We start from the raw sequence: 115,343 nt of genomic DNA on the forward strand, positions 1-115,343 counted from the left end.
GAAAACAGCAAGCTTAATATTAAATTAATATTGAGGTTACACCAACTTTAACAATAAAGGCGAATTTAGCACTCGTCTTAAGACAAAGCTGATTTTCCTTAAATTATTAGTTTTTGTCGACTAAATTATTGAAGATCAATAAAGCTACCTCTGGCCAAGGTAGCTTTTTTACTTAAAGTAAAATTGTTTTTCAGTTAACCTTAAGTTAACATTACTGTTAGTTCTTTGCAGCGACAAAAACTAATAAAAATGAAAATTAAGATCCTAGTAATCACATTATTATTTGCTATTTCGACATCCTTTGCCCAGGACAGCAATGCTCCTGCTTTTGGAAAAGGGTTATTTAATTTAGTTGGAAAAGACAGTACTTTTAGTATGAAGATTGGCTTTAGAATGCAAATTCTAGGCATAGCCAATTGGGAAGAAGGAAATAACAACGACCTTGTTGATCCCGAGACTCGTTTTATGATCCGCAGATCAAGATTAAAATTTGAAGGGTTCGCCTACTCTCCAAAATTAAGATATAAAGTAGAGTTAGGCCTATCGAATAGGGATATATCAGGGGCTTCGGAATTCACCAGCAATGCGCCAAGATATATTTTAGATGCCGTTGCCAAATGGAACTTCTATGAGAATTTTGACCTTTGGGTGGGACAAACCAAACTTCCAGGGAATTTAGAGCGTGTAGTATCTTCTGCCAACCTACAAATGGTAGACCGTTCTCTATTAAATAGCAGGTTCAACTTAGACAGGGATATCGGGATACAGTTAAGACACCAGATCAATGTAAGCGATAACTTTGTGATTCGCGAAAAATTTGCGATTTCCCAAGGTGAAGGCCGAAACATTACTTCTGCCAATTTAGGTGGTTACCAATACACCTCAAGACTAGAGCTTTTACCTTTTGGAACCTTTAAGGGAGATTACCAAGGAGGAGATTTAGAAAGAGAGCCATCGCCAAAATTAATGATCGGAGCAACTTACGACTTTAACCAAGATGCCGTAAAAAACAGAAGTAACCAAGGTTCTTATATGACCATTGACGACGAAAGCGGATTTTACTCCACTAACATCAGTACCTTCTTTTTAGACGCCATGTTTAAATATAATGGCTTTTCATTTATGGGCGAATACGCACATAGAGATGCCAAAGATCCCTTAGCTAAAAATTCTGACGGTACGCTAACGGGTGATGAAGTACAGGTAGGAAGCGGATTAAACCTACAAACAGGCTATCTATTTAAGAAAAACTGGGAGGTTTCTGGAAGATATACCAATATTACCCTAGATCAGGATATTACCGGAAAAACACCGGAAAACCAATACACCCTAGGGTTGTCAAAATATATTGCTGGGCATAAATTAAAGGTTCAGTCAGATATAAGTTACTTATCCCTAGATGCCGGCAAGGACGAACTTATGTTCCGCCTTCAAATGGATATTCATTTCTAAACAATAATTTACAACCAATCACTTAAGGTCCATAGCTTCTTAACCTTCAGTTAACCCGGCCCGACTTTAAAGTATCTAATTTTAAAAATTATTTATACAATATAAATCCAAAAGATAACATGAAAAAAGTTGTTTGTATCCTATCCCTGGCCTTGACCTTAGGTGCCTGCGGAAGTAAGAATGAGAAAAAAGGAGATGCGCACGCATTGAATGGCACCATTAAAATAGATGGTTCCAGTACCGTATTCCCTGTGTCAGAAGCTGTTGCCGAGGAATTTAGAAATGTACAGCCCGATGTAAAGGTTACCATAGGAGTGTCTGGTACTGGAGGTGGATTCCAAAAGTTTTCTAGAGGCGAAACCAATATTTCCAATGCTTCGCGTCCTATTAAGGACAAAGAAATTGCCATTTGTAAAGAAAATAACATCAATTACCTAGAGTTAGAAGTAGCTTATGATGGTTTGGCAGTATTGGTAAACCCGGAAAACACATGGGTAGACAGCTTTACAATTGAAGAATTAAAGAAAATATGGGAGCCTGCAGCACAGGGAACCATCATGAAATGGAATCAGATCCGTCCAGAGTGGCCTGACGAAGAAATACATTTGTACGGTCCTGGTGTTGCTTCCGGAACTTATGACTATTTCACGGAAGCCGTTGTTGGAAAAAGCGGTTCTAGTAGAGGTGACTTTACGGCCAGTGAAGACGACCATGTTTTGGTACAAGGTATTTCTGGCGATAAATATTCGCTTGGATTCTTTGGATTGGCCTACTATTCTGAAAACAAGGACAAATTAACCCTCATAGGGGTTCATAATGGGACCGAGGTCGTAAAACCGAGCTTAGAAACTGTTAAGAACGGCACGTATTCTCCTTTGTCTAGACCCTTGTTCGTATACGTTAACAGTACTTCTGTAAAATCGCCTGAAGTAGTTGAGTTTGTAAACTTCTACTTGGAAACTGCAGGAGAATTGGCAACGGATGTAGGATACATTCCACTACCAGAAGAAAAGTACACACAACAAAAAGAAAGTTTTAAATCTTTTGTTGCCGACAATCAATAAAATCCAGATTTATTTCGAAAATCAGGAGTTATCCTGCTCCTGATTTTCTTTTTTTAAACCTGCTTCCATGCGCAAAATAAAAGAGCTTATTATTGAGAAAACGCTTATGACAAGCGCCTTAATAACCATTGCCGTAACTCTGGGCATTATATTAGTACTTTCTATTGAAGCCATTCAATTCTTCAGTGAGGTTTCCATTTTCGATTTTTTAACCGACACCCAATGGACCCCATTGTTTACCGAGAAACACTTTGGGATATTGCCCCTGCTCTCTGGAACCTTGCTCACTTCTTTTATTGCGATATCCGTGGCCTTGCCTATTGGGTTGACCATAAGTATTTACTTAAGCGAATACGCCCCTAAAGCTTTTAGAAAAGCCGTTAAACCTTTATTAGAGCTATTGGCCTCTATCCCTACCGTAGTTTATGGTTTCTTTGCCTTGGTAGTAGTAACGCCTTTTTTACAAGGATTCTTTCCCGATCTTGCCGGCTTTAACTCCCTTTCTGCCGGAATAGTGATGGGGATCATGATTATTCCTTATATATCTTCTATCAGTGAGGATGCCTTACATGCCGTTCCTGCTTCCCTTCGTGAAGCTTCTTATGGTATGGGTGCTACAAAATTACAGACGGCCTTTAAGGTCATTGTTCCCGCAGCCTCCTCCGGAATCATCGTCTCCATAATTTTAGCTATTTCAAGAGCTATTGGGGAAACCATGATTGTAGCGATAGCGGCCGGTCAACAACCAAGACTAACCCTAGACCCTACAGTACCGGTAGAGACAATTACCGCCTATATTGTACAGGTAAGCTTGGGGGATGTACAGCACGGATCCCTAGAGTACCGAACGATATTTGCAGCAGGGATCACCTTATTTACGTTTACCTTCTTGTTGAACACATTGAGTTATAGAATTAGAAAAAAATACCAGGAGAAATATGAATAACATTCAAAAAAATAGGTGGAAAGACCAGGCTTTCAAATTCTGGGGTATTTTCTGTACCATGATAGGATTGGTGTTGTTGACCATTTTTATCGGCGACATTCTTATTGATGGTATTCGTAGGATCGATTGGGACTTTATAACCGACCTTCCTTCTCGAAAGGCCGAAAACTCCGGTATCTATACCGCCTTAATGGGGAGTATCTGGATTTTAGCCCTTACTACCATCATAGCCTTCCCGGTTGGCGTTGCTGCTGGTATTTATTTGGAAGAATACGCCAAGAATAACAAACTTGCCGGATTGTTAGAAATCAACATCTCTAATTTAGCCGGTGTCCCATCTATCATATACGGGCTTTTGGGATTGGAAGTATTTGTAAGAATCATGAATTTGGGAGCTAGTGTCCTAGCAGGTAGTTTAACCTTGTCCCTGCTGATACTTCCTATCGTAATCGTATCGACAAGAGAAGCTATTAAAGCGGTGCCACAATCTATTAAAGATGCTTCCTTTGCCTTGGGAGCCTCCAAATGGCAAACTATCTGGCACCAAATTCTTCCCGCTTCGGGAGGAGGAATCCTTACCGGGGTCATTTTGGCCCTTTCCAGAGCTGTGGGAGAGACAGCCCCTTTAATAGTCGTGGGAGCTTTGGCCTATGTGCCCTTTGCACCTCAAAGCCCCATGGATGAATTTTCGGTCATGCCCATCCAAATATTCAATTGGATCTCTAGGCCACAAGCAGGGTTTATAGAAAACGCCGCCGCTGCGATTATCATATTATTGGGCATCACTTTTATAATGAACGGTATAGCGGTATACTTTAGAAATAAATGGCAAAAGAAATGGAAATAACTATGGAGAATCCAAAGAAAAAAGATGTAGTACTAGATAGCATTGTCGATACTAGCCTTAAAAAGACCCCGAAAATAGAAACCAAAAATATTAAGGTATGGTACGAAGAATTTAATGCCATCAAAGGCATTAGCATGAGTATTAAACCTAATACAGTAACTGCTTTTATTGGCCCATCAGGATGTGGAAAATCTACTTTCCTTCGCCTATTCAATAGGATGAACGATTATGTAGACGGATTTTCTCTAGAAGGAAAAATTAAGATCAACGGACAAAACATTTACAAGAAAAATGTGAATGTAGAAGAGTTGCGCAAGGAGGTGGGAATGGTTTTTCAAAAACCAAACCCCTTTCCAAAATCAATATTCGACAATGTCGCCTATGGCCTAAAAATACAAGGCATCAAGGACAAACAGTTGATTAATGACCGTGTAATTTCTTCTTTGAAACAAGTAGGATTATGGGAGGAAGTTAAGGACGATTTAAAAAAATCGGGACTGGCCCTTTCAGGAGGACAACAACAACGCTTGTGCATTGCAAGGACCTTGGCGGTAGAACCTTCCATTATTTTAATGGACGAACCTACCTCTGCATTAGACCCTATTTCTACGGCAAAAATTGAAGAACTTATATTTCAGCTAAAACAGAAATATACCATTGTTATTGTTACCCATAATATGCAACAAGCCAGTAGAATCAGTGATTATACTGCCTTTTTCTACCTGGGGGAACTCATAGAATTTAATAAAACAAAGAATATCTTTACTAACCCAGAAAAAAAACAAACCGAAAACTACATTACCGGTAGGTTCGGATAAACAATTTGTATATGGCAAATGCAACCCACCAACGAGACGTTATAAACCAAGCTGGTTTTAAAATGCTTACTCTTTGCAAATCCCAAATGGAAAAAGCAAAGGATGCTTTTATGGAGCACGATAGCGATTTGGCAGAGGAAGTCATCACTAAGGAAGCCCGTGTTAACGCCCTAGATCTTAAGATAGAGGAAGATTGTGAAAAATTCTTGGCCCTGTACAATCCCGTAGCCATAGACTTACGGTTCGTCATGGCTATCAGGAAAATTAATTTCGACCTAGAACGAATCGCCGACCATGCCTATAGTATTTCGCGCTATGTAGACGATATGGACGAGAAAATTAAACCCGAATTACTCCAAGTCCTACAGTTCGAAAAAATGTACAGTACCATCATGGAGATGTTCGACTATATTACGACCGCCTATGAGGAGAAAGACGTAAGCCTGGCCAGAAAAGTCTTTAAAAAGGATAAGATCCTAGATCAGATCAATAGAGACTCCTTTGGAATTATCGAAGAGGAAATAAAAAAGGATATTGCAGTCATTAAACAATCCTTGATTTTATTTTCTGTAGTAAAAAAAATGGAAAGAGTAGGCGATCTGCTTAAAAACATTGCCGAGGAGATAATATTTTATATAGACGCCGAAGTAGTGAAACACAAGAAAAAAAAATAGGAATAAAGGCCATGCCCTTGTTGTGTAATGTATTGGCACTCTCTATTTTTTTATAAATTAATGCCATTTTAACATCCAAGATTGTTAGGTTTTAATTAGGTTTGCACCGTTGCTTTTTAACAAATAGTTATGGATAATATATATTTCTTAATGATTATTGCCCTTGTCTTTTTGGCAGCGGCAGATTTGGTAGTAGGCGTTAGTAATGATGCCGTTAATTTCCTGAATTCTGCAATAGGATCTAAGGCTATTTCTTTTAGAACCATTATGATCGTTGCCAGCTTGGGAATTGCCATTGGAGCGATTTTTTCGAGTGGAATGATGGAGGTTGCCAGAAAGGGGATCTTTAATCCGAGTGAATTTATGTTCAGTGAGATTATGATCATCTTTATGGCGGTCATGATCACCGACATTCTTCTCCTGGATTTTTTCAATACCATAGGAATGCCTACCTCTACTACGGTATCGATCGTTTTTGAACTTTTGGGAGCCGCCGTAGCGATGGCCTTTATAAAAGTTGCCAATACAACGGGCGATTATATGGATGTTTACAACCATATTAACACATCCAAGGCAACGGAAATAATACTGGGGATTTTGCTCTCGGTCATCATTGCCTTTACTATTGGGGCACTCGTCCAATATTTTTCCCGTTTATTACTTTCTTTCGATTTTAGAAAAAAATCGAAATGGGTAGGCGCCCTATTTGGAGGTGTTGCTTTAACGGCCATTACTTATTTTATATTGATCAAAGGTTTAAAAGGAGCCACCTTTGTCAGTGAAGATGTGTTATACTTTATTAAACACAGCACCAAAGTGATTATCGTTGGTAGTCTTGTTGTGTGTTCAGCAATTTCCTATATTGTCACTTCCGTTTTAAAATATGATATCTACAAGCTTATCATTGTTGCGGGTACCTTTGCCTTGGCATTGGCCTTTGCAGGAAACGACTTGGTTAACTTTATCGGTGTTCCGATCGCTGCATGGCAGTCTTTTGAAGCTTGGAGTGCCTCTGGTATCCCGGCCACGGAATTCCCGATGGACTTCCTAGCCTCTAAAGTACCTACCCCTACAATTTTGTTGTTCCTTGCCGGAATGATCATGGTTATCACCTTATGGTTTTCCAAAAAGGCACGTTACGTAGCAGAGACCGAAATAAACCTTTCCAGGGAAGGAGAATCTAAAGAGCGTTTCCAGCCCAATTTCCTATCACGTGGCATCGTAAGGACCGCTATGTTACTGTCTGCAGGGGCAAACGCCCTAATCCCAAATTCATTACAGAAAAAAATCGATTTGAATTTTCAAAAACCGGTCATCGCCTTATCTAAGGACAAAACCTATGAATTGCCGGCTTTTGATATGGTAAGGGCTGCAGTAAACTTAATGGTAGCCGGGGTATTGATTTCTATTGCGACCTCTTATAAATTACCATTATCTACAACCTACGTTACCTTTATGGTTGCGATGGGTACGTCCTTGGCCGATAGGGCCTGGGGTGCGGAAAGTGCCGTTTACAGGGTAGCTGGAGTATTAAATGTAATTGGAGGTTGGTTTTTTACAGCCTTTATCGCCTTTATTTCTGCCGCAGTAATCGTTTACCTATTAAATATCCATGTGCCTTCTATGTTGGCCATCTTATTATTGATAGCGGTATTTTTATTGGTGAGAAACTATATCTCTCACAATAAAAAATCTAAAGAGATAAGAGCCGAAGACAGCCTTAGAAAGGCAGAAAGCAGTTCTATACAAGGTGTTATCGAAGAAAGTGCCAACAACATCTCTAACGTTGCCAAACGAAGTAACAAGATTTTCACCAATACCATTGATGGTCTTGCCAAGCAAGATTTGGATATGTTGAAAAAGAACAAGAAAGGCGTTGTTAAACTTTCTGATGAAGTAGATGAACTAAGGGATCATATTTTTTACTTTATCAAAAACCTGGACGATGCCAGTGTTGGAGCCAGTAATTTCTATATCAACATATTAGGATACCTACAGGATATGGCCCAATCTTTGGAATATTTGACCAAGATAAGCCACAAGCATATTCACAACAATCACAAAAAATTAAAGTATAACCAAATTAAGGAACTAAAGGAGATAGACCTAAAACTAGATACCTTGTTAAGTGAGACAAAACACACTTTCGAAACTCGTTCCTTTGAGAATATTGGTTCTATATTGGCTAGCAAACAAGAGTTATTAGACCTTGTTTCCTCTAAAATAGAAAAGCAGGTGGCTAGGACACGTACGGAAGAATCCAGTCCAAAAAACACCACTTTATACTTTACCTTTTTATTAGAAACAAAGGATTTTATAAATGCTACTATGAACTTATTGGAACTGTACTACCTAGAACACGACAGCTCTGTAAAACCAGCAACCATAGAGCCTTAATTCAATAGCTTTACAAAAAAAACCGTAGCCAAGGCTACGGTTTTTTTTTGCCTTATATGCAACGACAAACCACTTCAGCTTAGGAACAGTCGACTCTATGATTCTATTAGGGTGTTTTTTTTGCCCTTAATATCGCTTTTAAGCTTGTTTAAAAAAATAAGCCTACATTCAAGTCCGTAAAACTAAAAGCGGCACAAAAAGGCTCTGTACGCAGTAGGCTACAGCGAGCTATTCAATATTAGATAGTAGAAATAAAGCAGCCATACCTAAAAGATACAAGCAGCCCGTAGAAAGAAGCTAAACAAAATCTACTGCGCGTTTATTGAAAGTTGATGTGGATATACCAGTATAAAAATTTAGAAATCCCAGTACAGTCTAACTAGCGATAAAAATTCATTTTATCCAAATACTCCCAAACGGTTAAAGGCAATAATGGCTTGATATTTTTACCGGCTTTGAATTGTTTACGGATAAATGTAGAAGATATTTCCATGATAGGGGCATCGACCTCTACAATTTTGGGATGGTTTTTTAAGACAGCAATATTTTCATCCTCGGTTATTCTTGGGTAAACATAAATACTATAATTCTCCAAAATAACCTCATAATTCTTCCACTTGTGAAGACTCTTTAAATTATCCCTCCCCATGATGAGCGCAAAATCGTATTTGTTAGGATATTTTTCCTCCAAATGCACTAGGGTATTGATCGTATAATTGGGCTGCGGTAGCTTAAACTCAATATTACTCGGTTTTAACTTAGGATACTCCTTGGTAGCCTCGTACACCATATCATAACGATGGTAGTCGTCTAATAAAGAACTTTTCTTCTTAAACGGATTATGAGGCGTTACTACAAACCATACCTCCTCCAGATCTGAAAATTCTACCATATGATTGGCAATGATCAGATGCCCCACGTGTATGGGGTTAAATGTCCCGAAGTAGAGTCCTATTTTTTTCTTCATATAGAAATTGTACCGCGCTTTTTTAAGCAAAACCAACTATCGGCCATTCCCCGCAATCTAGTACTCGGGGAAGGACCGATATATTATTATTTTTTTTCTACACCCAAAAATTCAGCCACCAAAGTATGGGCTTCTTCTAAGGCAGTGTCTAAATCGTAATTCTTTATAATGCTATCGAACTGTGGTGCCGTGGCCAGTTCAACCGATGCCTTGGCAATACGCATATTTATTTTATCCTCGGACTCGGTACTGCGCTTTTTTAAACGGATCTTAAGTTCGTCAATGCTCGGCGGCTTTACAAAAACAGCCAAAGTTTGGTCGGGAAATGTTTTTTTTATCCGCAATCCTCCGACCACGTCTATATCAAAAATAACATTCTTTCCTTCGGCCCAAAGACGTTCTACCTCACTTTTTAGGGTTCCGTAAAAATTATCGCGATATACCTCTTCCCACTCTAAAAAGTCATCGGCCTTAATATGGTTTTTAAACTCGGACAAGGACATATAGTAATAATGTTCCCCGTGCTTTTCTTTCCCTCTTCTAGGTCGGGAAGTTGCCGAAATAGAAAAAGCCAAATTAAGTTCTGGTTTTGATAATAAATGCTTTACTATGGTTGTTTTTCCACTGCCAGAAGGGGCAGAAAAAATTATTAATTTACCTCCTGCCATTACAATACATTCAACATTTGTTCCTTAATCTTTTCCAATTCGTCTTTCATCTGTACCACCAATTGCTGCATAGGCGCAAAGTTGGCCTTTGATCCTATCGTATTGATTTCCCTTCCGATTTCCTGACTGATAAATCCTAGTTTCTTTCCGTTAGAATCGTCAGACTTTAAGGTACTCCCAAAATAATCCAAGTGATTTTTTAAACGCACCTTCTCTTCGGTAATATCGTATTTTTCCAAATAGTAAATCAGTTCTTGCTCAAATCGATTGGCATCCAATTCTGTTTTTAGATCCGATACCGCCTTTTCCAAACGCTCCCTGATTGTTAACAACCTATCTGGATCCATGGCAGCGACTTGTTCTAGTAAATCATTTAATGTTGCCAGCCTCGCTAAAAAGTCGGCTTCCAAGACTTTCCCTTCCTCAGTCCTAAAAGTATTTATCTCTTCTAAAGCCTTGGTCAAGGTATCCTTTATCACCAAGTATTCCTCTGGATTGATATCTTCGCGTTCGGTTTTCATGGTATCGGGCATACGCATGGCAATTTCTAACAAGCCCATTTCGTTACCTGGGACTATATTCCCTAATTGCTGCATATATTGGCGTACCACCCCTTCATTGACAAAAGAGAAGGTTTCACCTCCTGTGTTTTCAATATACAGTCCAAAATCTATTTTTCCCCTTTCCAAAGAACTAGCAATAGTTCTGCGTAGTTCCAATTCCTTTTCTCTATAGGCCGATGGAATTCGGGCATTTAAATCGAGATTTTTGCTATTAAGGGATTTAATCTCTATGGTAATTTTCTTCGTGGAAAGTTGTATTACATGCTTTCCAAAACCCGTCATGGATTGAATCATAAAATTGCTTTAAATTTTGGCAAAGGTAAGTAAAATTAGGGTTTTGTACTTTTAAGGATCAGGGCTAAAAAAGTAAAATATCTCCCTTTATAGATCTACGGCTTGTTTTTGGCGTATTTCCGGGCTTTTCTATTGGGATTCTTGAGTTTCAATATTTTCCAAACTTACATAAAAGGCAATTTCCCCTATCCAATACCTCCTTCTAGAAGACCAACCGCCCTAATGATTGAGTTATATTGACCTTAACCTTAAACCCTCTGGAAAGCCTTTAAAATTGAACACCCCTATAGTTACTAGTGGCCACACGCCCTACTGTACTATAACCCAAAAGGAGATTTTTTTTGATCCCGAATTTGAAATAAACACTTCAAAATTATCTAAAAAAACAAACAGTAGGGCGTGTGGTTTCTAGTCTTAGTTTCTTATAACCTATAGTTCCCTTACCCAAATATTGCGATAGCTTACACGGCTATTATCACCATGGTCTTGCAACTTAATAGGCCCCTTTCCGTGCGGTGGATTTTTAGGCCATCCAATATATGGAGTGGTTCCTTTTATTTCTACGTGGTCTTGTACCAAGATACCGTTGTGTAGCAGTGTAAGGGTTCCCGATTTTATTTTTTCACCTTCCGAATTAAACTCTGGCGCGTGATAAATAATATCATAGGTATTCCATTCTCCACTAGGCACCGATGCCATCGCTAAGGGCACATGCTGCTTATAGATAGACCCTACCTGCCCGTTTACATAGGTATCGTTATTGTTGTTATCTAACACCTGTATTTCGTACAAGCCTTGTAAAAACACTCCGCTATTGGCCCTACTTTGATTTTCGCCTTGGATGTCTGCCGGCGATTTCCATTCGATATGCAATTGAACGCTACCAAATTCTTGTTTAGTCTGTATGTCGCCAGATTTGTCCTTTACGGTCATACTTCCGTCCTTATTTAGGTGCCATGGGGCCGTGCTGCCATCTTTGGCACTTACCCATTGATCTAGGCTTTCCCCATTAAAAAGTACAATAGCATCGCTTGGGGCGTCGTTAATTTTGGCCCCTGGTTGCACCTTCGGCGGAACCGGCTTATAAACTTCGGTCCCCTCGGGTGTAGTGGGTTCCTCGCCCTTATGCTCTTTATCGGCATGGACTGCTTCGGCCATTTCTTTGCCGTTGCCGGCTGCTTTAAGATCCTTTTCCTTACAAGAAAAAACGACTAAGGCACAGGCAATAATATAGATATGTTTCATTATTTTTTATTAGAAGTCAATACAGTTTATAGACTTTTTATTTTAATATTTTTAAAAGCAACTATATCCCCATGGTCTTGTAGCCCTATTTTTCCGGTGGCATATTTCCCAAAATGCTCCCAGCCTTTGAATTTAGATTTCTCTACCATTTCATTCCATGGCTCTCCATTTACCGGAAATTCTACGATAAGTTCATCGTTAAGCACTACACTTCCCTTGTTGGTATCGTGGTTTACAGTTATCACAAAAGTATTCCACTCCCCTACAGGTTTTGTTACGTCCTTACTTGGCGCTATCATATCGTAAAGCGCTCCTGCTTGGTGAGTTGTTCCGTTTTTGGCATCTGGATGTTTTTCGTTATCCAGCACCTGAATCTCCGGACCGGACTGGTAGGCTTCGGATAGGCTAGGTATTTCTTGGACACCCCAGAAAATACCGCTGTTACCTCCTTCAGATATTTTCCAATCTATGGACAACACAAAATTGCGAAACTCTTCCTTGGATACCAGGTTGTAATTGGCGCCTTCTTTACGCTTCTTGGGAGGGTAAAAAACCATGGCTCCCTCTTCAATCTTCCAGGCATCTTCTACCCCCTCTTGCCCATACCCTTTCCAGGCGTCAAAATTAGTCCCATCAAAGAGAACCTTCCATTCTCCTTGCTCGGAACTTGTGGTCATCTCTGTTTTGGCGTTCTCCATGGGCTGCTCCTTAGAAGTGTTCGTTGTTTTTTCTTTGCAGCCTATTGTCAATATCGCTGCGAAAGCTGTTATCCATAAATTTTTCATGTCGCTTATGTTAGAGGTTAATTAAAGTCCAAGTATTTTCTTTAATACATTTTTATCTATTTCCCCTCCGGCAAAATCGTCAAAGGTTTTTTGTGTTGCTTCGATAATATGGTCCTGGATAAACTTGGCCCCTTCCCTAGCGCCTTGTTCCGGGCTCTTAATACAGCATTCCCATTCCATCACTGCCCAAACATCGCATCCGTATTGTGTCAATTTAGAGAATATGGTCTTAAAATCTATTTGCCCATCTCCTAAAGATCGGTATCTCCCAGCGCGATCGCTCCAATCGTTATAGCCACCAAAAGCACCTTTTTTCCCAGTTGGATTGAACTCGGAATCTTTTACATGGAACGACTTAATGAATTCGTGATAGTGGTCTATATAGGTGATATAATCTAATTGTTGCAATACAAAGTGACTTGGATCGTACAAAATATTCACCCTTTTGTGGTTTCCTGTCGCTGCTAAAAAGCGCTCAAAGGTATCCCCATCATGAAGGTCTTCTCCTGGGTGTATTTCGTAACAGACATCAACGCCTTCCTTATCGAAGTGATTCAAGATCGGCAACCATCTTTTTGCCAATTCCTCGAAGCCCATTTCTACTAAACCTGCAGGGCGTTGTGGCCAAGGGTGCATGGTATGCCATAGCAAAGACCCGGAAAAGGTCGCGTGGGCAGTAATCCCCAACCTTCTACTAGCGGTAGCTGCTTTTTTCACCACTTCCACAGCCCACTCCGTACGTGCCTTTGGATTGTTCTTTACGGCATCTGGCGCAAAATTATCGAACATTAAATCATATGCTGGGTGTACCGCAACCAATTGACCTTGAAGGTGGGTAGAAAGCTCTGTAATTTCTAAGCCGTACGAATTTACCTTTCCCTTTAGTTCGTCACAATATGTCTGGCTTTCTGCCGCCTTGTCCAAATCTATAAGATAGTCGACCCAAGTAGGAATTTGAATCCCTTTATACCCTAAGTCGGATGCCCATTTACAAATGCCATCCAAAGAATTAAACGGTGCTTTATCGTCTACAAATTGTGCTAAAAAAACCGCAGGTCCCTTAATTGTTTTCATCTATATAATTTATTGTTATAATTAACGTTTGTATTTCTATAGGATTCCTATAAGCCATGGCGTAGACCATTTTGTTATAGCAAAAATCCCAGTTTATATTTACACTATTATTGAAATCTATCCTAAACACTGAAATCAATAGTATTAAGAATAGAACATGTTAAAATCTGTCTTGATAGGATCAAAAAATAAACCTTATATTTAAAGTCATTAGCTTTCGAAAAACCCCCATATAGAGAGACGTCATAAATATAGGAATTACAATAGAAATATAAGAATATAACCTAATGAATAAGCAACAGGAATCCGGGAACCACTATTGGGTCGACCACAAAACGATCCTTTATCTACTGTTTGTTTATTGAAAACATAGAAGTTAAGAGTCATTGCCTCTTAAAACTTCAAAATACCGTGCCAAGTTAAATTGAGATTAAAAAAGCAGCTATTGGTATGGAATGAATAACCTAAGAAACTATTAACTAATGTAAATCTTCTTAATGGAAAACAGTTCGGCCAGACATATGTGGGGCGATTTTTTGGACGCCCACTTGCAATACGCTTTTGTAGACCCCCCAAAAGTATTGCACTTTTGCAACACTGAATTAGAAGCCAATAGGAGTACCGCCCTGGTCCTTGACCAAATAAAAAAAGCGACTACCTATTCCCTTCTAGGGCTACAACACCGTAAGGAGTCTTTGCCAAAAATAGGGTCATTTATGGTCATTACCAATTGGGAAGGAAAGGCGCAATGTATTGTAAGGACTACGGCAGTGCAGTTAAAACCTTTTTATAGCATCACTAAAGACTTTGCTTTAAAAGAAGCCATAGGCGATCACAGTTTAGAAACATGGAAAAAGGCCACTTGGGAGCGATTTTCTGAAGAATTAAAACCGTTTAACAAGGTCCCAAAAGAGAGTATGATTGTCGTTTGCCAAGAATTTGAAAAAGTCTTTTAACGCCCTATAGGTCCAATATAAAATAAGGCCGTCTTTACAAGACGGCCTTATTTATTTAAACATTAAGCAGTGTAGTTTTTAGTGTAAATCTACCCACACATTCCCTTGTTTATGGGAAGTTACTGTGCTTTCTATAAAGTCCATTCCGCGAACACCATCTAACATGGTCGGGAATTCACCATCATTATAAGCTTCTCCACGAACAGCTTTGGCTACGCCCAAATAGATATTGGCCATAGCATCAAAGATACCTTCAGGATGCCCAGGAGGTAATTTAGTCCCTCCCAAAGACAGTTCCGAATTATAACTATGCCCTGGTTTGTATACTTGTAAAGGCTTATCGTCACTTAGGACAAATAATTGGTTAGGGCTTTCTTGCTCCCATCGCAATCCTCCCTTATCGCCATAAATAGCAATAGAAAGTCCGTTTTCTTCCCCGGTAGCAATCTGGCTAGACCTGATCAATCCTTTTACATGTTTGTCCATACGTACCAATACCGTACCGTCGACATCCATTGGGTTGTCATCGTACACATAGTTAAAATCGGCCAGGATAGATTTGATTCTTAAGCCAGTAGTATACTCAATCATATTAAAGGCATGCACCCCAATATCGGCAATACAACAACTGATTCCGGCTTTTTTAGGATCTAACCTCCAAGTAGAAGCACGTTTCTCTTTGTCGTGAATAATAGGGTTTATCCAGCCTTGGTAGTAACTAGCATCGACCTTATGAACCTTTCCAATAGCACCGGCCTTCACCATTTCCCTCATTTGACGTACCATAGGATAGCCAGTATAGGTATGGGTAAGGGCAAACACCGTCTTAGACTTTTCCATGGTAGCCTGTAATATTTTAGCTTCCTCATAAGTGGTCGTCATCGGCTTCTCGCAAATAACATTAAACCCGTTTTCCAATAGCTTTTTCACCATTGGGAAGTGCAAAAAGTTAGGTGTCAATACAGAACATACCTGAATACGATCTTCTTTTGGCAACTTTAACTCCTCTTCGATCAAGGTGTCAAAATCCTTATAAATACGATCGGTGGGGATGTCTATTTGTTTAGCAAAAGCCATATTTTCCTCGAAATTCGGATTAAAAACAGCTCCTACAATTTGATAATTATCATTAATAAAGGACGCTACTCTATGTAGAACTCCGATCAGAGAGTCTCCTCCACCTCCTAAAATACCTAATTTAATTTTCTTACTCATAACCTTATTCTTTCTAAATTATTCTTTATACTCTACTTCAACATTTTTGAAAAATATGGTAAACAGAATCATCACTACTAAAGCAAAAAGAGCTGGGAAGATCCAAATACTTTCCCAATCGTGAATCCCTGCACTTACCAAATAACTATCGGTAACTTTTCCTGCGATCCAAAACCCTATCAACATTCCTACTCCATAGGTAGCCAAGGTAATTAACCCTTGCGCCGCACTCTTATATTTTTCCCCTGCCTTAGAATCGGTATATATCTGACCAGAAACAAAGAAGAAATCGTAACAAATTCCGTGCAATGCAATCCCTAAGATAAGCATAAAGGCTAAATCCCCGTCATTGCCATAAGCAAACAGTAGGTATCTTACCGTCCAGGCCAACATACCTGCGATCAGGGTGTTTTTAAAACCAAACCTCTTAAAAAAGAAAGGCAACAATAACATAAACAACACTTCTGATGCCTGTCCTATCGTCATTTTCCCTGTTGGGTTATCCATTCCTATTTCCGATAAAAACGGATTCGCATTTTGGTAATAGAATGCCAATGGAATACAGATAAGGATAGAAGATATAAAGAAGATTAAAAAGTTTCTGTCCTTTAAAAGCTTTAAGGCGTCTAGCCCTAGTATACTACCTATAGAAACTTTTTCGTCTTTTGCTACTACAGGAGGAGTTTTAGGAAGTGTAAAACTAAAAAGTCCCAAAACTAAAGAAGCAATAGATACCATTAAAAAAGTGTTCTTTAACATTCCGGCCTCTCTAGATGCTGCAGAATCCCAAAGAAAAACATAACTAATGATGAGTCCGGCTATAATCCATCCAACGGTTCCGAACACCCTAATAAATGAAAATTCCTTGGCTGGATTTTTCATTTGGTTAAAGGAAATAGAGTTTACCAAGGCCAAAGTTGGCATATATAATATCATATACCCCAATACAAAGGGATAAAAGCTTTCAAAATCAACGGCAGTATACATTTGATACATTAGTACCGCTCCCAGAAGATGCAAGACCCCTAATATACGCTCTGCATTAAAATAACGGTCTGCTATTAATCCAATAATAAAAGGAGCTATAATGGCTCCCCAAGATTGGGTAGAGAAGGCCATTCCTATTTCTCCGCCGTTGGCACTTAGGTTTTTGTCCAAAAATGTTCCCAAGGTTACAAACCAGCCACCCCAAATAAAAAATTCGAGGAACATCATAAATGACAATTGCATTTTAATCTTTAGTTTCATGCTTTTCTAGATATGTTTATCGTTTTTAAAAAATATGTCCAAATGAAAAAAGTGCATTTATTACTTTTAAAATTTGGACGCTATCACTTGTTGAAGGATGTCTCCCCAAAATTAATATATTTCCATTTCAGATTCAGGATATATCAATAACTCAATTTGTATTTCACAAACTAGGATCAAAAGTATCAACATCTATCCTAATTCCAAAAATATTGATTTGATTTTGATAAAGAAATCGCAGGAAGCCTGTACTGGACTCCTAATTCGCTTTACATAGCCTTCACAAACCTTTAGAGTTCCCTTTATACGAACAGAGGCCTTCGCCAAGTTGTTTGCCGGTATAAAGATGAATCGGTTTTTTAACCTCAATATTAATTGAAGTCAAAAAACCGATTTAATAGTATCGCTTCAAAATCTGAAGGCTTATTTTAGAGTTTTAGCGGCTTTTACCAATAAATCTCTAGTAGCTATAATACCTTCTTCTTCACTCAATCTTCCTCCTTCGTATTCAACTCCGATATATCCGGTATATCCAGCGTCTTTTACAACTTTAAGAAGTTTGGCATAATCTAATTTTACCTCATTACCTTCGGCATCAAAATCATGCGATTTTGCACTTACGGCCTTGGCATAAGGCATTAACTCGCTTACACCTTTGTAGTAATCATATTCATTAGTACAACCTGTTTGGTCTCTTTCTACACAGAAATTCCCAAAATCTGGAAGCGTACCACAGTTATCCATATTTACTTGGCTCATTACTTCGGCCAATTTTGAAGCATCAGAAGAAAGTCCACCATGGTTTTCTACCAAAACGTTGATGTTTTTCTCCTTGGCATACGTAGCCAACTGCGTTAGACCATCTACAGAACTTGCAATCCACTCTTCTGGCTTGTTAGTTCCTGCAAGGTTCACTCTAATAGAATGGCATCCCATCGCAGCAGCAGCATCGACCCATTTGTAATGGTTTTCTACCGCTTCTTTTCTTTTGGCAGCATCGGGCGTAGCAAGATCTCCTTGACCATCGATCATGATCAGAACGTTTTGCATACCGTGCTTTTTACTTTCGGCATTACTTTTTTCTACAAAGGCCGCCATAGCTTCCTCTGAAAAATTAGCCGCTTTTAACTCCTTATAGTATAATCCGCTAACATATTCCAATCCGGTAAAGCCCCATTCCTTAGCCTTTTCTGCAAAAGAATAAGGATCTACCTCACCACTTGAAATCATTCTATGCATGGACCATTGGGCCAAAGACAATTTAAAAAAAGGTGTTTCGGCATTGTCTGCTATTTTTTCAGCAGCAACCTCCTTAGACTGTTCTTTTGGGGCCTCTTTACAAGAAACTCCTCCGATTAACAACAAGGCCAAAAGTGCCTTAAATCCATTGACTTTTAAACTTTTACGATTCATTTTTTTATGTAATAATTAATTTAACGATTATGAGCAACTACAACGTTATAGTGTTGTATTCTCAAGAAATATAAGGTTTAAATGTAGATAATTAATTCTATATTTAATAAATTTATTAACTAAACAATTTTCTAGATGAGCAAATTTTATTATAATGAAGAGCAGGAGAGCTACGACGCAATCGTAGTGGGCACGGGCATCAGCGGAGGTTGGGCCGCCAAAGAATTGTGTGAAAACGGCTTAAAAACCTTGGTTTTGGAACGAGGAAGAATGGTGACCCATATAAATGACTATACGACTGCAAATATGGACGACTGGGATTTTCCTAATAATGGGGAGTTGTCTAGAGAAGAAAAAGCAAAACAATTAAAACAAGCAAGGACGGGATATACCGTAAAAGCCCAACACAATCAGTGGTTTGTCAACGACCTAGAACATCCCTATAACGAAACCAAGCGTTTTGATTGGATGAGAGGATACCACCTAGGGGGCCGTTCCCTTCAGTGGGGGCGCCATAGCTACCGCTGGAGCGAGATGGATTTTGAGGCCAATAAAAAAGACGGCATTGCCGTAGACTGGCCTGTTCGTTATAAGGATATTGCTTCCTGGTACGACAAGGTAGAATCTTATATAGGGGTTTGTGGAGAAAACTTGGGATTGCCACAATTGCCCGATGGCCAATTTTTGCCAATGATGGAACTGAACTGCGTGGAACAACATTTCCGTGAAAAAGTAGCTGAAAATTTTGACGGAAGAGTCGTTACCGCAGGCCGGGTTGCCCATATAACCGGAAATAAGGAATTTGAAGGAAGAAGCAAGTGCCAGTACAGGAACCGCTGTATGCGCGGTTGTCCTTTCGGAGCCTATTTTAGCAGTCTGTCTTCTACCCTACCGGCTGCGGAACGCACCGGCAACATGACCCTTAGACCAGATTCTATTGTTTCTGAGGTTATTTACGATCCAAAAACAAAAAAGGCAACAGGCGTTAAGGTCATAGACCGTGTAACCAAAGAAACCTTTGAATTTAAGGCAAAAGTAATTTTCCTTTGTGCCTCTGCTATTGGTTCGACCTCTATCTTGATGCAATCCAAATCTGAGCGTTTCCCCAATGGATTGGGTAACGATTCGGATCAATTGGGAAGAAATATCATGGACCATCATTTAGGTGTTGGGGCTTCTGGGAAATTTGATGGCTTTGAAGACAAGTACTATAAGGGAAGAAAACCTAATGGTGTTTACATTCCGAGATTTAAAAACTTAGGCGGCGATACGGACAATAAAAATTACCTCCGTGGTTTTGGTTATCAGGGCGGAGCCAGTAGAGGCGATTGGGAAGAGTCAGTCGCAGAACTATCTTATGGAAAAGACTTAAAAGACGCTATCTTAAAACCAGGAGGCTGGACCTTTGGCATCATGGGCTTTGGAGAAGTGTTGCCACACCCCGATAATAGAATGACCTTGGACTACGACAAATTGGATGACTGGGGCTTGCCTACAGTAACCTTTGACGCAGAGTTTAAAGAAAACGAATGGAAGATGCGCGAGGATATGAAACAACAGGCCGTAGACATGCTTACCAAGGCAGGCATGAGGGACGTAAAGGCCTATGACAATCCGGGTGCCCTTGGATTGGGGATCCATGAAATGGGGACCGCAAGAATGGGTAGAGACCCTAAAACGTCTGTACTTAACGGCTATAACCAAGTACATGCCGTACCAAATGTATATGTTACCGATGGGGCTTTTATGACTTCTGCCAGTTGTGTAAACCCTTCCCTTACCTACATGGCTTTTACCGCAAGAGCGGCCAACCACGCAGCACAAGAACTTAAAAAAGGAACCTTATAATGGATAGAAGAAAAGCACTCAGAAACATGGGCTTGACCCTAGGGTATGTTGTAGCAACCCCCACCCTATTAAGCCTAGTACAAAGTTGTAAACAAGAGAAGGCCATTTCATGGATACCGACCTTCCTTAGCCAAGATGCAGGAAATAATCTTGCCCACTTGGTAGATATCATATTGCCCAAAACCGATACACCTTCTGCCACCGAGGTTAACGTACATATCTTTATAGACCGTTTTGCCCAGGAGGTGATGGAACCGGAGCAACAAGCTATTTTTAAAATGAGCATGGGCAAGTTTTTAGAAAAAGTCTTAGCAGATTCTAAAAAGGAAACCATGGCCGAACTAGAACCTGCCGATTTAGAACCGGTTTTGGCCAAAGCCCTAAAAATTACGAAAGAAGAAGAGGTTAATAATATGGAGCTGATTGCCTCCTATACCGAAGCGATTAAAGAAGGTAAGCCTGCCGAACTAGACGATGAACTATCGAGGTTTGCTTTTGCCAATAACCTTAGAGGTTTGACTATTTGGGGCTATAAATCCTCAGAATATGTAGGCGAAAATGTGCTTGCCTATTTGCCGGTTCCCGGTGAATATATTGGCTGTGGCGATTTAAATGAGTTAACCCAAGGCAAAGCCTGGTCAATCTAATAGGAAAGGACATTGAAAAGACGCGATTTTATTCAGAAAACGGCCCTCTCTAGCGGCGCCATAGGTCTTGGAGGATCTATGGCCTATGGGATGCCAGAACTTAGAAAGGCGAAACACCACTTTAATTTGAAATATGCCCCACATTTGGGCATGTTTCAACAACATGCAGGTAAGGACCCCATAGATCAATTGAACTTTATGGCCGACCAAGGTTTTACGGCCTTTGAAGACAACGGAATGCGCGGACGTGCCGTTTCTCTACAAGAGAAAATGGCAAAGACCATGCAGGATAGAGGGATAGAAATGGGCGTATTTGTGGCCCATGAAATCTATTGGAAAGAACCCAACCTGGCCTCTGGTGACAAGGACAAACGAGCGGAGTTTTTAGACTATATCCGCCAATCGGTTGATGTTGCCAAACGCGTCAATGCGAAATGGATGACCGTTGTACCCGGCCATGTAGATTTACGACTGCGCCCAGGCTACCAACAGGCCAATGTCATTGAAAGTCTAAAACAGGCCTCTGCTATTTTGGAACCCCATGGCTTAACCATGGTTTTAGAACCATTGAACTTTAGGGATCACCCAGGGCTTTTTCTCACAGATTCGCCCCAGGCCTATGAGATTTGTAAGGCGGTAGATTCTCCTGCCTGTAAGATCTTATTCGATATCTACCACCAACAGATTCAGGAAGGAAACCTCATTCCGAATATGGAAGCTAGTTGGGACGAAATCGCCTATATACAAATAGGCGATAATCCCGGACGTAAAGAACCTACCACGGGGGAGATCAACTACCGCAATGTCTTTAAATTTATAAAAGACAAAGGTTTTAACGGTATTCTAGGAATGGAACACGGCAATTCTAGACCTCATAAAGAAGGGGAATTGGCTGTAATAAATGCCTATAAAGAAGTTGATAATTTTATGTAGAAATAGTCTCAACCAACCTTTATAAATAATATAATAGCGCTCCATATTCCGAATTAAAAGGAAAATGGGGCGCTTTTTTTGTTTTATACACCTTCTACCCTATTGCAGCTGTCTTAAAGCTTCTACTATTTTAGTGGTCAACCTATATCAGGAACGTACAGGCTACTCTTTTCTCTTCTCTCTTTTCTCTTCTCTCTTTTCTCTTCTCTCTTTTCTTTTATCTATTTTCACTGAATCCCGCGTTAGCTATTGCAGCGGCATCCTTTTTTAGAGGCCAAGGGCCGTTTAAAAAAGATACAGCGAAAAGAGCGACCCTTTAGGGGAACGCCCCACAGAATACAGCAGCTATTATCCTATACAACATGCTGCACATACTTATTTATATCAATAAAAAAACCTCGAAGAAAAGTCCTCGAGGTTTATAGTATGTAATCGCTAGAAGTGACGATCTATGATCCGCACATTAGGCAATCGTCGTCTGCCTGACCTTCTTTGGCCTTGGCAATCAATTCCTTCATTTCGGCCGCCGTCAATGGCTGTACCTCCATATCCGTAGTTTTTGCTGTAGACTGTACAGCTTGCACAGGTACTGCTTTGGCTACTGGTGCCGCCGCAACTACCGGTTCGGATTTTTTACTGTTATCTACCGTAAACTTAATAGCATCGGCAGCAGCTTTGGTCCTTAAATAATACATCCCCGTCTTAAGTCCGCTTTTCCAAGCGTAAAAGTGCATGGAGGTAAGCTTGGAATAATTCGCATTTTCCATAAACAGGTTAAGAGACTGACTTTGGTCGATGAAATAACCACGCTGTCTAGACATGTCTATAATATCTTTCATGCTCAATTCCCAGACCGTCTTGTACAGTTCCTTAATATCCTGAGGAATACCGTCTATATGCTGGATAGAACCATTGGCGCGCATTAATTCTTGCTTTAAATTCTCGTTCCAAAGTCCTAGTTCTACTAAATCTTCCAACAGATGCTTGTTGACAACGATAAACTCTCCAGACAACACCCTACGGGTATAAATATTGGAAGTATAGGGTTCAAAACATTCATTGTTTCCTAAGATCTGGGACGTAGAAGCGGTTGGCATTGGGGCTACCAATAGGGAATTTCTAACGCCATTTTTCACGACTTCTTTACGCAATTTGGCCCAATCCCATCTTCCGGATAGGTCCTCATCGTTTATTCCCCAAAGGTTATGCTGAAATTCTCCTTTGGAAATCGGAGAGTTTTCATAAGTTGAATAGGTACCTTCTTCTTTGGCCATTTCCATGGAAGCCGTAACGGCCGCAAAGTACATGGTTTCAAAGATTTCCTGGTTCAATGCCTTGGCGGCATCGCTTGTAAAAGGCAATCGCAACATGATGAACGCGTCTGCCAATCCTTGTACTCCAAGTCCAATAGGTCTATGGCGCAGGTTAGAGTTTTCGGCTTCTTTTACCGGATAGTAGTTTCTATCGATAACACGGTTTAGGTTACGGGTTACGCGTTTGGTTACCTTATAAAGTTCTTTGTGATCGAACTCTCCGTTCTTCACGAACATTGGCAAGGCAATGGAAGCCAGGTTACATACGGCCACCTCATCTGGAGAGGTATATTCCATAATCTCCGTACATAAGTTAGACGAGCGAATGGTCCCTAGGTTCTTTTGGTTGCTCTTGCGGTTTGCTGCATCCTTGTACAGCATATATGGTGTTCCGGTTTCTATTTGGGATTCTAATATCTTTTCCCAAAGATCGCGGGCCTTTACCGTTTTACGGCCTTTATTTTCGGCTTCGTATTTTAGGTACAATGCTTCAAACTCTTCTCCATGGATTTCAAAAAGGCTTGGACATTCATTTGGACACATAAGGGTCCAAGTATCATTGTTCTCTACCCTTTTCATGAACAAGTCCGGAATCCACATCGCATAAAAAAGATCGCGGGCACGCATTTCTTCCTTCCCGTGGTTTTTCTTTAGATCTAAAAACTCAAAGATATCGGCATGCCAGGGCTCTACATAAATAGCGAAGCTTCCTTTTCTTTTTCCGCCACCTTGATCTACATATCTGGCGGTATCGTTAAATACCTGCAACATGGGTACAATACCGTTAGAGGTACCGTTGGTTCCGGCAATATACGACCCGGTAGCACGGACATTGTGAATAGATAATCCTATTCCTCCGGCCGACTGGGAAATTTTAGCGGTTTGTTTTAAGGTATCGTAAATACCATCGATACTATCGTCTTTCATCGCTAATAGAAAGCAAGAAGACATTTGTGGTTTTGGCGTCCCAGAATTGAATAATGTTGGGGTGGCATGGGTAAAATACTTTTTAGACATCAGCTCATAGGTCTCTATAGCCGCGTCTAAATCGTTTAGGTGAATCCCAATAGCAACACGCATTAACATATGCTGTGGACGTTCTGCGATCTTACCGCTTAATTTTAACAAATAAGAACGCTCCAAGGTTTTAAATCCGAAATAATCGTAGCCAAAATCTCGGTTATAAATGATGGTAGAATCTAATTTCTCGGAATTCTCCATGATTACCTGGTACACCTCATCGGATAACAAGGGTGCTTTTTTCCCTGTTCTTGGGTTTACATATTCGTAAAGATCCTTCATTGTATCAGAGAAGGATTTTTTAGTGTTCTTATGCAAGTTGGACACTGAAATACGGGCGGCCAATTTTGCATAATCAGGATGGGAAGTGGTCATGGTTGCCGCAATCTCGGCTGTCAAATTATCCAGTTCCGAAGTGGTAACCCCATCATATAGACCTTCTATTACCCTCATAGCAACCTTTAAAGGGTCTACCAGGTCATTAAGGCCATAACATAATTTTCTTACTCTAGCCGTGATCTTATCGAACATCATCAGCTCTTTTCTACCATCTCTTTTTACTACGTACATTTGCTACAATTTTTTAAATGATACCATGCTTTGGGCTACACTACACTATGTTAATTTTCTTAACATTTAATGTTATCGGCATAAAAATCCCCTTATAACCCAAAGGGGATTTAGCACTTTGATCGTTGATGTTAAATACTAAAAATCGGCGTCGAAGCTAATTTTTTGAGCATCCTCATCGTTGTCTTTTTTCACAACTCCAGCTTTCTGGTATTCGGCCACTCTTTTCTCAAAGAAATTGGTTTTTCCTTGAAGGGAAATCATATCCATAAAGTCGAACGGATTGGTAGAGTTGTATACCTTCTCACATCCTAGCTCTACCAATAAACGATCGGTTACGAACTCTAAATACTGAGTCATCAGTTTTGAGTTCATCCCGATAAGGCTTGCTGGAAGCGATTCTGTAATAAACTCTCTTTCTATATTAAGGGCATCGACCAAAATATCGGTAATACGTGCTTTAGGCACTTTATTGATCAGGTGATGATTGTGAAGGTGTACTGCAAAATCGCAATGCATTCCCTCGTCCCTGGAGATTAATTCGTTAGAGAACGTCAGTCCTGGCATTAGGCCTCTTTTCTTAAGCCAAAATATAGAACAGAAAGCACCAGAGAAGAATATACCTTCTACTGCTGCAAAGGCTATTAAGCGTTCTGCAAAACTTGGAGACTCTATCCATTTCAATGCCCAGTCGGCCTTTTTCTTGATGGCCGGGAAATTTTCGATGGCGTTAAACAACAGGTCTTTTTCCTTCTCGTCCTTTACATAAGTATCTATAAGCAAAGAATAGGTTTCGGAATGAATATTTTCCATCATGATCTGGAAACCGTAGAAAAACTTAGCTTCGGCATACTGCACTTCGCTCACAAAATTCTCGGCCAAGTTTTCATTGACAATACCGTCAGAAGCGGCGAAGAAAGCTAATATGTGCTTTATAAAATATCGTTCATCGCTATTTAATTTATTGTTCCAATCGTGTAGGTCGGTATGAAGATCTATTTCTTCAGCGGTCCAAAAACTGGCTTCACACTTTTTGTACCATTCCCACAAATCGTGATGTTTAATTGGAAAAATCACAAATCTGTTGACATTTTCTTCCAAAATAGGCTCGATAGCTACTGACATATATCTTTTTTGATTTAAAATATTCTTAAAACCAGGGTGTTATCCTACCCTCACTAGGAACGCACAAAGATTGTAAAATACCCGCAATAACTAAAGCTTATTTTGCAATAAGGCCAATAAGTTTTTAACACAAAATGTTTACATCTAAGTCTCCCTTGATGTTTGTTAGGCTCAACGGCTATTAGCTTTTTTTAAAAAAATAGTTTTAACAGCATTTTAGATTTTGGGCAAAAAAAATAAACCAAGAAGTATAGTAGAACTATACTTCTTGGTTTATTTTAGGACGCCCCGTACCGGCCGTCGATTTGATCAAAATAGTTTAAAAAATACTGCCAAAGAGTACCCTTTCCTTTGAGGTGCTGAAATTTTCAATTCCCAGAATCGGATTTACAATTATTAGGTAGTTCCCCCGAAACCTAACATATTGAATAATCCGACACCAACGAGTTGGTTGAATTTTCAAATATCAAATTTTCATCTAGTGGTTAGTTGCATAGCAACGTTTTGTTCTTTCCAACACATCTTAAGTATCATACTTACTTTGGCAGTTTAATTTTTATATCACTATTAAGCTTCTAATTTCTTTCTTCGTTTACAATAAGCCCACGGCTCTTTTTATTACCTAAACCTTATTTTTTGAATGGTGTTGGTTTTAATTCGCCCCAGTCTTATGGATCGGGTATAATGAATCATTGACCACTACATTGGTTTTATAATCTACCAACTCCCCTTCCCTTGTTGGGGTGTTTTTCCTTTCTATCCACACCGATGCCATTAATACTATCAAAAAAACAATAAAATAAACAAAGCATTTTCTCATAATCTTACATTTTAAAGCATTGTTGATCTAGTTAGTTCTGTAAGAAAAATTCGGGGCGAGATTAAAAGTATAGCATTCGTTTAAGCTGCTGAATAACAATTGTATAATCGGTAATAATTATTGTATAATTGGTTTTTCCTTATAAAACGGCGCCTAAATAGCTGTAAATCCGTGTATTTATGATCAATAATTACCTTTTAACCTCCTTTTTATCCCATTGGTCATATTTACAAGCCACTCCTACACAATGTTTCTATTTTTATTTATATTTCTTATACTATGTTAGAAGCAGTGTTAGTAGACGACGAGATAAAGGCCCTGCAAAGTCTTTCTTGGGAATTGACCAATTTTAATAAGGAAATAAAAGTAGTAGCTACCTTTACAGACCCTTTTCAGGCGCTTTTATATTTAGAGAAACACAGCCCCGACTGTTTGTTTCTAGACATAGAAATGCCTACTATGGACGGATTTCAGTTCATCCAAAAACTACATCATAAAGACTTCCCGGTCATCATCACGACGGCCTACAACCAATACGCTATAAAGGCACTAAAGAACGAAGCTTTAGATTACCTTTTAAAACCAATAGACACGGACGATTTAAAGGAAACGATCATTAAAATCAAGAAGTTTAACCAACGAGCCTACAACAGCAATAAGTTGGAAAAAATGTTATTGAAAATTAATGCCGAAACCAACCATAAGAAAATCACCATCAATACCGACGGAAAATTGTTGTTTTTACAAAGTGATGAAATCCTTTTTGCCGAATCTGACGGCAATTACAGCACCTTATTTTTAACCGACGGCCAAAAAATTGTGCTTACCAAAAAACTAAAAGAAGTCAATGAAATTCTTCCTAAAAGCATTTTTTTCAGGGTTCACAATTCTTTTATCATCAACCTTCATAAAATAAAGGAGTTTTTTAAAACAGACGGTTATTTGGTATTGGAGTCCAATCATAAAATTCCGGTTTCCAGACAAAAGAAATCCGATTTTCTAGATTTAATTTAAATTATCCATGATAAATCGCCCCCCCTCTTTAAGGTTACAGAAATTGTACATGCGGAATTATCGGGCGAGTTTTCTAAACTGCTGTTTTCTATTATGGTTTGTGTTACTCCCCTGCTCCCTCCTAAACGCCCAAGAAATTCCCGATTCATTTAAAAAACTTACGTCCACCCTGGTTATAGAGGCACCCCAATCCTATGAAGAAATAGATGCCGTTTTAAAACCAAAAAGAAACGACACCACTTATATGCAGTATGTGAACCGTATTGCCGCTCAAGAAAAATACTATGTAGGGCAGTCTTATGCCCTTAACCAAATAGGCCGAAAATACCGCAATATTTCTAGGTTCAACAGGGCGCTCGAATACCATGAAAAAGCATTAAAAGCTGCCACGGACGCCAAAAATGTAGAGTTTAAAATATTTAGTTTAAATATGTTGGGGGTGGTTTATCGCAGAATAGACGCCATTAAAACCGCGCTCGAATATCATCAGGAAGCCCTAAACTTAGCCGAGGCCATACCAAACCCTTCCAAAAGCATCAAAAGAAGTAGAAATGTATCTTTAAATGGGATTGGCAACCTATACCAAACGCTAGGACAATACGACATTGCCATTGCACAATATAAAAAATCGATGGAATTAGAATTCCAACTCCACAATCCCCTGGGACTGGCGATCAATCACCAAAACATAGGCGAATGCCTCGAAAATAAAGGGCTGTTTACAGAAGCATTGGAACATTATAACTCTTCCCTTAGTTACAACGAAGAAATAGAAAATATTAAAGGTAAGGTTATATGCAACAATAGCATAGCAAGGATCTATATTAAACAACAGAAACTAAGTCAGGCACTAGAGCTCCTAACACCCAATTTAAAAACAGCTGAAGCATTGGGCGACAAGCATATTATCACTGCTATTCACATAAATATGGGATCGGCCCTTATGAAATTAAACCAACTTAAAAAGGCAGAAACCCACCTTTTCGCAGGCTTGAAACTTGCCAACGATTTCCATTTCCCTTTTTTTGCCTCCGAAGCCAATAATTTTCTTTCAGAATTATACAAGAACAAGGGTAATTACAAAAAGGCCTTGGAGTTTTTTGTAAAAGCAGACAGTCTGCACAAGGAAATAAACAATGAGGTAAACCAGCGCTATACAAACGATCTGATCATAAAGTATGAGACTGAAAAAAAGGAAAATGAAATAACCTCTTTGGCCAAAGAAAACGAAATAATAAACCTTAGGCTCCGCCGGAACAAAAATACCCTGATCATTAGTATTATTGTTTTGGCTTTATTAATGTTTATCCTGTATATCCTATACCGTCAGAAACAACTAAAAAACGAAAAACAAATTTTAACCTTGGAGCGAAGTATGCTTCGCAGCCAAATGAACCCACACTTCTTATTCAACACCCTAAATTCGATTAAATTATACATCATCAACAACGAAAAAAAGAATGCGGTGCACTACCTCAACAAATTCTCTAAATTAATCCGGAAAATTTTGGAATCATCTTCCCTAAAAGAAATTTCTTTGGCCGATGAACTAGACACCATCGCCCTTTATATGAATATAGAGAACATTCGATTTTCCAATGAAATAAATTTCAAGGTCCATTTAGACCCCAGCTTAGATCCTCATACCATTAAGATTCCCTCTTTGATCCTTCAGCCATTTTTAGAAAACGCCCTATGGCATGGACTCTCTTCCAAGGAAGGCGAAAAGCACATAGCGCTATCGGTAACCCAGGAGAACAAAGATTTTATTAAGATTAGTATAAAAGACAATGGTGTGGGCCGTGAAGCTTCGGAAAAAATCAAAAAAAACAAGTCCCTGAAGCGAAAATCGATTGGCATCGCCATTACCAAGCAACGACTTGCCAATTTTTCCAAGGATTACCAAAACTCCTTTCAGGTAGAAATTTTAGATCTCTACCGTACAGACAAGGCTTGGAGCACCGAGGTTGTCCTACACATCCCTACCCATTAGAATGCTCTTCGGCAATTTTTTCTAAATCGGCATACCATTGTTTACCGAACTTTCTAATTAAAGCTTCTTTGACAAACTTATAAACAGGTACTTTAAGCTCGCTACCCAAGGAACATGCAGTGTCGCAGATTTCCCACTTATGGTAATTGACAGCGGTAAGCTCTGTATATTCTCGTACACGAACAGGGTACATATGGCAGGAAACCGGTTTTTTCCATTTCGTTGCCCCTTGATTGTAGGCTTCTTCCAACCCACATTTTGCGGTACCATTATCCGAAAAAGTTACGTAAGCACATTCGCTTCCGTTCACCAAAGGAGTTTCCCACTCCCCATCTTCGCCTCGGATAAAGGCGCCTTGTTTTTCTATTTCAGCAATCCCTTCTGGGCGTAAGAATGGTTTTACCTTACTATAGATATCCACTAATATCTCGGTTTCCTTGTCTTCCAAGGGTGCCCCAGCATCGCCATCGACACAACACGCCCCCTTACAAGCATTTAAATTACACACAAAATCATTTTCTATGATTTCTTCGGATACTATTGTTTTCCCTAACTGGAACATAATACTGATTTAAGCTGCAAAGATAATTCTTTCATTGGATTAATTTTTCTTTTAATTAATTCAAAAGCTCCCAATAAACCGTAAATTTGCCGAAGCTTAGTCCAATAAGCTTTGGCTGAGTTAATCACTATCTTTTTATAAATCAATGGATTTACATTTTAATTTAAGGGAAATTGTCACGGCAAGCATGGTACTTTTTGCTGTCATCGATATTGTTGGAAGTATCCCTATTATTATCAACCTAAGAAACAAAGTAGGCCATATCGAATCTGGAAAAGCTTCTGTGGTTTCTGCTTGTATCATGGTTGCCTTTTTGTTTGTTGGTGAGGAGATATTAAAACTTATCGGAATAGATGTTAACTCCTTTGCCGTTGCCGGGGCATTTATTATTTTCTTTTTGGCGATCGAAATGGTTTTAGGAGTAACCCTTTACAAAGACGATGAGGCCGAAACCGCTTCTATTGTCCCTATCGCATTCCCCCTGATTGCTGGTGCCGGTACTGTAACCACCCTGCTTTCGTTACGGGCGGAGTACTACGTAGAGAATATTATTGTAGCCATTATAATAAATGTTATTTTTGTATACTTTGTATTAAAGTCTTCTAGCAAAATAGAAAGGCTATTGGGAAAAAACGGACTTAACGTAATTCGTAAAATATTTGGGGTTATCTTATTGGCTATTGCCGTAAAATTATTCACCGCCAACATCAATCAATTATTTTAACCGTATTTTTCTTCTACAAGAATTAAACAGATAAATACTTAGGCTTAAAAAAGAATTCAAATGAACAAAGCAGTCACCATTGTCCTAATTGTAATAGCGATCGCTATCATAGCTTATAATGTAACCTTAGTAGATTTCGGTAATCCTTTTCAAGGAGACAGCACTATAGCCCTAATAGGTATAGCGGCTTCTTTTTGTGCCATTCTGCTCTTATTAATTTATACGACCGCTAAGAAGATTCAAAAAAAGGTAGAGGAGGAGTAATCCTTGTCTACCATTATTTATTTTCAGGTTCGCTAAGGGGTATAACTTCCTTGTCCATCTCCAATACTTTTTGCAACATGGCATCGCCTTCGCTCTTTATTTCGGCGTAGGTATTGGCATCGAACAATTGCTCTGCTAAGGAAGCCTTTAAAAAGAGTTTTATTTTCTTTTGGTAGGCATACAGATCCATGTTCAAATTATTGGAAATACAGTACTCGGAAAACAATCCAAATAGTATATCATCTACTTGGAAGTCTTTTACAAATGTTTCCTTGGAGTAATCGGCATACTGGGCTCTATTTTCATCTAAATGCTCAAAGATAAAGCGCGAAAAAAGGCCTCCGCTTTCCCAATTCTCCCAGGCCAGGGTCTCATAGTTTTCTATAGGCACAAAAACATCTGGAATAATGCCCCCGCCTCCGTAAACCACTTTGCCTTTTGGGGTTTTAAACTTCAAGGAATCGGCCAACTTAATACTATCTACTGAAAAAAGCTCTCCACTGTGAAAGCGTTCGGTAAATCTTTGATAATAGTCCCTATTCCCGTTGGCATATGATTTTTGGATCGATCGTCCGGTTGGGGTATAATACCTAGACACGGTTAGTCGGATAGCCGAGCCATCGCCCAAATCCATTTCGCGTTGTACCAAGCCTTTCCCAAAGGACCTACGCCCCACAATGGTCCCCAGGTCATTGTCTTGCAAGGATCCGGCAATAATTTCGCTCGCCGAAGCCGAACGCTCATTGATCAACACATATACCGGCTTGTCTTCAAAGCTTCCCTTTTTGGTCGCAAAAACCTTATCGATCTTTCCCTTCTTGTTTTTAGTGAACAATATAAGCTTGCCCTCCGATAGGAATTCATCGGCCATTTGCTCGGCAATCCCTAAGTATCCACCAGGGTTATCCCTGAGGTCCAAGGTCAATTTTTGAGCACCCAGGGCCTGCAATTTTTTTAGGGCGGTCTTAAACTCTTTAAAAGTGGTCTCTGCAAACCTGTTCACTTTAATATAGCCCATGGTTGGACTAAGCATATAATAGGCATCGACACTTTTTATGGGAATAACATCGCGTTTTACGTTCACCCTGAAGAATCGTTTGTCTTCTTTTCGGTATACCTGCAATTCTACGGGGCTTCCCTTTTCCCCTTTCAGCTTTTCAATGATAACATCATTGGGAATACTCTCTCCGAACAAGGTGTCCTTATCTGCCATCAAGATACGGTCTCCCGCCTTTAATCCCTTTAAAAAACTAGGTCCGTTTTCTATAGCCCTGATGATGGAAATTGTATCCTTGTACATATAAAAACTAACCCCAATCCCGACAAAGTCGCCCTTCATGTTCTCGGACACCTTATCCATTTCCTGTTTGGGAATGTAAACGGAATGCGGGTCTAATTTTTCAAGAATATTGTTTACGGTAATATCTACAATACTATCCGTATTGATCTCATCGACATACTCGTAATCTATATAATCTATTAATCTGTTGAGCTTATCTTTTTTGGAGTTGGTCGTAAACAGTTTCTCTGGCGAATCGTTAAAGTTAAGCTTGCCCCCCACAAATATGCCCACAGCCATGGATGCGGCAATAATGGTAGGCCATAGATATGAGCTTTTCTTTTTCATCTGTTTACTTTTTATTATTGGCCACGTACAGCCATCTAGCAAGGAATACTGATAATTTTATTTGTCTTCTCGGCTACTGTGGTCCCCTACAGTTTGGCACTCAACAAAAAACACCTTATTTCAGCATATTTTTAAACCGTAACTATAGAAGGCATATGTACCAATTCTACTCCTGCTTTTTCTAAAAACTCCAAGCCCGAAGGATCCTTGTACCATGTTTGATATACAACACGTTTTATGCCAGACTGGTGGATGAGCTTACTACATTCTTTACACGGTGATAAAGTAATATACAAGGTAGCGCCTTCACAGGATTGGGTAGAGGATGCTACTTTCGAAATTGCATTGGCTTCTGCATGCAACACGTACCATTTTGTATACCCTTCCTCATCTTCACAATCGTTTTCAAAACCGGTGGGGGTGCCGTTATAACCATCAGAAATGATCATCCTGTCCTTTACGATAATTGCTCCTACCTGTTTGCGGCTACAAAAAGAGAGCTTCCCCCATTCACTGGCCATACGGAGATAGGCCTTATCGTACTTCTCTTGTTTAAGTTCTTTCATTTAGTATGTATGCTATAATCCCTAACGTATGGTCAGTAGTTTTCTTATCGATAGACCATAATATAAGTCACTAGGGTTCACTTTACAAAGGTAAGCGAACTTTTTTTATCCTCAGGGCCAACAGCTAGGCTAATTTTAAACCAAACCTACCCAAGAATACTATAAAAAGTTGTTTTTTTCTATTTAAGAGGTAGGATTACCAAGGATAGGTCGCTACCAACATGGGGATGGTCATTAATAATATCAGGACAGATCCGGTTAGGATAAAATAAGATTGTTTTACTTTTCCCAACGCCTGTACTAGATAAGCCAAGACCAAGACCATAAGTATAATGGACACCTGTGATAGCTCTATTCCCGTTGCAAATCCTAAAAGTGGCGTTAATTTATCCTCTTCCCCTGCCATCAACATTTTAAAATAGTTAGAAAATCCAAACCCGTGAATCAGCCCAAAAAAAGACGTTGCCACAACCAAAAAGTCGAAACGCCCATGTGCGGCACCGTTTTTAATACGCATCAGATTGTAGGCCGCCGTTAAGAAAATGGTGATCGGGATTAAAAATTCTATCAACCCCACATCTACCGTTAAAACCCCATAAGAAGACAGTCCCAATGACAGGCAATGGGTTATGGTAAAAACAGTCGCCAATACCAACAGTTGTTTCCAACGTAAAAAGGTAAAGGGCAATGCCAAAGCCGTTAAAAACAAAATATGATCATAAGCAGAAAAATCTAACACATGATCTAATCCCAATTGTATATAAAACCAAAAATTGTTCATTTCAAAAATTTAAATAACAGTTTCAAACATACAATTTTTATTTAGCGACCCTTCTCTTTTCACATCTCTTTAAGAAAATTTTTAGAATTTTAAGTAACCTAAATAATTCATACAGAACCCAATAAAAGTTTTATTTATAATTAGTCTAAATAAGTTTTATAAACAAAAACACTTCTTTTATATTTGCCCTTCTAATTTTAATTAAGTCTAAATAAGATGTACAATAAGTCATTATTCCTATTAATTGCCCTATGCCTTCAGTTCGGGTATGCACAAGAAGGAAAAATAAACGGAAAAGTTTTTAATGAAGGGCACGATGCTATTTCCTATGCTTCCGTAGTCCTAGAATCAGCCGCTGTAGGAACGGCTGCAGATGAAAACGGAAATTTCACGATTAACCACCTAAAACCGGGAGAATACACCCTTAAAGTAAGTTCTGTAGGCTACCAAACCTATGTTGAAAATATTAGCATAAAGGAAAATGAATCGCTAGCCATAGAGGTTCATCTTAAGGATGGGATGCTATTAGACCAGGTAGAAGTTTTTGGAAACCGCTATGAGCATCCGGACAAGATAGAAGCGCTGACCAGATTGCCCTTAGCGCCCTACGAACAAATACAAAGTATTTCCATCATTTCTGAAAAACTGATAGAACAGCAAGGAAATTTGACCATTTCCGATGCTACTAAAAACGTTCCCGGGGTTTATACCTTTGCCACCTACGGCAATAAAAGAGAGAGTATGTCCTCTAGAGGGTTTAGGGGTATTCCTATCCTAAAAAATGGCGTTAGAGTAAATTCCGATTTTAGGGGAGTGGGTATTTTAACAGACATGCAAGGCGTAGACAACATTCAGGTTCTTAAAGGAGCTACTGCCATTACCCAGGGAGTTGCTACCGATTTGGGAAGCCCGGGCGGCGTCATTAATATAGTCACCAAAACTCCTGTCTATCAATTTGGGGGCAATACGGCCCTACGTGTTGGCAGCTTTGGCCAGGCAAGAACCACCTTTGACGTGTACGGACCTTTAAACGAGCACAAAAACCTAGCCTTTAGAATTAACGGTGCCCTAGAACGTGCCGATGGCTTTAGAAAAGGAATTTCTTCTGAAAGGTTCTACATCAATCCATCTTTGGAATGGCGGGTAGACGATAAGACAAAGCTTAGCTTTGAAATGGACTATATGGACGATAGCAGAACACCAGATCTAGGTACTGTAAACTTAAATGAAAACGATATCAATGCCATTTACGACATGCCATACGAGCAGTTCCTAGGGTATAAGAACGATAAGGCCATCACTCAAAACGCTAGCTACGCTGTAAGATTCAGCCGTAACCTTACCGATAAATTAAGCTTAAAGGCCGCCTATTACAAATCGAGTTTAGACTTGGATGACAAGGGTGCCAGTTTGGGAAATGTTATAAACGATGCCGACGGAAATCCGCAATACGAACTTCGAAAAAGAGGGTATGCCGTATCTACAAGGAGCGACGACAACAGCGTAATACAATTTGACTTGGTGGGAGACAAACTAAAAACAGGAAATATCAGCCATACTTTTCAAGTAGGTTTTGATTATAGAACCACCACCTTTAACACCTTTAACCAAAGTGTTTCTACCGTAGACAGCATCAACGTCTTTACGGGAATAAACAACAGCCTTCCAGGAGCATTAGCCTTTGGTGCGGCCAAGGAAGGCGGGGCTTCCTCTAGATCTATTGGGTTTGTTGCCCAAGACGTTATATCCTTCAACTCCTGGTTAAAAACATTCTTAGGGGTACGTTATAGCACCACCCAGACTAGTACTGCTACCGAAACTACCAATAGCAACGCCTTTAACCCGCTGTTTGGTCTTGTATTGAATCCGGTTAACAACCTAAATGTTTTTGCCTCCTATACCAATAGCTCTTACCCAAGAACGGCTACCCGTTTAGACGTAGAAGGAAGAGAATTGGGCAACGAGCGTTTTGACCAATTGGAAGCCGGGATAAAAACGAATTGGCTAGACAATCGCCTTCGATTTAATCTTACCTTCTTTAAAATTAACAACAAGAATATTAACCTAGCCGTTTATGACGAGAACTGGGTGGCGACCGGTTTCTATGAAAAAGGCGGAAATGACGAACGCAAGGGTATTGAAGTAGAACTTACTGGTAGAATCCTAGAAAACCTTGAGGTTATTACAGGCTATTCTTATATAGACGCACAATACAAAGAACACAATGCCTATGTCTATGGCTCGTCACCACTAAACACCCCAAAACACACCTTTAACGCCTATGCCAATTACGGGTTTAAAGGAAGATTAAACGGCCTGTCCCTAGGTGCCGGAGCTTACTACACCGGGGAAAGACCTATTAATGACTGGAGCTCGGGAGCCATCACCCATGAGGGTATTGTCCCTAACCAAAAACCATTTGATGTAGCCGCCTACACCTTGGTAAACGCACAAGCATCCTACCAATTAAACAAGCACTGGAACTTTAGGGTTCTTATGAATAATATGTTTAATGAAATAGGCTACAATGCTTACCGTACTAGGTATATCAACCAAACAGATCCAAGAAATTTTGCTGGGGTCGTTTCGTACTCCTTCTAATCTATTCAGCAACACTTTTTAATTCATATAAGGTGCGGGTTCCTCCCCGCACCTTCCCCTTTTCAAATCAGTATTCCCATGACTAAAAAGAAATCGTACACCTTTAGAAAATTTATCAACGACATCCATTTATGGTTAGGCCTTATCAGTGGTATTATACTTTTTATAATTTGTTTTACGGGGACGGTACTGACCTATGAAAAGGAAATTAAGGCCTTCTTTTCCGAAGAACCACAAATAGAAGCGGTTGGCGAAAAACAAGCGGTAGCTGCATTAGCGGCCAAACTAACGGCACACACGGCTGGCTTGGTCACAAGGGTTAGCATCCTAGAAACCGCCGAGGCTCCCTACGCCTTTACCGTAAAAAAAGATCCTAAAGAGCGTAGAGGAACTACCTATTTAATGAACCCTTATACCGGCGAAATCCTTCAGAATAAGGAAAATCCGGCAGATGGATTTATGATGACCATGTTTAAACTGCACCGTTGGCTGCTGTTAGATATTCCATGGGGAAGACCCATTATTGGAATAGCTACTATTATTTTTATCATCCTAAGCATAAGTGGACTGGTGTTGTGGTTTCCTAAAAAATTAAAATGGAAGAATTTAAAACATGGCCTAAAAATAAAAACCGATGCCAATTGGAAACGAATTAACCACGATCTGCACAATACCTTGGGCTTCTATGCCTGTATATTTTTATTGGTGATGGGCTTAACCGGACTTTGTTGGTCTTTTGAAGGCTATAGAGAAGGTATGGGAAATATTCTGGGCACAAAGGTCTTTGGCAACAGGGATATCAGCTTTTCCGAAAACACCCTGGCAAAAGAGGGCACGCCCATAAGTTATGACAAGGCCATTGCCTTAGCGAATAATAATTTTTCTTTTAGCGGTAAATTAACCCTGTCCTTCCCCTCGGAAAAAACACCTTATTACACCATGCAGAAATACGATAGCAATAGCTGGCTGCCCAATGCTGCCGATAGCTATATTGTAGACCTGTATGGCAATACCCTTCATAAGGAACTCTTTAGGGAGAAACCCTTGAATGTACAGATAGCCACTATGATTAAACCCTTGCATACGGGCGATATTTTTGGAGGTTTCTCCAAATTCCTTTATTTCATCGCCTGCCTTATCGGAACCAGTCTCCCCATTAGCGGGACCCTTATTTGGTGGAACAAGCTGAAAAAGAACAAGGGCAAGCAGCCTTCTCCGAACAAAAAAATTAAAGCAAACTAATAGGTCGTGGCCCGTATAGATTAGGACGGACTTATCAATAAGTACGCTTAGCCGTTTTATAATTATTTGGGCGTTCCCTCCTTCGTCGGGCGGGCCCTTGGCTATATCCCTTGCGTTGCTGCGGGGATGCCGCCGCGGTCCCTAACGCGAAATTAGGTGCCATTAATTTCCAGGGCATAGTTTGCATACAAGCAAAAAAAGGGGGCGCATCTGCATGCGCCCCCTATATCATTAAAGAGTCGTAAAGTTCTTATTTACAGACTTCCTCTTTCTTTCTGAATGGTCTCATAGGCCTTCTGAACTTCTTTAAACTTTTCTTCAGCCCCTTTTTTAATAGCTTCATTTTCGGTATTTACCCTATCTGGGTGATACTTTTTAGCCATATCACGGTATGCCTTTTTTACTTCCCCATCGGTAGCAGACTTCTCTATTTCCAAGATTTTATAGGCATTGTCGGCCGATTTGATAAACATGGCCTTAATACTCTCAAAATCGATCATGCTTACCCTAAAATAAGTCGCTATTTCTCGGATCTTATCAATTTCCGACGCCCTCACTTGGCCATCGGCCTGGGCAATCCCGAACAGAAAGTGCAACAATTGCAATCTTACCTCGTAACGGGTACGTTGGTTTAGGTAGGAACATACCTTTTGGGCAGAAATTTCATTTTTCTTGACTACTTCGTTGAACGTCCTAAAAATAGCATTGGCCTTTTCTTTGCCGTAAGTACCTACAAAATACTGCTGTACATAAGCCATTTCGGACGGACTAACCGAGCCATCGGCCTTGATAACAATAGAACAAAGCGACAGCAGTTGTAACTCAAAATCTTCTGGGGACACCTTCTGTGGCTTTACCTCCCCAAAAATAGAGCCTCCTCCCCCACTTTTACTATTACTGCTTCTACTTAAATTTTCGATAAAACTTCCTATAAGGAAGCCTATTACAGCTCCTGGGAATCTATATAAAAAAAATCCTAATACTGCGGCAAACCATTTCATCATCTGAATACAAAATTTTGGCAAAGATATAATTTAATGGAAGAACTGAAGCTCTAATGAAAAGTTAAGGTATTCCGCTAAAATGCTACAAATTAGTTATCTTTGAAAACTATATTATTAATCGAATAAAATAAATACTTATGTATCCTGCGGAATTAGTAAAACCAATGAGACAAGACTTGGCATCTGCCGGGTTTGAAGAATTATATACTGCCGATGCGGTAGAAGCGGCTATCAGTAAAGAAGGAACTACTTTAGTAGTCGTAAACTCTGTTTGTGGATGTGCTGCTGCCAATGCTAGACCAGCGGCAAAAATGAGCTTGCAAAACAACAAAAAACCAAGCAACTTGGTAACCGTTTTTGCAGGGGTAGATACCGAAGCTGTAAACGCTGCCAGAAGTTTAATGGCTCCTTTCCCTCCATCTTCGCCAAGTATGGCCTTGTTTAAGGACGGTGAATTGGTTCATATGATAGAGCGTCACCATATTGAAGGACGTCCGGCAGAAATGATCGCCGATAACCTTATGGAAGCTTATAACGAATTTTGTTAATTCACAACTTCTTTATTACCTTGCGTATAAAAGAATTTTGATATAAACCGCTTTGAAAAGAGCGGTTTTTTATTTTTGTACCATGCAAAAAATACTCGCCTATCCTTTAACCATAGTCTATTTTCTGTTTTTTGGGAGTACCCTATTAATATTTCATCCCATACAATGGATCTGTTTTAACCTTTTTGGATATGACGCCCATAGAAAAAGTGTCGCCTTATTAAACCTCAGCTTGCTGCGATGTACCCATATCTTGGGAACCAGGTATACCTTTAACAATCCGCATTCCATTCCTACCGATAGGCCTACTATTATTGTCATGAACCATCAAAGCATGCACGATATTCCGCCTATTACCTGGTATTTAAGAAAACACCATCCTAAATTTGTCAGCAAACAAGAACTGGGTAAAGGCATCCCTAGTGTTTCCTATAATTTAAGACATGGGGGCTCTGTGCTGATCAACAGAAAAGACAGCCGCCAGTCCCTGACCGAAATAGGGAAATTAGGCAGTTATATTGCCCAGCACAATCGTTCGGCCGTAATTTTTCCGGAAGGTACCAGAAGCAAAACCGGAGCCCCGAAAAAATTTCACACCATCGGGCTAAAAGTACTGATGAAAAAAGCGCCCAATGCTTTGATCATCCCCATTAGTATCAATAACTCATGGAAAATGCTGAAATATGGAAAATTCCCTAAAGGAATTGGCAACCATATTACCCTGGACGTACACGCACCCATGGAAATTTCGGGAGACTTAGATGTACTCATCGAGCAATTAGAACAAACCATCACCCAAGGGATTCTTCCTGTAAATGATTAATGTAACACCCAAGCTTCCCATGAGTACAACCTCCTATATTGAACAAACCATTGCTTTTGTAAAAGAGACGCTCAAAGATGCCGAAGGCGGCCACGATTGGTTCCATATTGAGCGTGTATATAAAAATAGCCTCCTCCTTGCAAAGGATGAGAAGGTCGATACCCTAGTGGTTAGCTTAGCTGCTTTGTTGCACGATATTGCAGACCCTAAATTTCATGACGGGGACGAAACAATTGGTCCTAAAACGGCAAGGGAATTTTTAGCCACCTTGTCCATAGACCAAAAATCAGTAGACCATATTATCCTTATCATAGAAAACATCTCCTATAAATCGAGCTTAGGAAACAAACCTAGTTTCTTTTCCCAGGAATTGGCCGTTGTCCAAGATGCCGATCGCTTGGATGCCATTGGTGCCATAGGCGTAGCACGTGCCTTTAATTATGGCGGGTTTAAAAACAGGGGGATGTACGATCCCGAAATTGCTCCTAATTTAAATATGAGCAAGGAAGAATACAAAAATTCACAAGCGCCAACCATTAACCATTTTTACGAAAAGCTTTTACTGCTAAAGGATAAGATGAATACGGAAACGGGGAAACGCATAGCCGAAAAACGACATCAGTTCATGATTGATTATCTGGAGCAGTTTTACAATGAGTGGAAGGGCATTGTATAACATTCTATACTTCCCTACTATCCTAATTTAAGGAAGCTTGCATTTTGGTTTTTTTTGTATCTTCAAACCCTATTACCAAAAATGAATCCGAAATGCAACGAAGAAAGTTTATTAAAAATGTAGCAGCCACCTCAGCTGTTTTTTCTATAGTTCCCAGTTTTGTAATGGGAAAAACCCATGTTCCACCTAGTGATACGCTGTATGTTGGAGCTTTTGGTATCGGTGGCCGTGGTGCCGGAGTTATTAGTGAACTCACCAAAACCAATAGGGTTAAGTTTGTAAGTCTTTGCGACGTTGATGACAGGCAAGTAAAACAAAGTCAGGCCTTGCACCCTAAAGCAAAAAGGTATAAAGACTTTAGAAAAGTGTACGACAATCACCTCAATGATATGGATGCCATTATGGTGGCCACTCCAGACCATACCCATGCCGCTATAGCGCTTCCCTTTATGCGTGCCAAAAAACACGCCTATGTAGAAAAGCCATTGACCCACAATATTAACGAAGCCCGTATCATGACCCAAGTTGCTAAGGAACATGGTCTGGTAACCCAAATGGGAAACCAAGGTGCTTCTAGCGATGGCAGTAGAGTTGCCAGAGAATGGGTAGAATCTGGAATTATCGGAGATGTATACAAAGTAGACTGTTGGACCAACCGCCCAGTATGGCCACAAGGACTACCAAAGCCTTCAGAAAAGCAACGTGTTCCTAAGGAACTAGATTGGGACCTATGGTTAGGACCTGCCGCCATGCGCGATTATAATGAGGCCTACCTGCCCTTTAAATGGAGAGGCTGGTGGGACTTTGGAACTGGCGCCTTAGGCGATATGGGATGCCATATTATGGAGACTCCTTTTAGTGTACTGGATTTAGGGTACCCAACAGAAGCCGAAGCGAGTTGTACGACCGGTTGGATTGGCGATTTTAAAGAAGCTAACTACAGCGATTCTTGCCCTCCTTCCTCTATTGTTAGACTTAAATTTAATACCCCTAAACACGGGGAAATAGCCTTAAACTGGTATGATGGTGGTTTGATGCCCGATTTACCGGACGAACTTAAAGATGGAGAAACCATTGGAAGTTGGGACGGTGGTTCTATTTTTTACGGTACTAAAGGAATCTTGGTTACCGATACCTACTCTAGAAACGCCCGTTTATTGCCATCGAATCTTATGAATATGATTTCGGCGCCAGAACCTTACTTGGAACGTATTGATGGCGGTTTCAATGGCCACCAGAAAAACTGGGTAGACGGATGTCTTAACGGTATAAAAACCTCATCGGATTTCACAAAATCCGGACCGCTGACCGAAGCTGTTCTGATGGGGAATTTAGCCATTAAAGCCTATCAGTACAAAGTACTAAAAGAAGGTAAAAAAGTAGGAGATTGGGATCCTTATGATTATCCAGGAAGACGCAAGATCCTTTGGGATGGTGCTAATATGAAGGTCACCAACTATGAAAAGGCCAACGAATGGGTAAAAGGTACCTACCGTAAAGGCTGGGAGCTTAGTTAACCCAACTATAAACCACTAAAAAACCCCCTTGGCGCTATACCAAGGGGGTTTTTTACTGTAATCCATATATTGGTCTTAATCACAATTGCCAGAGACATCGCAGGTTTTCCCTTCTATGATATCTAGGCCCGAATTTTCTTTTTCATAGGCTGCCCAAGCATTTTCCAAAGTTTCCAAAAAGACTTCGCTGGGCTGTGCTCCAGAAACCCCATATTTATTGTTCAACACAAAAAAGGGCACCCCGCTAATACCTAAATTCCTAGCCTCCATTTGGTCTTGTCTTACCTCATAGGTAAAATCGTCCGAAGCTAACATCGTACGAACTTCTGTTTCATCCAATCCGTGAGAGGCTCCCAATGCTGCAAGAAAATCGATATCATCAATGTTTTTCCCCTCTACCAATTGTGCACTTAATAAGGCTTCTTTTAAACTATCTACAGAACCTTTTGTTTTGGCGAAATGCAATAACCTATGTGCCTTTAATGAATTTGCAGGTACGGATTTCTCTAAATTAAAATCTATCCCGGCGTCCTTGGCCATTTGGGTGGCGCCCTCGAACATTTGCATAGCCTGCTCCTTTTCAATTCCCTTGGAACCTATAAAATGCTCAATGGCATTCATATCGGTTTGGGTCTCTAAACTAGGGTCTAGTTCAAAACTCTTCCAAGCTATCTGAATCTTATCGCTATGGGCAAAATCTTTTAAAGCCGCTTCAAATTTTCTTTTCCCAATATAACAAAAGGGACATCTAATGTCTGACCAAATACTAATTTCCATTTATTTGTTTTTTTTTGTTGTTCATTATTATAATCGCCACCATACATAAGGATTATAAAGCATCCTTCTTCTAAATTTAGCGATTCGTACCCTGCTGCTATTTTCAAATAGGAAGAATATTCTCCCCCAAAAATACATAGCAACCATATTTACCTGCTATTAGACTCCTTAGCTGTCCTATCCTTACAAGAAGTTTATAAAATTAATCTAGTCTTCCTAAGTTTTAAAATAACCTCAGCTGTCCTTGGACATTGGGCCAGTGTATTTTGTTTTCTTCGTACAAGGTCATATTTAGTTGGGGCAGATTTTTACCCTTAAAATATCGGTGTTTGGCAAGGCGTACCATATCGCGAATCTGTTGTGCCATTACCCCCTCGCCCTTAGTGCGGATTCCAATGCGGCTGTCGTTTAATTGTCCCCCATGGCACTCCCGAATCTGTTGCAAAACCTTTTCTGCCTTATCGGGCATGGTTTTTCGGATCCAATCTTCAAATAGCTGTCCGATTGCACCATTGAGCCGAACTACCGTGTAGCCAAAGGACAAGGCCCCGTATTCTGATACTGCCTTGGCCAAGGGCAATACCTCATGACTATTGATTCCCGGGATGATTGGGGCCAACATGGCATTGACCGGAATATTATGTTCTGATAAAACCGCTATGGTTTCCAAGCGTTTTTTAATACTAACCGTTCTTGGTTCCAATATCCGCCTAGTATCCTCGGAAAGGGAAGTGACAGATAAATGTACCCCAATTAATTGGTGCTTGGCCAACTCTTTCAATATATCCAGATCCCTTAAGATCATGGCATTTTTGGTGATTATACCCACGGGATGCTTATATTTTAAGAACACCTCTAGGCACGCCCTAGTTATCCTATATTGTTTTTCGGCAGGCTGATAACAATCGGTATTCCCCGAAAGGACAATGGTCTGTGCTTTCCAGCTTTTCCGTTTTAAAAAAGCTTCCAATAATTTGGGCGCATCTTCCTTCACCAATATTTTGCGCTCAAAATCGAGACCGGCACTGTATCCCCAGTACTCATGCGTGTTTCTGGCAAAACAATACACACAGCCGTGCTCACATCCTTGATAGGGATTCATGGAGTACAGCATCCCTGCATCGGGATTTGTAATTTTATTGACAATGGTTTTTGGAAAAATCGGGAGGTATTGGGTATGGTTGTTTTGGGCGGCTTCGCCTTCGATATGGCAGAATTCCAAGAAATCATCCCGCATTTCATAGCTATATGCCGAAAACTTATTGGCAGTATTCTGCTGGGCCCCACGTCCTTTTATATATTCTCCCTGCTTCAAAATATGGATTTTATCCAAATTTATGGATTATTTCCTATTCTTAACCAGAAATTGTAGATTTTAACAGGTTGATGGTTCCTTTATTTTTCTTTGTCAATCCAATAAAGGAAATAGGACGACACCGCATTATTTACGACTACCAACGGCCGAAGGTACTACCGGTTCTATGATCACTTTAACCAATTGTTTTCTAGAACCTCTCTTGGCGTAGAAAAGCAACTTTCCTTCACTTTTATTTATAAGGGGCATAGAGACCATCAGTGGTAGTCTTGCCTCTTTATCGTCAATAATTTTATCGTAACTTATCTGTCCTTTTTTGTCCAAACAAATCGCAAACACGTTTCTATTTCTTCCTAGTCCCTGTTTAAAAATAAGTCTTTCCCCCGTTAATAATTGTGGATTTTCTGCGGCAGTACTAATTACAAAATAAGTGTTATCTCCTTCGGCATAGGAGCTATAGGAGGCATATGCCCCGTCACCTTGGGTTACTTCGGCCTTATTAATGTTTCGTGCCCAAACCATTTCGCCATTAGCCGTTAATTTAGCACTTACAATATCATTGTAATGATATCTATCTATTTTGATCCGGGTACCGGCTCCCCCATCTTGCATCCCCGAGGTCACAAAATACTCCTCGGCATTGTACAGAATATCATTTTCTGAATTGACGCTAAGGTTCTTAAAAATCAGGTTTTTCACTTCTAATTTCTCCGACCTTCCGTACTTATCTTCCATAAACTGCTGGGAAAACGGATGGTATTTTTTGGAATTCACAGTCAATTTAAGGGGATCAATATCAAAATAAGCCAAGCCGTTGTAACGGTTATCCTTTCTGTCGGCGTAAAAACCAACACATAGCAACTTATCACCTAGGAGCAGTGGTTTAAGCGATTCCGAAAACTTCCCTACATCATCAAAATGTTGTGTTTTGAGCCCATTTTTGGACATTTGTACCAATTCGTACTGAAACCGTCGGTCTGTAGTTTGAAACCGTTTTTTCCTAAAAAAAGCCTTCCCAATCAGGTACACCTGTTTTTGATCGGGGGATATCACCATATGCTCGAATCCATATATTTTCTCCTCTATTTCCTGTGAAAAATCGTGCTCCATGAGCTTGTTAAGAGCTGTATCAAACAGATACATAAAATGCTTGTCACCTTCTTCTGTTCTAAACTGAGAACTGATGACAAATGCCGTTTTGGCTTCATTAAAAAAAACAGATGATGTAAATAGGGACGAAAACTTACGATCGTAATAATTGTGATCTAAGGGAGTAACTACTTCTTTAGAAGGTATGCATAGAATGGTCTGTTGGGTAAAATCATAATTGGTTATAGAACTTCTATGTACCACATAATCATAGGATTCCTTTTTTGTATTGTATTCTAACAACAACATATGTAGCTGTCCATTTTTTACAAAGGCATTCACAAAATCGGGGCCTTTAAGCTTGTAATTATACTCCGCAATTAATTCCAGGTCTTTATTATAGTGTTCTATAAAGTATCCCTTTGGTTTAAGGACCATCCCGGTGTAGTAAGATCTTACTAAAATAGTCCCTCCATGGCCATCTTCGGAGATTGCCAAAAGGTTGGAATATTTATACCGATCGTGATATTGTTCTCCCAACTGGTAACTGACGGGCAATTGTTGTGCCTTTATTTTAAATAGGCAGCCGAAAATAAATAGGACAAAAACACAGTTCTTGAATTTCATGGGCATAATTTTCCAGTAGGCATTACTTCCCTGGAAAATCTGCTTTTCTTTTTTCTAAAAAGGCGGTCGTCCCCTCCTTAAAATCGGCAGTGCCAAAACAAATGCCAAAAGCTTCCATTTCTGTTTTATACCCATTGATATTGTATTTAAAACCAGCATTTACCGATTTTATTGCATACCTCATGGCAACCGGCGAATTATTACTGATTTTGGCGGCCATTTTTTTACACACTTCCATTAACTGTTCCTGAGTTACCACCTCATTGACCAATCCATATTCCAGGGCTTTTTTTGCATCGATCATGCTTGCGCTCAGGATCATTTCCATGGCCCGCCCTTTACCTACAAGCTGAGGCAAGCGCTGGGTACCCCCATAACCGGGAATAACCCCTAAAGAAACTTCTGGCAGTCCCATTTTGGCATTATCACTACTAATCCTAAAATGGCAAGCCATCGCCAATTCTAGTCCACCGCCCAGGGCAAAGCCGTTGATAGCTGCAATTACGGGAGTGGATAGATTTTCTACAAAATCGAATAGAATCTCCTGTCCCTTTTCTGCCAAGCGAGCTCCCTTTTTCATTGAGAATTTAGCAAACTCGGCAATATCGGCACCGGCAACAAAGGCCTTCTCCCCACTTCCGGTCAGAATAATAACCCTTACGTCCTTGTCGCTATCCAACATCTCAAAAGCCTTGTGAAGCTCCTTGATCGTTTCTTTGTTAAGGGCATTTAATTTTGATGGCCTGGTAATGGTCAGTATTGCGATTCGGTCTTGGGTTTGAATATCTAAATTTTCAAATTTCATGATAGTGGTGTTATTTGGTTGTTTCTTTTATCAGGGCATAAAGCCCACTTAGGAAGCTAGGGTAATGTTAAGCTTGCTTCTCCGTGCTCTCCTTTTCTTTTGCTATTGGGAATTTAACAATAAATTCCGTTCCTTTTAAAGGTTCCGAACTAAATTCTATGCTTCCTTTATAGGTTTCAACAATATTTTTTACCATTCCCAATCCTAGCCCCATTCCACTGGTTTTGGTCGTAAATTTTGGTTCAAAGACCTTTTCTTTTACTTTTTCTGAAATCCCTACCCCATTATCTGCAATGGTCAGTTTTACGTATTCTCCTTCCCTGGCCACCGACACTTGGATATTGGGAACTTCGACATCGGCTATAGCTTGAGTCGCATTTTTCACCAAATTCGTCACCACTCTAATCAATTGGGTTCGGTCTAATTTGGCAATAATACTGTCTTCCTCTGCAGAAAAATGGATATAATTCTCATTAAAAATATCGACCGCCAATTTTACGATGTTTACCACGTTTAGAGTTTCGTTTTGCTGTGCGGGCATATTGGCAAAGTTAGAAAAAGCCGATGCTATACTGCTCATAGTGTCTATTTGTTGAATAAGCGTCTTAGAATATTCGGATACCTTTTGGATGATATCGGGGTCATTGGGATTAAACCTACGTTCAAAGCTTTGAACGCTCAATCGCATAGGAGTCAATGGGTTCTTTATTTCATGGGCAACTTGTTTGGCCATTTCTCGCCACGCCTGTTCGCGCTCGCCCTTGGCCAATTTTGCGGCACTGATCTCCAATTCGTCTATCATCTCATTATAGGCAACAATAAGTTTTCCTATTTCTTGACTCGGATTGTCCACTATAATTTTCTCGTTGCGCTTATTTAATTCGGTCTGATTTAGTTTTTCTGAGATCGTTTGTAGGGACCTCGTTATATATTTGGAGATAAAATAGGCCAAACCAATAGCCAATAACAACATCAGTACATACACCCCTGTCAACCGAATTAGAAACTCTTTTAATTCCTTATCGTTAAAAGAATTGTCCTCAAAATAAGGCAGGTTTAAAATACCGATAGGTTTAAATTGATAATCGGTGATATAGGTATAGGAAGCCTGATAATTATAGCCTGCAGTAGATTTTTCCTCAACGTACCGTTTTTTAGAAGACCGGTGCAAATTATTTAAAACTTCGGCATCCAAACAAAGGGAAAGGGAATCGATCTCAAATTTGGGCCTTGAACTTTTTATCAGCCCGCCCTGTAAATCGTAGATATTAAAATTCATTTTTTGTACCGATGCTATCTCATAGATATCATCCTTAAAAATGAGTTCTAAATTTTCGGTAGTCACAGGATAGGTGGTCTTTTGAAGAGTAAGCTCTATACTTTGCTTAATCTGTTCCTCCTTTCTCAACATCCTATCCTGGTGGTAGTCCCTAGATTGCTCCCTATATTGGTAAATGGTGACGGCCGCAATCAATACCGATGCTATAAGCACCAATAATATCATGGAAATAAAAATTCGGGATCTTAGGGATATATTCGTAAACAATTCTATTCTATTTTTATGTTAAACGCGCATCGTTCCTTTAAAAATCTATGTGGATTTACATTTTTTAAAAAATATGATGCCTACCATTCATGCTACAATTAAAACCATAAAATTGAGCTTAATACAGTATGCCGTTTAAAGGTAACAATTATTAGGCCACGGATAGGAAGTGAGTAAAAGTTACCATAGGATTTTTGGTTGTTGCATATTTTTTTCAAGGAATGCCCGAGTTTTAATTTCTACCTCCAGGGCCTCACTTTTTATACTCTTACTGTCTTGCCTTTCTTTTTGGCTATCAGTACCAACTAGGTGTTAAGCCCTTGGATTTTTATCGCGGATGCGTTTGTAAATTTTAATCCCCAGCATTAATAACATCCCTAAAACGATTATCCCCACCACACCAAAAATCCAATTAAAGGCATTCTTTAAAATCACCAAGAACACCACGGAGAATAGGATTAGGGTAGCCCCTTCGTTCCATAATCGCATAAAATTAGAGGTATATTTTACCTCGTTTCGCTGTAGTTGATGAAATATTTGGTGGTTTTTAAGGTGATAGGCGATTAACAAGACCACAAAACCCAGTTTAACGTGCATCCAAGGCTGCTGTAGCCATGCAGGAAATATTAGGAGCAACCATATAGCAAAAACCGTTGCGAGGACCGCAGAGGGCCAGGTGATGATATACCAAAGGCGTTTGGCCATTAACTGCAACTGATCGGTAAGAATTTCCTTGTCCGGAGAAGGTTTCTCACTAGCTTCGATATGATAGATAAAAATACGGGGAATATAAAACAAACCCGCAAACCAGGTCACCACAAAAATGAGGTGTAGGGATTTTATGTAGTTATAGTAGTCGGACATGCTTATTTATAATGAAGCCTAAATGAGGTGTAAATATAGTAATATCCCATAAACATAGCCTGTAGCCTCGCTGTTTTATATCTCTTTTAGCATAGCAGTTTGTGCTTAGGGGTGAGCCCGTAAAAACCAAGACGGTAATAGAGGATCTTAAGGACAAATTAGGGTCGACTGTAACACATCCTAATGTTTACCATGCCTGGATCTCTTAGTTTGTAAGGCGATGAATTCTTTTCCCTAGGAAGCCATTGGTGCCAAGGGACGCGTTAGGGACCGCGGCGGCATCCCCGCGGCGAAGCAAGGGATATAGACAAGGGCCCGCCCGACGAAGGAGTGAACGCCCAAGCCACAATGATTATACCTATAAGTATTTTTAAATTTCCCTGTGTTAATTCGGATCAACTAAACATTTGATTTGTGGTAAAGGTTGATCAGGGCTCTTTTGTGGCCATCAGTTTTGTTCGCACTTCTTTCCTTAGAAAATAGCCTGTGACAATGGTAGCCAAGACATCGGCAATGGGGAAAGCGATCCACACCCCTACTTCACCCAGATAATTCGGTAAAATTAAAATGAGCGGTATAAAAAAGAATCCTTGTCTGGTCAGGGTCAATAATAGTGCCGGAACAGCTTTTCCTATTGCCTGAAAATAGGCCGCTCCGATTAATTGAAGTGCAATAATGGGCGTTGCGGCGAAAACCATGCGCATAGCCGAAGGCGTATGTTCTAAAACATAGGCATTGACTGCCAGTTCATGCTCCGATAAAGTTGGATTTTGGCTTAAAAACAGGGAGGCAATTTCTAGGGGAAAGATCATAAGACCAATAAACACCACCGTTGCCAAAACAGCGGCATAGAAAATAGCCGTATTGATAGATTCTCGTACCCTTTGGTATTTTTTAGCCCCGTAATTGAAGCCGGCTATGGGCAAAAAGCCTTGGGTAACACCAAAAACAGGGAACAGGGCAAACATCAACATCCTGGCTATAATGGCGTACACCGCAATGGAAGCTTCTCCTCCCAAAGTGAACAGGATATTGTTCATTAAAAGATAAATTAAACTGATCACGGCTTGCCGAGCCAAGGTAACAAATCCCAAGGATCCGATTTCCTTTAGGATGGGAATGTCCAATCCCAAATGGGTCCAATTTAATTTGAGTTCGGAGTTTTTAGAAAGAAAAAAATAGAGAACATAGGCCAAACACAGGACATACCCGATGGTCGTTGCCCAGGCTGCCCCTGCCATACCCCAATCGAACACATAGATAAAGAGGTAATCCATTACCAAATTCCCTACCGAGGGAATGATCATGGCAATCATGGCAAACTTTGGCTTTCCTTCTGCCCGTATCACCGTATTTCCCATCATGCAGAGCGCCAAAAACGGCACCCCGAAGAGGACGATGACATAATAGATTTTTGCCGGTTCAAAAATAGCCCCTTTTCCGCCAAAAGCCGGAATAAGGCTATCGACATAATAGAGCCCCAGGGCGACCATAATGGTGGTCACCAATAGGGTTAGGGTTATCTGATTCCCAAAAGTTTTTAAGGCCTTATTGGTGTTGTTGGCACCTAAGGCCCGCGAAATTATACTAGAACCTCCCACTCCTATGGCCATTCCCAATGCCCCTATAAAAAATGACACTGGCAAGACCACATTGATCGCTGCGATGGCAATGGAACCTATCCAATTGCCCACAAAAATAGAATCGACCAGCACGTTGAGCGACATCACCAAAATTCCTATCGAAGCAGGCACGGCCTGTTTAATAAGTAATTTTCCTATAGGCTCGTTGCCCAACTGTTCTGCCGACACCCTAGACATTAGGCGGGAAGGCTTTCGTTATCGTGCCAATCTTCGATCCATTTGGCCATAACGGCTACCCAATCGTCTCTGTCGTTCAAACATGGAATATGCTTGTAGTCTCCGCCACCGGCTTGCTGAAACTGCTCTTTTCCTTCCATGGCAATCTCCTCCAAAGTTTCTAAACAATCGGCAACAAAAGCCGGGGTAATCACAGCCAAACCTTTCTTTCCTTCTTTACCAAAACGTTCAAATTCAAAATCGGTAAACGGTTTCAACCAAGGGTCGTTGGGCAAACGGGACTGAAAAGAAATACTTATCTTATCGTCTGGCAAGCCTAAATAGGCCTTTACCTTCTCGGTCGTATCAAAACATTGGTGTCTATAGCAAGTGGTATGTGCCACCGAATTGGTCTGGCAACACTTGCCATCTATTTTACAATGAAATTTTGTTGGGTCCGATTTACGGATATGCCTTTCTGGAATACCGTGGTACGAAAACAAAATATGATCGTAATCGAAGTCTTTTAGCCCATCGGCGATACTCTCTGAAAGCACTTTTATATACTCATCGTTCTTATAAAAAGCAGGCAGGGTAGTTAGCTTAATATTTGGAAAATGCGCTGCTTGTACTTGCATGGCTTTTACCACCACGGTTTCGTACGAAGACATGGCATATTGTGGGTACAAAGGCACCAAAAGCACCTCGTCCACACCCTGATCAATAAGTTCCTGAAGGGCTTTTTTAATGGTCATGCTACCATATCGCATCCCCAAAGCCACTGGAATTTTGGTCTGTTTTTTTACTTTCTCAGTAAATCGTTCGGAAATAACCACCAAAGGTGAGCCTTCTTCCCACCAAATTTTTTGATAGGCTTCGGCAGATTTCTTAGGTCTGGTCTGTAAAATAATTCCACGAACGATAATGTTTCTCAACCAATTGGGCACATCAATCACTCGCTCATCCATTAAAAATTCGTCCAAATATGGCTTCACATCTTTAGCCGTGGGACTATCTGGTGACCCCAAATTTACCAACAAAACTCCTTTCATTTATCAGCTTTTTATATTTCTCAATTCTGACAAAAATAGCACTTGTAAGGGAACTTTGATTTAAAACGGCCAAATACTTTGGCAATAGCGGTATAGAGAATCCCTATTCCCCTTAAAAAGGCTGCTCCTTTACTTTCTAAGGTTAATTTTAGCCCCTTACTACCAACCGGATCCGCATCCCCGATATCCGTACCACCTCCTAGCTGTAAATCATTTAAACACTGTATATTTGACCCTAAAATCAAAAAAATGTTAATTATGCGGGAAGTTTTTATTTCTATGCTTATTTGCCGCATTTTTAATTCCTATTTTAGATCTTCTATGCGTTTTTGGTTTGGTTTTTTATTTATTTTAATGTCCTCTGGGCTCTTTGCCCAAGAGGAAAAGAGTCTGCTTTGGGAAATATCTGGTAACGGTCTGGAAAAAACTTCCTATCTGTACGGTACTATGCATGTCAGCAGTAAAATTGCTTTTAGGCTCGATGATATATTCTATGAAGCCCTAGCCAATAGCGAACTTATAGCCCTGGAATCGGACCCTGGTACTTGGCTGGAGGATCGTTCCAAAATAGCCCCTCCTACCCTGGGATATGGGAACGGATTTGTGAGCAAGGGTTTTTACACGCGCCCCTTTTCTATAAAAAACCCTAGCAGGGAACTTCTGGCTTCCTATTTGTCGTTTGATGACCGGATTGTCAATAGCATACTGTATCGAAGTAATGACAATTCGGAAAACTTCGAGGAGGAAACCTATTTGGATATGTTCATCTATCAGGCGGGTAAAAAATATGACAAGCCCATTATAGCCCTTGAAAACTTAGAGGAATCCTCGGCCTTGGTCAGCAGGGCCAATTTAAAGGCCATGAAACCCAAACCGGACGAATGGCTACAAAAAAAGATGCAGACCCAAGATGTACTGTCCCTTTTACAAGATGCCTACAGAGCGCGTAATTTAAACCTTATAGACTCTCTTGACCAGGCCATATATACCGACTACTATTTAAAAAACATGCTCTACAGCAGAAATAAAAATATGATTCGGTTGCTCGATTCTGTCATGCAAAAAGCCAAGGTCTTTGCAGGCATTGGAGCAGCACATTTACCCGGTAAAAATGGGGTCATCCAACTCCTAAGGGATAAAGGATACAACGTTCAACCACTGGTTTCCAAGGCTAGTCATCGAGGGAAGGCACTAAAAGATTCCCTGGAGCGAAAAATATTGGAGAATGAATATGTCCTCAGAAGTACCGATGATAATTTATTTAAGATAGCCCTTCCCAATAAATTATATCCTATTGCCGAAAACACCAATACTACCTATATCGCTCCCGATTTAGCCAATGGCAGTTATGTATTGGTGAACCGCATTCCTACGTATTCCTTTTTAAAAAAAGACCAGACCTACTCTTTAGAGTCCATCGACAAACTTTTATATGAGAACATTCCTGGCAAGATTTTAGAAAAAGTAGTCATTGACAAAGCTACTTATCCGGGATTGGACATTAAAAATCAATTGAAAAACGGTAACCATCAGCGCTACCAGATCTATTTGACTCCCTTGGAAATCGTGATTTTTAAAATGAGCGGAAGAGAAGAGTATGTCCTTCAGTACTCCGATACCATTTTCAATAGCATTGAGTTTAGGGGCATCGACAAATACCGAAAGGTATTATCTCCTGAAGCCGATGATTTTTCCGTTGAGATGCCTTCTGTCTATAGATTCCCAAATACGAAACGCAAGGGAAATCGCTATATTGAAGGTTATGATCCTGAAACCGCCTCCTACTTTTTTCTAAAAAAAGCTACACTGAACGATTTTAATTTCATCGAGTCAGATACCTTTGAACTGAAACAGATTCAGACTAGATTTTATGAAGATCTAGAATTGAACCCTACCTATCATAAACCGACAGAAAAAATCCTTCGGTCTTCGGCCAATTTTTACAAGAAAGATTCTAAAAAGTTGTACTTGCAAACCAGTATCAATGCCAATGAATATTTCCTTTTGGGCGTCCTTACCCAAGACAGCACCCAAGCCAACCGGTTTTTTAATTCCTTTACAACAAGACCGGCCAATTATACCGAACAGTTTAAAACAGTGCAGGATACGGCCATGTTCTTTAGTACCATAAGCCCTATACCTCCTCCAAAATTTGTAGAAAACAGTCAGCACTATCACCATAAGCACAGTAAACCAAAACCCTACAGTGCTTTTTCTAAAAAAACTATTTATCAACATAAAAATAATGAAGCTATTTTGGTAACGGTGAACAAATCGCACGATTTTTTAATGTTTCCCACTATTGATTCGGTATGGGCGTTACGAAAAAAAATATACGCACAAAATACTTTTAAAATCGAAAAAGAAACGCATCGTACCCTTAACGAGAACACCTATGAGCTTAACTTGGTGCTGACCGACACCGCAAGTTCTAGAGGCATAAAGGTTAAAAACATTGTAAAGGGAGGTTTGCTTTATGAGGTGAAGACGACCGTAGACACCCAAAGCACCCCTAGCCGTTTTATAAGAGAGTTTTACGACAACTTTACCCCTAGCGACACCCTAATAGGATGGTCGCTGTTACAAGATAAGACCGATGCTTTTTTTAAGGCGATAAGGCAAAACGATAGTATATTATACGATGGTTATCCGTTTATTAAATTCGATAAAAAAGATCAGGATTCTTTAAAATATTACATTTCGCAATTTTACTTGCCAGACAACCAAAAGTACTTGGAACCTTTTTTAATTGAAAAGCTGGCGCAACTAAAGGGTGTCGATGCCACCGATTTTTTTGAATCCTATTATGCCAAGTCATATAGCAATTCTATTGCGCAGACTAAAATTCTACAGGCCATTTCTAAAAAATCGGACGAAAAATCCCTTTCCTTATTATTGCGTCTGATGTCTACAGACCTACCATTGGTATCGAGCAAGCAAGAGATACACAATATCTTTCAACCCTATTTGGACAGTTTGCCTTTGGCTAAAAAATTGTTTCCGGAAATCTTGGATTACAGTGCTATTGAGGAATATAAATCGCCTATTTTTTCGCTCTTGGCCAAGCTAAAGACCAGGGGATTGATAAAACCAAAAAAGTACCAAAAGTACCGACACCAGATTTTGAACGATGCGAAAATTCAACTCAAACGACAATTAGGGATGGCCTTGGAACAAGGACCGGATACAGGAAATACGCCAAAACTGCATGACAACAGCTATGAAATATTAGAAAACTATGCCGTGTTGCTATATCCCTTTTTAAAGGAAACAGAAACCGCTTCCTTCTTTAACAGATTGCCTTTTATTAAGGACCCAAATATACAGAGCTCCTTTATAGCGTTAGTGGCAAAGAATGACGAAAAACTTGTACACAATCCAACTTTTATTCCAGATGGCCTTATCGAAAATTTGGCCAAAAACCCCAAAAACAGGTTATTGCTTTTTAACAAACTAAAAGCCATTGGAAAATTACACCTGCTCCCAGAGGCTTATCGAACCCAGGAAGCTATTGCCGAGGCCTTAATATTCCATCAGAACAATTTAACCGTTGGACAAGATTACAGTACTCTTCTTCTGAAAAAAAACTTGTGTTACCCATCCAAAGAATACACCGGCTATTATTTTAAAGTACGCGATAAGGACAACTACGATAACCCCCTATCCTTAAGCCTATTGGTGTTTAAAAATTCTAAAAACATAAGCGCCACTCCCCACTATTTTAACAATGGCTTCCCTATAGAGGATATTATCACGGAAAAACAACTTATAGAATTATCTACCGAACAGTATATTTTAAAGGACAGGCAGCGTGCCATGGTGCTAAAACCAGCTCAATTTGGCACTTATGTCCATTAAAACTTATGACTGTTAAAAACCAATAAAAATCTACAAATGAAACAATTGCAACGATTCTTTTTGATAGCCCTCCTTCCTTATGTAGGTTTTTGCCAGGACATTGTATGCTCCCTAGAAGACAAGAATGCCTTTGCCGCCAAAATTGAAGCGATTCAGGAACTTAAAGAAAATGAAATAGGCGCTGTGATGGTTGCCGTAGGCAAAACCTTTCTGGAGGCACCCTATGTTGCCAAAACCTTGGAAATAGGCGAAACAGAAGCCTTGGTCATAAATTTACAGGGCTTGGATTGCACCACCTTTGTAGAAAACGTGTTGACCTTTAGTTTGATGCTTCGAGAAGACAAAAAAGATTTTACGGACTTTGTCTCTCTTTTAGAAACCATTCGGTATAAAGACGGAAAACTAGATGGGTATACCTCTCGACTACACTATTTTTCAGAATGGATCGCCAACAATGCCAAAAAGGGGATCATAAAAGATATGACCGCTGAAATCGGCGGCCGATCCTTTACTAAGGAAATAGATTTTATGAGTACACACAGGGAGTTATATCCCTTTTTAAAAGATGCGGGAAACTATGAGAAAATAAAGGCCTCTGAAGCCTTTTTAAACCTAAAGCCTATTTGTGTACTACCTCAAGAAGATATTGAATCTCAAGAACATCTTATCCAGTCTGGAGATATCATTGCCCTGACCACTTCTATAAAGGGACTGGACATTACCCATACTGGAATTGCGACTAGGGAAGCCGATGGTAGGATACATTTATTACATGCCTCCACAGGTTCTAAAAAGGTAGAGGTCTCTACCTTACCATTGGCCGAATATCTTAAAAAGATTAAGCACAATACTGGAATTATGGTTGCTAGGGTGATACTTTAAAAATCCTTTTATATGCTCAAAAAAGGAACTAGGAGCAAACCGCCCTACTGAAATAAATTAAGTATTTCTCTCAACTGAAGTTCTTTGGTTTTAATTTTTCGATTTAAGAGAGACCTGAAAATGGTAATATGATCTTAGGGCATACAAAAGTCCAATTAGAAAAACTACATCCAAAAAAGGTTCCAAGGTAAAACTATAAGCGTTAAGATATGAGCTATAGGCTAATTTTAAAACTATGACAAAAATTCCTGTCCAAATGATGAATCTCGGATACTTTTTTAAAAGTAGGCCCAAACCTACGTAAATGGTTCCTGTAATAAAAGTAACCAAAGCTACATAGGACAAGGACTGTCTCATTATGGCTTCCAAGGCATTTTCTAGGGAAAAAATCCTGGAATACAAAAACATAGCCGTAGCGATCAATATATTAATCCCTGCAATAAGGAATAAAATAAGTCGTGCCAATTTTTGCCCTTTTGTTACCTCCTTGGTATTATTCCTTAACAAATGATCTTCCGACGATTCCGTCGTCTTTCTTTTAGGCTCTTCCATACGGTTATATTTTTAGATTGCCTCATTTTACAACAAGGCATTATACCTAGGTTTTCCTGGGAATAGGTATTCTTTGGGCCGCAACATTTATTGCTACCCCCTTACCAGCTACCACCGCCACCGCCTCCGAAGCCGCCTCCGGAAGAACCACCTCCAGAAGAACTACTGCTTTTGGGCGAGCTTACCATATTAGATTGAGCATTGCTCATAGCAGAGGAAAAAGATCTTGAAAACTGATGCATGCTCCCGTACTTCATGCCGCTAGACCTATACCAAGAAGGAGGCGGAATGTGGAGGGCATCGAATTTTTTGGTCCATTTTTTAAAGAGCCCAAAGGCCAAGGCATAGCTCATGGTTTTTTCGAAATATCCTGGATCGTCCTGAATCAACATTTTTAATTTAGGTCCTTCCGCAACCTTTACAAATCGTCTAAACCCTTTTAGTTCAGAAAATACCTGATTGCCCACGGCATTCTTTTTTACCATGTATTTATTGATAAAGATAAGAATGATACAACTGATAACTATGGCCACCATTGCCAAGGGCCCCCACATAAATAGGCCAATTGCCGCTAGCCCTATCCCTAGGACTACCAAACCAATATAGATAATGATCTGCACCTTTTTAGATTCGGCCACATAATAGGGTTGCGCTTTCTCCTTTAAACTTGCTTGGGCTGCGGTCATAGTGGTGTAAAACACATCTTTTAAACTGCTCATGGTTACTTCCGCCGGGGGAATAGTAGTAGCCTTGCCCGCCTGTCCATTTTCCATTGTATTGGCCGCCCTTGCTTCTTTGATAAATTCATCTTCGGCTATACTGAAGGCCTTTCCAAAAAGCCCGATAAACATTTTCTGTTCGTACGCAGGCCTATCGACAGGCAAAGGCTTCAATCGTATTAGCTTGGTATCCGATTTTCCAAACATCCCCTTTTTCGGAATTTCCTCCATCCTTATGTATCCGTGGGCTCCCCAATAGGGAATGAAAGAAATAAGATCGGAAACATCGCTTTTATCATCGATAAGGAAACCTGCCATAGCCGGATCCATATCTTTAGGTGGATAGTAAGAAGTGGCTGAAACCACCTGGTCATCCTTTCCAAATTTTAACCAAAGCCCATAAAATCCGGCTACTAAAAGCCCTATGAGAAATACCCAACCGTATTGATCCCAAAACGGCCATAGCGGCTTTTCTTCTGCGATGGATAAAGGCGGTAAATTTATTAGAACCGTAACACTCTGTCCTGGATAAGAAATAAATCCGGCCTTACTGCTCCCCGAAAATACGCCTGGCTCAAAATAGGTTTTAAACTCCGTACTTGGTTCTTCATTTCCTCTTTCCCCACTATAAACAAAGCAGTTTTCACTATTTAAGGCTATACTTGGGGGAGTGTGGATCTTATAATTAATTTGGCGGAAATTAGCATCCCAACCCTCGGGTTTTATGTTCCAATAAAACCGGATCTGAGAATCCTCGAACAAAAAAGCATTATGTACCCGATACCTGATTTCGTAATGCTGAGGGCCAATTAGGGTTACATCCTTATCCCCAATCTTTATTTCCATATCATCCGACAATTTCTGCACAAAATTAAAAGGGGCGTCGAATTTATAATTGGGCACCTCTATCTTTCGGATCTTGATCTTTCGCTCCTCTGCTATACTATCTTCTGTAATTATGTCGTATTTGGTCTGTATCCATCGGAAAATACCATGTTTGTCCACTTCAAAATTCACGTCGTAATTTTCGACCACATCAAAATACCCCTCTTCATGGATGGTGATGTTTACCGTATAATTATTCACCGTATACTCTTGGGAACTCTCAAAGACCTGACTAGGAAAATTAGCTGTTTCGGGCTCTTGGGAATACCCTAAGAAAAGGGAAAGCAAGCTAATAAAGCATAGAAGAATTTTCTGCATTTACCAATGTTTTTAGGGGGTTAACTATACAGGCAGTACGCCCATAAAGGGGATAGGGCCATGAATAAGGAATATAGTAGCTTGGGGAAAATGTTAGGAAAAATCTACTTTTACATTCTGCCTGCTTGCCTGATCGGCTTCAAAGAAGTCAAAATGTTGGTATTTGAACATTCCGGCAAACAAAACCCCAGGAAAGCTTTCGCCATAGGTATTGTTTTCCCTTACAGTACCATTGTAATAGCGACGGCTGCGTTCCAAGTTCTCCTCAATCTCATTTAGTTTACTTTGTAAATCCAAATAATTCGCATTGGCTTTTAAATCGGGATAAGCCTCTCCCAAGGCAAAAATGCTGCGTAAACTTTGTTGCAATTGGTTTTCGGCCTTTATTTGAGAGTTGATATCCCCTTTTGGCACTTGCATGGCCGCATTACGGGCATTGATAACGGCCTCGAGGGTAGATTTCTCGTGTTTTGCATATCCCTTGACGGTTTCAACAAGGTTGGGAATTAAATCGTAACGTCGTTTTAAGGCCACATCGATGTTACTCCAGCCATCGTTGACAAAATTTCGGTTTTTTGCAAAACGGTTGAATACACTGACAAGGAAAATTCCGACTATCGCAACAATTCCAAGGATGATTAACAAATTCGTCATAAGGAGAAGATTTTAAATTAATAGCATAAGAACACTTTACTAATTTAATGTTTTTTATCTCCTAAACACCAATAAATAAGCTAATTAATTACAATTTACCGACCAACAACCTTATTGCACACCCAGTATCAGGAGTGAATTATCCTTTGAAACAACCTATACGTCACCTTGCAAAACAAGAATTTTTTGACTGAATTGTATTTCGTAAAAAAGCATATAATGCTAGGAAATTTACTACATCTCATACCTGCTAGGGCATACCTATGACCGAAGAAGTATTATTCGTTCTTTAAAATTTCATTGACGGCAGCCTCGTAGTTTTTAGCATTCCCAGCCTTTTTTATCTTCTTATAGGTTTTGTGTGGATTGGAGAAAGATTGGGAGAAGTATTCCCAGAAGCCCAACATTTTCATTCGTATAGGGGTAGGTCCAGATAAGGATGCATCGTACTCCCTATAAATAGTCTCGTGAAATTCCGCGAATATCTTCCATCGGTCCTCAGGATAGGTCGTCGTATCATTTTTTATCATACTTGGCAGAAAAGGATCTGCTATGAGCCCCCTACCTATCATCCAATGGTCTATAGACGGAAAACGTGCTTGCATTTCTCTAAATTTTGCCACGGAAGTAATATCACCATTATAGTATAGCTTTTGCTCTGTATGGGCCATACAACGTTCAAAAGCATCCAAATCTACCCCTCCCTTGTACAGCTGCTTACCGGTGCGGGCATGTATGGCAATATTTTTTATAGGATATTTGGCCAAGATGGGAAATACATCGAGTATTTCTTCACTGGTCTCATACCCCATACGCATTTTCATGGACACGACCACATCGTTCTCGGAATGTGCCCGATCTAAAATATGGTCTATTTTTGCCGGATTACAGATCAGCCCAGATCCCATTCCTTGTTTGGTAACCATAGGGTACGGACATCCTAAATTCCAGTTGAGTTCCTTGTACCCCAACTCTTGTATGTACTTCACGACAAACAAAAATTCGTCAGCATCGTTGGTCATTACTTGTGGAATAAGGTGTAAGGAAGTATTATTCTCTGGCTGCAGATCGCGTTTGTAAGATGATTTTATAACCAACTTCCCATTTAATCTGATATATGGAGCATAAAAGGTGTCTATTCCACCAAAATAATGGTGAAAAGCATTCCGGAACCGGAAGTCTGTAAATCCCTGTAAAGGAGATGATAAAAGTGTAACCGACATATTATTTTTTGGAGGTGCAAAGATAGGTTAAAATCCTACTGCACGGCAGCAACAAAAAATAGATAATAGGTTAAAATACCCTTACCACGAGTAAAAATAGGCCCGAGATACATTTTGAAAGTAAATTACGCCTCTCCCATCAAAGCTTTATCCTATAAGCATTGGTGTCTCTTTTTTCGAAACCTAATTTTTGATAGAGTTTATTGGCAGCAATTCGTGTGGGGCTAGACGTGAGGTCTATTTGAGAAACCCCTCTACTAGAGGCAAAATCTATGGCGTGTTGGGTAAGCTGTTTGGCAATGCCCTTGCCCCTCATATTTTCATCGACCACGACATCCTCGATCCATACCTTTATTCCCGTTGGAATCCTATAAAACACCAAGGTTAAGGCTCCTACAACCTCCTTTTCCTTTGCTAGGAACAAAACGGTATTTTCTGATTGTACAATTTCTTCCAAGTCTTCTTTAGAAGGCAGCTTACAACTTGGACAAAGTTGGGGAATGAGTTGGCCAAAGGCCGTTACTATATCTTCGGTAATTTCCGTAGCTCGAAATATTTCCATGGGTTGCGCGTATACATTTTTGTATAAAACTACAGCTTTACCCCCTATATCCCTATTCCTAGCCACAAAAACAATTAAAACGCCCCTGATCCGGGGCGTTTATTTTTTTCCTTTCCCTAAGCTTACCAAAGAAAAAAAGGGACAGGAAAATATAGTTGTTATGGCATAAACACCTCGTACTGTCCTTCTAGTTTAAGGATTACCGTAACATCGTGATTGTTATCATTCTTAAAATACCAACCTTGTTTGCCTTCAAAAGGAGCCGTAAAAGTTCCTGCCATATTGTTCGTATTTACAATGGTATAACTTTCATAGAATACTTCTGCAGGCGGATTCGCCTCCTTTACTTCTCCGTGAAAGTCCGTATAGAGAATGCTGTTGTCCACGGTAGACCATTCGTACTTGGTGCTGCCATATTTTAGCATATTCACCTTGTATTCTATCCCTTTTCTCGCCGGAACTACAATTTCGAGCGTATTGCGCTGCAGGGCAAACTGGGTTTCGGGTGTGGGGTTATTGGCCTCCATTGGTTTTACAATTTCCGCTGGGGACCCCAAATCGTCTATGGTAATCTTTTCGGTCGTCGCCGGGACTACAGGCATAGGCATGGCGGCGGCTATCTCGTCGTCCTGAACATAAATATTACTGATGCCAAATAGCTTGCCTGTCCCTAGTGGGTCAATACCATATTCTGCCGGCAAAACCGTGGTTACTAAAACAAGACCTCCTATAACAAAGGCCAAAATACTGGCTTTAATCAATTGTTTCTTATCCATTACCGCTAGGGTGTTTTTCGCTGTTTCCATTGTGTATTATGCTGTAAAATATCCTGTTAATTGAAATCCTAAAAGTAAAAATCCTGCTGCCATAAGTAGTGTATTGGTCAGTACGGAAAAACGGTAATAGCTATCGTATCTTCTCCATATCCCAAACAGTAAGAGCACAAGGCCCAAGGCTAAAAACTGTCCAATTTCTACCCCTAGGTTAAAACCTAAGAGATTGACAAAGAGTCCTTCCCTATCAAAATTAAACTCCTGTAGTTTCGTTGCCAATCCAAATCCGTGGAAAAGCCCAAAAATTAAAACCGCATATACCGTATTGGGCTGTACCCCAAAAAATTGCTTAAATCCGCCTAGGTTATCAAAGCCCTTATAAACAATAGACAAGGCTATCACAGCGTCTATCAAGTAGGCGTTTAAGTTAATTTCGCCCATAACCCCAAACAATAAGGTAGCACTATGGCCTAGGGTAAACATACTTACATAGAGAAATATATCCCTGGTTCGGTAAAGGAAGAAAATTACCCCTACCAAAAAAAGCAAATGGTCGTAACCGGTAATCATATGCTTCGCACCTATGTACAAAAAGGGGCCAAAGGCAATGCCCTTTATACCCATTAAAAAAGATTGTGTTTCATCGTCTACCCCATGGGCAGAGGCCGTAGCCGAAAACAAAAAGAGTACCGCAAAAAGGATGGGTACCAAAATCCGTTTAAACTTCATAATAATTAATTTTTCACAAACACAAGGCCTTTCTATATCCCTGAAAAACTTTTTTGATCAGCGATGATAGTATCCTCGATGTTGACATTAAAACCGGCGCAATGTAGAAATTAAAAGAAGGTTTTATTCTTATAATTATGTGAAAATTACAGCTTTGTTTCAATAAAAAATACCGCTGAAACTTCCTATTAGGAAACTTCAGCGGTAGTGTAGATACATATAATGTGCTCAGAAATATTCTATAGCCTTATCGTCTTAGGCCATAATTTATGCCGCCTAGCAAATGGGCCCTAAAATCGGGGTCGTCAAAAGCTTCTTCGGTATGCCCCAAACCAGTATAAAAGGAACGGCCGCCGTCAAACTCGTGGTACCAGGCAATAGGATGGTACTCTCCATTTTCGCCACCTTCGTAACTAGTTTCGTCTAACATCATTAGCACCTTAAGGTCCGGATTTATGTTCTTAAAATTATACCATTCATCAAAATGCAACCAATTGTCATTTAAATGCGCCGTAGACGGATGGGTTTTATCTACCACCTGTATAGTGGCATGTTGCTGTTTAGGGTGACTTACAAAATAGGCACCAACCAATTTCCCGTACCAAGGCCAATCGTATTCGGTATCAGCAGCAGCATGGATCCCCATAAAACTACCGCCGCCCTGAATATATCGTTCAAAGGCTTTTTGTTCTGCATCGCCCAAAACATCCATGGTAGTGTTGAGAAAAACTACCAATTTATATTTTTTTAAATTCGGAAGGTTAAATTGCAAGGAATCTGCCGTCTGGGTTACCTTAAAATTATTTTCGAGCCCTAGTTCTACAAGAGTGGCTATCCCTTTTTCTATAGAACCGTGCCTAAATCCGGCCGTTTTCGTAAAAACCAACACCTGCGGAGCAGACAACCTAGGTAGGTTTAATGGTGGAGAAGTGTGTAAATTAGGGTTGAGGACTACCTGCTGTTCTATTTTGGTGCTGCCGCACCCAATAAACATGGCAGCCGCTATTAAAAAAGTCAAATTCCTGAATAGACGTCTCATAAGTTCGTTATTATATAGTGAATGTTAAATATCGGAATTTTGAGACTATTTTCGTGTCACCAGCCCCTTTAATTACAGTAGTTTATAGGAAAAACCGCTATAATTCGATTTTCTGTAACATATTAACGATGATAGGGAAAGATATCAGATCACCATAGCGTTCGTTTGCTTTTATCAAAATAAAGCCCCTTTGTCTTATAGAGGCAACTTTCACGCCCCTCTAAGATTATACAAATCAACACCTTAACTATTCGCCAAGGACATTAAATATTTTTTAGGGGTCGTCCCATACTTCTTTTTAAAGGCCGAAATAAAGTGACTTGCGGTACTATATCCCACCTTTAACCCAACCTCATTGACATTGTGCTTTCCAGATTCCAGCATTTTACGAGCGTATTCCATCTTATAATCAAATAAAAAACTGAAGACCGAATCGCCGTATATTTGTTTAAACCCCTCTTTTAATTTTTTAAGGCTCAGGCCAATTTCTTCGGACAGTTCCAATAAGGTCGGAGGTTCGGTCATTCTAGAAATCATAATTTCTTTGGCCTTTCGGATACGCTTTACGTTATCCTCATCGACCAAGAAAGGACATTGTTCCACATCGGCGTCTTCGCTCTTGTTAAAATAAAGAGAAATAAGCTCGTATACCTTTCCTTTAATATACAGTTCTTTAATAGAGCGATGCAAATTGTAATTCATCATCTGGCTCAGGATAACGGCTATGGCAGGTGAAACCCTTTCTTGTGCATAATACTTCTTGTCCTTGTTATCGGCACTTAAAAATGGGATATAATCGGCCTCCTTAGAAAATAAGGAATGAAATTTTCTGATGGTCATTACAATAGATACCAACCAAGACTTTGGCTGTAACACCAAATTTAAGGGTAAATCTACCTCCGTATTATACAGGAGTAGGCTGTTCTCTTCGGTTACCTCCAAGGCATAACGCCCCTCGTTAAAGACAAATTTAGCACTCCCCTTTAAACAAAAATGAAACTGGATAAAGGAGCTGTCAATATCTCTCGTAACCTTCTGACTATCAATACTATCGTTCTGTATTTTTAGCACATAAAATCCGTCTTCAATATACACCTCTTCAAAAGAACCTTTAGCGACATTTTCTGCTTCCATTTTGCCAATTTATAAATTCAAACTATTTAGAACTGTTCTAAATTAAGACCCAAGCAAGTACTCGGACCACTGCTAAATTAGCCCATTTTAGGGACTTCAGCCCTAAATTATCGTTAAAAAACCACAAACGATACTAATTGTTCTTCTAGCGTTACTTTTATCCAAACGATGCCATTATTTTTGTGCTTGCTCTGAAGAGTTTTTATGAAACATTATAATTTATCCAAACACAGTTCGTTCTATACCATAGGCCTTAATTACAAAAAGGCCGACGCGGAGGTAAGAGGCAAATTTAGTTTAGACGAAAATGCCATGAACCAACTTCTAGAACAAGCCAAAATTATAGGCTTAGATGGTCTATTGGTAACCTCTACTTGTAATAGAACAGAACTACACGGTTTTGCCCAGCATCCCTTTCAGCTTATAAAATTGTTATGTGACAATACCCTTGGTTCTATTGAGGAATTTCAAGATGTTGCCTACGTATACAAAAACAACGAAGCCATCAACCACCTATTTAGGATGGGTACCGGCCTGGATAGTCAAATTTTGGGCGATTTTGAAATCATCAGTCAATTAAAGCAGAGTTTTTATCGCTCTAAAAAACAAGAATTGACCAATCATTTCATAGAGCGCCTGTGCAATTCTGTCATCCAAGCCAGTAAGCGTATCAAAAATGAGACTGAAATTTCTTCGGGAGCTACCTCGGTAGCTTTTGCCTCTGTGCAGTACATCACCAAAAACGTTCCGGATATTTCCGATAAGAATATCTTATTGTTCGGGACTGGTAAAATTGGAAGAAACACTTGCGAAAACCTAATTAAACACACCAAAAATTCCCATATCACCCTTATTAACCGTACCAAGGACAAGGCCGAGAAAATTGCGGGCAAGTTTAATTTGGTGGTTAAAAATTACGGGGACCTACAGGCCGAAATCCGAAATACGGATGTTCTGATTGTAGCTACCGGAGCACATTCGCCTACCATTTCCAAGGAACTCATACACACCAAAAAACCGTTGTTGATCCTTGACCTCTCCATTCCCAAAAATGTGTCTGATGATGTCACGGAACTAGAGAATGTTAGCTTGGTACATTTAGACCATCTTTCGCAAATGACAGATGACACCTTGGAACGCAGAAAACAATTCGTGCCCCATGCAGAGGTCATCATAGACGAGGTAAAAGAAGAATTCATCAAGTGGTTGGAAACCAGAAAATTTGCCCCTATCATCAAGGCTTTAAAGAAAAAATTAAAGACGATGAAAGACGAGGAGCTCGATTTCCAGAGTAAAAAACTTTCAGATTTTAACGCAGATCATGCCGATATCATCACAGACCGCATCATCCAAAAAATCACGAAACAGTTCGCCAATCATTTAAAAGATAACGAAGTAGATTCCGATACCAGTTTAGACCTCATACAAAGAGTTTTTCAACTAGAACCAGAATCTAAATGAGTAAAACAATAAGAATTGGCACCAGAGATAGCCAACTGGCCCTTTGGCAAGCCACTACCGTACAACAACAACTAGAGGCTTTAGGATATAAAACAGAGATCGTTTCGGTAAAATCTACCGGGGATTTGTTATTGGACAAACCGCTGTACGAACTCGGTATCACTGGAATTTTTACCAAAACCCTCGATGTTGCCATGATCAACGGCCAGGTCGATATTGCGGTACATTCTATGAAGGACGTACCCACCTTATTGCCCAAGGGCATTGTACAAACCGCCGTATTGCCACGTGCCAATACCCGCGACATTTTAGTGTACAAGGAGCTCGATTTTTTAAACGGTACGGGCACTATAGCTTCTGGAAGCCTTAGAAGAAAAGCACAATGGCTTAACAAATACCCAACCCATTCCGTAGAAGATATCCGCGGCAACGTAAACACCCGCTTGCAAAAATTACAGGACAACTCCTGGAATGCGGCCATTTTTGCCAAAGCAGGCCTAGAGCGTATTAACGTACTGCCAGAAAAATATATTGAACTAGACTGGATGGTTCCTGCCCCTGCGCAAGGTGCCATGGTAGTTGTTTGCATGCAAAACGATCCCTTTTCGCAAGAAGCCGTTGCCAAACTAAACCATCACCCTACAGCGATATGTACCCATGTAGAACGTCAATTTTTACAGGTATTGGAAGGTGGCTGTACTGCCCCTATAGGAGCCTTGGCCATCATAGACAAAGACCAACTTTCCTTTGAAGGATTGTTGCTTTCCCTAGACGGCAAACAAAAATTAGAAATCAAAAAAACGATTCCCGTTTCCGAATACCAAGACTTAGGAAAGTCACTGGCCCTAGAAATTTTACAAAACGGGGGAAAAGCTTTAATGGCCGATATAAAAACTAATTTAGCCCAAGAAAAGGCCTAACCTCAGCACCAATTTTTTCACCTATGTCTATGTCTGTACTATCTACCAAAAAGCTTAGTGCATCCCAAAAGGAATTGCTTGGCCACGCCCAATTATCGGTGGTGGATTACGACGCCATTACCATAAGCTTCAAGGATTTTACCATAGACCAACAGTACCCCAACTTAATATTTACCAGTCAAAATACGGTAAACGCCTATCTGGGGCAACGCGCCCTATCCTCCCCCACCAACCATGCCTTACCAAAGGCCTTTTGTGTAGGAGAAAAAACCAAGGCATTGCTAGAAGAACACGGTTTTGAAGTGGTAGAAATGACCCATTATGGCAAAGAACTGGCCCAAAAATTGGTAGAGAAGTACAAGACCGAGTCCTTTCTGTTTTTATGTGGCAATAAACGAAGGCACGAGATTCCAACTGCTTTGGCCCAGCACCATATTAATTTTAAAGAAGTACAACTCTATAACAATACCCCAAATCCGGTAGCGTTTAAGGACAATTTTAAGGCCGTATTATTCTTTAGTCCAAGCGGGGTAGAGAGTTTTACCGCCGCCAATGCCATCAAAGAAAGTATTGCTATTTGTATTGGGACTACCACGGCAGAAGAAGTAAAAAAGCACAGCAACAATATTGTTATTGCCGCCAAACCCACCCTGGAAAGTGTTTTGGAAAAGGCCATTGAAACCCTAACAGCCAAAAGAATTAATTAATGGATTCCTGCTACGGCAGGACTTACAGCACTTTAGTATGAGTATAAAAAACGACTTATTTTTAAGAGCCTTAAAAGGAGAAACAGTAGAGCGCCCACCAGTATGGATGATGCGCCAAGCGGGGCGTTACTTGCCCGAATTTATGGCTATTCGCGATAAATACGATTTCTTCACCCGTTGCAGAACTCCGGAATTAGCCAGTGAAATTACCGTACAACCTATTCGCCGTTACGGCATGGATGCGGCCATTCTCTTCAGCGATATTCTAGTGATCCCGCAAGCCATGAACATAGAAGTGCAAATGAAGCCCAATTTTGGACCTTATTTGCCTAATCCGGTACGCGATCAAAAAGGTGTGGACGAGGTTATCGTTCCCGATGTTAACGTAGAGCTCGACTATGTGATGCAAGCCATTAAGGCCACCAAGGAACTCCTAAACGACGACATTCCATTAATCGGTTTTGCCGGTTCGCCATGGACCATCCTTTGTTATGTAGTGCAGGGCCAGGGTAGTAAAACCTTCGACAAAGCCAAGGAATTTTGCTTTACCAACCCTATTGCCGCTCACCAATTATTGCAAAAAATCACCGATACCACCATTGCCTATCTTAAAGCAAAGGTAAAAGCCGGGGTCAATGCCGTTCAGGTATTCGATTCTTGGGGCGGTATGCTTTCCCCGACCGATTATCAGGAATTTTCCTTTCAGTACATCCAACAAATCGTTGATGCCCTTAAAGACGAGGCTCCGGTAATCGTATTTGGAAAAGGATGCTGGTTTGCCTTGGGCGACATGGCCAAATCTGGTGCCGCGGCCCTTGGGGTAGACTGGACCTGCTCGGCCAGAAATGCCAGGTACCTCTCTGGAGGAAATATTACCCTGCAAGGGAATTTTGATCCGGTAAGATTGTTGTCGCCACCGGCAGAAATCAAGAAAATGGTTACCCAAATGATCAATGAATTTGGTAAGGACAAGTATGTGGTCAACCTAGGGCACGGCATTTTGCCACATGTCCCTCTAGACCACGCCAAGGCCTTCATAGATGCGGTAAAAGAATATAAACAGTAGTATTTGGGCGTCACCCTTTTTCCGCTTTTCAGCGGCAAAAGGGTCGCGCTTTCCGTTTTATCTTTTATTTTTATCTTTTACTTGCCTAAGGGCAAGATAAAAATAAAAGGATGTCTCTTCAATCGCTTACGCAAAATGGCTAGTATGCTTAAACATATATTAGGAGGTATAAAAGCTTATTCGGGTACTTTTCGTCTCATTGCTACCCTAAGACTCTGGAAGTATTTTTGGATTCCAATTATCATTAGCCTACTCACAGCAGCACTCATCATCACAGCTGCCTATTCCCTATCAGATGCTATAGGCCTTTTTATTTCCCAAGCTTGGGTCTGGGAATGGGGAAAGGAAACCTTTACGGTCATCAGCGAAATTTTAGGAGGCCTACTCATCCTACTATTGGGGTTTATCCTTTACAAACATATCGTCATGGCACTATCGGCACCTTTTATGAGTCCGGTATCCGAAAAAATAGAGGAACATCTCCTTGGAAAAAGCAACCACAACCATAGAAAAACGTCCTTTATGGAACAACTTTGGCGGGGAATCCGAATCAACCTTCGGAACTTAAGTATGGAACTTTTACTGACCCTTCCAATTTTGCTATTGGGACTTATTCCCGTCATAGGAGTGGTAGCTACCCTACTTTTATTTGCAGTGCAGGCGTATTATGCCGGCTTTGGAAATATGGATTATACCTTAGAACGTCATTTAAAATATAAGGACAGCCTTCTCTTTGTCAGAAAAAACAAAGGAACAGCCATAGGCAACGGTATCGTTTTTATGCTTTTTCTGTTTATCCCCGTCCTAGGCGTTATTTTGGTGTTGCCCCTATCGGTCACCGCAGCGGCCGTTAAAACGGTAGAATTATTAGAAGCAGAAAATAAGATCGCAAGGGTCCCCAATTAATTTCGATGGCGCAATTATAGACCATCACATCCAAGAAGAAAACTAAAGGAACGTCTGTAAAAAGAGGGTTCCAAGAAAAATATACTATGAAAGATAAATTTTACGAATACATTCTAAAATTACAAGACACCATCACGGCCAAGTTAGAAGCGGTAGACGGAAAGGCAACTTTTAAAGAAGACCTTTGGCAACGTCCCGAAGGTGGTGGCGGTCGCTCTAGGGTTATAGAGAACGGGGCCGTTTTTGAAAAAGGAGGAGTCAATATTTCAGCCGTGCACGGGGCACTGCCAGAAAGCATGCAGAATTATTTCGGGGTTCAAGATGCCGATTTTTTTGCCTGTGGCCTTAGCCTGGTCATCCACCCAAAAAACCCTATGGTACCTACCGTACATGCCAATTGGCGCTATTTTGAAATGTACGACAAGGACGGGAAATTGGTAGACCAATGGTTTGGCGGCGGACAAGACCTTACCCCCTATTACCTCTTCGATGAAGATGCCCAACACTTTCACGAGGTGTGTAAAAATGCCTGCGATAAGCACAACCCTAGCTTCTATGCTACCTACAAAGAAAAATGCGATGCCTATTTTTGGAATACCCATAGAAATGAAGCCCGTGGAGTAGGCGGACTTTTTTATGACTATTGCAAGGCTACGGATACCATGTCTATGGAAGATTGGTATGCTTTTGAAACCGAAGTAGGGAATAGTTTTTTAGAAGCCTATGTTCCCATTGTAGAAAGGAGAAAAGACCTACCTTATACTCCGGAACAACGCCATTGGCAAGAAATACGCCGTGGCCGGTATGTAGAATTTAACCTGGTACACGATAAAGGTACCTTGTTTGGCCTAAAAACAAATGGCCGTATAGAAAGTATTCTGATGAGTCTACCCCCACATGTACAGTGGGTATACGACCATCATCCGGAAAAAGACAGCGAAGAAGAACGCCTGCTAAAAGTACTGGCACAGCCTAAAGAATGGGCTAAAACCTCCTAAAAAATAATTATGGGTAAGAAGGGGAAAGAAAAAAACACGCTCAACAAGGCAAAACACACCAAGTTGATGAACCGAAAGAAAAACAAGCTCAAAAAGGAAATTGAAACCCGAAAGGAGCGCCTAAAGGAAATTGTCACCAAACATTTGGAACAGCAAAAAGCCCAAGAAAAAGAAAACGATAATAAATAGCTCTATTGCCTCTCATTGAGGTATGGCTGCCTAAAACCCATGTTATGAACTGTCCTTGTGGAACCCAAAAAACGTATTCCGAATGCTGTGAACCGGCGCATAAAAACATTTCATCGGTTACCACTGCCGAACAGTTAATGCGCTCTAGGTACACCGCCTTTGTCATGGCCAACGGCGATTATCTCATGGAAAGCCACCATAGCAGTACCCGCCCTACTTCGGAAAAAGACGCTATTGTAAGCTGGGCAAAATCGGTCAGCTGGATTCGATTAGAGGCTTTAGAAACTACCAAGGGCGGCCCTAGCGATACGGAAGGCACCGTATCATTTAACGCCCTGTTTCTTGAAAATGGCGAAGTAGACGTCATCCGCGAAAAATCGGCCTTTGTAAAAGAAAATGGCCATTGGACCTATGTGGGATATGCAACATAAAAGACGAAATCCTCTTAGTCGACACCCTCTTATTTTAAAACATTTTTAACCTTTCATCGGTAGGAGTTAAGTTTCATGTACACTTAGTTCCCTTATCTTTGAAGCACTAAAACTCAGACTATGTACCCTTTAAAAAGAAACAGAAGACTCCGTACCAATGAAGCCATTAGGTCTTTGGTGCGCGAAACCATCATAAGCCCTAACGATTTTTTAGTTCCCCTTTTTGTAGTGGAAGGCAAAGGCGTAAAAGAAGAAATTGCTTCTATGCCCAATTATTTCCGCTACAGTCTAGATCTATTAGAAAAAGAGGTCAAAGAACTATGGTCCCTAGGGTTAAAATCGGTACTGTTGTTTGTAAAAGTTCCCGATAACTTAAAAGACAATAAGGGTACAGAAGCCGTTAATCCCAAAGGGCTTATGCAACGAGCCATACAAACGGTGAAAAATGCCTGCCCAGAAATGTTGGTGATGACCGATGTGGCCTTGGACCCTTATTCTTCCTATGGTCATGACGGCATTGTAGAAGACGGCGAGATCGTTAACGACGATTCTGTAGAGGTTTTGACCGCTATGAGTGTGAGCCATGCCGAAGCCGGAGCCGATTTTGTAGCTCCAAGCGATATGATGGATGGTAGAATCCTTGGTATCCGTGAAGCCTTTGAAGACGAAGGTTTTGTAAACATGGGTATTATGAGCTACAGTGCAAAATACGCCTCTGCATTCTACGGCCCTTTCCGGGATGCCTTGGATTCTGCTCCAGGATTTGGTGATAAAAAGACCTATCAGATGGATTACGCCAACAGATTTGAAGCCCTTAAAGAAACAGAAATGGATATCGATGAAGGTGCCGATATTGTGATGGTAAAACCAGGACTTTGTTATTTGGACATCGTCAGGGAGATAAAAAATGAAGTTGATGTGCCGGTAGCTGTTTATCAGGTATCTGGTGAATACGCCATGGTAAAGGCAGCTGCAGAAAAAGGATGGTTAGACCACGATGCGGTAATGATGGAACAATTGGTTGCTATGAAAAGAGCCGGCGCCAATATTATCGCCAGCTATTTTGCTAAAGATGCCGCAAAATTATTGGGTTAAGATCCAACATAAAGCAGCACTCCTAAAGAGTGTATTGGGCAGCTTAAACAAGCCTTGTGACTAAGAACAACAAGGCTCGTTTAAGCTGTTTTTTCATAATAAAACTAACAAACATGAAGCTTCTCCTTCCCTTTTGTATTTTTTTCCTATCCCTTTCCCTTAAGGCTCAAGACCAAGTAATACCCACTTTTTTGGAAAAATGGGAAAATTCCAAAACCTATTTATTAAAGATTGCTCAAGCCATGCCATTAGAGCAATACGATTATAAACCTACACCGCGCGCAATGAGTTTTAAGGAACAGTTGCAACATATTCAGCAAAATATGGACTGGCTCCGTAGCAGCTATCTACAACAAAGCGAACAAAAAGTAAAAAAATCATCTCCAGAAAATGAAAAAGAACAACTTATAGCGGAGCTTTCCAATGCCTTTGATGCGCTTTCCATCGCCCTTGGCGAAATCCCTACTTCCGAATTAGCCACAAAGGTTGATTTCTTTGCCGGGGAGAAAACCAAGCTCCAAATTTTAAACCTGTTACAGGACCATGTGACCCATCATCGGGGCCAACTGATCGTTTACTTAAACCTCAACCAAATAACCCCGCCCAAATATATAGGATGGTAATTCCTGAGATAAATAGATAACTACAGTGAAATGGATTTTTGTGCTACAAGCCTATAGGAAAAAACCGGTCAGAACATGCCCACCGTCCTTAACTATCCAAGCTATTGCCGGTCAATTGCTAAAGAATTTCTAAATAAAATCTGAATATTTAATTAATTACTACCTTAGTATGAAAACATAATTTTAAAATAATTTATGGGTTTACTACTATTTTATGCGTTTTTAGCAATATTAATATCCTTTATATGTTCCATCTTGGAAGCGGTTTTACTAAGTGTTCCACAAACCTATATCAACCTAAAGAAAAAAGAGGGAAAATCGTATGCCCTAGGTTTAGAGGTTTTAAAAAAGGATGTGGACAAACCCCTAATAGCCATCCTCACCTTAAACACTATCGCCCATACTGTTGGGGCCATACTAGTGGGAGTACAAGCCAAAGTAGCCTATAACGAACTCTACACCGACACAGAGACTTCCTTTCTAGGGATGCAGTTCACTGAAGGTGCTATGGTAGGATGGGTGTCGACCTTCATGACCATTTTAGTCTTAATAGCGTCGGAAATCATCCCAAAAACCATCGGAGCTACCTATTGGAAACAATTGTCGAACATTACGACAAAAACGTTGAATGTATTGGTATGGGGCCTTAAGTGGACCGGAATATTATGGCTTTTACAAATCTTCACCAAGCTTATTGGAAAACGCGGAGAACACGAAAGCGTACTGAGCCGGGAAGACTTTAGTGCCATGACCGATATTGCCCATGAGGAAGGGGTTTTTCAAGAATCAGAATCTACCATTATTAGAAACCTGTTATACTTTGATGAAATATTGGTCAAGGATGTCATGACGCCAAGGGCCGTCGTAAAAATAGCCTCGGAAGAGACCAGTATTAAACAATTCTTCGATGCTAATCCTAAAATGCCATATTCTAGGATTCCGGTATATAGCAAAAGAGTAGATAATATCACCGGGTTTGTACTAAAGGACATGGTTTTGGAAGAAATGATACGCACAGATGGCGAGGCCCCGCTGTCTTCGATAAAGAGGGATATTTTAATCAGTAAACGAAATACCCCCATCCCCGAACTGTTTCAAACCTTTATCGCTAAAAAGGAACACATAGCCCTTGTAGTAGACGAATACGGATCGGTTAGTGGGGTGGTGAGCATGGAGGATATTTTAGAAACCCTTTTGGGCCTGGAAATTATGGATGAAAGTGATAGCGTGGAAAACCTGCAGCACTTGGCCCGTAATAATTGGAAGGAAAGAACCGAGCGTATGAGGCAAGCCGAGAAAAATAAAACCGACGACTAATGGACATCGCCCATATTCCCACCCCCTTGGGCACTGCCAAAATAGAAGGCGATGAAAACGGCCTATCTAAAATTACCGTCCTTGATGGGGAGGAAACAATCACGGATGTTATTCCTGAAACTCTTGAAGATGCAGTGTACCAACTACAAGAGTATTTTAAGGGCGAGCGGCAAGAGTTTAGCCTAACGTTAAACCCAGAGGGAACAGATTTCCAAAAAAGGGTATGGAAGGCTTTAAAACGCATTCCATATGGGAAGACTGCCTCTTATATGGAACTCTCCAAACTAGTAGGGGATGTAAAGGCCATAAGGGCCGTGGCGGCCGCCAATGGAAAAAATCCCTTGTGGATTGTAATCCCCTGCCATAGAATTATTGGCAGCGATGGCTCCCTCACTGGATATGCCGGTGGTTTACACCGAAAAAAATGGCTGTTAGAACACGAGCAGCCCGTAAAACAACAGTCCTTATTTTAGACTGAGTAGTTTTTCCTGACAATAAAAAACGCTTTCCCCGGTCCATAAAAAGCATTTCAGCGAACTTTTGACACCGCTTGCCCCATTGTTGCCCTATGAATCATAAAATCCAAAAACCTACAAAAGACCATAGGGTTGGTTTTATAATTACAACGGCAGAAAAATCCCTGAGATAAAACGCCAGGGGCACCCCATAAAAATCGCCTTTAAAAAATGTCCTTATTTTGTATATTGTAAGCAGTTTTAGCTTTCAATTTAAAAATACAGGCCTCTAAATGTTACATAAAATAAAATTAGACAATATTCTGTTTTTAGACATTGAAACGGTTCCGGAGCAGGAAAGTTATAAGCTCTTGGATGCGGAAAAACAAGAATTGTGGGAGCATAAATCCAGCTACCAAAGAAAAGAGGAATTTACCGCGGAAGAGTTTTATGACCGGGCTGGTATTTGGGCCGAATTTGGGAAGATAGTGACCATCTCTGTTGGATATTTTCATTTTAAAGGAAATAACCGGACTTTTAGGGTTACTTCTTTTTACGGGGACGAATCCGATCTGCTAAAAAACTTTAAGAACCTCTTGGATACCCATTTCAATCACCCTAACCACCTTTTATGTGGACATAACGGGAAAGAATTCGATTTTCCCTATATCGCCAGAAGGATGATTATCAACGGAATAAATTTACCCGAAAAATTAAACCTATTTGGCAAAAAACCATGGGAAATAGCACATATAGACACCATGGAGCTTTGGAAATTTGGAGATTATAAGCACTATACTTCTCTGAAATTAATGGCCAATGTTCTCGGTATTCCCTCCCCAAAAGAAGATATAGATGGCAGTATGGTAAACACTGTTTATTACCAAGAAAAGGATTTGGACCGCATTGTAAAATATTGCGAATTGGATGTGATTACCACTGCCCAAGTATATTTACGTCTTTGCAACCAAGCTCTGTTATCGCCCGAAGAAATAAAAAGGATATAAGCCCGTCCATAAATCCGTCAGCGATTATAATAACACCGGACAGGCTTTCAATATAATTATGTTTTATAAAACTTAAATGACTTGGTCCCTTCTAGGTCTACCAGGGTTAAAATGTAGAGCCCAGGCTGCATATCGGCGATATAAATTGTCTTATCTACAGAATGGCCCTTTTTTACGGTATTGCCTGCAGGAGATATAATGCTGTAAAACAGCTCCGGCGTTACCTCCCCTTGAAAGTGGATATATTCCTGAACGGGATTGGGATAAATAACAATACCCGGTTTGTTATCCTCTATAGGGTCCTGATCTACCACAGGGTCCTGACCTATTACAGGTCCCTTATCCATACCCCCTTCGATGTCTTCATCTTTTCCTTGAAAATGAAATGCATATTCTTCGCTGTACCTAGAACTCGCCCTATCCGAACAAAAGGTTTGTACCTTAAAGATATAATCCTTCCCGGCCACTAAATTTGTCATGGTATAAAAGGCATCAAATATAGTGGTGGTCGTCCACTCCTGAGCCTCCTTTTCCTTGTACTGAACTTGAAAGAGAGCATCGGTATTGGCCTTCCAGGTAAAGGTAACCTCGGTAATTTCCTTTTTGGTCAGTGCCACCTCTTGGGGCACATCCAAAACACAATCGTTTAATGCTATTCCGGAAACAATAAGGGAAAAGTTTTGGGATTCATTTGTCAATTGTCCCTTATGGGTAACCACCAAGGTGTATTCTCCTTGGGCGTTCTCTATGGTGATTTTTTCAAAAGGATCTACTTTGTTATCTCCTTGAAAAGCGGGACTTTTTGCTCGGCTTGCATTTAATTTCCAAGGAAAATAGGTCCCAACACCTTGTTGTATACGGATATCCAAATCGTTTACCAAGGCAGCGCTCATATCGTTTAAGGTACCTGTATTTACTTTTCCGCTGGCCGGATCGGTCCATGAAATAGAAGCCAATAAAGGATCTTTACCATTGGCCCTTAGGGTATAGGTCTTTGTTTCTCCTTGCTTAAGCGTCTCTTCCTTTATTAAGGAAGTATAGCCGTTATTGGTAATAACATCTGCGGCCGATTTAGAATTTATCACTCCCCAGCCCATAGTGTAGTCCGGGCCAGGGGCAGCAACGTCATCGGCACTGTGGAGTACCAACCCTTTTAGGGTAGCGGCTTTCATAAAACGGCCTTCTATTTTTTGATGGTATTCTTGCAATAATAACATAGCACCGGTAACTCCTGGGGTAGCCAGTGAAGTACCAGAGGCCTTTACATACTCATCATTGCTATTGCTCCCTGTGGTATATACATTGGAGCCATAGGCAGCAATATCGGGTTTTATACGTCCGTCGTCTATAGGGCCAAAGCTGCTATAACCAGCTATGGAAGCTTCTAACAGAATTCCATTGTCATCGGTAGAAATATTGGCTGCGGCCACGGTAACTCCATTTTTTGAAGTGGCAAATCCTAAAAGCATATCATAACCTTCCTCTCTTGTCCCAGAAACAGGAGACTCATTGTCGCCGCTCCTTTGGGCATTTCCGGCAGCTGTTACCATTAAGTAATACGGTGCATTGACCATAATATTGTCCCAATCCCTAGAAATATCAATGTAGGAGCCAAAATACCAGTCCGGTACCTGACTACTACTGATCCCATAAGAATGGTTCGATAAAAGAAGGCCATTGGCGGCCATTTCGGCCACCTCTATTTTATCCCTTCTCCAATCGTTTGAAATTGCTTTTGCTTTATAGGCCACCCCTTTGGATTTATAGTCTTTCCCTGAAGCTACCAAAACTCCCATAATCTTAGTGGCATGCGAATTTACCAGCTCACTGCCATCCTTGACCGTTACTCTCGAATCAAATTCCTGGTGATTTACCAAGGCCGCTCCTGCATCCCACACCCCTACCAACATATCTTCTCCATGGAGTTCTAAACCTAGAAACTCTTTATCTTGAAGCATATTTACTCGGTTGGCATTGTTTAAAAAAGTACTATATGTTCTGTAGTAAATTGGAGTACCGTCTGCACCTATAGAAGTAAGGGCACTATAATTTCCATCAGGAAGCTTTTCGCTTAGTTTCCAGCCCTTTGCGTTAGCCGTGGCTAATAAAGTATTCTTTTCGTGCGTAAATTCTTGTTTAAGCTTATCGGTAAACATCCCCAATTTGGCAGTACGATACTCCTCCTTTATTCCTTGGATTTGTTTTGGGGTTTGAGAAATTGATTTATAAGAAACAAGACTTAGAAATGTCAAAAAGAGATAAATTCTAAGCGCTGTCAATTTAGGTTTTACGTACGTCATTTTTCAATTACATTAAGATTGGGGGTACAAATGTAATCTCGCCTCCAAACATAATCGTTTAAAGTGCCTAATTATTCGATGAATAGCACTAAATTTTTTTAAAATAAGTAAATTACCTAATTATGAAGCTCTTATATTTTTACAATTTAAATTCTATATCTTACTATGCTCTCTTACTTTTTTAATTCTAATTGTATGTAAACGGGAAAATGATCGCTAATTCCACCCAAGTATCTACTTCCTACATACGTCCTAAACGGACTACCCTTATACTTTCCTTTGCATTCCTTTAAATGTTCTACATCAAAAATATTGGCATCGGCCAATGTAAGGGTTCCCTTTTTATCTGTCAGGAAATTAGGAGACAGCAATATCTGATCGAAAAGACACCATGATTTCTGATAATTAACGCTTCCCCTTTTAGGCGTTTGTAATTTTTCAATAGGATTGTACAGACTATTGAAACCTTTTAAGGTTTGTATGCTCACAGAAGAGGGGTCATCATTAAAATCGCCCATCACCACATAACTGGCGTTAGGATATTTTTTTTCGATGTCCGTCATAAATCCAGTGATAGTGTTGGCCGCAATAATTCGTTTGTATTCCGTTGCTAGGTCACCATCCCTTTTGGAGGGCCAATGATTTACAAAGAGATGCATCGGTTCTCCGTTGAGTTTTCCCAAGACATATAATATATCCCTAGTACCCTCTGGAACAGCGTTGCCACCATCTACGACCAAGGGAATGGCTTGTGAAGCAACAACTTCAAAAGTCTCCTTATTGTACAAAAGTCCGGTATCTATCCCCCTATCATCGGCACTGTCGTAATGTATAAAATCATAGGGCACTGTTTTTAGGGGCTCGGTTGCCAGAAGCTCTTGCAAGACCAATTTATTTTCTACCTCGGCAACACCCACCAGGTCCGGAGGGCGTCCTGTAGATGATGTCCCAATTTCACTAATGGTAGTGGCCAATTGTTGTAGTTTTCTTCTATACCTATGGGTGGTCCATCTTTTAACACCCTTGGGGGTAAAATCTGCGTCTAGGGTATCTTCGTTTTCAAGGGGATCGAAAAGGTTTTCTACGTTATAAAAGGCTATGGTATGGCGGGTAATGGCCTTTTTTCTCTTAAAAAATGAAAAATTCATTCAATTTTGTGATAGGATTGCGAAAATACAAAAAATCCCTTGCCAACTATTGATTAGATTTGTACTTTAAATTGATATATGCTAGAAAAGAAAACCATAGAATACGAGAAGGCTGTACTAATCGGTGTCATGAACAGGACACAGAACGAAGAAAAGGTTACGGAATATCTGGATGAATTGGAATTCCTGACCTATACGGCCGGTGGTGAAGTAAGCAAGCGTTTTGTTCAACGTATAGACCTTCCCAACCCTAAGACTTATATCGGTAGCGGTAAAATGCTCGAGGTAGAAGCTTATGTTGTAGAAAACAACATTGGCACCGTCATTTTTGATGATGAGCTTTCTCCGGGGCAACAACGAAATATAGAACGGCAATTAAAGTGTAAGATCTTGGACCGTACAAGTTTAATATTGGACATTTTTGCCCAAAGGGCCCAAACCAGTTATGCCCGTACCCAGGTAGAATTGGCCCAATACGAATATTTACTTCCGAGACTAACCGGATTGTGGACTCACTTGGAACGTCAAAAAGGGGGTATTGGAATGCGTGGACCAGGGGAGACTGAAATAGAAACCGATAGACGTATTGTCCGTGACCGTATTGCTCTTTTAAAGAAGAAGCTTTTAAAGGTAGACAAGCAAATGGAGACGCAAAGAGGTAACCGTGGCGCTTTGGTGCGGGTTGCTTTGGTAGGGTATACCAACGTGGGAAAATCGACCCTAATGAATGTGATCAGTAAAAGTGAGGTATTTGCAGAAGATAAACTCTTTGCTACCCTAGATACCACGGTAAGAAAAGTGGTCGTAGGAAACCTGCCCTTTTTGTTGACCGACACCGTAGGTTTTATTAGAAAGTTGCCTACTCAATTGGTAGAAAGTTTTAAAAGTACCTTGGACGAGGTTAGGGAGGCCGATTTATTGTTACATGTAGTAGATATATCGCACCCCAATTTTGAGGACCATATAGACTCTGTAAACCAAATTTTGTCGGAGATAAAAAGTAACGACAAGAGAACCATCATGGTTTTTAATAAAATTGACCAGTTTACCCATGATACCATTGACGAGGACGACCTTATTACCGAAAAAACAAGCAAACACTTTACCATAGACGAGTGGAAGAACACTTGGATGCAAAGGGTTGGCGATAATTCGATTTTTATATCGGCCTTGAACAAAGAGAATTTAGAAGAGTTTAGAAAAAGGATATACGATGAGGTAAGGGACATTCATGTGACCCGATTCCCATATAACAACTTCCTGTATCCAGAAAATTTGGACGAATACTAGGTATAAAATCAATGCTTCCAAGGACCATTTATCGGAAAAAATGTACCATTGATTATTTACACCACAAAACAAGCAGGGTTCACAACAAAAATAATCCTGGACAGAAGGAGTTGCCTATCTTTACTTTGTAATGAAACGATAGGTTTCCCCCAAAATCTAACGATCATGAAAATCACAAAGTGCTACGGTTCCCCAAATCGACACTTAGCAACAAAAATGTTCGTCGTGTGAACACCAAGTCTTACTAAAAGACCTGCTTATCTAAAGAAAACGCCCACTGTAAAGTGGGCATTTCTTTTTACACCCTTATGGTTTCTTTTGGCTATTTCCCCTTTTTAAATATACTTTCTTAGGCCGTAGGGTACAGGTGTAATGTTCGCACTTGCGTTTGCTTCGAAACCAAATTTTTGCATCAACTCAATTCCAATTAACCCATGGCCCTGGTACCATATTGATTCTAGCATTATTATTTTTTCATTACTACTGGTTATTTGCTTATTGATCCTTGTACCCGCGTTAGGGACCGCAGCGGCATCCCCGCAGCAGCGCAAGGGATATAGCGAAGTGCCCGCCCGACGAAGGAGGGAACGCCCAAATTAGCATACTACAAGCTATTAGTGACGTCCGCCAACCTTTAACATACCACTTTATAGGCCTTCACAACAGTTTTCGATGCTTTCACAACATAAACCTGCCGCCCCTATTTCTTAGCCTTATATTTATGATATATCCGTGGCGACCTAGCTGCGACAAAACAAGATTGACAGCAATTTGATGGGAATTAAAACCCTTCATCGGCAACATATAGATCCAAATTAACAAATCCTACATGCTAAAAAGGCCCTCGATAAAAGCGCCTTTTTTTATTTTGAACGAAGTAATTTTAGATTACAAGGAATAGTTAAGCCCGATGAGCCAATAGGACTGCAGCTTATTGTCTACGGTACCGAAAGTAGGCACCGGATCTGTAGCTCCTGCATTAGCGATGGCATAACTAAGGGCCTCTTGTTTATTGCTCCTTAAACCAAAATCGAACCCTACCCCAACGACTTTCCATAGGGTATACCCAAAGCCATTGGTCCATGTCCAATTGGAAAAATCCGAACTTTTATAGCTCTGGAACATGGATAAATTGGTTTTAAAATTGATATTCCCAAGTTTTCTACTATAGTCTGCCACTATTTTAGCCCCCAAGGAAGATTCGAAAATAGTTTCCCCACTACTAAATACAAAGTTGTAGTTAAGAGGGTGCACCACGACCACCAAATCTGGAATGGGCGTCCAAGTGGCCCCAACACCAGTATCTAAATAGCCCGGATCGTTAAAGTTGTCTATGATGGTTGTCCTGTATTCTGCCAGGGCAGAAATGGCGAACTTACTACTTAGTTTTTGACCGTATAGGGACGATATGTTAAAAACATCGGAGGCCGCCTGAAAACTATTATCGTCGGTATCGATGTCCCTATCATCTATTCTTACCCAGCTTAAATTTATGTTGGCCGCATTTCTCCAAAAGAAGGTTTCTTTGGTAAGATTGGCATATCCGTTGAGGGTCACCCCTATATTACCAGCGTTGGAATTCGGAGTCCCCTTGGAATACCAGCTACTGAAACCGGAAAGGCTGACACCTATGGTACCAAAAGCACCTTTTTTCCATCCAGGCCAAGCATCTATTTTTGATTGTACTGCCTTTAGATTGGATTGGATGGCAGCAATGGAGTCTTTTTTGAGTTTTTTCTGAGCTTTTAACTCGTCTAATGTTTGGGCAAAACTAATATTGACTGCTAACAATAGCAGTATTGCCATGGCTAATTTTTTCATGTTGCAAATAGTTTTAGTGTTCGTAGAATAGAAAGTTACAAAAAAAGAAAATGCCAAAAAAAGCTTGAATCCCTTATTTTGCTTTGAACAGGGGTACTGACGAACAAGCTTCGCCATACATAACGCTTTTGGCGACCGCCTGGATTTTAAGCAGTATCCACATATAGGCGTTGGGAGGCACAGGCTTATTAGAACAACCTTTAATGATCACCATCTTGTCTTGGTATTCGGAAACATCGAGCTTTTCCAACACTGTTTGATACAGGGAGGTCTCTAATTGCTCTAAGGTACCCACCACCACTTTTTTGGCATAGGGCTGTAATTTAGACGCTATTAACATATAGGACCATCCTGGTACGATAGCCTCTGTAGAACAGTTTAAGGCCACATAGGCGTCCTGGTACTGGCTCCAGTCGTGTGCTTCTAACTGCGCCCTAAAATCCTTTTCCCGTAATATAAAGCCCTCGTACAACCAATCCTTTATATCTATAAGAATACGGTTTCCCTTTGGGTAATAGTCTTCTAGATTAAACGTTATTAGCTTACTCTGAGCTACCCTATTTACGATTTCGGAATTATTTTCTAGGTCCTGAGATGCCATATTGTGTTAAATTTTATACCTGTCCCACTCCCTTAGGTACAAGGCACCTAAGGGCAGGAAAAGTTGTTTTAAGCTTATAAAAGAGAAGGTCTCTTATGGAGTGTTGTGTACTACCGGTTAGATAGTGAAACCTATAGCATGCCTAGTTCTAGCTTTGCTTCCTCACTCATTAAATCTTTTGTCCATGGCGGATCGAAGGTAATCTCTACCTCCACATCCTTAATTTCATCGATGGACTTCACCTTTTCTTCTACTTCCATCGGCAAGGACTCTGCTACCGGACAGTTGGGAGAGGTTAAGGTCATTAAAATTTTAACCTCTGTATCTTCGTTGACAAGAACGTCATATATCAATCCCAATTCATAGATATCTACAGGAATTTCCGGATCGTATATCGTTTTAATAACTCTTACTATTTTCTCGCCCAATGCTTGGGTATCTATATTTGTGATTTCTTCGCTCATTCTTATATAATTTATAGCCTTCTGCTTGTAAGCGCTGTTGCCTTGGCTTATTAAACCACCCATAGGGTATTTTGGCTACAGTATTTATTAATTTAATTGTGTCTGGTATGCAACGGCATACAACTTTAATTGCTTTATCATGCTCACCAAGCCATTGGCCCTCGTTGCCGACAAATGTTCTTTTAACCCTATTTCATCGATAAAGTCGGTATCGGCCTCTATAATTTCCATTGGTTTATGGTTGCTAAAAGCCCTCACCAGAATAGCGATAATTCCTTTGGTAATAATGGCGTCGCTATCGGCAGTAAAAACCAAACGATCTCCCTCCAATTCGGCATGTACCCACACCTTGCTCTGACATCCTTTAATAATATTATCGTCGGTTTTGTATTGAGGCTCTATCATGGGCAAAGATTTCCCTAGCTCTATCATATATTCATAGCGCTGCATCCAATCTTCAAACATGGAAAACTCATCTATAATTTCTTCCTGAATTTCTTTAATGCTCATAGCTAAATTTTGTTCAAAGGTACAATAAGTCTCGTTTCTAATCAACTCTATAGGCTAAGCTTAACAAAATTGCATCCTATCTAAATGGTGAATAATGAAAGTGATATGGTTTCTCTGCTTCCTTTACCGCCAACAGATTTGCTGAGCTTTTTATTTTCCTCTCTTCCTCCCCTACCTACCACGGTTAACGGTACTAGTACGGCTATAGTTTGTCAGAAAAGAGAAGGGGATAAAACCATCTCATTTTATCCCCTTGCTTATATATTTATATTGGCTGTCCTAACTATCCCTAGGACCTTCTTTACCTTATAACAACATTGCTCTGGCCCTTTCTACCGCAGCAACGAGCACATCTACTTCTTCCTTGGTGTTATAAAAGCTAAAGCTAGCTCTTACGGTCCCGGGAATTTTAAAGAATTCCATTATCGGTTGTGCACAATGGTGCCCTGTTCTAACGGCCACCCCTAATTTATCTAAAATACTTCCTATATCATAAGGATGTATTCCTTCTATATTAAAAGATACCACAGCGGTTTTTTCTTTGGCGGTTCCGTAGATCTTTAGACCTTCGATCGCCAAGAGTTTTTCTGTAGCATACTGTAAAAGTTCGTCTTCATAGGCGGCAATAGCCGGAAACCCTATGGCATTCATATAGTCTAGTGCTGCCCCAAAGGCAATTCCACCACAAATATTGGGTGTTCCTGCCTCAAATTTATGAGGAAGGTCGGCATAGGTAGTTTTCTCAAAGGTAACCTCTGCGATCATCTCTCCCCCCCCTTGGTAGGGCGGTAATTTTTGCAACCACGCTTCCTTACCATATAACATGCCTACCCCTGTAGGGCCGCACATTTTATGTCCGGAGACCACGTAAAAATCGACGTCCAATTGCTGCACATCGGCTTTGATATGCGGGGCTGCCTGGGCGCCATCGATAAGTACTGCCGCGCCTTTTTTATGGGCACTTTCTATAATTTCTTCAATAGGGTTCACCGTTCCAAGGGCATTGGAAACATGGTTACAGAACACTAGTTTAGTACGGTCTGAAAGTAATTTATGGAATTCCGCCATCACCAACTCCCCTTCTAGATTCATGGGAATCACCTTTAAAATGGCCCCTGTACGCTCGCATAGCATTTGCCACGGCACAATATTGGAGTGGTGTTCCAAGGCAGACACCATTATCTCATCTCCCGGTTGTAAGATAGCGGCAAATCCGTTTGCTACTATATTAATACTGTGGGTAGTTCCTGAGGTCAATATAATTTCGTGTGCTTTCTCGGCATTGAAATGCTTTTGAACCTTCAGTCTGGCCTGCTCATAAGCATCTGTTGCCTCCTGGGAAAGCGTATGCACCCCTCTGTGAATATTTGCGTTGGTGTTGCTATAATAGTCCACAATAGTATCGATAACCTGTTGTGGGGTCTGGGAAGTAGCCGCATTATCTAAATATACCAATGGCTTGCCATTGACCTTCCTGTTTAAAATGGGGAAGTCCTTGCGAATCGCGACGATATCTAAAACGGTTTGTATCATAGTGGAAAAAATAATCCCTGCCGAAACAGGGATGGTATAGTATTACAAATCGAAGCCTAAGTTAACTCCTAATTTGTTGGCAATAATTTTATTGATCCTTGTTTTTAATTCTGGGATCCTTACGCTTTCCAATACATTATTGGCAAAGGCATACATTAATAAAGCCCGAGCTTCTTTCTTAGGAATCCCTCTAGACTGTAAATAGAACAAGGCGTCCTTGTCTAACTGTCCAATGGTACAACCGTGCGAACATTTTACGTCGTCTGCAAAGATCTCTAACTGCGGCTTGGTATTGATGCTAGCTTTATCGCTCACCAAAATGTTGTTGTTTTGCTGAAAAGCATTGGTCTTTTGGGCCAATTTTTCGACAATAATCTTACCGTTGAATACGCCGGTAGCATTTTCATCGTAAATTCCCTTATAATCCTGGTGACTTTCGCAATTAGGCTCAATATGGTGCACCAAGGTATGGTGGTCTACCAATTGTTTTCCTTCAATAATAGTCACCCCTTTCATGGTCGATTCTATGCGCTCGCCATTTTGATAGAAATTAAGGTTGTTACGCGTTAATTTCCCTCCAAAGGAGAAGGTGTGTACTTTTACATGACTTGCATCTTTTTGATCGATGTAGGTATTATCGATCAAAGAAGAAGAATGGGCATCGTTTTGGATCTTGTAATAATCTACGATGGCATTTTTAGCCGCGTATATTTCTGTTACAGCATTTGTCAACACCTCATTCGTCGTTAAACTTTGGTGGCGTTCTATAATTTGTAACTCGGCATTTTCCTCGGCGATGATAAGGTTCCTTGGCTGCAATAGCGCCGCGGCCTCACTACCCGTTGCAAAATGTATGATTTCTATTGGCTTCTTGGGTATCTTGTTCTTGGGAATATAGATATATGCCCCTTCCTTGCTAAAAGCAGTATTTAGCGAGGTCAAAGAGTCGTCCTTACAAGCAATCTTGTTAAAGTATACATCTATTACCGCCTTGTAGGTAGGCTTGTTCAATGCAGAACTCATTAGACATACATCGACACCTTCATGGGTTGTCTCTGAAAGAAAAGAGCTGTAAACCCCATCTACAAATACAATTTTATAGGTATCTATTTCATTCAAGAAATATTTTTTAACATCCTTAAATTCAAGGTTGCTTTCCATTTTCGGGAAAATGCTAAAATCTATTTTTTGAAGGCTATTTAAGGACGTATATTTCCAGGCCTCCTCTTTTTTAGAAGGGAACCCTTTTGCTTCAAAATTCTTTATAGCTGCTGTTCTAATGTCATGTACCGGATTGTCTACATCGACATTATTCTCAAAAGCCAAGAAAGAGGAAACTAATTTTTCTTTTAAATCCATTGTTCACTTATTGTCGTCCCCTTACTAAATTGGGAACCTTATTTATTTTGAATATAATTGTTCCTAAATGATTCCTGCGCCCTGCTTTTATTTGCATATTTAGCACAACACAAGACGGCTTGTTAATTACTTAACTACGGCCTCATTTTTTAACCAATCATATCCTTTTTCTTCCAATTCCAACGCCAATTCCTTGGTGCCTGACTTTACGATTTTTCCATCGTGCAATACGTGAATAAAATCTGGAACGATATATTCTAACAAACGTTGGTAGTGCGTAATAACGATTACCGCATTATCCTTTGTTTTTAGTTTATTAACCCCGTTGGCTACAACGCGCAAGGCATCGATATCCAAACCAGAATCGGTTTCGTCCAAAATAGCCAATTTAGGCTCTAACATAGCCATTTGGAATATCTCGTTACGTTTTTTCTCACCTCCTGAAAACCCTTCATTTAGGGAACGGGACAAGAATTTTCTATCGATTTCTAGCAATTCCGATTTTTCACGGATCAATTTCAACATATCTTTTGCCGGCATATCTTCCAATCCCTTAGCTTTTCTAGATTCGTTGATCGCAGTTTTCATAAAATTGGTCACCGATACTCCAGGAATCTCTACTGGGTATTGAAAGGAAAGGAAAACACCTTTATGTGCTCTGTCTTCAGGAGAAACATCTTCTAGGTTCTCCTCATCCAATATCACTTCTCCTTCTGTAACCTCAAAATCTTCTTTACCAGCAATTACAGAAGCTAAAGTACTTTTTCCAGAACCGTTTGGCCCCATTATAGCATGTACCTCTCCTGCATTTACCGTTAGGTTTATACCCTTTAAAATTTCCTTATCTTCTACCCTTGCGTGTAAGTTGTTAATTTTCAGCATCTTTTCTAAATTCTGTTTATTCTAATAATTGGGTGCCTTCGGCAATTTTTTAAAATCTTCTTTCTGATGTAGCGAAGCACTCATTGTTTCGTTCCTTAGACATTGCCTTTGGGATATGACTTCACTACATGGTAATTAAAAACAGGGACTGTTTAGGCCTACTGTTTTTATCGGGGAATGTCCCCGATCATTACTTTTTATTATCCAACGGAACCTTCCAAACTGATCTCCAATAATTTTTGGGCTTCTACCGCAAATTCCATTGGCAATTTGTTCAATACTTCCTTACTAAAACCGTTTACAATTAACGCAATAGCCTTTTCGGTATCGATTCCTCTTTGGTTACAATAGAAAATCTGGTCTTCTCCAATCTTACTGGTAGTGGCCTCGTGTTCTATTTGTGCCGTACTGTTCTTTGCTTCGATGTATGGGAAGGTATGTGCTCCGCATTCGTTCCCCATTAATAGGGAATCGCACTGTGAAAAGTTTCTGGCATTCGCAGCCCTACTCCCTACCTGTACCAAACCTCTATAACTGTTTTGGGATTTCCCTGCAGAAATACCTTTAGAAATAATGGTACTTCTGGTATTCTTCCCTAGGTGGATCATTTTAGTTCCCGTATCTGCTTGTTGAAAGTTATTTGTTACGGCGATAGAATAAAACTCTCCAATAGAATTGTCTCCTTTCAATATACAAGAAGGATACTTCCATGTTACTGCTGAACCGGTCTCTACTTGTGTCCAAGAAATTTTTGCGTTCTTCTCACAGATTCCTCTTTTGGTCACAAAGTTAAAAACCCCTCCTTTACCTTCTTTATTCCCTGGGAACCAGTTTTGAACGGTAGAATATTTTATTTCAGCATCATCCAAGGCGATCAATTCTACTACTGCGGCATGCAATTGATTTTCATCTCTTGAAGGTGCGGTACAGCCTTCCAAGTAACTCACATAACTACCTTCATCGGCAACTACAAGGGTTCTTTCGAACTGTCCGGTTCCTGCTTGGTTAATCCTAAAATAGGTAGACAGCTCCATAGGGCAACGTACTCCTTTAGGGATATAACAGAACGAACCATCGGAGAATACCGCAGAGTTCAAGGCCGCATAAAAGTTGTCTTTCTGTGGCACTACGGTTCCTAAATGTTTCCTTACCAGTTCCGGATGTTCTCTGATCGCTTCGGAGATAGAGCAGAAAATAATCCCTTTTTCTCCCAAGGTCTTTTTAAAAGTGGTGGCGACGGACACAGAATCCATTACGATATCTACGGCCACACCTGCCAATTTCTTTTGTTCGTCCAAAGAAATCCCCAGTCTTTTAAAGGTGTCCAACAATTCTGGATCTACCTCATCGAGACTATCGTACTTTGGTTTTTTGTTCGGTGCGGAATAGTAGGAAATAGCCTGAAAATCGGGTTTGTCGTAAGTTACATTTGCCCACTCCGGCTCTTCCATTTCTTTCCATATGCGAAAAGCTTCCAAACGCCATTCCGTCATCCATTCTGGTTCTTCCTTCTTTTTAGAAATTGCAATTACAACCTCTTCGTTCAAACCATTGGGAAACGTATCCGACTCAATATCAGTATAAAAACCATACTCATACTCTTTGGTCTCTAGTTCTTTCTTTAATTCTTCCTCTGTGTATGCCATAAATCAGCCCCCTTTTAACTCCTGTCCCCTTTACTGTTTTAGGGTAAGGAGATATGTTTATTTTACTCTTTTTCTAAATTTACTCGTAGACCCCTTGGGATCTTATTCTTTACAAACCTTTTCCTTTCTAAAAAAGTCAATTTGGTCTATAATGAAAAACTTTCCCCACAACCGCAGGTTCTCTGTGCATTTGGGTTATTAAATACAAACCCCTTGCCATTAAGTCCGCCAGAATATTCCAAGACAGTACCCACTAAATACAGAAAGCTCTTTTTATCGACTACGATCCGTACTGCATTATCTTCAAATATTTTATCGGACTCCAATGCTTTGTTGTCAAAATCGAGCTCATAGGACAAGCCGCTACAACCGCCGCTTTTTACCCCTACTCGCACATAATCCTTGCTAGCATCGAAGCCTCCCTCTGCCATAAGAGATATGACCTTTTGCTTGGCTATATCAGATACTTTAATCATACTTAATTGGATTTAATCTAAATAGATTACAAAGATAGTACTTATATAGGGTTTTACCATACTTCCTAACATTATTCTAACGCATAGCACTATCAGCCTTTTCTATCACAAAAATAAAAGGGAAGGGCCGCTTTTAGAGGGCCAATTTTAAGCCTTTTTTTTATCGGTTTTCCCCCAAAGGGAAACGGTCTTTTAAAAGCCCGTTCTGGGACACCTACAAGACGTGGTCCGCTGCCTATTACCGCCGCTTCCTTTATTTGATTAAGTCAGTCTTTAAGCCCTCTCCCCGTATATTTTCCTCCTTTAGAGTGTCCTTCCACCTACCTCATTTTCAATGGTTTATTTTTTTAACAAAAGTACAATGATGACCTCCTTTAGAAACTAAAAAGCACTTTAAGGAGATACCCCAACAACCTAAGAAGCACCTTTTTGTAACAAAAAAGGTGCTGATCGCGCGGTTCCCTAACGGATCTATTCTGATTTTTTTACGATAAATAGGCCAGAATTAATATCATTGATAATGATCTTCTTACTTTTAAAATACGGATATACCGTCCACGCCCCTTTACCCCCCGGGGAATTGTCTGCTGTATAGGTATCAAAATACCCTTGTTCGGTTATATCTTTCTGCGCTATTCCTGCGATGTTGAGCACCCGCATGCCAGCTGCATAATTGGCCAAAAAAAACTCCTTGCCCAAGACATATCCATTGTGATCTACCGCCCTAGTTTTTCCCAGGAAGGTATGGTGTAATACAGGGGCATCGAGATCTGAAAAATCAAAGATCAGGGTTCGGGTATTGTATCCAAATCTTGACTCGTCGGCTTCATCGCCCAATAAAAAATAACGGTGATCCTCGGTCAACCACCCTTGGTGAGTGTACCCCAAATCTGGATAAGCGAACGATGCTATTCCGACAGGATTATCTTTATCGGTTACGTCTACAATGACAACTTTATCTTCATTTGCCCCAAACAAAATTTCCTTGCCACTATAATCCGTATCGGGACCATTGTAAACAACCACTTGCGCGTCATGGCAATAGCCCCCTCCTCCGTACCCACCAATGCCGACAGGATTTTTAGGATCTTGAATGTTTATAAAATGAACTCCGCCGTTAAAGGCATCGTCCCTGGCCGTTCCTACGGCATAGGCAAAGCCCGTTGTTTCGTTTATGTGCAAATTGTGGCTGTTCCCAAAGCCCGTATACCGGGTATCGGCCGAAAACACCTGCGGTGTTGTACCAGACGTGCCCAATTTCGTCAGATCAAAAACCTGCATCCCATGACCCGAAGTTTCGGCCACGACAAAAGCATGGTTTTTGTAGACCTTGATATCTCGGGCCGAACTGGCTCCTGTAGCCGAGGGCAATTTTCCTAAATACACTACTTTACCGGCCTCGGTAATATCTACAAAGGCCACCCCATTGTTTAACCCAACCAAAGCATACTCTCTATTGCTCTCACTATCAGTCCACCCCCAAATATCATTCGCCGAAGTAGCATCCATTTCCGTCAAAGACAATTTGCCCAGCAGGTCATACCCATTGCAAGGATAAATATCCGCCATCCCATTTTCACAAGGAACCACATTTTCTGCCGGCGGATTCACTATTAGGAGATCTGTATTCGAATCCTTGGAACATCCAAATACCAAAACCATTAAAACTGTAAAAACCCATAGCTTTTTCATAACCAACCAATTTAAAATGAAACAAATACACTTTAAAGGCAAGATTCATCAATCATCAAGATAAAGCCTGCCTTTACCTTGGTTTACAGGTTGGTTAAAAATTTATTAGCTGGATAAGATCCAGGGATTGGGAGGAACAATTTTAAAAAATAAGAATAATGACAACCGACAATTTTAGGTTTATCGATTCATAAAGATACAACATAAAAATATCCTACTTAAATTTGCCGCATGTTAGAAGATAAAAACCCACAAAAGACAAAGCTGGAGCAGTTGGGAGAATTTGGATTGATAAAGCATCTTACCAAAGATTTCACCCTACAGCAAAAATCCACTATCAAAGGTATCGGTGATGATGCCGCTGTACTCGATTTCAAAGATAATAAGGCTGTAGTTTCTACGGATTTATTGATAGAAGGGGTGCATTTTGACCTCGGCTATATGCCGTTAAAACATTTAGGCTATAAAGCCGTCATGGTAAATTTATCGGATATCTACGCCATGAATGCTACGGCTACCCAAATAACGGTTTCCATAGCCATTTCCAATAGGTTTCCCCTCGAAGCCATAGAGGAGTTTTATAGCGGGGTGGCCTTGGCTGCAGAAATTTACAAAGTAGATTTGGTTGGCGGAGACACCACCACTTCTACCAAAGGCATGCTCATTAGCATTACCGCCATTGGAGAGGCCAAAGACGAGGAGCTCGCCTACAGAAACGGTGCCAAGCCCAACGACCTATTGGTAGTTACCGGCGATTTAGGCGCTGCATATTGTGGCCTGCAAGTCTTAGAAAGAGAGAAAGAAGTCTTTAAGGTGAACCCAAACAGTCAACCAGATTTATCGGCCTACACCTATGTGGTAGAACGACAATTAAAACCAGAGGCGAGAAGGGATATTAAAGAGCTGTTGAAATCCTTGGAAGTACAACCTACATCTATGATCGATATTAGTGACGGGCTTTCTTCGGAAATTCTACATCTATGCGAAGAAAGTCAGGTGGGCTGTAATTTATACGAGGATAAAATACCTTTAGATCCAACCGTGATAGCTGCTTGTGAGGAGTTTAATATAGACAGCACCTTGGTGGCACTAAGCGGAGGAGAAGATTACGAGTTGCTCTTCACCATAGATCAAAAAGATTTCTTAAAAATTAAAGGCAATCCAAATTTGACCGTAATAGGACATATGACCGATAAGAATGAAGGAGCACATTTAGTGGCTCGTAACAATTCTAAAATTCCGATCACGGCACAGGGATGGAACTCATTTTCCTAAGAATTCATTAGGCTACTTGCTGGGATTCTTTATGCCTTCTTTGATAAATATCTTCCAAGGTGTTATTGATATCCCGCTTTTCTGGAGTTAGGGCAGATAGGTTACCACTGACATCGGTGGTAACTTGCTTTTTGCAATGCACACATTGATATTCTTTAATGTGATTTGTCACTCTCTTAGAAACAGCAAAATGGTGTCCTAGAATACCGCAGCAGAGCGCATTGAATTTTGAACCGAAAATTGATAATAGATTTTTCATAGGTCAAGATTTTTAAATGCAAAAATTAGTTTGGGCCTCTAATATGCAAAAATTAACGTTAAAATTAAAAACTAAAAAGCATTAATTCTTTAATACTTTCAATACTCTAACGGCTACAAGCTTGTTTTATTGAATACCACCTGTTTTTTATGGGATTATTAATGTTAAAAATCGGTTTTTTCGATAAAAAACCGGTTTTAGCGTCAACAAGCATAGATTCTAGAGGGTGTTTTATAGGCAATCTTAGATCCAAAAAGCGATATAAATGCTAAAATCGAAAGAAACCCTGGTGACCACCTTTGCCCTATTTTCCCTGTTTTTTGGGGCAGGAAATTTAATTTTACCCCCTTTTCTAGGATTCCAATCTGGCCATGCTTGGTGGTTGGTAGCCATTGGCTTTTGTCTTTCTGCAGTATTGGTGCCCATATTAGGGATATTGGCCCATGCCAAACTACAAGGCACTATCTATGACTTTGGAAAGAAGGTGTCTCCTGATTTTAGCCTAATATACTCCTTACTTATATATGGTATTGCCATAGCCCTCCCTTCGCCCAGGACAGCCTCGGTAACCCATGAAATAGCCATACAACCTTATTTTACTACTTCTTCCCTACTTACAAGTATCCTATATTTTTCCCTAGTCTTTATTTTTGCCATCAACAGATCAAAAATCCTGGATATCCTAGGCAAGATTCTGACTCCGGCCATCATTATCATTTTACTTCTAATCATAGGCATCACTTTATTTGGACTCGATTTTAGCTTTGGCAACGCCTCATTCCCCAGTCCGCTCAGTGCCGGTATTTTGGAAGGGTACCAAACTTTTGACGCTATAGCAGCTATTGTCGTTGGTGGAGTGATCATCATTTCTATCAATCAGAAAAACAACAATGCCACCTACCACGATAAGAAAAAGCTCATTGCTACGGCAGGCTGGTTAGCTGGTTTGGCCTTGTTTTTAATCTATACTGGACTCATTTTTTCCGGATCGGTATTGCACCACCACTTTGATGATGATGCCAGCAGAACCGAACTATTAAAAGGGATAAGCCAAATAAGCCTTGGCAGTACTGCCAACCTCTTACTCAGTCTTTTGGTAAGCCTTGCCTGTTTTACGACAGCTGTAGGTATTGTTACGGGGACATCGGACTTTATAAAGGATAGGTTTCACAATTCCCAAAAAGCGTATATCATTACTGCCATGGTTGGCTGTCTTTTAGGGATAGTTATAGGACAGTTTAATGTGGCGTATATTATAACGATTGCCCTACCCGCTTTAATGTTTATTTACCCCATTACCATAGTACTTATCCTATTGAATGTAGTGCCCGAAAAATATGGTTCCTCCTTGGTTTTTAGGACAGTAATCTTCGTCTGCATCCTTTTTAGTATCCCCGACTTTTTAGCAAGTATTGGAGTTTCGTTAGGGACAGAAGGAAATGCTATACTTGGCTTGATTCCTTTTAGCGAATACAGTTTGGGCTGGGTATTACCGGCCCTTATAAGTTTTGTGGCAGCGAACTATTTTCACGGCCGCCGGTCTACCACTAATTAAAAAACAAGCACAAAAAAAAAGAGCTGGTACGGACCAGCTCTTTTCATATATGTTGCTGCCGTTGGGCAAGCTAAGAATGCCTAGGCATTCATCAATGCTTCAATTTCCTCTACGGTAATAGGAATATTCCCCATCAGGTTAAAAGGAGCTCCGGTTTCCTGAATCACTACATCATCTTCTAAGCGGATCCCCATATTCTCCTCAGGGATATAGATTCCCGGTTCTACGGTAAAGACCATATTGGCCTTCATTGGTGTTTTTAAGGCTCCGTAATCGTGGGTATTCAATCCTATATGGTGACTGGTACCGTGCATGAAGTACTTTTTATAGGCTGGCCAGTTTTTATCCTCGTTCTGAACATCGGCCTTGTCCAACAGTCCCAAACCTAATAGTTCAGAAGTCATTATCTTACCAACTTCTTTATGGAAATCTGCCCAAATAGTTCCTGGCACTAACATACTGGTAGCCTCGTCCTTTACTCTAAGAACAGCATTGTATACCTCTTTTTGACGAGGGGTAAACCTTCCGTTTACGGGAATGGTACGGGTTAAATCACTAGAATAGTTGGCGTATTCTGCCGCAACATCCATCAATAACATATCCCCATCCTTACACTCGCGGTTATTCTCTACATAATGTAATACGTTGGCGTTGTTTCCAGAGGCTATGATTGGGGTATATGCAAATCCCTTAGATCTGTTACGGATAAACTCGTGCAACAATTCGGCCTCAATCTCATGCTCCCAAACCCCTGGCTTTACAAAGCTCAATAAACGTCTAAATCCTTTTTCGGTAATGTTACAGGCAGTTTGCATCAAGGCTATTTCTTCTGGCTCTTTTACACCCCTGATATCTTGTAAGATAGGATTGCTCTTCTCCCATTTGTGGGCAGGGTAATCTTGCTTACATTTAATTATAAAGCGGTCTTCCCTTGTTTGGGTCTCTACCGCCTGACGGTAGTGCTCATTGGTATTAAAGTATACTGTCTCGGCCTCGGTCATAAGATCAAAAAAGACCTTGTCAAAATCGGTCAACCAGTAGATAGAGGCAATCCCCGATACTTCAGTGGCTTTCTCCTTGGTTAATTTAGCTCCCTCCCAAACAGCGATATGGGCATTGGTTTCGCGCACGAAAAGAACTTCACGGTGCTTTTTATCGTGGGCATCCGGAAACAACAATAGAATAGTTTCTTCCTGGTCGGCTCCTGATAAATAAAAAAGATCCCTGTTCTGTTCAAAAGGCATGGTACTATCTGCCCCGATAGGATAAATATCGTTAGAATTAAAGACCGCAATACTGTTCGGCTTCATCTGGGCCATAAACTTTTTGCGGTTTTTTATAAACAAATTCTGATCTATTTGCTCGTACTTCATAGCTATATTTTTGTTGTTTTTAAGATTAAAAAGAGGCTGCATTACGCCATTTCGCAGTCGCCCGCAAGAATCCCCATAAAGAATACCTACTGAGACTATTGCAGCTTTTATTTTTTGTCCTAGCAAATTTAAGAAATCATAAGTGCTTCACACATTTTAACTCATAATCATTTCCTAAGAATTCCCCTTCACGTTCCTAGGCCTTCTTTTTTTAAAATCAAATAATTCTCTTTTAACCTCCTTATTTATTGTTTCTAAGGGTGCTAGGTAATAAACATAGCTGAATTCATCTTTGCGACCAGTTTTCGGTCATGCCCGTTTCATAAAAGCTAAAAATTTTATGCCAGAATCTGCCCGCACCTCTAATCCCTCAATCTTAAAAAAGAGCCACCAAATACTTCCTTAAGGTGCATTTTGAATGCTATCTTTGAAGAAAATTTCAAGCATTAGTAACACTCTGTCCAAACTGTAAACCATGCGCCATTATATTCTGCTCCTTGTACTTGCTACTACAACCCTGGGATGTGCCCAACAAAAAGAAGCTACCGGGAAAACCGATGATTATTTTAACCTTGTCCGCGACCACTATACAGGAGAAAAGGCTTTAGAAACCACCGCTTATGTAGCGCAATTTTGGCGAGTGGTAGGCAACGAGGGGTTTAATAAGAGCATCTATAAAATAGCGGCAGAACTAGAAGCTGCCGGGTATGTTTTGGAAGATAAGGCCGATAAAAATGATCGGTTGCGCTACCGCATCGAAAAAAGAGCTTTACAAAAGTCTACTTGGGAACCTGTATCTGCCACCCTCCGGATTCTTGGCGACGAGGATGCCCCACTACTATCGTTCAACAGCAACCGCAATATGGTATATATCAACTCCGTATCCACCCCAAAAACAGGGAGTACTGCCGAGGTAGTATATATAAAGGACAAGGAAGACCTCAAAACTACAAATGTTAAGGGAAAAATAATCTTTACGGAACGCCAGGCAAGGGATATTTATTTGGAAGGGGTGCTTGAAAAAGGAGCTATTGGAATATTCAGTTATGACAACCCTTCATATTTACAACCCGAAAAGAACAGCACCTCCATACAATTTAGGTCCCTCCCCCATCACCCTAAAAACCGTTGGGGAATTGCGCTTTCTTATCGGGCCAAAGAACACTTAAAAGCCAAGTTGGCCCAAGGCCCTGTAAGTGCCACAGTGACTATTGACACTAAAATTTATCCTTCTGAGGAGCTAACCCTTATTGCCGAAGTCTTGGGCGCCGAATACCCCGACCAACGTCTTGTTTTTAGTGCGCATGTACAAGAGCCCGGCGCTAATGACAATGCTTCTGGGGTAGGAGCACAATTAGAAATGGCAGCCCTCACCGCCAAATTAATGGCCAAGGACGCGATAGACCCGCAACGAACCCTTACTTTTCTTTGGGGCGATGAAATTATATCGACCAGAAGATATATACAGGAAGACCCGAAAAGGGCCGCCGATATTAAATGGGGCATCAGTTTAGATATGGTAGGAGAAAATACGGCATTGACCGGCGGTACTTTCTTGATAGAAAAAATGCCCGACCCCTCGGCCATTTGGACCAGAGGTAATGACAAACACTCGGAATGGGGCGGAAAAAAACTCGCCCTAGAAGATATGAAACCACACTACCTCAACGATTTTATACTGTATAATTTTATGCAACAAGCAGGTTTCGCCCAATGGGTAGTGAATACAAACCCTTTTGAAGGCGGTAGTGACCACACCCCTTTTTTACATGCCGGCATTCCCGGATTATTGCTTTGGCATTTTACCGACCAATTTTACCATACCGATAACGACCGTATGGACAAGGTGTCGCAAGAAACGCTAAAGAATGTAGGAACGGCCGCCCTAGTTAGTGCCCTCACCTTGTTAAATGGCGACACCTATACCGCTGTTGATATTATTGAAATTATCAAAAAAGCAGCACTAGACCGTTTATCCAATGAATTTATAATTAGTGAAAAGGCAATTAAGGCAGGCAATAGCCCCAAAAATGAAATTGAAATCTTAGACGCTTGGGAAGACTGGTACCTTAAAGCCATTGCCACTACCATGGATATGGCGTCCCCAGAAAACACGGCCTATCTAGAGAAATCTATCCTAATGGCGCAGTCCGTTATAGAAATGCAGGCCAAGCTTTTTAAATCAGAATTGGAAAAGAAGAAATAGCAATTGCAGTGGTATTTGGGCGTTCCCTCCTTCGTCGGGCGGGCACTTGGCTATATCCCTTGCCCTGCTGCGGGGATGCCGCCGCGGTCCCTAACGCATCATTTTACAGACAAGAAGCCTTCCGGTTAAAGTCGTATTCATAGCCCAGAAAGATCAAAAAAACAGGGGCAATCTTTTGGACAAAGGTGGCGATACATCACTTAATAGATTAATTTTGCCCAGCTTTTTTTATCAGCAAACCACATTCAACAGAAAACATACAATCATATCACATGCAGCAACTTCAACATATAGAAAACGAGCTTAAAGATATACGGCAAGCCCTAAAGACCCACAGATTATACACCCAATTATCGACTATAGAAGACATTCAGGTTTTTATGGAAAACCATGTTTTTGCGGTATGGGATTTTATGTCGCTTTTAAAAGCCCTACAAATACAACTTACCAATGTTGCTATTCCATGGACGCCCCGACAAAACCCTACCTTGGCTAGGTTTATCAATGAAATTGTACACGGGGAAGAAAGTGACATTAACGAATTGGGGGTCCCAAAGAGTCATTACGAAATGTACCTGGAAGCCATGGAACAAATTGGCGCCTCTACAAAAGAAGCCAATTCCTTAATAACATTGATAGAATCTGGAAACGAGGTAAACCACAGTTTAGATCAAATTACCATAGCCCCGGCTGTGAAGGAATTTGTTCGGTACACCTTTGCAATTACCGCTACTGAAAAAGCCCATTTAATTGCATCGGCCTTTACTTTTGGAAGGGAAGATGTTATTCCGGATATGTTCATAGAAATTCTAAAACAGACCGATGCCGACAACAAGCGCTATAATAAATTAAAGTATTACTTAGACCGTCATATTGAGTTAGACGGGGACGAACACGGTCCTTTGTCTCTAAAAATGATTTCTGAACTATGCGGCACAGACCCTAAAAAATGGGAAGAAACCCTAGAAGTAGCCAAAGAATCGCTGCGTCAAAGAATCTCCCTATGGGATGCCATTGCCGATCGTATTGAAAAGAAGAACGTTTTAATATAATCGCTACCTCCATATAAAAGCTACCTAATAATTTTTATCCCAACAATTACAATCCTTGTTGGGATAAAAACCATAGGACCACTTCCCAAAGTTATTTTCAACCTACTACTGCGAGCTGTCATTATTACCCAAAGACTATAATTCCTAGAAAAATAAGAGCATTAACCCTTTCTCTACTCCTAAAGTTCCACTTCCATCCTTACACTTGGACATATAAAATTATTTTAGTACCTTAAAACATCTAACCGTAAGCATACTAGCCTTTTACAAAGCAATTGATTTCTTTAAAAACTGGCGCTTTAGCACTCCCCTAAAAGAAAGCAAGCTTACGGCATCTACAAAATGTGATTTTTGTCTAACTAGGATGGCTACCTTATCGCCCTAATCAAAACCTATTGCTTATTAATATTAACTAATATATAATTTATGGGACCTCATTTTTTCTCTCTTCGTATACGGCCTATACTTTCTTTAATGCTACTTCCCATCATCTTTTATTCTTTATCTGCTTGTAAAAAATCCAAGAGTCAAGTACACAATGCCCAAATGCGGCTTCAAAACAAGGATATTATAGAGGTGGTTACCCAAAATATGGATTTCCAAACGGTAGATACTATTCCATCGGGCTGGCATACGTTTCGGTATACCAACAAATCTAAAGAACCCCATTTCTTTTTATTGGACAAATACCCCGAGGACAAAACCATTAAAGATGCAGAAAAAGAAGTAATGCCTGTGTTCCAAAAGGGAATGGATCTGATCAATGAGGGAAAGACGGCCGAAGGTTTTGCCACACTGAACAGCTTACCTACTTGGTTTTTTAAAGTCGTTTTCTCCGGAGGATCGGCTATGGTATCGCCCGGGGAACAAAGTGTAACGACCTTATTTATGGAACCCGGATATTACGTGATGGAATGTTATGTAAAAATGTCCAACGGAATATTCCATTCGACCATGGGAATGACCAAGGAACTTATAGTAACCCAAGAACTTTCGGACGGCGAACCTTTAGTCCCCAATGTAAGGATCACCATTTCGAGCACCGAGGGCATTGAATACGATTCCCCTATTCATAGCGGGCCACAAGTATTTTCCGTGTTTTTTAAAGACCAAATCTCCCATGAAAATTTCGTTGGCCACGATGTAAACCTAGTTCGTTTGCATAAGAATGCCGACCTCACTATTTTAGAAAATTGGATGAACTGGGCAGATCCTGAGGGATTGATGAGCCCGGCCCCAAAGGGAGTTACCTTTTTAGGGGGAGTCAACGACCTACCTAAGGGAAAAACGGGGTATTTTAGTACCACCCTAGAACCAGGGCATTACGCTTTTATTGCAGAAGTCCCAAATGCACGAAGCAAAAAAATGTTTCAACCTTTCACAGTCCAGGAACCAACTCAAGAAGCCAAAAACACCCCCTTTCCTAAAAAATAAATAGGCTAAACCTTATCCTTTTAGAATCTTGTTCTTTTTGCAGGATTCCCTATCTTCAATTTTTTAATTAAAATAGGGACTCCTCCCCACAGACTACTTGTATTATGTTCGATTTCCGTCTAAAAGTTTTCCATACCGTTGCCAAACGACTCAGTTTCACAAAAGCTGCCAAGGAACTATTTATCACCCAACCGGCGGTCACCAAACATATCAAGGAGATAGAGAACTACCTCAACATTAAGGTTTTTGAAAGAAAGGGGTCTCAAATTCTGTTAACCCCTGCCGGAAAAATTTTATTGGATCATACCGAAGCCTTGTTTTCAATATACCGGGAACTAGAATTTGAACTGAATACTATAACCAAGAATTATAACGGAAGGTTGCGAATTGGGGCTAGTACCACCATTGCCCAATATATATTGCCACAGTTGCTAGCCGGTTTCCACCAAAAATTCGGTCATATTAAAGTTTCTTTAATCAATGGAAATACGGAAAAAATAGAGGCGGAACTACAAGCCAACACCATAGACCTCGGCATTATAGAAGGTAAGACCAAGAAATCTAATTTTAAATATGAGGAATTCATAAAAGACGAAATCGTTTTGGTAGCCAATAGCCAACATCCCTTGGTAAAAAAGCAACCTATATCCCTTGAGACACTGAAAACGGTCCCCATATTATTACGGGAGCAAGGCTCGGGAACCCTAGAGGTCATAGATCACCACCTTAAAAATACAGCATTAAAAACCTCGGATCTTTCCCTAGAAATGGAATTGGGCAGCACAGAAAGCATTAAAAACTATCTATACCACAGCAATTCTGTCGCTTTCCTATCCATCCACTCCGTTTTTAAAGAACTCAAAAACAACGACTTTAGCATCCTAGATGTGGCTGATCTGAACATCGGCCGCCACTTTTACTTTATACAACCCCAGGGGCAGACAGATCCCTTATCCGAATTATTTAAAAAATTCGCCCTTCATTATAACTTTAAGTAATGGTGCATTACAGATGGTGATTTCCATAAAGTGGTATAATAGAGGACCTTTGTCCTATAATTAATACCAACTTTCCAAATGGGAATGCAAAAGAAAATAGTTTTAGGCAATTGGATTCAGAAAAGCATTACTACCAGAGAACTACTGTTTTTAATAATGGTGGTCTTATGCTTAACGCCTTTTATATCTCCTCCAATAGCCCTTTTATTGGGTTTGATCGTTGCCCAATGGATAGGACATCCCTATTTACACCTCAACCATAAGGCTACTCATTTGCTACTTCAAGTATCTGTTGTGGGCCTAGGGTTTGGCATGAATATGAACAGCGCATTAAAGGCCGGAAAAGAAGGAATTCTTTTCACTATAGTTTCTATTATCAGTATTCTTGTCATTGGTTTTTTTATGGGCAAAGCCCTCAAACTGGACAAAAAAACTTCTTATTTAATCTCGGTAGGAACAGCCATCTGTGGGGGCAGTGCCATTGCCGCTATTTCTCCAGTAATAAAAGCCAAGGAAAACCAAATCTCCATCGCCATTGGTACAATTTTTATCCTTAATTCCGTAGCCTTGTTTGCATTTCCTGCCATAGGATCGGCCTTAGATTTATCCCAGACCCAATTTGGAATGTGGTGTGCCATTGCTATTCACGATACCAGCTCCGTGGTTGGTGCAGCCAGCAAATACGGGGACAAGGCCCTGGAGATTGCTACTACCGTAAAATTAGCCAGAGCTTTGTGGATTATCCCCCTAGCCTTTTTATCTACCTATGTGTTTAAAAATAAAGGCGGCAACATTAAAATCCCCTACTTTATTGGTTTGTTTGTTTTGGCTATGATGGCAAATACTTATATCCCTTTTGTTCAGGAATATAGCCAGTACCTTAGCGGTATTGCCAAGGCCGGTTTAACCCTTACCCTATTCCTAATTGGCTGTGGGTTAAATAGAAATGTCCTAAGTGCCGTTGGCTACAAACCACTTTTACAAGGAATAGTCCTATGGATCTTCATTGCAGGCGGCGCCCTTTGGGCCATCATGAGTTTTAGCGCATAGCATCAGAACAACACATATACCAATCTATTAATTCAGCCAAAAAACATGTTATGCTGTCTTTTTTATAGCACGGTTTTTTATCGATGTTCAGACTAGTTAGTTGGTAGCGTGATGTTTTACCCGTAACACTGTCTTATTTTCCCTTCTAACGGAACAAACAGTCGATAAAATACCCCCTTTACAATATAAGGCGCCCTACTTTTTAACTGCAAACCAACCGCTTAGTATAATAGCCGATAAACTCCATAGCAGATAAACCAGCGACTCCCTAAGCCATTCCCTAAGCTATTAGGCCAAATCTACTGTGCCCACATGCAACAAAGCATCGCCTTGGTTTACCACCCCCTGGTGGTTTATACAAAACACATAGCCGTCATAGGGCGCTTTTATTTCTTTGACATACTTGGCAAAGGTATCGGACACAATTCCCAATACCTGATTTTTTTTAATGGGGGTACCGTTTAAAACCTTGGGCACGAACATGCCGGCCGTGGGTGCTCTAAGCCATCTTCTTTGTGATAAATGAATCGTTGGGGGTCTTTTATCCTTTCCGGAACTACTTTGTGGTGTCATTTTAAAATATGTAAGGATATTTTGTATCCCTTGAATACCCTCTACAATGGCAGAATGGTCAAAACGCATGCTTTCGCCTGCCTCGTAAACAATGGTTGCAATGCCTTTGGTATAGGCTACTTTTCTAAAAGAATTGGCTATGAGTCCAGAGGGAAAGCTAAATGGGGCATTAAAGATTTCTGCCAATAGCTTACTGTCCTTGTCATCTTTAGTGAACCGTGTTTGCGGATAATTAGCCAAGCGCCCACCTCCGGTATGTAAATCGATCCCAAAATTTATCAAGGGAAATATTTGGGTTGTATAATAATAGGCGATTCTGCTGGCCAAGGAGCCAGTTTTAGAGCCCGGAAAGCTGCGGTTGACATCCTTTCCGTCGGGGACGTCCCTAGAAAAGTGCAAAAACCCAAATACATTCAGCAACGGCACCACAATGACAGCGCCACGCTGAATTTTAAATTTCTTTTTTTGCAACATACGGCGAACAATTTCTATCCCATTGATCTCATCCCCGTGCAATCCGGCCTGGATTAAAATAACCGGCCCCGGTTCTGTGGCATTCACCACATAAATTGGGATATCTATGATGGTACCCGTTGGCAAACGGTCTATATTAATATGCAGCCATTTTTCTTGCCCCGGAGCTACCTTTTCACCACCGATAACGATGTCCTTATTTTCCAAAAAACTTTCCATAAATCACCTACTATTTACTGTTTTAACCTTGATCTATACCATTTTTCCTCAAGTAATTGAGGCTTCTACAAATGACAGCAGCGGCAATTTCTTTAAATTGGTTCTAAATACCATACATAATTTAAACAAAGTTTGTGAATAAGTCGCCAGAACTGTAGATTTGTCCTTAAAAATAGTAACCAATGAGTGGATTTTTAAACTCTTCGATCGGCAGAAAGTTTACCATGGCCCTTTCAGCCCTTTTCTTAATGTTATTTATCTTACAACATTTCGCCATCAACATTTTATCCGTTTTTAGTCCGGACAGCTTTAATGAAATCTCGCACTTTATGGGTACAAACCCATTGGTACAGTTTGCATTACAACCGGTCTTGCTATTTGGAGTAATCTACCATTTTGTAATGGGGTTCATCCTAGAGATAAAGAACAGAAATGCCCGTACCGTGAAGTATTACAAAAACAACGGTGCTGCAAATTCTACTTGGATGAGTAGAAACATGATTTGGAGTGGAGGGTTTATCTTGGTATTCCTTGTAATTCACTTTATCGACTTTTGGTTTCCTGAAATCAATACTAAATTTATTCAGGGAGACATGTCTGGTCTTCTGGCCGATGGAGAAGGCTATCGTTACTACGAGGAACTGACCCATAAGTTTGTTCCTGTTTGGAGGGTTGCCCTATATTGTGTAGGCTTTGTATTTCTTTCTTTACACTTACTTCATGGCTTTAATTCGGCCTTTCAGTCTGTAGGAGCCAACAACAAATACATAAAAGGGTTAAAAGGATTTGGAAAGGCATACGCCATTTTAATTCCGTTAGGATTTATCTTTATTGCGCTTTTTCACCATTTTAACCATTAATAATACTATTTACTTATGTCTGTATTAGATTCTAAAGTACCTAAAGGTCCGTTAAAGGATAAATGGACCGACTATAAAAATCATATCGATTTAGTAAACCCTGCCAACAAACGTAATATAGATGTTATTATCGTTGGTACTGGTTTGGCTGGGGGATCAGCAGCGGCTACTTTAGCCGAACTAGGATATAACGTAAAAGCATTCTGTTACCAGGATTCTCCTCGTAGAGCACATTCTATTGCTGCCCAAGGGGGAATTAATGCTGCAAAAAATTACCAAGGCGATGGGGATTCTACCTATCGTTTGTTTTATGACACCGTTAAAGGAGGAGATTACCGTTCCAGAGAAGCCAACGTATATCGTTTGGCAGAGGTATCGGCCAATATTATTGACCAATGTGTGGCCCAAGGGGTTCCTTTTGCCCGTGATTATGGTGGACAATTAGACAACCGTTCTTTTGGAGGGGTTTTGGTTTCCCGTACCTTTTATGCCAAAGGGCAAACTGGCCAGCAATTGTTATTAGGGGCTTATTCTGCCATGAACAGGCAAATTGCCCGTGGTAAGATAGAGATGTTTAACCGCCACGAAATGTTAGACGTGGTAAAGGTAGACGGAAAAGCTCGTGGTATCATCGCACGTAACTTGGTTACCGGAGAAATAGAGCGTCATTCTGCCCATGCAGTCGTTATTGCTTCGGGAGGATACGGAAACGTTTATTTCCTTTCTACCAATGCTATGGGATCTAACGCTACGGCAGCTTGGAAAATACATAAAAAAGGGGCGTTCTTTGCCAACCCTTGCTATACCCAAATTCACCCTACCTGTATCCCTCGTTCAGGAGACTATCAGTCTAAATTGACATTGATGTCGGAATCCTTGCGTAATGATGGACGTATCTGGGTTCCCAAGAAAATGGAGGATGTTTTGGCTATTAGAAGCGGTAAATTACAACCTACACAAATAAAAGAAGAAGATAGGGATTACTATTTGGAAAGAAGATACCCTGCTTTTGGAAACTTAGTGCCTAGGGATGTTGCTTCTAGGGCGGCCAAGGAAAGATGTGATGCCGGATATGGTGTCAACGCTACTGGAGAAGCCGTTTACCTAGACTTTAAATCGGCTATAGAACGTTATGGAAACGAGCAGGCCAAACTACAAGGTTTAAACAACCCTAGCAAAGAAAAAATCACCGAATTGGGAGCGGCTATTGTAAAAGCCAAATACGGAAACCTTTTCCAGATGTACGAGAAAATTGTAGATCAGGACCCTTATAAAACCCCTATGATGATTTACCCAGCGACCCATTATACCATGGGAGGTGTTTGGGTAGACTATAACCTTATGACTACAGTAGAAGGCCTGTACTGTATTGGAGAAGCAAACTTCTCTGACCACGGTGCCAACCGTTTGGGAGCTTCGGCCCTAATGCAAGGATTGGCCGACGGATATTTTGTATTGCCATACACTATTGGCGATTATTTATCCAATGAAATCCGTACCGGTAAGATCCCGACGGACAGTCCAGAATTTGAAGAAGCAGAAAAGGAAGTTACCGAAAAAATCAACTTCTTTATCAATAACAAAGGTTCGCACTCCGTAGACTATTTCCATAAAAAACTTGGAAAGATCATGTGGGACAAATGTGGAATGTCTAGAAACGCTACAGATTTAAAAAAGGCTATGGCCGAAATTAAAGCTGTTCGCGAAGAGTTCTACAAAGAGGTAAATGTTCCTGGTGCTGCCAATGAAATGAACCCAGAATTAGAGAAAGCAGGTCGTGTGGCCGATTTCTTGGAGCTTGGAGAATTATTCGCCAAGGATGCCCTTATGAGAGAAGAATCTTGTGGTGGTCACTTTAGGGAAGAATCTGTAGAGCTAGATGGCGAACAAAAAGGAGAAGCGAAACGTAATGATGACGATTTTGCCTTCGTAGCTGCATGGGAATACAAAGGGGAGCCAGCAGATGCCGTCTTGCACAAAGAGCAACTGGAATTTAAGGATATAGAGCTAAAACAAAGAAGTTACAAATAATATTGTCATGAGCTATAGGTGGTGTGCCTTGAGAGTATACACTACTTAGCACTCATTACTCAATACATAAGATATGAACCTGACATTAAAAATTTGGAGACAACAAGGACCACAGGACAAAGGTAAAATGGTCGATTATAAGGTGAGCGATATTTCGGAACATATGTCTTTTTTAGAAATGATGGATGTTTTGAACGAGCAGCTTATAAACAAAGGCGATGAACCAGTAGCCTTTGACCATGACTGTCGTGAAGGAATCTGTGGAATGTGCTCTATGTACATCAATGGAGAAGCCCATGGTCCGGACAGAGGGGTAACTACCTGCCAATTGCATATGCGTATGTTTAAGGACGGGGATACGATTACCATAGAACCTTTTAGAGCCAAGGCATTTCCTGTAATAAAAGATTTGGTAGTCGATAGAAGTTCTTTTGACCGTATTCAGCATGCGGGCGGATTTATATCTGTGAACACTTCCGGAAATACTCAAGACGCCAATGCGATCCTGATAGACAAGCACGATGCCGATACGGCTATGGATGCCGCTACTTGTATTGGTTGTGGCGCTTGTGTGGCTAGTTGCAAAAACTCTTCGGCAATGTTGTTCGTTGGGGCAAAAGTATCTCAATACGCCCTATTGCCACAAGGACAGGTAGAAGCAGTAGACCGTGTGAAAAATATGGTCGCTCAAATGGACCTGGAAGGTTTTGGTAACTGTACCAATACCGGGGCTTGTGAAGTAGAATGTCCAAAAGGTATTTCTCTAGAAAACATCGCACGTATGAACAGAGAATTTTTAAGCGCAAATATAAAAAGCTAGTTCTGGCAACTGTTTAAATTTAAATACAAAAACCCCAAACCTACCGGTTTGGGGTTTTTTTATGCCTTACTCACAGACATTATTGTGGCGAATATCCATGAGCTCTAAAACCTAGATAAAGCACAAAATACCCTTAGGATCGTATTCGTTGCATCCCAGATCGGGGACGACTATTTATATTCATATTTTGCCCTGCAAACCGTCCAAATTTATAGCTGAAAGTAAGCATGAAATATTGCTCCAATATCTTGCTTTCAGCATCCTGAATAAAGTCCTCTGAAATGGTTCTAACATACCCATTGTTCTTTCCTAAGATATCATACCCAACCAATGTCAGCGTCCCTTTTCCTTCCCATAACTGCACCCCTAGACCAGCATTCCAAAAAACAGCGTCCCCATCAAAGGCATCTCCCACCCTACTGTTATAACGATACGAAACCTTATTGGTCAAAAAGGCATCTTTAAAAAAATAAATAGAAGAATTCAACTGTAAGTTTTGAACAAAATAGGCATTGTCATCATAAATATCGGTATCGTAAATAGTCTTGTTTAGCGCGTAGCTGTAGGAGGCATTAAAATCTAATTTTTTGTCATAGGCATACCTAAAGGATATGGAAGGTCTAATCACAGAAGACTCGGCCGTAAACTTTACACCGTTCTGTATAGAGAGGTTGTTCCTAAAACTTCCATGAAGCCTTAGGTTGAAATTCATATTCGCATGCTGACTAAAATAGGTTTTGGTGATCGCCGTATTGCCCCTTAAAGAATAATCGCCCTGTATATTGGTATAGGTAGTGTATTTTATAAGATCTTCGTCGGTTATAGTAGTATTGATAATCTTGTCTTGTACAAATCCGGCCGCTGCATCTCCGGTGATATTAATGTTGTGAAAGGCCAAATTATTCTGATATTGAAAACGCAGGTCATGGTTCACCGCAGGCTCCAAAAATGGGTTCCCCGTACGTATATGCAATTGGTTGTTGACATCGGGTACCGGTTGTAACTGGCCGATAGAAGGCACATCTACATTTTGATCGTAATGTAGGTTGATGTTTTTATAACCGTTGGCATCCCTATACTGAATTCTCCCCGAATAGGTCAGATAGTTAAAATCGGCCTTAAAATTGCGAGCAACATTAATTTCATCTTCGTATTTCCTAAAGGTATTGGTGTAGTTCCCCGAAGCTTCAAATCGAAATCCTTTATAGTCGTATCGAACCCCTAAGGCAGGGCGTACCGTTGTCGTCAAATAGTTGTTTTCGGTACTCAGTCGTTGGTTAAATTCGTCATAACTCCCTACTTCCGTATTAAAATCGTACACATATTTTTCATTGGTGCTATTGCCAACTTGAACCCAATATCTTGGAATGATCCTGAAATCTGTAAACAATTCTTTGTTCCAACTTGCGTTGAGGGCTATATTGGAATTAAGGTTTTCAGATTCGTTAATTTGATCCTGTATATTGGTCGTGTTCTTTTTATATAATATGTTTTCGGAATATCTTTTACCACTAGACTGGTCCTTGCTGATATTGGTAGACAATCCGATATGAAAATAGTCGCGCCTTCCCCCTAGCCTTGGGGTTACACTAAAATTATTACTGAAATTATAGGAGTCTGACATCCCTTGATTTCTCGACGTATAGTCGCTCACCAAATCTCCATTGGTTTCTGTAGATTGTGTGGTTTCTTGATTAAAAGAGTCCGAATTTGATATTTTAAAATCGGTACTATTGGCAATTTGAACCCTAGTGTTAGCCGATTTATTTTTGGGCTCTACTAAAAACTTCATATCAAGATTGGCAGTATGGCTATCAGAATCCCCACTGCTATTTTTCTTGGAATTAGTGATATAATCTAGGTCTGGCAAAAAGTTTTCCCTTCTTGTTTTTTGTTCGGTTTCCCTATTTTGAGCACTGTACCTATAATTGCCATTGATCCGCGTTTCGTTCCATTTTCCCTTAGAAAAATTACTCCCCAGAAAACTAGATTCCAAATACCCATTACTGGTATCCGTATCGGGCAAACTATTAAAGCCCTTAGACATATTAATGTTGTTGGTCCCAGAGATCACCCCCAATTGTTTTCCTTCTATCAATTGAAAAAGGTTCGCATTGGCCTGGTATTTATCGTCTGTTCCATAGCCACCGGCAACATCCCCGAAATAACCTTTATTTTTCCCTTTTTTAATTTTCAGGTTCAGCTCCTTTGTCCCAGAATCCGATGCCTCGCCCGTAAATTTTTGCAAATCTGTTTTAAAATCGGTGACTTGAACCTTATCGATCACCACACTGGGTAGATTTTTAATGGCGATATTCCCGTTCTTTTCCCCAAAAAAACGCATCCCGTCTACATTAACGGCCTCTACTTCTATCCCGTTATGGGTAATAATCCCGTCCAGATCTATTTCGATCCCCGGAAGCTTTTTTAGCAAATCTTCTACCTTATCATTGGGAAGGGTCTTAAAACTATCGGCATTGTACTCTACGGTATCTTTCTTCATCAACACCGGGGGCGCTTTACCTACTAAAAACACTTCTGTTAGCTCTTCTAGCTGTTCCTCTATAGTAATATCTCCTAGGTACAATCGCTCTTCCTGGGGCACCTCTATATCTCGGCTATAGGTTTTGTATCCCAAATAAGCCACCTTAAAAAGAAGATTGGACTGGGTTTCGGCATTGACGCGAATAGAAAATTCTCCTTTTTTGTTGGTAATAGCATAGGCCATGGTAGTGGAGTCTTTTATACTCTGTACAAAAACGGTAGCCCCTTCCAAGCTGGTTGCCTCCTTATCAATCACCAAGCCCTCAAGGGCGAATTTTTGGCTCATCGCACTAAAGGACGCCAAGAGAAATACCAAATATACCAGTGTTTTCAAACTAAATGTTTTTGTGGCTAAAGAACGCCAGATTAACACTTTGACTCCCTAAAGGAATAAAGGTTTAAAGAACAGTTGTTAATAAGTTAAAATCTTAATTGCCCTAAGCTATATCCAAAAGGAAACTTAAAAATGAAGTATCTTTAGGAATGGCCAAGAAGTACGCTATAGATAGAATCATCGTCCCTCGTTTTAACGAGGCTGCCGGATTTTATACCACTCCCGAACGCTCAAAGATGATGGCTAAAATAAGAGGCAAGAATACCAAGCCCGAATTAGCCTTTAGAAAAGCGCTATGGAAATTAGGGTACCGCTACCGAATCGATTATAAAAAGCTGATTGGAAAACCAGATATCGTCCTTCAAAAATACGAGACGGCAATATTCATAGACGGAGAATATTGGCATGGATATAATTGGGCCAACAGAAAGTCATGCATTAAAACCAATGCGGCCTTTTGGATCCCAAAAATAGAACGAAATATGCAGCGCGACCTAGAGGTTTCCATGGCTCTAAAAAATCTCGGATATACCGTATTCCGATTTTGGGCACAGGAAATTAAAATGGATTTGGAGGGCTGTTTACAAAAGGTCGTACTGCATTTAGAAGGACACAGCTCCTACAATGGCGCTACTTCACCACAAGACTAACCCTTCTTTTGTATACCTTTATAAACAGCACTAACGTCAACTTTAAAAACATGCCAACTTTTAGATCTGCAATCGTATCTAAACTGCCTCTTGTAAAGACCACCATTTTTACGACTATGGGGCAATTAGCCCAAAAGCACCAAGCGATTAATCTTTCTCAGGGATTTCCCAATTTTGAACCCGATCCTGAATTGATTGCTTTGGTGACCGAGGCGATGAACCAAGGCTTTAACCAATATGCACCTATGGCCGGACTATGGTCGCTACGCGAAATAATAGCCGAAAAAATTGAGGCCTTGCATGGCCAATCCTACGATCCCGAAACCGAGATAACGGTAACGGTAGGGGCAACACAAGCCATTTTTACGATCATTACGGCCTTTATTTCCCCTATGGATGAAGTAATACTCTTTAAGCCCGCCTACGACTGCTATGAGCCTGCCATTAGGCTTAATGGCGGCATTCCGGTTGGCGTACAACTAAAGAAGGACGATTTTACCGTAGATTGGGACGAATTCCGCGCCAAGATTACACCAAAAACAAAAATGGTGGTCATTAATACCCCCCATAATCCTAGTGGCACCATATTATCAAAGGCCGATATGATACAGCTACAAGATTCCTTGAAGGACACCGGAATCATAGTTATTAGCGATGAAGTGTACGAACATATTATTTTTGACGGCCACGAACACCAAAGCGCCTCTCGCTTTCACGATTTGGCGCAACGGACCTTTGTTTGTTCCTCCTTTGGCAAGACCTTTCATATTACGGGATGGAAATTAGGCTATTGTGTGGCCCCGGCCGAATTAATGAAGGAGTTTAGAAAAACACACCAGTTTAACGTTTTTAGTGTCGACCATGCAGCACAAAAAGCGATGGCCGATTATTTAAAGACACCTCAGCATTATCTAGACCTGCCAAAATTTTACGAACAGAAGCGCAATCTGTTTGTTGCTGGCCTAAACGGTTCTAGGTTCACCATTAAACCCTGTAGCGGTAGTTATTTTCAATTGTTAGACTATTCGGCCATAAGCGAGGAAAACGATATGGAATTTGCAGAGCGCTTGGTAGTGGAGCACAAAATTGCCAGTATTCCCCTTTCTGGCTTTAATACCGAAGACAAAACCCAAAAATTAGTGCGATTTTGTTTCGCAAAAACCACTGAAACCCTAGAAAAGGCCACGGCTGTCCTGAGAACTATATAAAACCCTACTTCCAAAGCGTTTTTGATATTGGAGATTTACCCTAAAAATACCTGATAAAAGAATCGGATAGGTTTAAAGAAATTGGATTTCAGAGGTACGCAATGCAAAAGAAGACAAACTAAAAAGAGCGATGCCTGCAGGTATCGCTCTTTTTAAACCCTTTATATGCCATAGCATACTCTTGTCGGGTTTCAACGAACGGCCAGGCCGTTACAACATAAATAACTTTTTAATCAGATTGATGATCCCTCGAAAAAAATCGTTCGGATACACTTGAATCTCTTCTTGTTTAGGGGAGTGGTTAAGCTGGACTTCCATACATTATATTTTTATCGTTATTAGATTTGGGATCCACCACTTGGTGGTGAATTTAAAAAATAACGCCTCTTTTTAAAATTTGTTGTAGTCAAACTAAAAAAAATTTCTCCCCTTCTATCCAGCTAAATGTTGGTTGCTTAAAACGGTTATAAAGTCTTGCTACAGTTCCATTTCGGGAATCTCGCCTTCAACGATCAGGGTCCCTTCGGTGGCCTTTATTATTTCTTCTACACTTATTCCAGGAGCCCGCTCTAATAGCTTAAAACCCTTAGGAGTTACTTCTAAAACGGCAAGGTTTGTGACTATTTTTTTTACGCATCCCACGCCAGTCAATGGCAAGGAGCATTTTTTTAACAACTTAGACTCCCCAGCCCTATTGGTATGCATCATAGCGACAATAATATTTTCTGCCGAGGCCACTAAGTCCATTGCCCCGCCCATTCCTTTCACCATTTTTCCTGGAATTTTCCAATTGGCAATATCCCCGGTCTCGGAAACTTCCATAGCCCCTAAAATAGTCAAGTCTACATGTTGCCCACGGATCATCCCAAAACTGGTCACAGAATCGAAGAAAGAGGCTCCTGGCAAGGTGGTAATGGTTTGTTTTCCCGCATTGATAATATCGGCATCCTCTTCCCCCTCAAAAGGAAAGGGCCCCATTCCCAACACCCCATTTTCACTTTGGAACTCTACACTAATATCGTCACGGACAAAATTGGCCACCAAGGTAGGAATACCTATCCCTAGGTTAACGTAATATCCGTCTCTTACTTCCTTTGCAATGCGTTTTGCGATTCCGTTTTTATCTAACATAATGTTTCAATTTGAAAATTAATTAATGTAACAATGAACCAATTAAACAATGTAACAATTACTGAAATAGCAATGTAAAAGGCTATCATATCGTAAACTTGCACTTTGTTAACTCGTAATCATTATTTTAACGCCCATTCTTCATACTAGAGCTGACAATTTTATATAAAATCAATCCTAGTTCATCGACACTTTCCTTTAGTTTTAAATCGAATGGATAATATTGTGACCTTTCACATAATACTAGCCAATACTTAGTTTCTTCGAGTTCCTTTAGGGCTATTTTCATTTTGTGTATAAAGTCGGCCCTACTTTCTGCATTTTGGGCTTCATGAATATTAGCTCCTATACTGG

The 115,343-nt window shown here is 40.4% G+C and carries 101 protein-coding genes (1 of these 101 only partly in view); 49 read left to right on the forward strand and 52 right to left on the reverse strand.

All coding sequences use genetic code 11. The features are described 5' to 3' along the window. Window positions 1–249 precede the first annotated feature (249 nt). The 7 genes from HCG49_RS08950 to HCG49_RS08980 all read left to right on the forward strand — a co-directional run bounded on the left by HCG49_RS08950 (window position 250) and on the right by HCG49_RS08980 (window position 8,198). Window positions 250–1,452: a porin gene (locus HCG49_RS08950; RefSeq protein ID WP_168469191.1), complete on the forward strand. Its 1,203-nt coding sequence runs from the start codon at window positions 250–252 to the stop codon at window positions 1,450–1,452. Between the two features lie 119 nt (window positions 1,453–1,571). Continuing rightward, window positions 1,572–2,516, forward strand: coding sequence for a PstS family phosphate ABC transporter substrate-binding protein (locus HCG49_RS08955; protein WP_168469192.1), 945 nt, complete (start codon window positions 1,572–1,574; stop codon window positions 2,514–2,516). A gap of 67 nt (window positions 2,517–2,583) precedes the next feature. Beyond that, a complete protein-coding gene (gene pstC / locus HCG49_RS08960) occupies window positions 2,584–3,462 on the forward strand; it encodes a phosphate ABC transporter permease subunit PstC (RefSeq protein ID WP_072762782.1) in 879 nt (292 codons plus the stop codon). Then, on the forward strand, window positions 3,455–4,309 hold the full coding sequence (pstA, locus tag HCG49_RS08965) for a phosphate ABC transporter permease PstA (protein WP_168469193.1): 855 nt from the start codon (window positions 3,455–3,457) through the stop codon (window positions 4,307–4,309). The genes pstC and pstA overlap by 8 nt, the downstream gene beginning before the upstream one ends. Window positions 4,310–4,311: 2 nt before the next feature. Beyond that, window positions 4,312–5,127 (forward strand): phosphate ABC transporter ATP-binding protein PstB, encoded by an 816-nt coding sequence (gene pstB / locus HCG49_RS08970; RefSeq protein ID WP_410488991.1) that lies wholly within the window; start codon window positions 4,312–4,314, stop codon window positions 5,125–5,127. An 11-nt stretch (window positions 5,128–5,138) separates the two neighbouring features. After that, window positions 5,139–5,801, forward strand: a complete 663-nt coding sequence (gene phoU, locus HCG49_RS08975; protein ID WP_168469195.1) for a phosphate signaling complex protein PhoU — start codon at window positions 5,139–5,141, stop codon at window positions 5,799–5,801. Between the two features lie 129 nt (window positions 5,802–5,930). Next, window positions 5,931–8,198 carry an inorganic phosphate transporter gene (locus HCG49_RS08980; protein WP_168469196.1) on the forward strand — a complete coding sequence of 756 codons (2,268 nt, stop codon included), beginning with the start codon at window positions 5,931–5,933 and terminating at the stop codon, window positions 8,196–8,198. Between the two features lie 379 nt (window positions 8,199–8,577). Here the strand turns inward: HCG49_RS08980 and nadD are convergent, their stop codons facing one another. From nadD to HCG49_RS09010, 6 genes are all read right to left on the reverse strand, one after another. Beyond that, window positions 8,578–9,165: a nicotinate (nicotinamide) nucleotide adenylyltransferase gene (gene nadD / locus HCG49_RS08985; protein ID WP_168469197.1), complete on the reverse strand. Its 588-nt coding sequence runs from the start codon at window positions 9,163–9,165 to the stop codon at window positions 8,578–8,580. 86 nt (window positions 9,166–9,251) lie between these two features. Then, entirely contained in the window at window positions 9,252–9,833 is a 582-nt protein-coding gene (gene gmk / locus HCG49_RS08990) for a guanylate kinase (protein WP_168469198.1), read from the reverse strand. Next, on the reverse strand, window positions 9,833–10,690 hold the full coding sequence (locus HCG49_RS08995; RefSeq protein ID WP_168469199.1) for a YicC/YloC family endoribonuclease: 858 nt from the start codon (window positions 10,688–10,690) through the stop codon (window positions 9,833–9,835). Before HCG49_RS08995 ends, gmk begins: the two co-directional genes overlap by 1 nt. A gap of 429 nt (window positions 10,691–11,119) precedes the next feature. After that, on the reverse strand, window positions 11,120–11,935 hold the full coding sequence (locus HCG49_RS09000) for a DUF1080 domain-containing protein (RefSeq protein WP_168469200.1): 816 nt from the start codon (window positions 11,933–11,935) through the stop codon (window positions 11,120–11,122). A 26-nt stretch (window positions 11,936–11,961) separates the two neighbouring features. Next, window positions 11,962–12,720 carry a DUF1080 domain-containing protein gene (locus tag HCG49_RS09005; protein WP_168469201.1) on the reverse strand — a complete coding sequence of 253 codons (759 nt, stop codon included), beginning with the start codon at window positions 12,718–12,720 and terminating at the stop codon, window positions 11,962–11,964. 21 nt (window positions 12,721–12,741) lie between these two features. After that, window positions 12,742–13,794 carry a sugar phosphate isomerase/epimerase family protein gene (locus HCG49_RS09010; protein WP_168469202.1) on the reverse strand — a complete coding sequence of 351 codons (1,053 nt, stop codon included), beginning with the start codon at window positions 13,792–13,794 and terminating at the stop codon, window positions 12,742–12,744. A gap of 497 nt (window positions 13,795–14,291) precedes the next feature. Between HCG49_RS09010 and HCG49_RS09015 the strand changes: the two genes are divergently transcribed. After that, the gene (locus tag HCG49_RS09015; protein ID WP_168469203.1) at window positions 14,292–14,750 is read left to right on the forward strand and encodes an ASCH domain-containing protein; all 459 of its coding nucleotides are present in this window, start codon (window positions 14,292–14,294) and stop codon (window positions 14,748–14,750) included. Window positions 14,751–14,828: 78 nt separating this feature from the next. On the opposite strand, the gene HCG49_RS09020 is transcribed toward HCG49_RS09015, so the two are convergent. The 3 genes from HCG49_RS09020 to HCG49_RS09030 all read right to left on the reverse strand — a co-directional run bounded on the left by HCG49_RS09020 (window position 14,829) and on the right by HCG49_RS09030 (window position 18,626). Then, window positions 14,829–15,965, reverse strand: a complete 1,137-nt coding sequence (locus HCG49_RS09020; protein ID WP_168469204.1) for a Gfo/Idh/MocA family protein — start codon at window positions 15,963–15,965, stop codon at window positions 14,829–14,831. 18 nt (window positions 15,966–15,983) lie between these two features. Next, window positions 15,984–17,213 (reverse strand): nucleoside permease, encoded by a 1,230-nt coding sequence (locus HCG49_RS09025; RefSeq protein ID WP_168469205.1) that lies wholly within the window; start codon window positions 17,211–17,213, stop codon window positions 15,984–15,986. Between the two features lie 423 nt (window positions 17,214–17,636). Then, entirely contained in the window at window positions 17,637–18,626 is a 990-nt protein-coding gene (locus HCG49_RS09030) for a sugar phosphate isomerase/epimerase family protein (RefSeq protein WP_168469206.1), read from the reverse strand. Window positions 18,627–18,761: 135 nt separating this feature from the next. On the opposite strand from HCG49_RS09030, the gene HCG49_RS09035 reads away from it, so the two are divergent. The 3 genes from HCG49_RS09035 to HCG49_RS09045 are packed head-to-tail and all read left to right on the forward strand — an operon-like array spanning window position 18,762 to window position 22,054. Continuing rightward, window positions 18,762–20,474 carry a GMC oxidoreductase gene (locus HCG49_RS09035; protein ID WP_168469207.1) on the forward strand — a complete coding sequence of 571 codons (1,713 nt, stop codon included), beginning with the start codon at window positions 18,762–18,764 and terminating at the stop codon, window positions 20,472–20,474. Next, a complete protein-coding gene (locus HCG49_RS09040) occupies window positions 20,474–21,121 on the forward strand; it encodes a gluconate 2-dehydrogenase subunit 3 family protein (RefSeq protein WP_168469208.1) in 648 nt (215 codons plus the stop codon). Before HCG49_RS09035 ends, HCG49_RS09040 begins: the two co-directional genes overlap by 1 nt. Window positions 21,122–21,133: 12 nt before the next feature. Next, window positions 21,134–22,054, forward strand: coding sequence for a hydroxypyruvate isomerase family protein (locus tag HCG49_RS09045; RefSeq protein ID WP_168469209.1), 921 nt, complete (start codon window positions 21,134–21,136; stop codon window positions 22,052–22,054). A gap of 449 nt (window positions 22,055–22,503) precedes the next feature. On the opposite strand, the gene HCG49_RS09050 is transcribed toward HCG49_RS09045, so the two are convergent. From HCG49_RS09050 to HCG49_RS09060, 3 genes are all read right to left on the reverse strand, one after another. Beyond that, window positions 22,504–24,957 carry a ribonucleoside-diphosphate reductase subunit alpha gene (locus HCG49_RS09050; protein ID WP_168469210.1) on the reverse strand — a complete coding sequence of 818 codons (2,454 nt, stop codon included), beginning with the start codon at window positions 24,955–24,957 and terminating at the stop codon, window positions 22,504–22,506. 138 nt (window positions 24,958–25,095) lie between these two features. Beyond that, complete coding sequence (locus tag HCG49_RS09055) at window positions 25,096–26,082, reverse strand: ribonucleotide-diphosphate reductase subunit beta (protein ID WP_168469211.1); 987 nt, start codon at window positions 26,080–26,082, stop codon at window positions 25,096–25,098. Window positions 26,083–26,734: 652 nt separating this feature from the next. Then, window positions 26,735–26,902, reverse strand: coding sequence for a hypothetical protein (locus HCG49_RS09060; RefSeq protein ID WP_168469212.1), 168 nt, complete (start codon window positions 26,900–26,902; stop codon window positions 26,735–26,737). 279 nt (window positions 26,903–27,181) lie between these two features. Here HCG49_RS09060 and HCG49_RS09065 point away from each other — a divergent pair, with 279 nt between their 5' ends. Beyond that, window positions 27,182–27,916: a LytR/AlgR family response regulator transcription factor gene (locus tag HCG49_RS09065; RefSeq protein ID WP_168469213.1), complete on the forward strand. Its 735-nt coding sequence runs from the start codon at window positions 27,182–27,184 to the stop codon at window positions 27,914–27,916. A 49-nt stretch (window positions 27,917–27,965) separates the two neighbouring features. Further along, window positions 27,966–29,909, forward strand: a complete 1,944-nt coding sequence (locus HCG49_RS09070; protein WP_168469214.1) for a tetratricopeptide repeat protein — start codon at window positions 27,966–27,968, stop codon at window positions 29,907–29,909. Here HCG49_RS09070 and HCG49_RS09075 read toward each other — a convergent pair. Next, the gene (locus HCG49_RS09075; RefSeq protein ID WP_168469215.1) at window positions 29,899–30,471 is read right to left on the reverse strand and encodes a DUF3109 family protein; all 573 of its coding nucleotides are present in this window, start codon (window positions 30,469–30,471) and stop codon (window positions 29,899–29,901) included. The genes HCG49_RS09070 and HCG49_RS09075 overlap by 11 nt on opposite strands. A 145-nt stretch (window positions 30,472–30,616) precedes the next feature. On the opposite strand from HCG49_RS09075, the gene HCG49_RS09080 reads away from it, so the two are divergent. Then, window positions 30,617–31,195 carry a MarC family protein gene (locus HCG49_RS09080; protein WP_168469216.1) on the forward strand — a complete coding sequence of 193 codons (579 nt, stop codon included), beginning with the start codon at window positions 30,617–30,619 and terminating at the stop codon, window positions 31,193–31,195. A 60-nt stretch (window positions 31,196–31,255) separates the two neighbouring features. After that, window positions 31,256–31,459 (forward strand): hypothetical protein, encoded by a 204-nt coding sequence (locus HCG49_RS09085; protein ID WP_168469217.1) that lies wholly within the window; start codon window positions 31,256–31,258, stop codon window positions 31,457–31,459. Window positions 31,460–31,472: 13 nt separating this feature from the next. Here HCG49_RS09085 and HCG49_RS09090 read toward each other — a convergent pair whose 3' ends face one another. From HCG49_RS09090 to HCG49_RS09100, 3 genes are all read right to left on the reverse strand, one after another. After that, window positions 31,473–33,086 carry a S41 family peptidase gene (locus HCG49_RS09090; RefSeq protein WP_168469218.1) on the reverse strand — a complete coding sequence of 538 codons (1,614 nt, stop codon included), beginning with the start codon at window positions 33,084–33,086 and terminating at the stop codon, window positions 31,473–31,475. Between the two features lie 131 nt (window positions 33,087–33,217). Next, window positions 33,218–33,652 (reverse strand): deoxycytidylate deaminase, encoded by a 435-nt coding sequence (locus HCG49_RS09095; RefSeq protein WP_072762758.1) that lies wholly within the window; start codon window positions 33,650–33,652, stop codon window positions 33,218–33,220. Window positions 33,653–33,848: 196 nt separating this feature from the next. Continuing rightward, the gene (locus HCG49_RS09100) at window positions 33,849–34,433 is read right to left on the reverse strand and encodes a HupE/UreJ family protein (protein WP_168469219.1); all 585 of its coding nucleotides are present in this window, start codon (window positions 34,431–34,433) and stop codon (window positions 33,849–33,851) included. A gap of 216 nt (window positions 34,434–34,649) precedes the next feature. On the opposite strand from HCG49_RS09100, the gene HCG49_RS09105 reads away from it, so the two are divergent. Together HCG49_RS09105 and HCG49_RS09110 are read left to right on the forward strand one after the other, a co-directional pair. Further along, on the forward strand, window positions 34,650–37,034 hold the full coding sequence (locus HCG49_RS09105; protein ID WP_168469220.1) for a TonB-dependent receptor: 2,385 nt from the start codon (window positions 34,650–34,652) through the stop codon (window positions 37,032–37,034). A gap of 78 nt (window positions 37,035–37,112) precedes the next feature. Further along, complete coding sequence (locus HCG49_RS09110) at window positions 37,113–38,276, forward strand: PepSY-associated TM helix domain-containing protein (protein ID WP_168469221.1); 1,164 nt, start codon at window positions 37,113–37,115, stop codon at window positions 38,274–38,276. Window positions 38,277–38,530: 254 nt separating this feature from the next. Here the strand turns inward: HCG49_RS09110 and HCG49_RS09115 are convergent, their stop codons facing one another. Continuing rightward, on the reverse strand, window positions 38,531–39,280 hold the full coding sequence (locus tag HCG49_RS09115) for a TerB family tellurite resistance protein (RefSeq protein WP_168469222.1): 750 nt from the start codon (window positions 39,278–39,280) through the stop codon (window positions 38,531–38,533). 137 nt (window positions 39,281–39,417) lie between these two features. Between HCG49_RS09115 and HCG49_RS09120 the strand changes: the two genes are divergently transcribed. From HCG49_RS09120 to HCG49_RS09135, 4 genes are all read left to right on the forward strand, one after another. After that, window positions 39,418–39,828, forward strand: a complete 411-nt coding sequence (locus HCG49_RS09120) for a BrxA/BrxB family bacilliredoxin (RefSeq protein WP_168469223.1) — start codon at window positions 39,418–39,420, stop codon at window positions 39,826–39,828. 82 nt (window positions 39,829–39,910) lie between these two features. After that, window positions 39,911–40,651, forward strand: coding sequence for a lysophospholipid acyltransferase family protein (locus HCG49_RS09125; RefSeq protein ID WP_168469224.1), 741 nt, complete (start codon window positions 39,911–39,913; stop codon window positions 40,649–40,651). A 19-nt stretch (window positions 40,652–40,670) separates the two neighbouring features. After that, window positions 40,671–41,327, forward strand: a complete 657-nt coding sequence (locus HCG49_RS09130; protein ID WP_168469225.1) for an HD domain-containing protein — start codon at window positions 40,671–40,673, stop codon at window positions 41,325–41,327. A gap of 92 nt (window positions 41,328–41,419) precedes the next feature. Beyond that, a complete protein-coding gene (locus HCG49_RS09135) occupies window positions 41,420–42,844 on the forward strand; it encodes a Gfo/Idh/MocA family protein (RefSeq protein ID WP_168469226.1) in 1,425 nt (474 codons plus the stop codon). Between the two features lie 75 nt (window positions 42,845–42,919). On the opposite strand, the gene HCG49_RS09140 is transcribed toward HCG49_RS09135, so the two are convergent. The 8 genes from HCG49_RS09140 to hemH all read right to left on the reverse strand — a co-directional run bounded on the left by HCG49_RS09140 (window position 42,920) and on the right by hemH (window position 52,718). Beyond that, window positions 42,920–43,621, reverse strand: coding sequence for a DsbA family oxidoreductase (locus tag HCG49_RS09140; RefSeq protein ID WP_168469227.1), 702 nt, complete (start codon window positions 43,619–43,621; stop codon window positions 42,920–42,922). 223 nt (window positions 43,622–43,844) lie between these two features. After that, window positions 43,845–44,936, reverse strand: coding sequence for a PA0069 family radical SAM protein (locus HCG49_RS09145; protein WP_168469228.1), 1,092 nt, complete (start codon window positions 44,934–44,936; stop codon window positions 43,845–43,847). Window positions 44,937–45,062: 126 nt separating this feature from the next. Continuing rightward, entirely contained in the window at window positions 45,063–46,652 is a 1,590-nt protein-coding gene (locus HCG49_RS09150; protein ID WP_168469229.1) for a hypothetical protein, read from the reverse strand. Window positions 46,653–46,674: 22 nt separating this feature from the next. Beyond that, window positions 46,675–47,457, reverse strand: coding sequence for an enoyl-CoA hydratase/isomerase family protein (locus HCG49_RS09155; RefSeq protein WP_168469230.1), 783 nt, complete (start codon window positions 47,455–47,457; stop codon window positions 46,675–46,677). 67 nt (window positions 47,458–47,524) lie between these two features. Then, window positions 47,525–48,961, reverse strand: a complete 1,437-nt coding sequence (locus HCG49_RS09160) for a sensor histidine kinase (RefSeq protein WP_168469362.1) — start codon at window positions 48,959–48,961, stop codon at window positions 47,525–47,527. Between the two features lie 354 nt (window positions 48,962–49,315). After that, window positions 49,316–49,867: a CopD family protein gene (locus HCG49_RS09165; RefSeq protein ID WP_168469231.1), complete on the reverse strand. Its 552-nt coding sequence runs from the start codon at window positions 49,865–49,867 to the stop codon at window positions 49,316–49,318. Between the two features lie 428 nt (window positions 49,868–50,295). After that, window positions 50,296–51,687, reverse strand: coding sequence for an MATE family efflux transporter (locus HCG49_RS09170; RefSeq protein WP_168469232.1), 1,392 nt, complete (start codon window positions 51,685–51,687; stop codon window positions 50,296–50,298). Further along, window positions 51,687–52,718, reverse strand: a complete 1,032-nt coding sequence (gene hemH, locus HCG49_RS09175) for a ferrochelatase (RefSeq protein ID WP_168469233.1) — start codon at window positions 52,716–52,718, stop codon at window positions 51,687–51,689. The genes HCG49_RS09170 and hemH overlap by 1 nt, the downstream gene beginning before the upstream one ends. Window positions 52,719–52,976: 258 nt before the next feature. On the opposite strand from hemH, the gene HCG49_RS09180 reads away from it, so the two are divergent. Together HCG49_RS09180 and HCG49_RS09185 are read left to right on the forward strand one after the other, a co-directional pair. Next, on the forward strand, window positions 52,977–56,576 hold the full coding sequence (locus HCG49_RS09180; RefSeq protein ID WP_240938666.1) for a TraB/GumN family protein: 3,600 nt from the start codon (window positions 52,977–52,979) through the stop codon (window positions 56,574–56,576). Between the two features lie 36 nt (window positions 56,577–56,612). Beyond that, the gene (locus tag HCG49_RS09185) at window positions 56,613–57,458 is read left to right on the forward strand and encodes an N-acetylmuramoyl-L-alanine amidase-like domain-containing protein (protein ID WP_168469234.1); all 846 of its coding nucleotides are present in this window, start codon (window positions 56,613–56,615) and stop codon (window positions 57,456–57,458) included. A 90-nt stretch (window positions 57,459–57,548) separates the two neighbouring features. On the opposite strand, the gene HCG49_RS09190 is transcribed toward HCG49_RS09185, so the two are convergent. The 9 genes from HCG49_RS09190 to HCG49_RS09230 all read right to left on the reverse strand — a co-directional run bounded on the left by HCG49_RS09190 (window position 57,549) and on the right by HCG49_RS09230 (window position 66,046). Continuing rightward, window positions 57,549–58,010, reverse strand: a complete 462-nt coding sequence (locus HCG49_RS09190) for a hypothetical protein (protein ID WP_168469235.1) — start codon at window positions 58,008–58,010, stop codon at window positions 57,549–57,551. A gap of 101 nt (window positions 58,011–58,111) precedes the next feature. After that, a complete protein-coding gene (locus HCG49_RS09195; protein WP_168469236.1) occupies window positions 58,112–59,932 on the reverse strand; it encodes a DUF2207 domain-containing protein in 1,821 nt (606 codons plus the stop codon). Between the two features lie 93 nt (window positions 59,933–60,025). Beyond that, the gene (locus HCG49_RS09200) at window positions 60,026–60,586 is read right to left on the reverse strand and encodes a LemA family protein (protein ID WP_168469237.1); all 561 of its coding nucleotides are present in this window, start codon (window positions 60,584–60,586) and stop codon (window positions 60,026–60,028) included. A 278-nt stretch (window positions 60,587–60,864) separates the two neighbouring features. Then, window positions 60,865–61,809: a tRNA dihydrouridine synthase gene (locus tag HCG49_RS09205; RefSeq protein ID WP_168469238.1), complete on the reverse strand. Its 945-nt coding sequence runs from the start codon at window positions 61,807–61,809 to the stop codon at window positions 60,865–60,867. Between the two features lie 139 nt (window positions 61,810–61,948). Further along, entirely contained in the window at window positions 61,949–62,371 is a 423-nt protein-coding gene (locus tag HCG49_RS09210) for a GNAT family N-acetyltransferase (RefSeq protein ID WP_168469239.1), read from the reverse strand. Window positions 62,372–62,529: 158 nt separating this feature from the next. Beyond that, complete coding sequence (locus HCG49_RS09215) at window positions 62,530–63,177, reverse strand: hypothetical protein (RefSeq protein WP_168469240.1); 648 nt, start codon at window positions 63,175–63,177, stop codon at window positions 62,530–62,532. 6 nt (window positions 63,178–63,183) lie between these two features. Then, entirely contained in the window at window positions 63,184–63,873 is a 690-nt protein-coding gene (locus tag HCG49_RS09220) for a HupE/UreJ family protein (RefSeq protein WP_168469241.1), read from the reverse strand. Between the two features lie 247 nt (window positions 63,874–64,120). Further along, on the reverse strand, window positions 64,121–64,912 hold the full coding sequence (locus tag HCG49_RS09225) for a ThuA domain-containing protein (protein WP_168469242.1): 792 nt from the start codon (window positions 64,910–64,912) through the stop codon (window positions 64,121–64,123). 243 nt (window positions 64,913–65,155) lie between these two features. Continuing rightward, window positions 65,156–66,046 (reverse strand): helix-turn-helix transcriptional regulator, encoded by an 891-nt coding sequence (locus tag HCG49_RS09230; RefSeq protein ID WP_168469243.1) that lies wholly within the window; start codon window positions 66,044–66,046, stop codon window positions 65,156–65,158. Window positions 66,047–66,250: 204 nt separating this feature from the next. On the opposite strand from HCG49_RS09230, the gene hemA reads away from it, so the two are divergent. From hemA to HCG49_RS09295, 13 genes are all read left to right on the forward strand, one after another. Continuing rightward, window positions 66,251–67,507, forward strand: a complete 1,257-nt coding sequence (hemA, locus tag HCG49_RS09235) for a glutamyl-tRNA reductase (protein ID WP_168469244.1) — start codon at window positions 66,251–66,253, stop codon at window positions 67,505–67,507. Then, a complete protein-coding gene (gene hemC, locus HCG49_RS09240; RefSeq protein ID WP_168469245.1) occupies window positions 67,504–68,427 on the forward strand; it encodes a hydroxymethylbilane synthase in 924 nt (307 codons plus the stop codon). Before hemA ends, hemC begins: the two co-directional genes overlap by 4 nt. Before the next feature lie 29 nt (window positions 68,428–68,456). Continuing rightward, complete coding sequence (locus HCG49_RS09245) at window positions 68,457–69,134, forward strand: uroporphyrinogen-III synthase (RefSeq protein ID WP_168469246.1); 678 nt, start codon at window positions 68,457–68,459, stop codon at window positions 69,132–69,134. A 37-nt stretch (window positions 69,135–69,171) separates the two neighbouring features. After that, the gene (gene hemE, locus HCG49_RS09250) at window positions 69,172–70,200 is read left to right on the forward strand and encodes a uroporphyrinogen decarboxylase (protein WP_168469247.1); all 1,029 of its coding nucleotides are present in this window, start codon (window positions 69,172–69,174) and stop codon (window positions 70,198–70,200) included. 144 nt (window positions 70,201–70,344) lie between these two features. Next, window positions 70,345–71,106, forward strand: coding sequence for an EI24 domain-containing protein (locus tag HCG49_RS09255; protein WP_168469248.1), 762 nt, complete (start codon window positions 70,345–70,347; stop codon window positions 71,104–71,106). 86 nt (window positions 71,107–71,192) lie between these two features. Further along, window positions 71,193–72,104, forward strand: coding sequence for an oxygen-dependent coproporphyrinogen oxidase (gene hemF, locus HCG49_RS09260; RefSeq protein WP_168469249.1), 912 nt, complete (start codon window positions 71,193–71,195; stop codon window positions 72,102–72,104). Window positions 72,105–72,113: 9 nt separating this feature from the next. Beyond that, window positions 72,114–72,293, forward strand: a complete 180-nt coding sequence (locus tag HCG49_RS09265) for a hypothetical protein (protein ID WP_168469250.1) — start codon at window positions 72,114–72,116, stop codon at window positions 72,291–72,293. A gap of 44 nt (window positions 72,294–72,337) precedes the next feature. Next, the gene (locus HCG49_RS09270; protein WP_168469251.1) at window positions 72,338–72,724 is read left to right on the forward strand and encodes a YchJ family protein; all 387 of its coding nucleotides are present in this window, start codon (window positions 72,338–72,340) and stop codon (window positions 72,722–72,724) included. 120 nt (window positions 72,725–72,844) lie between these two features. Then, window positions 72,845–73,819: a porphobilinogen synthase gene (hemB, locus tag HCG49_RS09275; protein WP_168469252.1), complete on the forward strand. Its 975-nt coding sequence runs from the start codon at window positions 72,845–72,847 to the stop codon at window positions 73,817–73,819. Window positions 73,820–73,932: 113 nt separating this feature from the next. After that, on the forward strand, window positions 73,933–74,442 hold the full coding sequence (locus HCG49_RS09280) for a DinB family protein (protein ID WP_168469253.1): 510 nt from the start codon (window positions 73,933–73,935) through the stop codon (window positions 74,440–74,442). Between the two features lie 195 nt (window positions 74,443–74,637). Next, entirely contained in the window at window positions 74,638–75,759 is a 1,122-nt protein-coding gene (locus HCG49_RS09285; protein ID WP_168469254.1) for a CNNM domain-containing protein, read from the forward strand. Further along, complete coding sequence (locus HCG49_RS09290) at window positions 75,759–76,232, forward strand: methylated-DNA--[protein]-cysteine S-methyltransferase (RefSeq protein ID WP_168469255.1); 474 nt, start codon at window positions 75,759–75,761, stop codon at window positions 76,230–76,232. Before HCG49_RS09285 ends, HCG49_RS09290 begins: the two co-directional genes overlap by 1 nt. 275 nt (window positions 76,233–76,507) lie before the next feature. Continuing rightward, window positions 76,508–77,221: a 3'-5' exonuclease gene (locus tag HCG49_RS09295; protein ID WP_168469256.1), complete on the forward strand. Its 714-nt coding sequence runs from the start codon at window positions 76,508–76,510 to the stop codon at window positions 77,219–77,221. 56 nt (window positions 77,222–77,277) lie between these two features. Here HCG49_RS09295 and HCG49_RS09300 read toward each other — a convergent pair whose 3' ends face one another. Both HCG49_RS09300 and HCG49_RS09305 read right to left on the reverse strand, forming a co-directional pair. After that, a complete protein-coding gene (locus HCG49_RS09300) occupies window positions 77,278–79,521 on the reverse strand; it encodes a S8 family serine peptidase (protein WP_168469257.1) in 2,244 nt (747 codons plus the stop codon). A gap of 173 nt (window positions 79,522–79,694) precedes the next feature. Further along, the gene (locus HCG49_RS09305) at window positions 79,695–80,669 is read right to left on the reverse strand and encodes an endonuclease/exonuclease/phosphatase family protein (protein WP_168469258.1); all 975 of its coding nucleotides are present in this window, start codon (window positions 80,667–80,669) and stop codon (window positions 79,695–79,697) included. A 78-nt stretch (window positions 80,670–80,747) separates the two neighbouring features. Between HCG49_RS09305 and hflX the strand changes: the two genes are divergently transcribed. Continuing rightward, window positions 80,748–81,959 carry a GTPase HflX gene (gene hflX / locus HCG49_RS09310; RefSeq protein WP_168469259.1) on the forward strand — a complete coding sequence of 404 codons (1,212 nt, stop codon included), beginning with the start codon at window positions 80,748–80,750 and terminating at the stop codon, window positions 81,957–81,959. Window positions 81,960–82,847: 888 nt separating this feature from the next. On the opposite strand, the gene HCG49_RS09315 is transcribed toward hflX, so the two are convergent. The 10 genes from HCG49_RS09315 to HCG49_RS09360 all read right to left on the reverse strand — a co-directional run bounded on the left by HCG49_RS09315 (window position 82,848) and on the right by HCG49_RS09360 (window position 92,943). Then, complete coding sequence (locus tag HCG49_RS09315) at window positions 82,848–83,780, reverse strand: DUF3078 domain-containing protein (protein ID WP_168469260.1); 933 nt, start codon at window positions 83,778–83,780, stop codon at window positions 82,848–82,850. A 73-nt stretch (window positions 83,781–83,853) separates the two neighbouring features. Continuing rightward, on the reverse strand, window positions 83,854–84,381 hold the full coding sequence (locus HCG49_RS09320) for a DUF2480 family protein (protein ID WP_168469261.1): 528 nt from the start codon (window positions 84,379–84,381) through the stop codon (window positions 83,854–83,856). Window positions 84,382–84,512: 131 nt separating this feature from the next. Beyond that, on the reverse strand, window positions 84,513–84,845 hold the full coding sequence (locus HCG49_RS09325; RefSeq protein WP_168469262.1) for an SUF system Fe-S cluster assembly protein: 333 nt from the start codon (window positions 84,843–84,845) through the stop codon (window positions 84,513–84,515). Window positions 84,846–84,932: 87 nt separating this feature from the next. Next, window positions 84,933–85,355 (reverse strand): SufE family protein, encoded by a 423-nt coding sequence (locus HCG49_RS09330; protein WP_168469263.1) that lies wholly within the window; start codon window positions 85,353–85,355, stop codon window positions 84,933–84,935. A gap of 306 nt (window positions 85,356–85,661) precedes the next feature. Further along, the gene (locus HCG49_RS09335; protein WP_168469264.1) at window positions 85,662–86,888 is read right to left on the reverse strand and encodes an aminotransferase class V-fold PLP-dependent enzyme; all 1,227 of its coding nucleotides are present in this window, start codon (window positions 86,886–86,888) and stop codon (window positions 85,662–85,664) included. 42 nt (window positions 86,889–86,930) lie between these two features. Continuing rightward, window positions 86,931–88,247 (reverse strand): Fe-S cluster assembly protein SufD, encoded by a 1,317-nt coding sequence (sufD, locus tag HCG49_RS09340; RefSeq protein ID WP_072762714.1) that lies wholly within the window; start codon window positions 88,245–88,247, stop codon window positions 86,931–86,933. Between the two features lie 126 nt (window positions 88,248–88,373). Then, a complete protein-coding gene (gene sufC / locus HCG49_RS09345) occupies window positions 88,374–89,129 on the reverse strand; it encodes a Fe-S cluster assembly ATPase SufC (protein ID WP_168469265.1) in 756 nt (251 codons plus the stop codon). A gap of 200 nt (window positions 89,130–89,329) precedes the next feature. Beyond that, complete coding sequence (sufB, locus tag HCG49_RS09350; protein WP_168469266.1) at window positions 89,330–90,775, reverse strand: Fe-S cluster assembly protein SufB; 1,446 nt, start codon at window positions 90,773–90,775, stop codon at window positions 89,330–89,332. Window positions 90,776–90,921: 146 nt separating this feature from the next. Next, on the reverse strand, window positions 90,922–91,251 hold the full coding sequence (locus HCG49_RS09355) for a HesB/IscA family protein (RefSeq protein WP_168469267.1): 330 nt from the start codon (window positions 91,249–91,251) through the stop codon (window positions 90,922–90,924). Between the two features lie 471 nt (window positions 91,252–91,722). Further along, on the reverse strand, window positions 91,723–92,943 hold the full coding sequence (locus HCG49_RS09360; protein WP_168469268.1) for a choice-of-anchor B family protein: 1,221 nt from the start codon (window positions 92,941–92,943) through the stop codon (window positions 91,723–91,725). 231 nt (window positions 92,944–93,174) lie between these two features. Between HCG49_RS09360 and thiL the strand changes: the two genes are divergently transcribed. Further along, window positions 93,175–94,218, forward strand: coding sequence for a thiamine-phosphate kinase (thiL, locus tag HCG49_RS09365; protein ID WP_168469269.1), 1,044 nt, complete (start codon window positions 93,175–93,177; stop codon window positions 94,216–94,218). Window positions 94,219–94,225: 7 nt separating this feature from the next. Here thiL and HCG49_RS09370 read toward each other — a convergent pair whose 3' ends face one another. Continuing rightward, window positions 94,226–94,477 (reverse strand): hypothetical protein, encoded by a 252-nt coding sequence (locus tag HCG49_RS09370; RefSeq protein WP_168469270.1) that lies wholly within the window; start codon window positions 94,475–94,477, stop codon window positions 94,226–94,228. 265 nt (window positions 94,478–94,742) lie between these two features. Between HCG49_RS09370 and brnQ the strand changes: the two genes are divergently transcribed. Further along, window positions 94,743–96,032, forward strand: coding sequence for a branched-chain amino acid transport system II carrier protein (gene brnQ / locus HCG49_RS09375; protein WP_168469271.1), 1,290 nt, complete (start codon window positions 94,743–94,745; stop codon window positions 96,030–96,032). Window positions 96,033–96,112: 80 nt separating this feature from the next. On the opposite strand, the gene HCG49_RS09380 is transcribed toward brnQ, so the two are convergent. Next, window positions 96,113–97,405 carry an aminopeptidase P family protein gene (locus HCG49_RS09380; protein WP_168469272.1) on the reverse strand — a complete coding sequence of 431 codons (1,293 nt, stop codon included), beginning with the start codon at window positions 97,403–97,405 and terminating at the stop codon, window positions 96,113–96,115. Window positions 97,406–97,880: 475 nt separating this feature from the next. On the opposite strand from HCG49_RS09380, the gene HCG49_RS09385 reads away from it, so the two are divergent. The 5 genes from HCG49_RS09385 to HCG49_RS09405 all read left to right on the forward strand — a co-directional run bounded on the left by HCG49_RS09385 (window position 97,881) and on the right by HCG49_RS09405 (window position 104,145). Beyond that, window positions 97,881–99,611, forward strand: a complete 1,731-nt coding sequence (locus HCG49_RS09385) for a M28 family peptidase (RefSeq protein ID WP_168469273.1) — start codon at window positions 97,881–97,883, stop codon at window positions 99,609–99,611. 272 nt (window positions 99,612–99,883) lie between these two features. Next, entirely contained in the window at window positions 99,884–100,663 is a 780-nt protein-coding gene (locus HCG49_RS09390) for a DUF3050 domain-containing protein (protein WP_168469274.1), read from the forward strand. A 474-nt stretch (window positions 100,664–101,137) separates the two neighbouring features. Continuing rightward, window positions 101,138–102,097: a hypothetical protein gene (locus HCG49_RS09395; protein ID WP_168469275.1), complete on the forward strand. Its 960-nt coding sequence runs from the start codon at window positions 101,138–101,140 to the stop codon at window positions 102,095–102,097. A gap of 104 nt (window positions 102,098–102,201) precedes the next feature. Beyond that, window positions 102,202–103,095, forward strand: coding sequence for a LysR family transcriptional regulator (locus tag HCG49_RS09400; protein WP_168469276.1), 894 nt, complete (start codon window positions 102,202–102,204; stop codon window positions 103,093–103,095). A gap of 84 nt (window positions 103,096–103,179) precedes the next feature. After that, the gene (locus tag HCG49_RS09405; RefSeq protein ID WP_168469277.1) at window positions 103,180–104,145 is read left to right on the forward strand and encodes a YeiH family protein; all 966 of its coding nucleotides are present in this window, start codon (window positions 103,180–103,182) and stop codon (window positions 104,143–104,145) included. A 288-nt stretch (window positions 104,146–104,433) separates the two neighbouring features. Here HCG49_RS09405 and HCG49_RS09410 read toward each other — a convergent pair whose 3' ends face one another. Continuing rightward, window positions 104,434–105,411, reverse strand: a complete 978-nt coding sequence (locus HCG49_RS09410; RefSeq protein ID WP_168469278.1) for a succinylglutamate desuccinylase/aspartoacylase family protein — start codon at window positions 105,409–105,411, stop codon at window positions 104,434–104,436. Window positions 105,412–105,593: 182 nt separating this feature from the next. Between HCG49_RS09410 and HCG49_RS09415 the strand changes: the two genes are divergently transcribed. From HCG49_RS09415 to HCG49_RS09425, 3 genes are all read left to right on the forward strand, one after another. After that, window positions 105,594–106,271: a succinate dehydrogenase cytochrome b subunit gene (locus tag HCG49_RS09415; RefSeq protein ID WP_168469279.1), complete on the forward strand. Its 678-nt coding sequence runs from the start codon at window positions 105,594–105,596 to the stop codon at window positions 106,269–106,271. A gap of 15 nt (window positions 106,272–106,286) precedes the next feature. Then, window positions 106,287–108,302, forward strand: coding sequence for a fumarate reductase/succinate dehydrogenase flavoprotein subunit (locus HCG49_RS09420; RefSeq protein ID WP_168469280.1), 2,016 nt, complete (start codon window positions 106,287–106,289; stop codon window positions 108,300–108,302). A 73-nt stretch (window positions 108,303–108,375) separates the two neighbouring features. Continuing rightward, on the forward strand, window positions 108,376–109,122 hold the full coding sequence (locus tag HCG49_RS09425; RefSeq protein WP_168469281.1) for a succinate dehydrogenase/fumarate reductase iron-sulfur subunit: 747 nt from the start codon (window positions 108,376–108,378) through the stop codon (window positions 109,120–109,122). A gap of 133 nt (window positions 109,123–109,255) precedes the next feature. Here HCG49_RS09425 and HCG49_RS09430 read toward each other — a convergent pair whose 3' ends face one another. Next, window positions 109,256–112,000 carry an outer membrane beta-barrel protein gene (locus HCG49_RS09430; RefSeq protein WP_168469282.1) on the reverse strand — a complete coding sequence of 915 codons (2,745 nt, stop codon included), beginning with the start codon at window positions 111,998–112,000 and terminating at the stop codon, window positions 109,256–109,258. A gap of 149 nt (window positions 112,001–112,149) precedes the next feature. Here HCG49_RS09430 and HCG49_RS09435 point away from each other — a divergent pair, with 149 nt between their 5' ends. Further along, window positions 112,150–112,650: a very short patch repair endonuclease gene (locus HCG49_RS09435; RefSeq protein WP_168469283.1), complete on the forward strand. Its 501-nt coding sequence runs from the start codon at window positions 112,150–112,152 to the stop codon at window positions 112,648–112,650. A gap of 50 nt (window positions 112,651–112,700) precedes the next feature. Continuing rightward, a complete protein-coding gene (locus tag HCG49_RS09440; RefSeq protein WP_168469284.1) occupies window positions 112,701–113,858 on the forward strand; it encodes a methionine aminotransferase in 1,158 nt (385 codons plus the stop codon). 477 nt (window positions 113,859–114,335) lie between these two features. Here HCG49_RS09440 and HCG49_RS09445 read toward each other — a convergent pair whose 3' ends face one another. After that, window positions 114,336–114,989 carry a 3-oxoacid CoA-transferase subunit B gene (locus HCG49_RS09445; RefSeq protein ID WP_168469285.1) on the reverse strand — a complete coding sequence of 218 codons (654 nt, stop codon included), beginning with the start codon at window positions 114,987–114,989 and terminating at the stop codon, window positions 114,336–114,338. A gap of 127 nt (window positions 114,990–115,116) precedes the next feature. Continuing rightward, window positions 115,117–115,343, reverse strand: partial view of a four helix bundle protein gene (locus HCG49_RS09450; RefSeq protein ID WP_168469286.1) — the 3' portion only. It continues 127 nt past the right edge of the window; the window shows 227 of its 354 coding nt (coding positions 128–354); its start codon lies off the right edge, out of view; it ends in the stop codon at window positions 115,117–115,119.

Source organism: Arenibacter sp. 6A1 (genome assembly GCF_012272855.1).
In the GTDB taxonomy this organism is placed as follows: Bacteria; Bacteroidota; Bacteroidia; order Flavobacteriales; family Flavobacteriaceae; genus Arenibacter.

Excerpts from the sequence above, each read along its gene's own strand:
- HCG49_RS08950 (WP_168469191.1), top strand. The coding sequence starts at position 250 with ATGAAAATTAAGATCCTAGTAATCACATTATTATTTGCTATTTCGACA.
- HCG49_RS08955 (WP_168469192.1), top strand. The coding sequence starts at position 1,572 with ATGAAAAAAGTTGTTTGTATCCTATCCCTGGCCTTGACCTTAGGTGCC.
- pstC (WP_072762782.1), top strand. The coding sequence starts at position 2,584 with ATGCGCAAAATAAAAGAGCTTATTATTGAGAAAACGCTTATGACAAGC.
- pstA (WP_168469193.1), top strand. The coding sequence starts at position 3,455 with ATGAATAACATTCAAAAAAATAGGTGGAAAGACCAGGCTTTCAAATTC.
- pstB (WP_410488991.1), top strand. The coding sequence starts at position 4,312 with ATGGAGAATCCAAAGAAAAAAGATGTAGTACTAGATAGCATTGTCGAT.
- phoU (WP_168469195.1), top strand. The coding sequence starts at position 5,139 with ATGGCAAATGCAACCCACCAACGAGACGTTATAAACCAAGCTGGTTTT.
- HCG49_RS08980 (WP_168469196.1), top strand. The coding sequence starts at position 5,931 with ATGGATAATATATATTTCTTAATGATTATTGCCCTTGTCTTTTTGGCA.
- nadD (WP_168469197.1), bottom strand. The coding sequence starts at position 9,165 with ATGAAGAAAAAAATAGGACTCTACTTCGGGACATTTAACCCCATACAC.
- gmk (WP_168469198.1), bottom strand. The coding sequence starts at position 9,833 with ATGGCAGGAGGTAAATTAATAATTTTTTCTGCCCCTTCTGGCAGTGGA.
- HCG49_RS08995 (WP_168469199.1), bottom strand. The coding sequence starts at position 10,690 with ATGATTCAATCCATGACGGGTTTTGGAAAGCATGTAATACAACTTTCC.
- HCG49_RS09000 (WP_168469200.1), bottom strand. The coding sequence starts at position 11,935 with ATGAAACATATCTATATTATTGCCTGTGCCTTAGTCGTTTTTTCTTGT.
- HCG49_RS09005 (WP_168469201.1), bottom strand. The coding sequence starts at position 12,720 with ATGAAAAATTTATGGATAACAGCTTTCGCAGCGATATTGACAATAGGC.
- HCG49_RS09010 (WP_168469202.1), bottom strand. The coding sequence starts at position 13,794 with ATGAAAACAATTAAGGGACCTGCGGTTTTTTTAGCACAATTTGTAGAC.
- HCG49_RS09015 (WP_168469203.1), top strand. The coding sequence starts at position 14,292 with ATGGAAAACAGTTCGGCCAGACATATGTGGGGCGATTTTTTGGACGCC.
- HCG49_RS09020 (WP_168469204.1), bottom strand. The coding sequence starts at position 15,965 with ATGAGTAAGAAAATTAAATTAGGTATTTTAGGAGGTGGAGGAGACTCT.
- HCG49_RS09025 (WP_168469205.1), bottom strand. The coding sequence starts at position 17,213 with ATGAAACTAAAGATTAAAATGCAATTGTCATTTATGATGTTCCTCGAA.
- HCG49_RS09030 (WP_168469206.1), bottom strand. The coding sequence starts at position 18,626 with ATGAATCGTAAAAGTTTAAAAGTCAATGGATTTAAGGCACTTTTGGCC.
- HCG49_RS09035 (WP_168469207.1), top strand. The coding sequence starts at position 18,762 with ATGAGCAAATTTTATTATAATGAAGAGCAGGAGAGCTACGACGCAATC.
- HCG49_RS09040 (WP_168469208.1), top strand. The coding sequence starts at position 20,474 with ATGGATAGAAGAAAAGCACTCAGAAACATGGGCTTGACCCTAGGGTAT.
- HCG49_RS09050 (WP_168469210.1), bottom strand. The coding sequence starts at position 24,957 with ATGTACGTAGTAAAAAGAGATGGTAGAAAAGAGCTGATGATGTTCGAT.
- HCG49_RS09055 (WP_168469211.1), bottom strand. The coding sequence starts at position 26,082 with ATGTCAGTAGCTATCGAGCCTATTTTGGAAGAAAATGTCAACAGATTT.
- HCG49_RS09060 (WP_168469212.1), bottom strand. The coding sequence starts at position 26,902 with ATGAGAAAATGCTTTGTTTATTTTATTGTTTTTTTGATAGTATTAATG.
- HCG49_RS09065 (WP_168469213.1), top strand. The coding sequence starts at position 27,182 with ATGTTAGAAGCAGTGTTAGTAGACGACGAGATAAAGGCCCTGCAAAGT.
- HCG49_RS09070 (WP_168469214.1), top strand. The coding sequence starts at position 27,966 with ATGCGGAATTATCGGGCGAGTTTTCTAAACTGCTGTTTTCTATTATGG.
- HCG49_RS09075 (WP_168469215.1), bottom strand. The coding sequence starts at position 30,471 with ATGTTCCAGTTAGGGAAAACAATAGTATCCGAAGAAATCATAGAAAAT.
- HCG49_RS09080 (WP_168469216.1), top strand. The coding sequence starts at position 30,617 with ATGGATTTACATTTTAATTTAAGGGAAATTGTCACGGCAAGCATGGTA.
- HCG49_RS09085 (WP_168469217.1), top strand. The coding sequence starts at position 31,256 with ATGAACAAAGCAGTCACCATTGTCCTAATTGTAATAGCGATCGCTATC.
- HCG49_RS09090 (WP_168469218.1), bottom strand. The coding sequence starts at position 33,086 with ATGAAAAAGAAAAGCTCATATCTATGGCCTACCATTATTGCCGCATCC.
- HCG49_RS09095 (WP_072762758.1), bottom strand. The coding sequence starts at position 33,652 with ATGAAAGAACTTAAACAAGAGAAGTACGATAAGGCCTATCTCCGTATG.
- HCG49_RS09100 (WP_168469219.1), bottom strand. The coding sequence starts at position 34,433 with ATGAACAATTTTTGGTTTTATATACAATTGGGATTAGATCATGTGTTA.
- HCG49_RS09105 (WP_168469220.1), top strand. The coding sequence starts at position 34,650 with ATGTACAATAAGTCATTATTCCTATTAATTGCCCTATGCCTTCAGTTC.
- HCG49_RS09110 (WP_168469221.1), top strand. The coding sequence starts at position 37,113 with ATGACTAAAAAGAAATCGTACACCTTTAGAAAATTTATCAACGACATC.
- HCG49_RS09115 (WP_168469222.1), bottom strand. The coding sequence starts at position 39,280 with ATGATGAAATGGTTTGCCGCAGTATTAGGATTTTTTTTATATAGATTC.
- HCG49_RS09120 (WP_168469223.1), top strand. The coding sequence starts at position 39,418 with ATGTATCCTGCGGAATTAGTAAAACCAATGAGACAAGACTTGGCATCT.
- HCG49_RS09125 (WP_168469224.1), top strand. The coding sequence starts at position 39,911 with ATGCAAAAAATACTCGCCTATCCTTTAACCATAGTCTATTTTCTGTTT.
- HCG49_RS09130 (WP_168469225.1), top strand. The coding sequence starts at position 40,671 with ATGAGTACAACCTCCTATATTGAACAAACCATTGCTTTTGTAAAAGAG.
- HCG49_RS09135 (WP_168469226.1), top strand. The coding sequence starts at position 41,420 with ATGCAACGAAGAAAGTTTATTAAAAATGTAGCAGCCACCTCAGCTGTT.
- HCG49_RS09140 (WP_168469227.1), bottom strand. The coding sequence starts at position 43,621 with ATGGAAATTAGTATTTGGTCAGACATTAGATGTCCCTTTTGTTATATT.
- HCG49_RS09150 (WP_168469229.1), bottom strand. The coding sequence starts at position 46,652 with ATGAAATTCAAGAACTGTGTTTTTGTCCTATTTATTTTCGGCTGCCTA.
- HCG49_RS09155 (WP_168469230.1), bottom strand. The coding sequence starts at position 47,457 with ATGAAATTTGAAAATTTAGATATTCAAACCCAAGACCGAATCGCAATA.
- HCG49_RS09160 (WP_168469362.1), bottom strand. The coding sequence starts at position 48,961 with ATGATATTATTGGTGCTTATAGCATCGGTATTGATTGCGGCCGTCACC.
- HCG49_RS09165 (WP_168469231.1), bottom strand. The coding sequence starts at position 49,867 with ATGTCCGACTACTATAACTACATAAAATCCCTACACCTCATTTTTGTG.
- HCG49_RS09170 (WP_168469232.1), bottom strand. The coding sequence starts at position 51,687 with ATGTCTAGGGTGTCGGCAGAACAGTTGGGCAACGAGCCTATAGGAAAA.
- hemH (WP_168469233.1), bottom strand. The coding sequence starts at position 52,718 with ATGAAAGGAGTTTTGTTGGTAAATTTGGGGTCACCAGATAGTCCCACG.
- HCG49_RS09180 (WP_240938666.1), top strand. The coding sequence starts at position 52,977 with ATGCGGGAAGTTTTTATTTCTATGCTTATTTGCCGCATTTTTAATTCC.
- HCG49_RS09185 (WP_168469234.1), top strand. The coding sequence starts at position 56,613 with ATGAAACAATTGCAACGATTCTTTTTGATAGCCCTCCTTCCTTATGTA.
- HCG49_RS09190 (WP_168469235.1), bottom strand. The coding sequence starts at position 58,010 with ATGGAAGAGCCTAAAAGAAAGACGACGGAATCGTCGGAAGATCATTTG.
- HCG49_RS09195 (WP_168469236.1), bottom strand. The coding sequence starts at position 59,932 with ATGCAGAAAATTCTTCTATGCTTTATTAGCTTGCTTTCCCTTTTCTTA.
- HCG49_RS09200 (WP_168469237.1), bottom strand. The coding sequence starts at position 60,586 with ATGACGAATTTGTTAATCATCCTTGGAATTGTTGCGATAGTCGGAATT.
- HCG49_RS09205 (WP_168469238.1), bottom strand. The coding sequence starts at position 61,809 with ATGTCGGTTACACTTTTATCATCTCCTTTACAGGGATTTACAGACTTC.
- HCG49_RS09210 (WP_168469239.1), bottom strand. The coding sequence starts at position 62,371 with ATGGAAATATTTCGAGCTACGGAAATTACCGAAGATATAGTAACGGCC.
- HCG49_RS09215 (WP_168469240.1), bottom strand. The coding sequence starts at position 63,177 with ATGGAAACAGCGAAAAACACCCTAGCGGTAATGGATAAGAAACAATTG.
- HCG49_RS09220 (WP_168469241.1), bottom strand. The coding sequence starts at position 63,873 with ATGAAGTTTAAACGGATTTTGGTACCCATCCTTTTTGCGGTACTCTTT.
- HCG49_RS09225 (WP_168469242.1), bottom strand. The coding sequence starts at position 64,912 with ATGAGACGTCTATTCAGGAATTTGACTTTTTTAATAGCGGCTGCCATG.
- HCG49_RS09230 (WP_168469243.1), bottom strand. The coding sequence starts at position 66,046 with ATGGAAGCAGAAAATGTCGCTAAAGGTTCTTTTGAAGAGGTGTATATT.
- hemA (WP_168469244.1), top strand. The coding sequence starts at position 66,251 with ATGAAACATTATAATTTATCCAAACACAGTTCGTTCTATACCATAGGC.
- hemC (WP_168469245.1), top strand. The coding sequence starts at position 67,504 with ATGAGTAAAACAATAAGAATTGGCACCAGAGATAGCCAACTGGCCCTT.
- HCG49_RS09245 (WP_168469246.1), top strand. The coding sequence starts at position 68,457 with ATGTCTGTACTATCTACCAAAAAGCTTAGTGCATCCCAAAAGGAATTG.
- hemE (WP_168469247.1), top strand. The coding sequence starts at position 69,172 with ATGAGTATAAAAAACGACTTATTTTTAAGAGCCTTAAAAGGAGAAACA.
- HCG49_RS09255 (WP_168469248.1), top strand. The coding sequence starts at position 70,345 with ATGCTTAAACATATATTAGGAGGTATAAAAGCTTATTCGGGTACTTTT.
- hemF (WP_168469249.1), top strand. The coding sequence starts at position 71,193 with ATGAAAGATAAATTTTACGAATACATTCTAAAATTACAAGACACCATC.
- HCG49_RS09265 (WP_168469250.1), top strand. The coding sequence starts at position 72,114 with ATGGGTAAGAAGGGGAAAGAAAAAAACACGCTCAACAAGGCAAAACAC.
- HCG49_RS09270 (WP_168469251.1), top strand. The coding sequence starts at position 72,338 with ATGAACTGTCCTTGTGGAACCCAAAAAACGTATTCCGAATGCTGTGAA.
- hemB (WP_168469252.1), top strand. The coding sequence starts at position 72,845 with ATGTACCCTTTAAAAAGAAACAGAAGACTCCGTACCAATGAAGCCATT.
- HCG49_RS09280 (WP_168469253.1), top strand. The coding sequence starts at position 73,933 with ATGAAGCTTCTCCTTCCCTTTTGTATTTTTTTCCTATCCCTTTCCCTT.
- HCG49_RS09285 (WP_168469254.1), top strand. The coding sequence starts at position 74,638 with ATGGGTTTACTACTATTTTATGCGTTTTTAGCAATATTAATATCCTTT.
- HCG49_RS09290 (WP_168469255.1), top strand. The coding sequence starts at position 75,759 with ATGGACATCGCCCATATTCCCACCCCCTTGGGCACTGCCAAAATAGAA.
- HCG49_RS09295 (WP_168469256.1), top strand. The coding sequence starts at position 76,508 with ATGTTACATAAAATAAAATTAGACAATATTCTGTTTTTAGACATTGAA.
- HCG49_RS09300 (WP_168469257.1), bottom strand. The coding sequence starts at position 79,521 with ATGACGTACGTAAAACCTAAATTGACAGCGCTTAGAATTTATCTCTTT.
- HCG49_RS09305 (WP_168469258.1), bottom strand. The coding sequence starts at position 80,669 with ATGAATTTTTCATTTTTTAAGAGAAAAAAGGCCATTACCCGCCATACC.
- hflX (WP_168469259.1), top strand. The coding sequence starts at position 80,748 with ATGCTAGAAAAGAAAACCATAGAATACGAGAAGGCTGTACTAATCGGT.
- HCG49_RS09315 (WP_168469260.1), bottom strand. The coding sequence starts at position 83,780 with ATGAAAAAATTAGCCATGGCAATACTGCTATTGTTAGCAGTCAATATT.
- HCG49_RS09320 (WP_168469261.1), bottom strand. The coding sequence starts at position 84,381 with ATGGCATCTCAGGACCTAGAAAATAATTCCGAAATCGTAAATAGGGTA.
- HCG49_RS09325 (WP_168469262.1), bottom strand. The coding sequence starts at position 84,845 with ATGAGCGAAGAAATCACAAATATAGATACCCAAGCATTGGGCGAGAAA.
- HCG49_RS09330 (WP_168469263.1), bottom strand. The coding sequence starts at position 85,355 with ATGAGCATTAAAGAAATTCAGGAAGAAATTATAGATGAGTTTTCCATG.
- HCG49_RS09335 (WP_168469264.1), bottom strand. The coding sequence starts at position 86,888 with ATGATACAAACCGTTTTAGATATCGTCGCGATTCGCAAGGACTTCCCC.
- sufD (WP_072762714.1), bottom strand. The coding sequence starts at position 88,247 with ATGGATTTAAAAGAAAAATTAGTTTCCTCTTTCTTGGCTTTTGAGAAT.
- sufC (WP_168469265.1), bottom strand. The coding sequence starts at position 89,129 with ATGCTGAAAATTAACAACTTACACGCAAGGGTAGAAGATAAGGAAATT.
- sufB (WP_168469266.1), bottom strand. The coding sequence starts at position 90,775 with ATGGCATACACAGAGGAAGAATTAAAGAAAGAACTAGAGACCAAAGAG.
- HCG49_RS09355 (WP_168469267.1), bottom strand. The coding sequence starts at position 91,251 with ATGATTAAAGTATCTGATATAGCCAAGCAAAAGGTCATATCTCTTATG.
- HCG49_RS09360 (WP_168469268.1), bottom strand. The coding sequence starts at position 92,943 with ATGAAAAAGCTATGGGTTTTTACAGTTTTAATGGTTTTGGTATTTGGA.
- thiL (WP_168469269.1), top strand. The coding sequence starts at position 93,175 with ATGTTAGAAGATAAAAACCCACAAAAGACAAAGCTGGAGCAGTTGGGA.
- HCG49_RS09370 (WP_168469270.1), bottom strand. The coding sequence starts at position 94,477 with ATGAAAAATCTATTATCAATTTTCGGTTCAAAATTCAATGCGCTCTGC.
- brnQ (WP_168469271.1), top strand. The coding sequence starts at position 94,743 with ATGCTAAAATCGAAAGAAACCCTGGTGACCACCTTTGCCCTATTTTCC.
- HCG49_RS09380 (WP_168469272.1), bottom strand. The coding sequence starts at position 97,405 with ATGAAGTACGAGCAAATAGATCAGAATTTGTTTATAAAAAACCGCAAA.
- HCG49_RS09385 (WP_168469273.1), top strand. The coding sequence starts at position 97,881 with ATGCGCCATTATATTCTGCTCCTTGTACTTGCTACTACAACCCTGGGA.
- HCG49_RS09390 (WP_168469274.1), top strand. The coding sequence starts at position 99,884 with ATGCAGCAACTTCAACATATAGAAAACGAGCTTAAAGATATACGGCAA.
- HCG49_RS09395 (WP_168469275.1), top strand. The coding sequence starts at position 101,138 with ATGCTACTTCCCATCATCTTTTATTCTTTATCTGCTTGTAAAAAATCC.
- HCG49_RS09400 (WP_168469276.1), top strand. The coding sequence starts at position 102,202 with ATGTTCGATTTCCGTCTAAAAGTTTTCCATACCGTTGCCAAACGACTC.
- HCG49_RS09405 (WP_168469277.1), top strand. The coding sequence starts at position 103,180 with ATGCAAAAGAAAATAGTTTTAGGCAATTGGATTCAGAAAAGCATTACT.
- HCG49_RS09410 (WP_168469278.1), bottom strand. The coding sequence starts at position 105,411 with ATGGAAAGTTTTTTGGAAAATAAGGACATCGTTATCGGTGGTGAAAAG.
- HCG49_RS09415 (WP_168469279.1), top strand. The coding sequence starts at position 105,594 with ATGAGTGGATTTTTAAACTCTTCGATCGGCAGAAAGTTTACCATGGCC.
- HCG49_RS09420 (WP_168469280.1), top strand. The coding sequence starts at position 106,287 with ATGTCTGTATTAGATTCTAAAGTACCTAAAGGTCCGTTAAAGGATAAA.
- HCG49_RS09425 (WP_168469281.1), top strand. The coding sequence starts at position 108,376 with ATGAACCTGACATTAAAAATTTGGAGACAACAAGGACCACAGGACAAA.
- HCG49_RS09435 (WP_168469283.1), top strand. The coding sequence starts at position 112,150 with ATGGCCAAGAAGTACGCTATAGATAGAATCATCGTCCCTCGTTTTAAC.
- HCG49_RS09440 (WP_168469284.1), top strand. The coding sequence starts at position 112,701 with ATGCCAACTTTTAGATCTGCAATCGTATCTAAACTGCCTCTTGTAAAG.
- HCG49_RS09445 (WP_168469285.1), bottom strand. The coding sequence starts at position 114,989 with ATGTTAGATAAAAACGGAATCGCAAAACGCATTGCAAAGGAAGTAAGA.